At 45.8% G+C, this 115,343-nt stretch carries 80 protein-coding genes and 1 pseudogene (1 of these 81 only partly in view); 25 read left to right on the forward strand and 56 right to left on the reverse strand.

The window, feature by feature from the left end; genetic code table 11:
* From ACESPU_RS12540 to ACESPU_RS12585, 10 genes are all read right to left on the reverse strand, one after another.
* Positions 1 to 363 carry the 5' portion of a TonB-dependent receptor domain-containing protein gene (locus ACESPU_RS12540; protein WP_373133400.1) on the reverse strand. The gene continues 2,352 nt to the left of window position 1, outside the view, so only the first 363 of its 2,715 coding nucleotides appear in the window; its start codon is at positions 361 to 363; the stop codon falls past the left edge of the window.
* Positions 364 to 463: 100 nt separating this feature from the next.
* Positions 464 to 7,882, reverse strand: coding sequence for a cell surface protein SprA (sprA, locus tag ACESPU_RS12545; RefSeq protein WP_373133401.1), 7,419 nt, complete (start codon positions 7,880 to 7,882; stop codon positions 464 to 466).
* Positions 7,883 to 7,932: 50 nt separating this feature from the next.
* A complete protein-coding gene (gene ruvA, locus ACESPU_RS12550; RefSeq protein ID WP_008773941.1) occupies positions 7,933 to 8,523 on the reverse strand; it encodes a Holliday junction branch migration protein RuvA in 591 nt (196 codons plus the stop codon).
* A gap of 64 nt (positions 8,524 to 8,587) precedes the next feature.
* The gene (locus ACESPU_RS12555) at positions 8,588 to 9,475 is read right to left on the reverse strand and encodes an SMP-30/gluconolactonase/LRE family protein (RefSeq protein WP_158532655.1); all 888 of its coding nucleotides are present in this window, start codon (positions 9,473 to 9,475) and stop codon (positions 8,588 to 8,590) included.
* An 11-nt stretch (positions 9,476 to 9,486) separates the two neighbouring features.
* Positions 9,487 to 10,941, reverse strand: coding sequence for a TrkH family potassium uptake protein (locus tag ACESPU_RS12560; protein ID WP_005861045.1), 1,455 nt, complete (start codon positions 10,939 to 10,941; stop codon positions 9,487 to 9,489).
* A 9-nt stretch (positions 10,942 to 10,950) separates the two neighbouring features.
* The gene (gene trkA / locus ACESPU_RS12565) at positions 10,951 to 12,288 is read right to left on the reverse strand and encodes a Trk system potassium transporter TrkA (protein WP_005861043.1); all 1,338 of its coding nucleotides are present in this window, start codon (positions 12,286 to 12,288) and stop codon (positions 10,951 to 10,953) included.
* Between the two features lie 20 nt (positions 12,289 to 12,308).
* Complete coding sequence (gene dxs / locus ACESPU_RS12570; RefSeq protein ID WP_008773943.1) at positions 12,309 to 14,207, reverse strand: 1-deoxy-D-xylulose-5-phosphate synthase; 1,899 nt, start codon at positions 14,205 to 14,207, stop codon at positions 12,309 to 12,311.
* A 618-nt stretch (positions 14,208 to 14,825) separates the two neighbouring features.
* The gene (locus ACESPU_RS12575; RefSeq protein WP_048927899.1) at positions 14,826 to 15,191 is read right to left on the reverse strand and encodes a DUF3244 domain-containing protein; all 366 of its coding nucleotides are present in this window, start codon (positions 15,189 to 15,191) and stop codon (positions 14,826 to 14,828) included.
* An 88-nt stretch (positions 15,192 to 15,279) separates the two neighbouring features.
* Positions 15,280 to 17,010: a tetratricopeptide repeat protein gene (locus tag ACESPU_RS12580; RefSeq protein ID WP_048927991.1), complete on the reverse strand. Its 1,731-nt coding sequence runs from the start codon at positions 17,008 to 17,010 to the stop codon at positions 15,280 to 15,282.
* Positions 17,011 to 17,236: 226 nt separating this feature from the next.
* On the reverse strand, positions 17,237 to 18,022 hold the full coding sequence (locus ACESPU_RS12585; RefSeq protein WP_057326074.1) for an inositol monophosphatase family protein: 786 nt from the start codon (positions 18,020 to 18,022) through the stop codon (positions 17,237 to 17,239).
* A 177-nt stretch (positions 18,023 to 18,199) separates the two neighbouring features.
* Between ACESPU_RS12585 and ACESPU_RS12590 the strand changes: the two genes are divergently transcribed.
* The 4 genes from ACESPU_RS12590 to ACESPU_RS12605 all read left to right on the forward strand — a co-directional run bounded on the left by ACESPU_RS12590 (position 18,200) and on the right by ACESPU_RS12605 (position 27,365).
* Positions 18,200 to 18,874, forward strand: coding sequence for a TonB-dependent receptor plug domain-containing protein (locus ACESPU_RS12590; RefSeq protein ID WP_048927898.1), 675 nt, complete (start codon positions 18,200 to 18,202; stop codon positions 18,872 to 18,874).
* A gap of 29 nt (positions 18,875 to 18,903) precedes the next feature.
* Entirely contained in the window at positions 18,904 to 23,514 is a 4,611-nt protein-coding gene (locus tag ACESPU_RS12595; protein WP_158532654.1) for a translocation/assembly module TamB domain-containing protein, read from the forward strand.
* Positions 23,511 to 25,964 carry a BamA/TamA family outer membrane protein gene (locus tag ACESPU_RS12600; protein ID WP_005866633.1) on the forward strand — a complete coding sequence of 818 codons (2,454 nt, stop codon included), beginning with the start codon at positions 23,511 to 23,513 and terminating at the stop codon, positions 25,962 to 25,964. Before ACESPU_RS12595 ends, ACESPU_RS12600 begins: the two co-directional genes overlap by 4 nt.
* A 129-nt stretch (positions 25,965 to 26,093) precedes the next feature.
* Complete coding sequence (locus ACESPU_RS12605; protein ID WP_044544947.1) at positions 26,094 to 27,365, forward strand: hypothetical protein; 1,272 nt, start codon at positions 26,094 to 26,096, stop codon at positions 27,363 to 27,365.
* A 105-nt stretch (positions 27,366 to 27,470) separates the two neighbouring features.
* Here ACESPU_RS12605 and rocF read toward each other — a convergent pair whose 3' ends face one another.
* The 5 genes from rocF to ACESPU_RS12630 all read right to left on the reverse strand — a co-directional run bounded on the left by rocF (position 27,471) and on the right by ACESPU_RS12630 (position 36,916).
* The gene (gene rocF, locus ACESPU_RS12610) at positions 27,471 to 28,367 is read right to left on the reverse strand and encodes an arginase (protein ID WP_005861034.1); all 897 of its coding nucleotides are present in this window, start codon (positions 28,365 to 28,367) and stop codon (positions 27,471 to 27,473) included.
* A gap of 3 nt (positions 28,368 to 28,370) precedes the next feature.
* Positions 28,371 to 29,579 carry an ornithine--oxo-acid transaminase gene (rocD, locus tag ACESPU_RS12615; RefSeq protein WP_044544513.1) on the reverse strand — a complete coding sequence of 403 codons (1,209 nt, stop codon included), beginning with the start codon at positions 29,577 to 29,579 and terminating at the stop codon, positions 28,371 to 28,373.
* Between the two features lie 189 nt (positions 29,580 to 29,768).
* A complete protein-coding gene (locus ACESPU_RS12620) occupies positions 29,769 to 31,898 on the reverse strand; it encodes a cadherin-like beta sandwich domain-containing protein (protein ID WP_044544514.1) in 2,130 nt (709 codons plus the stop codon).
* 1 nt (position 31,899) lies between these two features.
* Positions 31,900 to 36,066, reverse strand: a complete 4,167-nt coding sequence (locus tag ACESPU_RS12625; RefSeq protein ID WP_373133402.1) for a hypothetical protein — start codon at positions 36,064 to 36,066, stop codon at positions 31,900 to 31,902.
* A gap of 37 nt (positions 36,067 to 36,103) precedes the next feature.
* Positions 36,104 to 36,916: a DUF6261 family protein gene (locus tag ACESPU_RS12630; RefSeq protein WP_347172378.1), complete on the reverse strand. Its 813-nt coding sequence runs from the start codon at positions 36,914 to 36,916 to the stop codon at positions 36,104 to 36,106.
* Positions 36,917 to 36,977: 61 nt separating this feature from the next.
* On the opposite strand from ACESPU_RS12630, the gene ACESPU_RS12635 reads away from it, so the two are divergent.
* Positions 36,978 to 37,190 carry a hypothetical protein gene (locus ACESPU_RS12635; RefSeq protein WP_147423677.1) on the forward strand — a complete coding sequence of 71 codons (213 nt, stop codon included), beginning with the start codon at positions 36,978 to 36,980 and terminating at the stop codon, positions 37,188 to 37,190.
* On the opposite strand, the gene ACESPU_RS12640 is transcribed toward ACESPU_RS12635, so the two are convergent.
* Together ACESPU_RS12640 and ACESPU_RS12645 are read right to left on the reverse strand one after the other, a co-directional pair.
* Positions 37,187 to 39,337 carry an MAC/perforin domain-containing protein gene (locus ACESPU_RS12640; protein WP_122382794.1) on the reverse strand — a complete coding sequence of 717 codons (2,151 nt, stop codon included), beginning with the start codon at positions 39,335 to 39,337 and terminating at the stop codon, positions 37,187 to 37,189. The genes ACESPU_RS12635 and ACESPU_RS12640 overlap by 4 nt on opposite strands.
* Positions 39,338 to 39,404: 67 nt before the next feature.
* Positions 39,405 to 39,878: a helix-turn-helix transcriptional regulator gene (locus ACESPU_RS12645; protein ID WP_005866615.1), complete on the reverse strand. Its 474-nt coding sequence runs from the start codon at positions 39,876 to 39,878 to the stop codon at positions 39,405 to 39,407.
* 461 nt (positions 39,879 to 40,339) lie between these two features.
* On the opposite strand from ACESPU_RS12645, the gene ACESPU_RS12650 reads away from it, so the two are divergent.
* Positions 40,340 to 41,854 carry a hypothetical protein gene (locus ACESPU_RS12650; RefSeq protein WP_309431221.1) on the forward strand — a complete coding sequence of 505 codons (1,515 nt, stop codon included), beginning with the start codon at positions 40,340 to 40,342 and terminating at the stop codon, positions 41,852 to 41,854.
* 105 nt (positions 41,855 to 41,959) lie between these two features.
* On the opposite strand, the gene ACESPU_RS12655 is transcribed toward ACESPU_RS12650, so the two are convergent.
* From ACESPU_RS12655 to ACESPU_RS12690, 8 genes are all read right to left on the reverse strand, one after another.
* Positions 41,960 to 43,123: a 1-acyl-sn-glycerol-3-phosphate acyltransferase gene (locus tag ACESPU_RS12655; RefSeq protein WP_196008979.1), complete on the reverse strand. Its 1,164-nt coding sequence runs from the start codon at positions 43,121 to 43,123 to the stop codon at positions 41,960 to 41,962.
* Between the two features lie 6 nt (positions 43,124 to 43,129).
* On the reverse strand, positions 43,130 to 44,122 hold the full coding sequence (locus ACESPU_RS12660; protein ID WP_022191919.1) for a D-alanine--D-alanine ligase: 993 nt from the start codon (positions 44,120 to 44,122) through the stop codon (positions 43,130 to 43,132).
* Positions 44,123 to 44,124: 2 nt separating this feature from the next.
* Positions 44,125 to 45,204, reverse strand: a complete 1,080-nt coding sequence (locus ACESPU_RS12665; protein ID WP_005861030.1) for an RluA family pseudouridine synthase — start codon at positions 45,202 to 45,204, stop codon at positions 44,125 to 44,127.
* Positions 45,205 to 45,208: 4 nt separating this feature from the next.
* Positions 45,209 to 45,835 (reverse strand): PASTA domain-containing protein, encoded by a 627-nt coding sequence (locus ACESPU_RS12670; protein ID WP_005861027.1) that lies wholly within the window; start codon positions 45,833 to 45,835, stop codon positions 45,209 to 45,211.
* A 150-nt stretch (positions 45,836 to 45,985) separates the two neighbouring features.
* Positions 45,986 to 46,138, reverse strand: a complete 153-nt coding sequence (gene rpmH, locus ACESPU_RS12675; protein ID WP_005633099.1) for a 50S ribosomal protein L34 — start codon at positions 46,136 to 46,138, stop codon at positions 45,986 to 45,988.
* A gap of 336 nt (positions 46,139 to 46,474) precedes the next feature.
* Entirely contained in the window at positions 46,475 to 48,544 is a 2,070-nt protein-coding gene (locus ACESPU_RS12680) for a hypothetical protein (RefSeq protein ID WP_158532649.1), read from the reverse strand.
* Positions 48,545 to 48,576: 32 nt separating this feature from the next.
* On the reverse strand, positions 48,577 to 50,505 hold the full coding sequence (locus ACESPU_RS12685; RefSeq protein ID WP_057326049.1) for a fimbrial protein: 1,929 nt from the start codon (positions 50,503 to 50,505) through the stop codon (positions 48,577 to 48,579).
* Positions 50,506 to 50,525: 20 nt separating this feature from the next.
* On the reverse strand, positions 50,526 to 51,746 hold the full coding sequence (locus tag ACESPU_RS12690; RefSeq protein WP_147342806.1) for a hypothetical protein: 1,221 nt from the start codon (positions 51,744 to 51,746) through the stop codon (positions 50,526 to 50,528).
* 524 nt (positions 51,747 to 52,270) lie between these two features.
* On the opposite strand from ACESPU_RS12690, the gene ACESPU_RS12695 reads away from it, so the two are divergent.
* Positions 52,271 to 53,203, forward strand: coding sequence for an Rpn family recombination-promoting nuclease/putative transposase (locus ACESPU_RS12695; RefSeq protein ID WP_044546112.1), 933 nt, complete (start codon positions 52,271 to 52,273; stop codon positions 53,201 to 53,203).
* A 21-nt stretch (positions 53,204 to 53,224) separates the two neighbouring features.
* Here ACESPU_RS12695 and ACESPU_RS12700 read toward each other — a convergent pair whose 3' ends face one another.
* Positions 53,225 to 54,190: a tetratricopeptide repeat protein gene (locus ACESPU_RS12700; protein ID WP_158532648.1), complete on the reverse strand. Its 966-nt coding sequence runs from the start codon at positions 54,188 to 54,190 to the stop codon at positions 53,225 to 53,227.
* Between the two features lie 333 nt (positions 54,191 to 54,523).
* On the opposite strand from ACESPU_RS12700, the gene ACESPU_RS12705 reads away from it, so the two are divergent.
* From ACESPU_RS12705 to ACESPU_RS12730, 6 genes are all read left to right on the forward strand, one after another.
* Positions 54,524 to 54,820, forward strand: coding sequence for an OadG family protein (locus tag ACESPU_RS12705; RefSeq protein WP_008773957.1), 297 nt, complete (start codon positions 54,524 to 54,526; stop codon positions 54,818 to 54,820).
* A gap of 18 nt (positions 54,821 to 54,838) precedes the next feature.
* On the forward strand, positions 54,839 to 56,764 hold the full coding sequence (locus tag ACESPU_RS12710) for a biotin/lipoyl-containing protein (RefSeq protein ID WP_005861011.1): 1,926 nt from the start codon (positions 54,839 to 54,841) through the stop codon (positions 56,762 to 56,764).
* Entirely contained in the window at positions 56,764 to 57,999 is a 1,236-nt protein-coding gene (locus tag ACESPU_RS12715; protein WP_005866596.1) for a sodium ion-translocating decarboxylase subunit beta, read from the forward strand. Before ACESPU_RS12710 ends, ACESPU_RS12715 begins: the two co-directional genes overlap by 1 nt.
* A 216-nt stretch (positions 58,000 to 58,215) precedes the next feature.
* Positions 58,216 to 60,069, forward strand: coding sequence for a DUF349 domain-containing protein (locus tag ACESPU_RS12720; RefSeq protein WP_008780630.1), 1,854 nt, complete (start codon positions 58,216 to 58,218; stop codon positions 60,067 to 60,069).
* 63 nt (positions 60,070 to 60,132) lie between these two features.
* Complete coding sequence (locus tag ACESPU_RS12725) at positions 60,133 to 61,341, forward strand: hypothetical protein (RefSeq protein WP_057326053.1); 1,209 nt, start codon at positions 60,133 to 60,135, stop codon at positions 61,339 to 61,341.
* Between the two features lie 65 nt (positions 61,342 to 61,406).
* Positions 61,407 to 62,600, forward strand: coding sequence for an esterase (locus ACESPU_RS12730; protein WP_057328003.1), 1,194 nt, complete (start codon positions 61,407 to 61,409; stop codon positions 62,598 to 62,600).
* Between the two features lie 66 nt (positions 62,601 to 62,666).
* Here the strand turns inward: ACESPU_RS12730 and ACESPU_RS12735 are convergent, their stop codons facing one another.
* The 5 genes from ACESPU_RS12735 to ACESPU_RS12755 form a co-directional block, all read right to left on the reverse strand.
* Entirely contained in the window at positions 62,667 to 63,362 is a 696-nt protein-coding gene (locus ACESPU_RS12735; RefSeq protein WP_005860996.1) for a LytTR family DNA-binding domain-containing protein, read from the reverse strand.
* Positions 63,359 to 64,417, reverse strand: a complete 1,059-nt coding sequence (locus tag ACESPU_RS12740; RefSeq protein ID WP_057319263.1) for a sensor histidine kinase — start codon at positions 64,415 to 64,417, stop codon at positions 63,359 to 63,361. Before ACESPU_RS12740 ends, ACESPU_RS12735 begins: the two co-directional genes overlap by 4 nt.
* A gap of 20 nt (positions 64,418 to 64,437) precedes the next feature.
* Entirely contained in the window at positions 64,438 to 66,597 is a 2,160-nt protein-coding gene (locus ACESPU_RS12745) for an outer membrane beta-barrel protein (RefSeq protein WP_121962147.1), read from the reverse strand.
* A 94-nt stretch (positions 66,598 to 66,691) separates the two neighbouring features.
* Positions 66,692 to 67,393, reverse strand: coding sequence for a serpin family protein (locus ACESPU_RS12750; RefSeq protein WP_373133411.1), 702 nt, complete (start codon positions 67,391 to 67,393; stop codon positions 66,692 to 66,694).
* Between the two features lie 32 nt (positions 67,394 to 67,425).
* Entirely contained in the window at positions 67,426 to 67,947 is a 522-nt protein-coding gene (locus ACESPU_RS12755; protein WP_373133403.1) for a serpin family protein, read from the reverse strand.
* Positions 67,948 to 68,891: 944 nt separating this feature from the next.
* Here ACESPU_RS12755 and ACESPU_RS12760 point away from each other — a divergent pair.
* Positions 68,892 to 69,092, forward strand: coding sequence for a hypothetical protein (locus ACESPU_RS12760; protein ID WP_034532133.1), 201 nt, complete (start codon positions 68,892 to 68,894; stop codon positions 69,090 to 69,092).
* A gap of 3 nt (positions 69,093 to 69,095) precedes the next feature.
* Positions 69,096 to 69,368, forward strand: a pseudogene (locus ACESPU_RS12765) (type II toxin-antitoxin system YafQ family toxin).
* On the opposite strand, the gene ACESPU_RS12770 reads toward ACESPU_RS12765, so the two are convergent.
* The 15 genes from ACESPU_RS12770 to ACESPU_RS12840 form a co-directional block, all read right to left on the reverse strand.
* Positions 69,365 to 70,624 (reverse strand): serpin family protein, encoded by a 1,260-nt coding sequence (locus tag ACESPU_RS12770; protein WP_227713820.1) that lies wholly within the window; start codon positions 70,622 to 70,624, stop codon positions 69,365 to 69,367. The pseudogene ACESPU_RS12765 and the gene ACESPU_RS12770 sit on opposite strands and share 4 nt — an antisense overlap.
* A gap of 182 nt (positions 70,625 to 70,806) precedes the next feature.
* Positions 70,807 to 71,397, reverse strand: a complete 591-nt coding sequence (gene folE / locus ACESPU_RS12775; RefSeq protein ID WP_005860986.1) for a GTP cyclohydrolase I FolE — start codon at positions 71,395 to 71,397, stop codon at positions 70,807 to 70,809.
* Positions 71,398 to 71,402: 5 nt separating this feature from the next.
* Positions 71,403 to 71,909: a hypothetical protein gene (locus tag ACESPU_RS12780; protein ID WP_005860984.1), complete on the reverse strand. Its 507-nt coding sequence runs from the start codon at positions 71,907 to 71,909 to the stop codon at positions 71,403 to 71,405.
* 70 nt (positions 71,910 to 71,979) lie between these two features.
* Positions 71,980 to 72,735, reverse strand: a complete 756-nt coding sequence (tpiA, locus tag ACESPU_RS12785) for a triose-phosphate isomerase (protein WP_008773970.1) — start codon at positions 72,733 to 72,735, stop codon at positions 71,980 to 71,982.
* Between the two features lie 36 nt (positions 72,736 to 72,771).
* Positions 72,772 to 74,055, reverse strand: coding sequence for a BT_3928 family protein (locus ACESPU_RS12790; protein ID WP_036611642.1), 1,284 nt, complete (start codon positions 74,053 to 74,055; stop codon positions 72,772 to 72,774).
* A 5-nt stretch (positions 74,056 to 74,060) separates the two neighbouring features.
* Positions 74,061 to 74,606 (reverse strand): DUF1599 domain-containing protein, encoded by a 546-nt coding sequence (locus tag ACESPU_RS12795; RefSeq protein WP_005866571.1) that lies wholly within the window; start codon positions 74,604 to 74,606, stop codon positions 74,061 to 74,063.
* A gap of 158 nt (positions 74,607 to 74,764) precedes the next feature.
* Entirely contained in the window at positions 74,765 to 76,015 is a 1,251-nt protein-coding gene (locus ACESPU_RS12800) for a M23 family metallopeptidase (protein ID WP_034532138.1), read from the reverse strand.
* Between the two features lie 210 nt (positions 76,016 to 76,225).
* Positions 76,226 to 78,322, reverse strand: coding sequence for an ATP-dependent DNA helicase RecG (gene recG, locus ACESPU_RS12805; protein WP_008773973.1), 2,097 nt, complete (start codon positions 78,320 to 78,322; stop codon positions 76,226 to 76,228).
* 22 nt (positions 78,323 to 78,344) lie between these two features.
* Positions 78,345 to 79,043, reverse strand: coding sequence for a 2-C-methyl-D-erythritol 4-phosphate cytidylyltransferase (locus ACESPU_RS12810; protein WP_005866564.1), 699 nt, complete (start codon positions 79,041 to 79,043; stop codon positions 78,345 to 78,347).
* Positions 79,043 to 79,240, reverse strand: coding sequence for an exodeoxyribonuclease VII small subunit (gene xseB / locus ACESPU_RS12815; protein WP_005860969.1), 198 nt, complete (start codon positions 79,238 to 79,240; stop codon positions 79,043 to 79,045). Before xseB ends, ACESPU_RS12810 begins: the two co-directional genes overlap by 1 nt.
* A 39-nt stretch (positions 79,241 to 79,279) precedes the next feature.
* Positions 79,280 to 80,614, reverse strand: coding sequence for an exodeoxyribonuclease VII large subunit (gene xseA / locus ACESPU_RS12820; RefSeq protein ID WP_005866561.1), 1,335 nt, complete (start codon positions 80,612 to 80,614; stop codon positions 79,280 to 79,282).
* The gene (locus tag ACESPU_RS12825; protein ID WP_087346496.1) at positions 80,595 to 81,977 is read right to left on the reverse strand and encodes a S8 family serine peptidase; all 1,383 of its coding nucleotides are present in this window, start codon (positions 81,975 to 81,977) and stop codon (positions 80,595 to 80,597) included. The genes xseA and ACESPU_RS12825 overlap by 20 nt, the downstream gene beginning before the upstream one ends.
* A gap of 101 nt (positions 81,978 to 82,078) precedes the next feature.
* Positions 82,079 to 82,546: an Lrp/AsnC family transcriptional regulator gene (locus ACESPU_RS12830; protein ID WP_005860962.1), complete on the reverse strand. Its 468-nt coding sequence runs from the start codon at positions 82,544 to 82,546 to the stop codon at positions 82,079 to 82,081.
* 184 nt (positions 82,547 to 82,730) lie between these two features.
* Positions 82,731 to 83,441, reverse strand: coding sequence for an FKBP-type peptidyl-prolyl cis-trans isomerase (locus ACESPU_RS12835; protein ID WP_195472519.1), 711 nt, complete (start codon positions 83,439 to 83,441; stop codon positions 82,731 to 82,733).
* Between the two features lie 20 nt (positions 83,442 to 83,461).
* On the reverse strand, positions 83,462 to 84,049 hold the full coding sequence (locus tag ACESPU_RS12840) for an FKBP-type peptidyl-prolyl cis-trans isomerase (RefSeq protein WP_005860958.1): 588 nt from the start codon (positions 84,047 to 84,049) through the stop codon (positions 83,462 to 83,464).
* Positions 84,050 to 84,208: 159 nt separating this feature from the next.
* Between ACESPU_RS12840 and ACESPU_RS12845 the strand changes: the two genes are divergently transcribed.
* Positions 84,209 to 84,898 carry an NAD-dependent deacylase gene (locus tag ACESPU_RS12845; RefSeq protein WP_044547087.1) on the forward strand — a complete coding sequence of 230 codons (690 nt, stop codon included), beginning with the start codon at positions 84,209 to 84,211 and terminating at the stop codon, positions 84,896 to 84,898.
* Between the two features lie 243 nt (positions 84,899 to 85,141).
* On the opposite strand, the gene ACESPU_RS12850 is transcribed toward ACESPU_RS12845, so the two are convergent.
* Together ACESPU_RS12850 and ACESPU_RS12855 are read right to left on the reverse strand one after the other, a co-directional pair.
* Entirely contained in the window at positions 85,142 to 88,804 is a 3,663-nt protein-coding gene (locus tag ACESPU_RS12850) for a DUF6383 domain-containing protein (protein ID WP_373133405.1), read from the reverse strand.
* A 970-nt stretch (positions 88,805 to 89,774) separates the two neighbouring features.
* On the reverse strand, positions 89,775 to 91,019 hold the full coding sequence (locus tag ACESPU_RS12855; protein ID WP_005866545.1) for a DNA methyltransferase: 1,245 nt from the start codon (positions 91,017 to 91,019) through the stop codon (positions 89,775 to 89,777).
* A gap of 104 nt (positions 91,020 to 91,123) precedes the next feature.
* Here ACESPU_RS12855 and ACESPU_RS12860 point away from each other — a divergent pair, with 104 nt between their 5' ends.
* Positions 91,124 to 91,417, forward strand: a complete 294-nt coding sequence (locus ACESPU_RS12860; protein ID WP_005860945.1) for a helix-turn-helix transcriptional regulator — start codon at positions 91,124 to 91,126, stop codon at positions 91,415 to 91,417.
* Complete coding sequence (locus ACESPU_RS12865; RefSeq protein ID WP_005860943.1) at positions 91,407 to 92,153, forward strand: MvaI/BcnI restriction endonuclease family protein; 747 nt, start codon at positions 91,407 to 91,409, stop codon at positions 92,151 to 92,153. Before ACESPU_RS12860 ends, ACESPU_RS12865 begins: the two co-directional genes overlap by 11 nt.
* Before the next feature lie 76 nt (positions 92,154 to 92,229).
* Here the strand turns inward: ACESPU_RS12865 and ACESPU_RS12870 are convergent, their stop codons facing one another.
* Positions 92,230 to 93,189 (reverse strand): PCMD domain-containing protein, encoded by a 960-nt coding sequence (locus ACESPU_RS12870; RefSeq protein ID WP_373133406.1) that lies wholly within the window; start codon positions 93,187 to 93,189, stop codon positions 92,230 to 92,232.
* A gap of 132 nt (positions 93,190 to 93,321) precedes the next feature.
* On the opposite strand from ACESPU_RS12870, the gene ACESPU_RS12875 reads away from it, so the two are divergent.
* From ACESPU_RS12875 to ACESPU_RS12885, 3 genes are all read left to right on the forward strand, one after another.
* Complete coding sequence (locus tag ACESPU_RS12875) at positions 93,322 to 94,764, forward strand: Na+/H+ antiporter NhaC family protein (RefSeq protein ID WP_373133407.1); 1,443 nt, start codon at positions 93,322 to 93,324, stop codon at positions 94,762 to 94,764.
* A gap of 83 nt (positions 94,765 to 94,847) precedes the next feature.
* The gene (nhaC, locus tag ACESPU_RS12880) at positions 94,848 to 96,314 is read left to right on the forward strand and encodes a Na+/H+ antiporter NhaC (protein ID WP_005860937.1); all 1,467 of its coding nucleotides are present in this window, start codon (positions 94,848 to 94,850) and stop codon (positions 96,312 to 96,314) included.
* On the forward strand, positions 96,283 to 97,455 hold the full coding sequence (locus ACESPU_RS12885) for a dicarboxylate/amino acid:cation symporter (RefSeq protein ID WP_373133408.1): 1,173 nt from the start codon (positions 96,283 to 96,285) through the stop codon (positions 97,453 to 97,455). The genes nhaC and ACESPU_RS12885 overlap by 32 nt, the downstream gene beginning before the upstream one ends.
* On the opposite strand, the gene ACESPU_RS12890 is transcribed toward ACESPU_RS12885, so the two are convergent.
* Together ACESPU_RS12890 and ACESPU_RS12895 are read right to left on the reverse strand one after the other, a co-directional pair.
* The gene (locus tag ACESPU_RS12890; RefSeq protein ID WP_009276400.1) at positions 97,456 to 98,001 is read right to left on the reverse strand and encodes a 3'-5' exonuclease; all 546 of its coding nucleotides are present in this window, start codon (positions 97,999 to 98,001) and stop codon (positions 97,456 to 97,458) included. It lies immediately after the preceding gene.
* Positions 98,002 to 98,080: 79 nt separating this feature from the next.
* Positions 98,081 to 101,314, reverse strand: a complete 3,234-nt coding sequence (locus ACESPU_RS12895; RefSeq protein WP_122144482.1) for a S41 family peptidase — start codon at positions 101,312 to 101,314, stop codon at positions 98,081 to 98,083.
* Positions 101,315 to 101,773: 459 nt separating this feature from the next.
* On the opposite strand from ACESPU_RS12895, the gene ACESPU_RS12900 reads away from it, so the two are divergent.
* Both ACESPU_RS12900 and ACESPU_RS12905 read left to right on the forward strand, forming a co-directional pair.
* Positions 101,774 to 102,058, forward strand: coding sequence for a LysO family transporter (locus ACESPU_RS12900; protein ID WP_233524032.1), 285 nt, complete (start codon positions 101,774 to 101,776; stop codon positions 102,056 to 102,058).
* Positions 102,048 to 102,671, forward strand: a complete 624-nt coding sequence (locus ACESPU_RS12905) for a lysine exporter LysO family protein (protein WP_005860926.1) — start codon at positions 102,048 to 102,050, stop codon at positions 102,669 to 102,671. Before ACESPU_RS12900 ends, ACESPU_RS12905 begins: the two co-directional genes overlap by 11 nt.
* A gap of 233 nt (positions 102,672 to 102,904) precedes the next feature.
* On the opposite strand, the gene ACESPU_RS12910 is transcribed toward ACESPU_RS12905, so the two are convergent.
* A complete protein-coding gene (locus ACESPU_RS12910) occupies positions 102,905 to 106,357 on the reverse strand; it encodes a DUF6383 domain-containing protein (RefSeq protein WP_122368897.1) in 3,453 nt (1,150 codons plus the stop codon).
* A gap of 800 nt (positions 106,358 to 107,157) precedes the next feature.
* On the opposite strand from ACESPU_RS12910, the gene ACESPU_RS12915 reads away from it, so the two are divergent.
* Entirely contained in the window at positions 107,158 to 108,045 is an 888-nt protein-coding gene (locus tag ACESPU_RS12915) for an Rpn family recombination-promoting nuclease/putative transposase (RefSeq protein ID WP_005860923.1), read from the forward strand.
* Between the two features lie 89 nt (positions 108,046 to 108,134).
* Here ACESPU_RS12915 and ACESPU_RS12920 read toward each other — a convergent pair whose 3' ends face one another.
* Positions 108,135 to 110,201: a histidine kinase gene (locus ACESPU_RS12920; RefSeq protein ID WP_373133409.1), complete on the reverse strand. Its 2,067-nt coding sequence runs from the start codon at positions 110,199 to 110,201 to the stop codon at positions 108,135 to 108,137.
* Between the two features lie 93 nt (positions 110,202 to 110,294).
* Between ACESPU_RS12920 and ACESPU_RS12925 the strand changes: the two genes are divergently transcribed.
* The gene (locus ACESPU_RS12925) at positions 110,295 to 113,525 is read left to right on the forward strand and encodes a S41 family peptidase (protein WP_373133410.1); all 3,231 of its coding nucleotides are present in this window, start codon (positions 110,295 to 110,297) and stop codon (positions 113,523 to 113,525) included.
* Positions 113,526 to 113,722: 197 nt separating this feature from the next.
* Here ACESPU_RS12925 and ACESPU_RS12930 read toward each other — a convergent pair whose 3' ends face one another.
* Genes ACESPU_RS12930 through ACESPU_RS12940 form a run of 3 tightly spaced genes read right to left on the reverse strand, consistent with a single transcriptional unit; the run spans position 113,723 to position 115,341 of the window.
* Complete coding sequence (locus tag ACESPU_RS12930; protein WP_005866516.1) at positions 113,723 to 114,349, reverse strand: lysine exporter LysO family protein; 627 nt, start codon at positions 114,347 to 114,349, stop codon at positions 113,723 to 113,725.
* Positions 114,346 to 114,624, reverse strand: a complete 279-nt coding sequence (locus ACESPU_RS12935; RefSeq protein WP_008773990.1) for a LysO family transporter — start codon at positions 114,622 to 114,624, stop codon at positions 114,346 to 114,348. Before ACESPU_RS12935 ends, ACESPU_RS12930 begins: the two co-directional genes overlap by 4 nt.
* Positions 114,625 to 114,678: 54 nt before the next feature.
* Positions 114,679 to 115,341, reverse strand: coding sequence for a hypothetical protein (locus ACESPU_RS12940; protein WP_044546139.1), 663 nt, complete (start codon positions 115,339 to 115,341; stop codon positions 114,679 to 114,681).
* Positions 115,342 to 115,343: the final 2 nt, after the last annotated feature.

The following is a 115,343-nucleotide window of genomic DNA, read 5'->3' on the forward strand; positions in this document are numbered from 1 at the left end:
GCTTAGCTTTTGCTCATAACGCCCGACGCTCACGACGACCTCGTCCATCATGTTTGAGCTTGTTCGTAAGGATACGTCACGTGTCAAGAACTCTCCCGGATCTACTTTCACGGGAACGCTCAACGTTTCATATCCCAGATAGCTAAAAGTCAATACAGCGTCGCCATCCGTCACTTTCAGCTCATAATAACCGTTTATATCAGACACAGTTCCTCTCGTACCCCCTTTGTCCTTATAAAAAACGTTTACCCCGGCTAAAGCCTCCTTGCTCTCCGCATCCTTAATATACCCTTTCACGTCTTGGCCGAAAGAGGCATGGGTTATCAAGAGAAGAAATAATATCAATTTGTAAGTATTCTTCATATCCAAATTATATTTCGCACAAATATAAAGGTTTATTCCATACCGCTAGACAGGTATTTAAAAACAGACCAAGAAGTCCTGTAAATAGACTATACTCTTTTTATTGCGCTAAGGAGAACCGTAAACTAATACCATAGTTTGAGTTCGAAGTCGGGTAAGATGAGGTGGACACGATCGGCTCATTGATCTGTAAATCATAGAAAGCTCTCAATGTCAAGGCACGACTTAACCCGTAATCCGCAGAGAACTGGATGGTCTTGGCGATATTCCCGCTGGTAGCCTGCGTAAACTGATCCTCTATCTTACGGATCAACGATTGCATTTTACGGTAAGAGAAATCTAAGCGGATCGTAAGATCATTACTGAAGTCCCGTGTCTTTTTCATTTTCAACACCTTGTTAAACTCAGTCAACTTATATCCTACTCCTATCACGAATTCGTTGGAAAGCGCTTCCACCAATTGGTAAGAGGAAATATTCAGGCTTAAGTTACGAGTCTTGCGCAACTCAAACTTACCGGTTATATTATTCAATAAAGTAGCGTCTACACCAAACAACGGGCTGAATCCTTCCGTGATACTCACGGCCGCTATATCATAAGGAGACGATGGCGTAGGATTACCGGTTTGGATATCACGGATATATCCCAAACCATCCTGCCCGGCATCTACCCAATCCAAGAAGGAGGAAAACGCACCTACGCTATAGGAACAACGATATTGATGACTCAACATCATGCTCTTAAAGTATTTGCGGATAACCGGTATACGGATCAAGCCATCATACGTAACACGCCAGTTCGGTAGCAGACTCTTAATGGACGGGAAGGCTGACAGACCTACCTTATTTGGGTCCTTGCCTGTATAAGCCGCCAAGAAAGCAGGTACCAATACCTCCATGGAATTCAGACTTACACCTCCCTCTACGGCTGGATCATAAGGTTTTCCCGCTAAAGCATGCCCCGCCATAAAACCGGAACTCGGATAAACCGTACCGGAATATGTATCCGCCAAGCGCTGGGCGATCACGCTACGGTGAGCGATAAATTTATCGAACGCTTTCGAGGAATAACCGTTATTAGCGTTTCCGCTGCCGCCGAAAGCGCTCCCCAAGGCAATCGTCGTCATCGTAAAGCTACCTCCCATCTGCTCGGGCATACCGTCTTGCATATAATAGATATCGGTACTACGGGTATCTACCCGGTTTGCGTTCAAATCAATCTTCAAGCCGGCTATAGGTTCTAGATTCGCACGGATCGTAAGATTCTTCGCGCTATTGATCATGGCGGGCGTCGTCATATTCTCATTCTTTACCAACCAGCCCCGCTCGTCCGCCTCGTCGATAAAGCTCCTTCTTACCGCTCCAAAGGCAAAACCGAGTCCCGGAGCCAAAGTTCCTGTACGCCGTTGCCCGAACATATCACCAACCTCCGGAGCGTAACCACTCAACATCATACCGTCTACCAACGAATATTGTATGTTTACCCGACGTACCATCATCAAGAAACGGCTACTATATTCAGCGACTTTTGTTAAAGTTCCCTCCAAAGGCTGAGGACCAGGCACAATTGTCAGCTTCAAATGAGCCGTATCTTTATTCAAGATCATGACTTGGGCATAATTGATCGGCTTATATTTAATTGAATAGACCTTCCCATCCGCTCCACGTGCCGTGATACGAACCTTCTTCGTAAACATTCCATGCTGCACGATCGTTCCACTATCCGGGCTCAATTGAATCTCTTTCTCTAGTTTCACCTCTTTCTTCTTTTTCTCCGGTTGACGAGCGCTTACCCGGGAAGAGGCCATAAATTTCTGGTTGATCTTCTTCAGATATTTATTCTTATTGTACAATGACTGCAAATTGAAACTACCCTGCCAGTCAAATTGACGTTGGTTCTTTATTATATTACCCTGTTCCAACTCAATACTAGCGACATTGGCTCCACGATCCCAGTTGTACGTGGCATTATAAGTCAATGAACTATTTACCCAGTCTAATGCCGGTATGAATTGCAATGGCATATTCCAAGTGACATTAAACGTTTGGTCATATTTCAAAGGAGTGCCCAAATCACGGATACTTTGCTTTACGGAATCCTTCCATACCTGATAATCATCCGGATTCAATTTCTTATTCACTTGAACATTCGGTTCCTCGATACGGGCATTCGTACCGGAAGTAAACGTCATGCTCAGATTATTCGTAAAGTCCCAACGCAAACTGAAGGCACGGTCCCACAAGAAATTGTGACTGAATGAGAGCAACTGGTTACCTCCATCCGTAGAACTTGTCAAATCCCTTAGCTTAATCTCATAGTAATTCCGCATCATCGCCGTCTGGAAACTAATATTCGACGGAACGTAATTCAGTCCGAATTGCTTGATATATTTCGTATATCCATTATTCTTCTTCAGCTTCTCGAAGGGTCGGAACGGTTTCACGTAAGGCGTATAATTATAAGCGAAATTACCCCGGTAATCCTTGGTTGTCTCATATTCGGTCTCCGGGTTCTTCTTACTGTTCTGGCTATAAGAGTAACCTAACGAGAAGTTCGCCGGATCATACGGCATCGGGTTCTTGCTACGGATATCTACCTTTACGTTATTGAAAGAGACGCTCTTAATAGTGGTCTGATCCAAAGAATAACTCTTGATGGAGTCTTTCTCGGCTTGGGTCTCTACCGCATCCAAAGCGTCCGAAAGCTTAATATCCTCATTCAACGGATCATACTCAGGAGTTGTAGTCTCTTTCGAATAAGCATAGTAAAAAGGTATGCTAACCTTTGCTTTCTCAGGGAACAACTTACCCAACTCAATCGAGGTCGCCACACTATATTGCGAATAATCATCCATCCGACGTTCGGCCAGCGACTGATCCAACGCACCGAAACCAGCGGTTTCCATTCGTCCACTTACATTGACCGTACCCAAATCGGATAAAGCGACGTTCAGATTCGCATTAGCGGCCCAACCTCCTTTCTCGTCGAAATCGGTCATACGAAGTTCGTTTACCCAAACCTCACCGCTCTTGATATCACCCGTATTATTACGTACGCCGATCATGATCACTTTCACCTCCGCTAAGCTAGGGTTACCGATGATACTGATTTTATTACGCGTATTATCCGGATCATTTTTCGAATAAACCTTTTGGTAGCTTATATTTCCCTGTCCTTGACGTTTCAATTTATTTCGCTCCAACTTCAAGTCGGTTAGAGTCTCCAGTTTAAAATTCAAGGTATTATTTAAAGGCCATACTTTTTCTTGATCCGCACTATTGTTCGTATTATAAAGAATAGTACTATGGGGAGTCAGATCCAAAGGCACCTCATACTCATAATAATTATTCTTATAGTCAGAACCTAAACGAATAAATACAGAGAAATCACCATTCGACAAAGTCTTGCTCTCATCAATCGGCGCTTCCGCATGAGCGAACATTTGTAATCGTTTATACCGGCGAAGGTCATAAGCGGTAGATTTATAAACCGCACGTGCATCCGCAGGAGATAAATCCGTTATCTTCATAGACAATGCCTGCTCGTTCTGTTGAAGCAACTGAGGCTGACTGGAATCGAACATACGGCTGATACCCGGAGGCAACACATAGTTGACCGGCTGACGCTGCCCGTTCTCCTCTATATTTACAGAAGATACGACGATCTGTCCATCAGACTTTGGCGGAATAAGAGGATTTGACAAATCCTGCGTATAAGTACGCCAATCACCACGAACCAATTCCAAGGTACCGAAACGCAGAACCGTAGACTTACGGAATCCTGTCATATACATACGCATGAAACGGACTGTCTTGAAATCCCGGATCGCTCCAACCCTCTTCTCATAATCTTTAATAGGAATCTTAAATAGATACCATTTTACTTTCTCCTTATCACCATTCATTAAGGTTACTTCCGGAGTACGCTCATCAACGATGTTGTTTACACCGACCTGCAAATCTTTTGGACGGAGAGAGATCTTGTACTCAAAATATTTCTCTGTCTCATTCAACGTATTATCGCCATTGATATCTTCCACATCTGGTGTACTCTTTCCGGCTGTAGCATATCTTTGATCGGATTCTTGTGAGTTTCCCTCTGTACCGTTATATCGTTTATAGCGAGATAGGATATCCAACTCCTTAGCATCGTAATCATCCCCACGGAAATAGTGATAATTATCCCCGGCAGGATCGTTAAAAGGAGAAAACGGATCATCCATCATCTTAGAGATTGTCTCGCCGGATAGTTTCGCCCTCAATTTATTCAAATAATCCGCATACGTAGGGAAAATTTGCTCTTCCTCCGTAGAAAGACCGTTCAAACCGACATCTTGCAGCTCACGATTTTGGGCATCAAACGCATATCCCGTACTTTGCGTGCGAGGCACCTTACCCCAAACAGTCGTATCAACTTTCGACATATCACCGTCCACGGGCATACCATTCTCAAAGAATTTCCGCTCATCTTTCAAGATATCCTCGGAAATCTCACCCAAGTTAAAGTATAGGTCACCACCCTCGGCTGTCTCGTCCTCAAGATACGGGTCTAAAAGCCAGAATTCGATATATTCATAATTGGCAGATTCCAAATCGCTAGGCTCGATCTTGCGCATTACACCACCCCAACGTTTTTCCGGATTACCCAACGTACCGTCCGAGTTTACATTTTCCGCATCCAGGTTATACGGACCACGCTCATTCGGGTAAAAAGCGAGGTTTAATACAGGCAAAGTCGTATTATCATTGGTTCCCAACTCTTTATTCGGGAAGATCTCTTTATAACTGACTCCACGGGTGTAATGATTCGATAAATCATCATTCGTAAGATGTCGAGGGCGGGAAGAGGAACTCTTCCGTGTGAAGATTCCGTCTACCGTATACCAAGCCAACAAAGCTCTGTTTTTACCATAAGCGATATCGTTCACCTTCTCCGCTTCCGGAAATTTAGGATTCGAATCTTCATAGGGGGTACTCGCCAAGTTCCAAGCATACGGGTTCAAAAGATCCATACCACTTTGTGTAGACTCGAAGTCATCCAAATAAGAGTAACCACCCGTATATTGATTCTCATAATGTCCCGCTATTAAATGAGCGAATTCCGCATTGAATGAGATTTGGCTAGGTTTGGTCAATGTCAACAAGGGTAACTTATCAAATACATTTGTCAACCACTGGCTCTCGGCTTTATAAGAGGTATTCAAGCCCCATAAAGTATTCTTTATAGACTCATCTCCCAAAGTGGTTTTTACCGTAAGAGGCATTTCCGACATATGCATAACCGTGGCACCGACCATGAAGTCCTTATTGAACTGGTAATTCAAGTCTAACCCGATCATCGTCTTTCGCTGCATATTAAAAGTAGACTGGTTCTCCAGAGATACGCTAACGGGTGTCCCACTCGATATGATGCTCTCATTCAAGATCGTCACACGTCCTAAACTGTAATCTACCGTATAATCCACATTCTCGGTCAGTGTAGCTCCTCCTGCCGTGACACGTACGGATCCACGGGCCACGTTAGTAGCTCCCAAGTCGATCTCCGAACCCGACGAGGCTTTATACTCACCACTTAAAAGAAATTTATTTTTCTCGGCGATCTGGCGGGCAACGGTTAATGTCGAGTCATACAACTCTTGGAATACATATTTACTGGCATAGGCATTACCTACCTTTTCCCGTAATTTCGAGCCGAAAGGTTGTACACAAGGGAATATAATCTTACCGGTCTCCGCCTGTATCGTATAACCGTCAATAAAATCAAAGAAACCATCCGGATTCGGATTGTCATAGGTATCCAAGCGATCCAGCCCTAATACCCGAATCAAGATTTGATTCGCACAATTACCTTCCGGAAGATAGTTTACATACGTACCGGTAGAATCGCTCTGGTAGGTAACGTTTAACTTAAACTTCTCTTTCTGCACCGAATAAGCACCCAATGAGTATACGTTCTTCATCATCAAGTCCCAGAACATCATATCAGGCGACATCGTGATGCCCTTTAGCAACTTCACATAAATACAGTCGCTCGTATTCTCTTTATTATCCGTAGAGAACTCACCGACTTGATAGGTCTTGCCATTATAGATAAAACTAAAAGCGACACCCAATACCTCATCAGCCTGTAACTGAGTCCTCAAAGAAATATAACCCAATTTCTTGTTTAATGTATACTCAGATGACTCTAGCAAACGGGCACTCTCGATTTTTTCAAAATCCCGTCCTCCCTCCATGGAGCCTTTCAACGCATCATTAACCATACTTATCTTACGGGCATCCGTAAATTGAGTGGTTAAAGTCGTATATAAATTGTTTGCGGAATTATTCGGACGTCTGTCCGTTCCGGAAGGCATCACCAACGCAGTATTACCGATATTACGAGATTCATTTTCTCCCAAATCGGTGAAAGCTACGATATTGCGGGACTGGTCATAATTACCGCGTTTATTGGTTACCCATACTTCTATCTTGGAGATCTCGATACCGGAGGTGACGGTAGGCAAAGACTCCATAAACTTATCGTAGTTATCATAGAAATAATGGCCCAAGAAGAAGTGACGGTTCTCGTCGTATTCATCCACCTTGATCTCGAAGGGCTTCGTCTGCACGCCCCCTTTTGAGCTAACCGTCTTGGATTCAGATTCCTGCTGGGCAAACAAGGCGTTCACTCGCAACTTACCAAATTGTAAATCCGCTTTCATACCAAATAAAGCCGCACCTCCATTAATCAAGGAATTGCTGGTATTCATGCTCACGTTACCGGCTTCTAACGACTTGATAATCTCATCCTCCTCGCCTGTATACGCCAACTTCAATTTTTTGGAATCGAAATCAAAAGAGGTCTCGGTATTGTAATTCATTCCGAAATTCACCTTGCTACCCACCGAGGCTTGTACATTCAACTGCACACTCTCGTCAAAATTGAAGAAAGTACGTTTACGGGAACGCTCCGGAAGAGAAGGATCATTATTCTTATTCGTCTTCAATCCCATCGTGATCTCGGCCGAACCTTGTGTTCTTACACGTACTCCACCGGGGCCGAAAATACGTTCCGCCGCACCGATATTAAACTGCATATCGGTTAAGTTGAACTGTTTATTCGTAGCTTTTTGGAATTCTTCCTCGTTCTTTTGGCGGAAATAGGAACGAAGTGATTGTTGCATAGAATAATCTTGGTATTCCGCTGGGGTTAAACTCATCGGCGTACCAATCTCCATATCGCCTAATTTCGTACGGACAATATACGTATTCGTCTTTAAATCATACTCAATCGTAGTCTTGACATTCTCCGGATCACGCAAATCGGCAGGTGATTGTTTCACGATATCTTGATATTCCTCCGGTGTAGTTTTAGCTACCGGATAACGGGGAGGAATCGTATCCTCCGGAGCTTCCAGCAACTCCAATTCCGGCAAAGATGATGTATACGCAAGGTAATCAGCATTCAGCGAATACAAGCCGACACCAAACAATAATACAACGATCCATATGGAATATTTCAGTATTCGTTTTCTCATTTTCTCATTTAATTGTCAATTGTTAATCGTTAATCCTCAATTGTCAATTATCAAAGCATTCTAAGCGCAGTTTTAATTACTTGTTCCACAGCTAAAGTGGGCGAGCCTTTCAAAATAGCGGATACCGCTTTTTGCGAAGCCGCTTTCTGGAAACCCAACATAACCAATGCGGCTACGGCCTCCTCGGTTACCGCTCCATTAGAGATTGATGCCTCCGGCAAGTTTCCGGCCATACTCTCCATAGGTTTCACCTTATTTTTCAAATCTACCAAGATACGCTGGGCCGTCTTCAAACCAATCCCTTTCACGGCAGTCAATGCGGCCTCATTCTTCGAACCGATCACTTGAACCAATTCGGATGGCGGTAGAGAAGAAAGGATCATGCGTGCGGTATTCGGTCCCACTCCAGAAACGGAAGTAAGCAAAAGGAACAACTCCCTTTCGATTTTCTCGGCAAAGCCAAATAGTAAATGAGCATCTTCCCGGATTACCTCATATATATATATTTTTCCGGTAGTCTTGTTCCCAAACGCACTATATGTATTCAAGGATATATTCAGCTCGTAGCCTATACCACCACACTCCAAAATCATACGTGTAGGTGTAAGTTCCACGATTTCACCCTTTATATATTCTATCATCTATATATCTTTTTAATATTCCGTACCTATTATAACGCAAAATTAATCAAAAACGTATATCGGGTTACCATTCTTTTCCCGGATAAGGAGCCTTAAAGGTTTCAAAACAACCCCGATCCTGCAATGTCACATAACATTGACGATGATCAGGTCCTCCAAATGTTAAGTTAGACGGCTGTTTTCCTGTCAATTGAATCTCTTCAACTAAATCTCCTTGCGGATTTAACAAAGCTATAGTGCCCTTATCATAACGGCAAATATAAAGATTTCCTTTCTCGTCACACTTCATACCATCCATACCGTACCCCTCAAAAGTATGAAATAGACGTTTATTCCTTAAAGTACCATCCGGGCATATATCATATACCCAGACTTTTAATTGGGCAGATTCATTAACGTACAAGCGTTTACCATCCTCACTCACAGCAATGCCATTAGTCGTTCCCATATTCGTCTCCAATAAGGAGACTTTCGCATCCGGGGTAATCAACCAAAGTTGGCCTTTTTGATTCGGCCAATCCGGGTCACTCGCATAGATATTTCCATTTGGTGCGAATACGATATCGTTTGGTTGATTCATCTTTGGCTCATGAGCGAATACGCTGATCTTCTTAGATCTCATATCCACTTTTAAGATATTATGCCCTGTATAATCCGCCACGTACATATTTCCGTCTTTCCCGAAGCGGATACTATTCCCGGTAGATCCTTCCGGCAAAGTGAGAAAACAGCCATGGCTACCATCTGGGCGTACAATACCGATCGTCCCTTCTTTCTTATAATTTACGGCATATAAATTTCCTTCGCTATCTACAGCCGGCCCTTCTATACCGGAAGTAAATGTGTGCTCTGGCATCCAACCCGTTGCTTTCAATACATTCTGGGCATTTAAAGAAATCCCACAATACAGAATACCACACAGCAGACTAGCAATGACCTGTATACTTTTCATTTTCAATAATTTTACTGTTTCCAAAAACCGGGGACTAATATCGTTAATACCGTAAATATCTCCAGACGCCCTGTTAACATCAAAAAAGACAGAAACCATTTCGACACCGTGGGGACATCCGCAAAATTACTTACCGGACCAAGCGTTCCCAAGCCGGGCCCAACGTTACTTATAGCAGAAACAGCGGCACCAATCGCCTCCGAAAATCCCATCCCATCCAAAGATAAAGCCAAACAGCTCACCACGATTAACGTAATATAAGCGAACACAAAAGCTAACACACGGTGTACGATATCACCAGATACGACATGCCCGTTCATTCGTACTGGAATCACCGCATGGGGATGTGTCTGTTTCTTAAATTCATTGGAGAGATTCTTCGTTAAAATAACGAAGCGTCCCATCTTCAAGCCACCGCAAGTAGATCCGGCGCATCCACAAATAAACATCAAGATCAATGCGATAAACCAGAAAAACGGTCCCCAAGGAATATAGTCATCCGTAGCGAATCCACAGGTAGAAACCAAGGTCACCACTTGGAAAGCCGCCTTACGGAACGCATTCTCTACATCCGAGGCGAATCCAAGGTACAAGATCCACACCATGACAACGATAATAGCGCTTAAAACAAAAAAGAAAAACCAGCGGAACTCCTCATCTTTAATCAATTTCTTCACATTTCCATTAAAACAGAAATAAACCAATGTCATATTGGTAGCTCCGATAAACATGAAAATAGTTATTACATACTCTATATAAGAGGAATTCCAATAAGCGATACTTGCGTTTTTGGTTGAATATCCACCAGTAGATATAGCCGTGAACGCATGATTTACCGCATCATACAAATTCATCGGACCAGCCCATAAAAGGCCGACTAAAAAAAGTGTCAGAAAAACATACACCCCCCACAGGCGTTTAGCGACTTGCGTAATACGAGGACGAAAACGTTCATGGGTTATACCGGGCGTTTCGGCATCAAACATCTGCGAGGCACCACCTCCGAAAATAGGCATCAAAGCCACGGTGAATACGACCATACCGATACCTCCCTGCCACTGTGTAAGACTCCGCCAGAATAAGATACCTTTAGGCAACGCCTCTATATTCGTTAAAATAGTAGAGCCGGTAGTCGTAAATCCAGACATGGTCTCGAAAAAGGCATCGGTCACATTATCTATATATCCTCCAATATAGAATGGTAACATTCCAAATAAAGAGAATAAAATCCAAGTCAATGTCACGATCAACATTCCTTCCCGCCGACCGGCCGAGTGTTCATTCGCCTTAAAGCCCATAGAGTAGAACAAAAAACCGGTCCCGAATAAGATTCCGCTTGAAATAAGAAGCGGATATACATCACTCCCCCGATAAAGGAAGGCTACGACGGTAGCGGCCAGCATAAAAAAAGTCTCAAGGATGAACATCACCCCTAGCATCTTCACTATAAAACGTACGTTCAACATAACTATCAACTAGTTAAAGTAGTCCTCCAGCTTACGCATAGCCGTATCCAAGCAGAATACGACAACATGATCGTATGCCTGTATCTGAGTATCACCCTTGATCATCATAGGTTCACCGTCACGAATCAACCCACCGAGAGTCATATCTTTCGGCAGACGGAGATCCTTGACTTGTTTCTTGGTAATCTTTGAATCCGGGCGAGCCACTAACTCCGCCACATCCGCATTCGCAAAGGTCAAACATTTCACGTTAGAGACATCCGCATCCAAAAGAAATTGATAGATATGGCTGGCCGCTATCAGCTTTTTGTTGATAACCGAACCGATGTCCATACTTTCCGCCAATTGGATATAATCGATATTCTCAATCTTAGCGATTGTCTTAAACACACCTAAACGCTTAGCGGCCAGACATGCCAATATATTCGTGCTGGAATTTTCCGTCAAAGCTATAAAAGTCTGCGCATCCTTGATGCCTTCTTGCATCAACAAATCAGTATCACGGCCGTCTCCGTTTATAATCAAGACATTACTAGGCACTACCTCAGCGATTCGATGACTTTTCTCTTTATTAGCCTCAATTACTTTTACCCGGATGTTATTAGGTAAATATTGGCAAGCACGGATAGCGATACGGCTTCCTCCCATAATAATAACCTTCTTTACTTCCGGATCTTTCTTCCCGGCCAGTAAGCGCACATCCTCTATATGAGATCGGGTCGTCGTAAAGAACACGATGTCACCAGACTCTATCCGGTCCGTACCACGGGGGATTATCGTCTCGTTCTTTCGCTTAATAGCGACGATATGATATAGCTTCTGCTCATTTAGCAATTCGGCCAATACCCGGTTCACCAAACGGGAATTATCCCGAACTTTAACACCTATCAGAATTAAGGCTCCACCAAACAGCTCCCAATATTGGCGTGTCCACGGACGGCGTACAGCTGTCACGATCTCCTTAGCCGCCAACATCTCAGGATAAATCATCGAGTTGATTCCTAATTTCTCGAACAGCTCTTTATTTTTGGGTAATAAATATTCGTAATTATTGATTCGGGCCAACGTACGATGCGCTCCTAGATTATGAGCCAACATACAAGCCGTCACATTGGTAGTCTCCTCGGGAGTAACACTTACGAACAAGTCCGCTTTCTTGATCCCCGCTTCCTCCAAATCTCTAAGCGAGGTCGGATTCCCGACCATAGGGAGAATCTCCATGCTAGATTTTGAGAAATTCAGCCGTTCCTCATTCGGATCCATCAAAATGATGTCCTGATTCTCTTGAGATAACATTTTCGCTAAATGTGTACCTACTTCTCCCGCACCGGCTATGACAATTTTCATATTTTATTAATTGACAATAATCAATTCTCCTTTTTCAACTGTTTCGCAATGCTCTCGGCATCCATACCACATAATTGATACAGTTCCGGTATAGAACCATGCTCGATAAACGCATCCGGCACTCCGATACGCTTTACATGAGGCGTATAACCATTGTCTGCCATAAACTCAAGGACAGCGCTACCAAAACCACCTTTTATCACTCCATTCTCTACCGTAATAATACGGTTATATTTCCGCCCGATCTCATGCAACAGCTCCTCATCCAACGGTTTCAAGTAGATCATATCGTAATGGGCTATCGATACCCCCTCTTCTTTCACCATCTCGATGGCTTTGATCACCTCGTTTCCGATCGGTCCGATAGAAAGTACGGCGATATCATCCCCGTCACGCAACTTTTTCCCTTTTCCTATAGGCAATACTTGCATCTCGTTACGCCAATCTTTCATCTCCCCCTTACCTCTAGGGTAACGGATTACGAACGGGCCATTAAAAGCGGCATAGCCTGTATACATCAAATTCCGTAAATCCAACTCATTCAATGGGGAAGCGATTACCAAATTCGGTATCGGACGAAGATATGCTAAATCAAACACGCCATGATGTGTAGCTCCATCCTCTCCCACTAATCCCGCACGATCCAGACAGATCACCATATGTAGTTTTTGCAAAGCTACATCATGGATAACCATATCATACGCACGCTGCATAAACGAAGAATACACGTTGCAGAAAGGTATCATTCCCTCCTTAGCTAATCCGGCAGAGAAAGTTACGGAATGTCCTTCCGCAATTCCCACATCAAACGCACGATCCGGGAAGGCTTTCATCATATAAGTCATCGAGCAACCGGAAGGCATAGCCGGAGTTACGCCTACAATACGCTCATCTTTCTCCGCAAGCTCTACCAATGTATGACCGAATACGTCTTGATATAATTGAGGTTCATCTAATTTACGAACGATAATACGCTGGCCAGTTTCCTTATTGAACTTTCCGGGAGCATGCCATTCCGTAGCGGACTCTTCCGCAGGTTTAAAGCCTTTTCCTTTTTTCGTTTTGATATGCAACAGCTTAGGGCCTTGCATATCTTTTATATCATTCAATACCTTCACCAGATAATTTACATCATGCCCATCCACCGGACCGAAGTAACGGATGCTGAAGCCTTCAAATAAATTATGTTGCTGGGTAAGCAATGCTTTAAGGCTATTGTTAAAACGTAAGATGTTTTCCCGGCGATCGTTATTGATGAGCTTGATCTTCTTTAAGCCTCGATACACATCGTATCTCATTTTATTATAGGCTTGACTCGTCGTTATATCCACTAAATACTGGCTAAGACCACCTACGCTATGATCTATCGCCATATCGTTATCATTCAGGATAATCAACAAATTATTAGGGTTGGCAGACGCATTATTCAACCCCTCGAAGGCGAGTCCTCCGGTCATAGCGCCATCCCCGATCACGGCGATCACATGGCGATCCAGTTCCTTCTTCAAGGCCGAGGCTACCGACATACCCATCGCCGCAGAGATTGAATTTGAGGCGTGTCCGGCGATAAAAGCGTCATACTCACTTTCCGCAGGATTAGGGAATCCGCTAATTCCTTTAAACTTACGGAGCGTATGGAAAATATCTTTCCTTCCTGTAAGTATTTTATGTCCGTAAGCTTGATGCCCGACATCCCAGACAATACGGTCATAGGGGGTATTGAATACATAATGAAGGGCGACTGTCAGCTCTACCGTACCAAGGCTTGCACCTAGGTGACCGGGATTCTCAGACAAAACATCGATAATATATTGACGCAAATCGGCACATACCTGCTCCAACTTATCCTGTGACAAATGTCTCAGGTCTTCCGGAAAATGAATGCTATCCAATAGGTGTTCAACTTTGCTTTCAGCCATGTCTGCTAATTTTTCTGGCAAAAATACAGAATAAACGGCATATATAATAGTATTGTTCTGTCATTTCTTAGACAAGGGGGAAATCCATATTGATTTTAACAGCTAAATCCTATAAAATTTCATAGTTATGTTTTTTTCAAAACATAGTTATGAGTTGTGAATTTCATAACTATGAATTTTTCAAGTTATAATATAGTCATGAAATAACACCATTTGGAAATAAAAATAGCCCAACCACACCAAATTTGATCTCTTAAAAAGCACAATAAGTCTAATATTTCCAAACTATTACCTATACACCTAATAATCAACATACAATAAAATCGTATCTATCCAAGCTCCGATTAGTATCCATAGTATTTTGAATTTCTATTAATACTAATCGCTATTTCTATGGATAGTAAAGCAGGCTACAATGGAGCCTATTTTCAAGAAATATACAATAAACAGAATGACTCCCGGCTGATTAATGATACGTTTAGCGGTAAAACATATACATAGATACGTTTTCAAGTAAAGATTCGTATTTGGTACAGTTGTCCAAATAAAAAAGAGCTGTGCTTCCCATTTTACCGAGAAGCTTAACAGCTCTTTCTTCTTACAAAACCTCTTAATTTTTTATTCCAAGGTAAAGCTACCGGTCAAGTGTCCCAACCGATGTAACAACACAACCTGATACTGGCCATTTGCTTCTCCCGCTAAAGAGAAAGAATAAGTTCCACCTGCCTCTGAAGAAACAACATCTTCATAGACTTTCACTCCTTCATCATTCATGACACATACGGTCAAGTTTGATAAAGCATCTTCAAAGCTCAAGGAAAGGATGTCTCCTTCGATTGATGCTACTGGAGGACGGTTTGTGTGAACAGAACGATAATAATCCTCCTCATTCCATTGTCCTTCTGTAGGAATAGTATCCGCAAAAGAAAACTGAACTAAAAACAACATAACTGCTAAAACAGCAAATTTACATGCATTTCTCATAATAAATGTGTATTAATTGTGCAACAAACATAGCATGATTAGTTAAAAAACTGGATATTACTAACTGCACAAATTATGCACAATCCTATTAAAAGTCACGTATAAACTTATCAAATTTTTCAGAAGAGCCTTTCTCTGAGTGAATTTTATCATATAATCGTTTCCTTATCATTGAAACATTAGTTGGTGTTGTTACAATCAACATAGCAATGGTAACAGGAGGAACATTTGCTTTAATTAAACAGCTTACCCGCAATTCCGTCATCGTTAATTTAGGAGCGACACTCATTAAGCGATGGGTAAAATTGTCATATGCATCATCTATACCCTTAAACAACTGCTTCCAGTCCTCTTCTTTAGGCCTCCATTCTTCTTTAAGGTGAAATCTATAATAAATATCTGACATACAAAATTTCTCAATTAGAAGTTGCTTTTCCGTTTTAACGCATTTTAAAGTTTGATTTTCGGCTTCCAATTTTAATTTTTGCAAAGCCATAAGTTCTTTCTCTTTTTCAGTATAGGCCATGGAAGACTCTTCCAGTTGCTTTTCTAAACACTGGATCATCTTTTCATTATGTTCAAGACGTATTTGATCTTCCTCTCGCTTCTTCTTTAGCACAAATAGCTTTTCTCGTTGCTCACACAGCTTCATCCTTTTTCTTTTCATAGAGAAATATACACATATTACCCCTATTACAACACAAATCAGACAAACTCCACCAAACAAACACACGTATAAATATCTTATCTCCATTTTATCAAGCAAAATCTTCGCTTTCAAAAATTTTGATTCAGCTTGATGATAATCATATAGACTCTCCATTTTACGAATTGACTCAGTCTGCTTAATCAGATTAATAGAATCTCTCAGTTCTTCATATTGTATCTGATTGATAGCGTAATTCTTCCAATGTTTCTTTTCTAATTCTAATTGAGCCAAATAATAAAAAGCACCCGCACGTGTTTTAATAATAGGGCTATTAGTACAAAGTCGTAAATAAAAATAGGCAGAATCTATCTGATTTGTTTTATGGAAAAGTTTTCCTAAAGTAAGATATGTGGGATCCAACAACACTTTTTTGGAAGGAGAGCTCAAAACCTTCTGTATATATTTGTAACTTTTTAGATACTCTCCCTTATCTATATACAAACTGGCTAATTCACCATAAACCAGAGGTTTATTACGACTACTACAAACAAGAAGAGCTTGCTCATAATATGCTATTGCACTATCTTTCTTTTCTAAAGCAGTAAAAGTTCGCCCTATATCTCTCAAAACATATGATATTCCAACTGAATCTTGCATTAAAGCAAAGCGATCTAAAGCCTTCCTTTGGTAAGGAAGAGCCTTTTCATACACATTTTGATATGTATATAACATTCCTATGCTACTATAAATTCGTCCAATAAGTATATAATCATTAATCTGATTTTCATCCTGCAACGCTTTCAAATAATAATCCTGCGCATGAAGAGCATCACCTAGGTCTTGGTTTATTCTCCCTCTATAATACCAAGCTTTTGCTTTTCTTCCCCAATCTTCCGTTTTATCAAAAAATTCAACTGCTATTGTAATTAACGAATCTGAAGTAGGTTTGACATAAGTTTTATTTTGAGCTTCTGTCAAAAGTAGGTAGTACATAGCACGATCCTTTTCTGAAAGATCATTTACATCTTGTATTGTTGATAGCAATGTTAAAACGCTATCGGGATGTTGGGACATTATCTTTTCCGCATGTTCATATAGACCTGAGTGATGGCTACATGACATTAGTCCAGTAATAAAGAACAGAAAAAAGACGTATAGATTGTTTTTCATACTCTGTAACATTTTTATTTTCCACAAATGTAAGTAAAATCTCTAATCCTAAAAGTCTTGATTTTTACTGAATTAGACACACACGAGGATTTACGGGTATTTGCATTCCTCCATCTGTTTTGAAAATCAAAACGGATCAAACACCCCGCAAATAAGAAGTAAGTTTAAACTCTTTTACCTTTTAAATACACACAGAAGCACTAGAATACGCAGGATTACTCTAGTATTAGGGCAACAAAGACAACACAAGAGAGTGAACCTTGCCATTGCTGGCAACTACCTGTTCACCCGAAGCCCAGTTCTCTCCTCCATTGAAATCCGATATTTTTCCTCCGGCCTGCAATAAAATCAAGGCACCAGCAGCTACGTCCCAAGGGCCTAAAAAGGCCTCTATACGGGCATCAAAACGTCCTGCTGCCACATAACACAGTTCAGCGGCGGCAGATCCCATCAAACGGGTACCTCCCGCAAAACCATACAACCTATCAACCAAATGAGCGGCTACCGGACGATAAGCATCAGAGTTATAAGGGAAACCCAACGCAATGAAAGCGTTATCCAGTACTGAGACATCCGATACATGTATCTCATTCCCATCCAAGTAAGCCTTACCACCTTTCACTGCATAAAAACACTCGTCCCTACACACCTCATAGACTACTCCTAACAATAACTCCTTCCGATTTCTTAAAGCGATACTCACGCAATAAGGTGCGATATCATGAATATAGTTTGAAGTACCGTCCAATGGATCAATTACCCAACAATATTCCTCATCGGTCAAACTTCCAGAGCCTTCCTCCGCGATAAAACCAGCCTCGGGTAGCAAAGTAGACAAAGCCTCTATGATCTGTCGTTCCGATTCTTTATCCACATAAGATACATAGTTATGAGCACTTTTTTCCTCCACTAAGTTCCAGTCAAACTTTCGGCGTTCTTCTTTTAAGAATGTCGCAGAAGCACGAGCTATTTCTCGAACCTCCTTACACAAATAGGCTAAATCTAATTCCATACCGTTCATTTTATTTTGGCAAATGTAATGATTTCCATTTATAGTAATCTCATTTTAGCGACAAATGAGACCACATAGAAACGTAAAAATAATACCTATTACGAATTTACCCTAAAACTCTGCCTTTAAGAAATATTATATTATCTTTGTGTTATGTTCAGCTAAAAAGATTGAGCTATGAAAACAATACATTATCTTTCAATCATCATCTTATCATTCAGCAGTCAAATACTTTTGGCACAGAATGATACTTTAGTCGGTGTATTGCGTGACATCAGCGATAAAATAATCAAACGCTATCCGGTCACGCTAGGCAGTCAGAATCCGATCACCGTGAAAACGAACAAACATGGCGTATTCACCATCCCGGGGGCTAACCTGAATGATACCTTGTTCGTCACTATTAAGAAAACAAGAAATATAGTCAAAGTCCCAGTCAACGGATACAATTATATAACCATTACTTTAGAGAATAGCACATTCAACGCAAAGCGTAGTTTTGAACCGGATGAGGCCCTAAAAGAAATTATGGAAAGGGAACGAAACAAAATAGTAAGCTCAAGCGTTATGAATAAAGAAGAGATACAGAAAACCGGATGCCGGGATCTCTATTGCCTGCTACGAAGGATGAGTGGCATAACATTCGCCGATGGTTCCGTACGCATCCGTGCGAGCGTTTCCCTAAACAGTCCTAGTGACCCGCTAGTAGTGGTAGACGGTATACCGATGGACCTATCTGTTCTAAACACGATTCCCGTCGAAGATGTCTCGGAATTAAAAGTATTGAAAGACGCCGGTGAATACGGGGTAAGAGGCGCAAACGGAGCGATCGTCATAAAAACAGGCAAATAAACAAATAAGAAAAAGAGAAACGTATCAATATGAGAGTATGGATTAAACGGATAGGAGTGATATGCCTAATACCGATCGCATTGGTATTGTTACTCTCTATATTACTATATATACCTCCTTTCCAAAACTTCGCGGTACGGAAAGCGACCGAATACGCAGGAAAAGCGACTGGTATGCAAATCGGGATCGAGCAGATTAGGCTATCTTTCCCGTTAGACCTTACGGTTAAGGGTGTCGAGGTCGTAAATCCTCCCGCCGATACCTTGTTGAGTTTACAGAGCTTGACGGTACGGGTTCGTGCCCTTCCTCTTTTGCGGAAGCAAGTATTGGTAGAGGCGATCGACCTCCGGAACGTAAAGGTTAACACCGGGACTATGATTGAAGGTATGGAAATCAAAGGATTCTTGGGAAAGCTTTACCTGCACGCCGATCGTATAGACCTGTCCGAGGAGAAAGCTACATTTAATACCGTAGATTTATCCGATACCGCCATTACCCTTCTATTAAATGATTCAACCTCGAAAGAAGACACGACTTCCACACCTCTGAACTGGGTACTCAAGCTGGATAAAATTAGTTTGGACCGGGTAGCCTTCGCCCTACAAATGCCCTCGGATTCCTTACGCCTTACGGCTTTCGTAAATAAAGCCGGGCTAAATAACGGCCTCGTAGATCTTGGAGCGGAACAATATAAGGCGAGAAACTTTGACATAACGAATTCTACATTCGCTTATGACGGGAATTACGCGGCACCCGAGCAAGGACTCGATTTCTCCCATATCAGTTTAACGAACCTGAACACCTCTATCGATTCCATCTTATATCAAGGAAAAGAAATAAACGCCCACATCAAGGAATTCTTCGTGGAAGAACGTTCCGGCCTTAAGGTTTCGGCATTAGCAGGAAATGTCCGGAGTGACCATGAACAGATAGACGTACCGGACCTACTTCTCCAGACACCAAATTCCGAAGTGAGATTGACAGCGACTATCCCTTGGAGCTCCCTCGAGGATCATCCGCAAGGTAGCATGAAAGCCCTGTTAAACGCCTCGTTGGGGAAAGAGGATTTATTGATAGCGGCAGGTTCTCTTCCGGAGGATTTCAAGAAAGCCTACCCGGACAAGCCTCTCGCTATTACGGCTGGCGTAGAAGGCAACCTCTCCAGTATACGTATCATACAAGGCGATATCATGCTGCCGGGAGCGTTTCAGATGAACGTCACGGGTAGTATGGAGTCCGTGACGGATAGCATCCGGCGAACCGGTGAGATTCAGTTAAAGGCTCGATCCGGTAATCTGGATTTTTTGCTGGCGATGCTTCCCGCCTCCCAACGGGATCAATTTGCCATTCCGGCAGGAATTCAGTTGAAGGGGGAAGCTACAGTCGCAAATCAAGAATACCGCACCGAGCTTGTTCTTACCCAAGATAAAGGCAAAGTAGGTCTGACCGCCCGCTATAATCCGGTAAAACTGGCTTATGAGGCTAATTTACGGATAGACAGTCTGGAACCTACTCATTTCATGCCTAAAGACTCTCTATTTTGGCTGACCGCCTCTGTTAAAGCAGAAGGCCGGGGCACAGATCCTTTCTCTGAACGTACATGGGCCAAACTGGACGGTAAGATATCGGATATACGCTATGGCGCCTCATCGGTATCAGACGTATCCATCGATGGCTCTCTGGAAAAGAACTTACTGAAAGTGGACTTGCTTAGCAAATACCCGTTGGCGAAAATGGATGTCTCCTTAAACGCGACCCTCCACAAGCACGAGGTGAAAGCGATGTTGATAGCGGATGTAGAGAACATGGATTTACAGGGTATGCACTTAATGGCAAATCCCTTCGCCACCTCTTTCCAGCTCTTCGCCGAGGCAGAAAGTAATCTGGATGAAGATAACACGATCGACGTTACGTTAGGAAACTGGGAGGTCGTCACCCCGAAACAAAGTTTCAAGCCGAAAACGCTGACCTTGCATGCCCGGACGGATATCGATACCACCCGTGTGTCTTTCCACGCCGGGGATTTAGGGATCATCCTCACGGGTACTGATTGCATACACCACATCACGGATAAGTTGACTAAGGTATCGAACGATATCACCCTCCAATTGGAACGGGACTCGACAGTCAATCTGGAGATCCTTCGCCCGCTCCTCCCCGATATGTACCTCGAGGTACGGGCAGGACAGGACAATCCGATCTACAACTATCTCCAAACCTATTACGTAGATTTCAAGAGCATCGCCATGAACGCCTATACCTCACCGGAAACGGGTATACGCATGGATGCCTCCATTTACGATCTGGCACGGGATACGATGCAGATCGATACCATCCGGGCGGAGATGCACCAAGATTCGCTCGGATTACTCTATAGCGCCCAAGTGATCAAGAATAAATACAGGCAGCAACAACCTTTCAGCGCCGGGCTGGACGGGCAAATACGTTATGGCTTCGGCGACGCCCGCCTTTATTTCAAGGACGGGAAAGGCGAGACCGGCTTGTTGCTCGGAATCCGGGCCGATAAGATACAGAACGGGGTCAAGTTCCATCTCTTCCCCGATGACCCGATCATAGCGTTCCGCCCTTTCAAGCTGAATCCGGATAATTACGTCGTGGTACGCAGCATGAAGGATATCGAGGCGAACCTACGACTCAGCGGAGATAATAACGCCGCCCTCTGGATACACTCCCAAGCGGAAAGTGACGAGATGGAGGAAGTCCACGCCGAGTTGAACCAGATCGACCTTGGGGTTATCTCCAACGCATTCAGTTATATCCCGCCGATGAAAGGTATATTGAACGCCGATTTCCAGTACGCTCCTTCCGACTCGGCCTTCATGGTCGTGGCGGATATGAACATTGATGATCTGTATTATGAGAACGAGTGGGTCGGCGAACTCATGTTCAACGCAGTCTATCTACCTTTAGAGCAGGGGAACCATCAAGTGGATATGCACCTTTTCCGGGACCGGAAAGAGGTGAGTGCCATTACCGCCTTATACCAGATGGGCGAGACCGACCATATCAGCGGTAATATCGAGTTCATGCACTTCCCCTTGGATATCGCCAACCCGTTCATCCCGGATGATATGGCGAAAATGGGCGGAGACCTCGATGGTACACTCGCTATCAGCGGACAAAGCGATAAACCCATGGCCGAGGGATATCTGATTCTCGATACCGCTTCCGTTTATGTAGGCGCCGCAGGTTCTACCTTCCGTTTCGACGATAAGAAGATAGAGATAAAGAACAACCGAATCTTGTTCAACCAATATGGTATTTACGCATACAACAAGAATCCGTTTATCATCAACGGAGAAGTGGATTTCAACGATTTATCCCGCATGACCGCCAATCTTAAACTAACGGCGAATAACTTGCAACTGCTGAACGTTAAGAAAAACGAGGAAAGCCTTGTCTACGGAAAGCTGTTCGTCAACCTGAATTCTACCGTACGCGGGCCGTTGGATGCCTTGACCATGCGAGGGGACTTGCAGTTATTGGGCGGGACGAATATCACCTACGTGCTGAAAGACTCCCCGTTGACCGTGCAAGACCGTATGTCGGACATGGTAACCTTCACCTCTTTCACGGATACCTTACGCCGGCGCATGCCTCGTAAACCCCCGTTGCCGATGGGAGGCATGGACATGTTGATGACGATCCACATCGATCCCGCCGTACAAGCGAACGTGGATTTAAGTCCCGACCAGTCCAACCATATCAATTTGGAGGGTGGCGGCGACCTTTCCTTCCAGTATACCCCGCAAGGCGATATGTTCTTGAACGGACGCTACACGCTGACGGGCGGAACCATCAAGTACTCCATCCCGGTCATCCCGCTGAAGGAGTTCAACGTACAGGAGGGTAGCTACGTGCAATGGACGGGCAACCCCATGGACCCGACCTTGAACCTTACGGCTACCGAGCGAGTCCGTACGTCCGTCACCCTAACCGGGCAATCATCGCCCCGCTTGGTGAATTTCGACGTAGGCATCGAACTGACCCAACAACTGGAGAACCTAGGGTTGCAATTTACCCTCACCGCCCCGGAAGACATGGCGATGCAAGAGGAACTAACCTCGAAAGGTCCGGAGGAACGGGCGAAGCTGGCTGTCAGCATGCTCGTGACCGGTATGTACCTCGGCGGTGGCGGTGGTAGCGGCAAAGTGAACATGAATATGGGAGACGCCTTGACCAGCTTCTTGCAAAGCGAGATCAACAACATCGCCGGAAGCGCCTTGAAGTCCGTGGATATCAGTTTCGGCATGGAGACATACGACGATAATGGCGACGCCGGAGGCGGTACTCGTACCGACTACTCCTTCCGCTTCGCCAAGCGATTCTATAATGACCGTATCCGTGTGGTTCTAGGCGGCCGTATCTCTACCGGCGAGAACATTAACAACGGGCAGGCGCAGCCGTTCATCGACAACGTATCCGTCGAATACCGGCTGGACAGCAGCGGCTCCCGCTACGTCAAGCTCTTCCACGACAAGAACTACGAGAGCCTGCTGGAAGGCGAGATCACGGAGACCGGGGCCGGTATCGTGCTCCGCAAGAAAATGATGCACCTCAGGGAGTTATTCAACTTCAAGAAAACGAAAGTGAAACCCATAAATGATGAAAAGGAATGAAAAGCATTTTAATATATTTTAGGCGGGACGACTCCCTCGGGCGGGGGAGGATGTCTCCCTCGGGCAGGGGAGAGTGTCTCCCTCGGGCAGGGGAGGATGTCTCCCTCGGGCGAGGGAGAGCGTCTAACCCGAGCGGGGGATGGCACGTCGCCACCGGGAGCATCCTCCTATCCGTACTTCTTCTCTCCTCTTGCTCCACCACGAAGAACCTTCCCGAGGGAGCGGTCCTATATACCGGTATCAAGAAAATAGAGGTGAAGAACGAGGATAAGACCAAACCCGGCGAAGCCGCCTTGGAAGAGGTCGAGGCCGCCCTAGCCTATCCCCCCAACAACGCCTTGCTGGGAAGCTCCTCGATCCGGGTGCCCTTCCCCTTCGGCCTGTGGGTCTACAACGCTTTCGTGAACAAGAAAGGGAAGGTCGGCAAGTGGATCTTCAACAAGCTGGCGTCGAAACCGGTGCTGATCACCACCGTGAACCCGGATGTCCGCGTCAAGGTAGCCCGGAACCTATTGAACGAGTACGGTTATTTCAACGGAGAGACTTCTTTCGAGGTCATACCCGATCCCAAGAATCCCCGGAAGGCGAAGCTGGAATACAGTGTCACCATGAACGATCCGTATACGCTGGACAGCATCCAATACGTCCATATCCGTCACCGTGCCGACTCATTGATCGATGCCACGATCGGCGATCGTATCCTCCACAAAGGAGAGAATTTCAATGTCGTCCAATTGCAAGCCGAGCGGGAACGCATCTCGTCCTTGCTCCGTAACAACGGATATTACTATTTCCGTCCCGATTTCATCACCTATCAAGCGGATACCTTGTTGAACCCCGGGAAAGTGGCCTTACGGGTGGCCCCGAAGGAAAGCCTGCCTCCCTCGGCCCTCCGCCCTTGGAAACTCGGGGATATATCCGTCTGGCTAAACGGCTACCAGAATGAGACTCCCACGGACTCGATCCGCTATAAGGACCTTACGATCCATTATGAGGGCAAGCTAAGGGTTCGCCCCTCGGTCATTTACAACCGTTTATATTTCAAGCCGGGGGAACTTTATAACCAGCGGGCGCAGGAACGGACGCAAACGGCCCTGTCCCGCTTGGGTATCTTCCGTTATGCCGAGTTGCAATATTCCCCCCGTGATACCATGCGCCGCCAAGATACGCTGGATCTGCGGATCAATACGGTCTACGATCTTCCATTGGACGGCGAGCTCGAGTTGAACGTTACCGCCAAGAGCAACGACCAAGTGGGTCCGGGCGCCATTTTCAGCGTGACCAAACGGAATGTCTTCGGAGGGGGCGAGACCTTCGGCGTGAAACTCCGCGGCTCTTACGAATGGCAGACCGGAAACAAGCTGGATGGTAGCAACTCCAAGATCAACAGTTATGAGTTAGGCTTGACTACCACGCTGACTTTCCCACGGGTATTGTTCCCTACATTCAGCAAACGGGACATGAATTTCCCGGCCAGCACCACCTTCCGCCTCTATGCGGACCAGATGAACCGGGCCCGTTTCTTCAAGTTGCTGGCATTCGGTGGTGACGCCTCGTATGAGTTCCAGCCTACCGCCACGTCTCATCATTCCATCACCCCTTTCAAGCTGACGTTCAACTTGCTCCAGCATACCACGCATGAGTTCGACAGCATTACCAACGTGAACAAGGCCCTAAAGAAGAGTTTGCAAAATCAATTCATCCCGGCCATGAACTATACCTATACCTATGATGATTCCCCGATTACCAGTCGCCGGAACCATCTTTGGTGGCAGGCATCCGTTACCCAAGCGGGTCTTGTCTTGGATGGGATTTATGCGTTAGCCGGGAAGAAATTCAATAAAGAGGATAAGGAATTACTCGGCAACCCCTTCGCCCAATTCATCAAGGGAACCGCCGAGATACGTTATAATTACGCCCTCGGGCATAAGCAATATCTCGTAGGCCGATTAATGGCCGGCGCTATTTATAGCTACGGCAACGCCCGTACCTCCCCTTATAACGAGCAATTCTACATCGGCGGAGCGAATAGCATCCGTGCTTTTACGATCCGCAGCATCGGTCCCGGACGTTACTACCAGAACAGCGACAACAATAAATACGCTTACATCGACCGTACGGGTGATCTTAAATTCGAGGCCAACCTCGAATACCGCTTCCCGATCCTTGGCGACCTGCATGGGGCTACCTTCCTCGACAGCGGCAACATCTGGTTGATCCGAAACGATCCGGATCGTCCCGGCGGACAACTGAAATGGGGTAGCTTCCTCAAGGATCTAGCCTTGGGAACCGGCTTCGGCCTGCGTTACGACCTCACCTTTATCGTCATCCGTTTCGACGTGGGTATCGGTCTGCACCTCCCTTACGATACCGGAAAGAAAGGCTATTACAATATCCCGAAATTCAAGGACGGCATGGGTTACCACTTCGCTATCGGATACCCCTTCTAGCTGTTCCATTCCTAGGATTCTGTGGTCTTATCCAAGGTATTTCATTTTCAATAGGTCAACCCTAATTGGAAATGAGATACTTTTGCGCTCTCATTTTAATAACAAACAGATTAATTAACGAACAGAATCATGAAGAAGATTTTTTACTTAATGTTGGTAGCCCTTACTATGGGTATGTTCACCGCTTGCGACGACGATGATGAGAATACCCCTCAAATCAACAACCCGGAACCCAAGGAACAATGGGGCAAGACGCTCCGGGGCGACAATCAAACCCTACTGGCCTTTCCTGATATCTATGCCGATTATTGGGAATACACCTATTCTTACAAAGATAATCCAAACATCGGCCTTCGTCTGACTGGAAAGTTCCCGAAGTCACGCTTCTTCAATTTCACGGTTTATAACGACGAGACCCAAATAGACGTATCCAGCATTGAAGACGTAAATATCCAACCCGATGACAGCTCCATCAACCCCTATGTAAAGGAAACAGACGACTACGGAGCAAATGGCTATACGATTTACATCATTCCCGCTAACACCCCCGCCAGCGCACGTGCCTCGATGAAGAACATATGCGAGTTTCCGGAAGATGTCAATATGGTCTCCATTTTCATGCGTCTTTACTTGGCGAAACAATATAGCGGCGATGAGTATGGCGGCGTGGACATGCCTGCTATCCAAGCTTTCGATGTGACTACAGGTGAGGAAGTAGATTTCCCGAAGCGTGAGGTCTGCAACATCCACGAATCGTTGAACTTGCCGCCGATGGATTTCTCCGCCGACCTGCCGCAACTCCCGTTCATGCGTGCCCCGCTGAGCCTAATGTACCCGAACAGCCCGGCAGAATACCTATTCGCCCGCATCAAACTGAACGAAGGGGAGGTAGCAACTTTCCGTTTCATCCCTCCTACGGCTCCTAAAAGCGTAAGCGAATACGCCACCGCCGATGTACGATACTGGTCCATATGCCTTGGGTCAGCCGAGACCTACTCGTATGCCTCTATTTACGACAAAGAAATGCCTAAAGTGGACAAGGAAGGTTTCGTAACCTTTATCATAGCGGACGCCAACTCCGCCAAACTGCCCGATCTCCAAGCGAAGGCGGAAGCCAACGACGGTACATATATACTGACTTGGAACCGTAAGGAGCAAGGAGATGGAATCCTTGCCTTATACCGCAACATGGTGATCAACGAGAATTATCCACATTCCATGCGCAAGTTGATGGAGTCCGTTCCTCTAGCGGCCGCCGGCGGCGATATGAGCGGTTTCAACCCGATGAAGATGATCGCCATGCTCGCTATGGGCAACTGGGGACCGCAAGGCTATAAATTCAGCGAGGACGATTTCTTGAGCGATAGCTTCAATTACGCCAATATCCGAAGAATGAAATAAACCAATAGACATATCGTATTTTCAAGTCCCCTCGTATCCGGTCTTAACCGGAACAAGGGGACTTCCTTTTCACACTCTTATCATAAACCATGGAATTTAGATTCCTTATAGACGGGCGGTAATATAATCGATGATCTGCAGACAAAGGTTTGTGGTCTGCTCGTTCACGTCCAGCTCCGGATTCAGCTCTACCAAATCCATCGACTTAACCAGATTCGTAGACAACATATGATCCACGAAGTTATTAAACTCATCCGGCATCAGTCCCTCACACACACGAGTTCCCGTGCCCGGAGCGAAACGGGGGTCTATGCTATCCACGTCTATGCTGAAATGCACGTTGCGGATCTTCCGTTCCTTCAATTTCCGCTTGATGTCCTCAGCTACGAAGCCGATGCCTTTCAGATGGATCGTCTCCATCGTATAGACACTCAGCTTCTCCCGCTCGATCAAATCCCACTCGCCCTCATCCAGACTGCGGGTCCCGACCAAGAATACGTTCTGCGGATTCACCTTATTCCCGGGAGCGTAGATATTCACCAGTTCCTCGCTTCCCATCCCCATCAACGCACTCAGAGGCATCCCGTGGATATTACCACTGGGAGAAGTCTCGCTGGTATTGATATCCCCATGAGCGTCCAGCCAGATAATACCGAAATCATCATAACATTTACCCACGCCCGAGGCGCTACCTAAACCCAGCGAATGATCCCCGCCAATCACCAAGGGGAACGCTCCTCCACGCAATGTATCATAAACCAACTCCGCCAGATTCGTATTCACCTCCACGATCGCATCCAGATATTTCATGCTGTTACCCCGTACGAACTTATCCGCCTCGCTAACAGGGGGTACATACAAATTACCCAAGTCAAAGGCTTTATGCCCGTTCTTCCGGATCACCCCCATCAATCCCCGTTCCCGAAGGTGGTTCGGGGCACGCTCTACGCCAGCCCGGTCACATCCCAGATTCAAGGGAACACCTATTACATTTATCTTCATACACTAGAATTTAGCGAACGTATCTCGTATAATGCCAATCGCTTCCATCATTTGCTCCTCAGTAATCACCAAAGGAGGCGTGAAGCGGATGATATGATCGTGGGTAGGCTTGGCTATCAAGCCGTTTTCCTTCAACGCCAAACAGATGTCCCATGCCGTCTTCCCATCTTTAGGTTCCGTCACGACAGCGTTCAACAAGCCCTTACCCCGTACTTTCTTTATCATAGGATTATTAATCCGCTCCATCTCACCACGGAACAGCTCACCCATCTTAAACGCATTCTCCGACAAATGCTCGTCACGTACCACCTCCAAGGCGGCGATAGCGACTTTCGCCGCCAACGGATTTCCACCATACGTAGAACCGTGCTCTCCCGGAGCGATCGTAAGCATGATCTCATCGTCCGCCAATACCGCCGAGACCGGACTGACCCCACCGGACAACGCCTTTCCCAAGATCAAGATGTCCGGACGAATCCCCTCGTAATCACAAGCCAATAACTTACCGGTACGACCGATACCTGTCTGTATCTCATCCGCGATAAACAACACATTATGCTGATGGCAAAGATCATAGCAAGCCCGCAGATAACCATCGCCGGGCACCACGACCCCGGCCTCACCTTGGATCGGTTCCACCAAGAAGCCTACTACATCGGGATCTTTCAAGGCCTCGGCCAAGGCATCCACCTTATTATAGGGTATCTTTATAAATCCGGGCGTATAAGGGCCGAAATCGGCGTAGGAACTAGGATCGGTGCTCATGGAGATAATCGTGATCGTACGTCCGTGGAAATTCTCGCTACAAACCACGATCTTCGCACGCTCCGGAGCGACCCCTTTCCGACGGTATCCCCAACGGCGGCAAAGCTTCAAAGCCGTCTCTACCGCCTCGGCCCCCGTATTCATCGGCAAGAGCTTATCATATCCGAAAAACTTACAGGTAAATTCCATGTACTCACCCAGTATATCCGCATGAAAAGCACGGGATACGAGCGTAAGCTTCTCCGCCTGCTCCATCAGGGCCTTCACGATCTTAGGATGGCAATGTCCTTGGCTCAAGGCAGAATAGCCAGACAAGAAATCAAAATAACGTTTTCCTTCCACGTCCCACACGAACACGCCTTCGCCTCTTCTGAGAACGACCGGCAGAGGATGGTAGTTGTGGGCACCATACTTCTCCTCTCTGGTAATGTAATCTTCCGGTTTCATACTATAATTGAGTTTAAATGACTAGCATATTGTAAGCGTTTACATCGGGATAGCTCAAAGATAAGCATTTGCGGCTAACCAATTGATTACGGGTATGTATGTTAAGAAACATATCCACAAAAAAGAAGGGATGCCCCGCTCTCCCCAAGGAGAAACAAGGGCATCCCTCTCACGTCAAACAAACAACGCTTAGTTCCGTATCCGTACCTTATAGGTCTGGTCGGCTATCCGGACAAGATAGACTCCCGCGGGAAGAGCGTGTCTTGTCTCGCCGGGAACGACCGCAAACCGGGCACGACTAGCACCCGACAGGCCGACAACCCATGCCTCAGCCGGACGATCCGCACGGATATGGAGGGCGTTGGCAGAGGTCCAAACCGCTATGCCTCCCTCTACCGAGGCATTCGATGTCGGGACATCCGGGGTATCCGGGGTGTCGGGTGTGTCAGGATAATCGGGATCCACCGGCCCAGATTTGGGCGTATAGCTTACCACGAACGGGCTGAAGCTGGCAACGGAGATCTCCATATAATCATCCTCTAATGTCAAATTGTTATTACCCTCGGAATACACGTCTACCACGCCGTCCGAGCGGAGGTGGATAATCACGATATCATGTTGGGTTTTATTTACGCCTTCCGGATACGGGATACGTACCGTCACGATATCGGAGGGCTGCACGGGAGTTACGGCGGTAGTGGTGGATGCGTCGGTAGCGGAAATCGTGGTCGTCACCTTAACCAAGGTCACTTCCATCACGATCTTCGGGGCATCAGGAGCGATACCCGCATCTTGGGCGGCAGCTTTCGCTTTCTCTTCAATCTCAGCCTTTTTCGCTGGGTCTTCTATATCTTCCTTCACCAAGCGGAGGCTGGAGAGTTCCGTATCCGATGGCAGGGATACGGCATCGGGGATGATCACGATCGGGTTATCATCCGTTGGAACATTCGTTCCCTCCTGCCCTTCCTTTTCCTTGGGAACGGCCGGCGTACCGATCGTAGCGATCTCTTCCGGAGTCACGGAAGATTCCTGCGTAAAGGCAGCGGTTATCGTCAAGTCGTCGGTACCGGAGACGGTAATATTCCCAGATGCTAGCGGGTCATCATTCACTTTGTAACTCACGAATTCGTACTTTGGCAAGGCCGTATGTGCCAAGCTCAACTCAGTACCAACGGGTACGGCATCGCCGGATTTCACGCTCACTTCCTTACCCTCTTTTGTATAAGAAACGGAGATCGTACCGCCTTCCGGCTGCAGGATCTTGACGTAATATTCCGACTCGAGAAGTACCGTGAAGTTTACCTCATACGTACGCTTGGTCTGTCCATCCTCGGCGGTAACGACCAAGGTAGCCTTGGCCGATCCACTCTCGAGCGATACGGTAGCCGTGAACGATCCTGTCGGTTCTACGGAAACAGGCGATCCATTCACGAGCAGCTCAGCCTTCGCATCGACCAGCTGGCCGGATAAGGTGAGGGTAGCCGATTTCTGCGTGGAATTTGGGAGCAGCACCTCATATTTCATCGTAGAGGCAAGAAAACCGGGAAGCGGGGTAACCTCCCCACTTCCTTCCTTATACGATAGGGAACTCAAACGGGCTTCCGAGGACAGAGCCACGAGGATAGGCTCAAATTTCACCTCAGCCTCCACCGTATAGGCCGGCATCAAGAAGTAGGTCGTACCATCTTTCTCTTTCTGCAACGGAACAGTATTGGTTTTATCCCCGACCTTCCCGGATACCTTCAAGGAGCCGAACACCATTTGGTAGCCTTTGTTGGGGGTGGCGGCAATCGTCACCTTCGTACCGGAGGCGACCTCGCCGCCGGAAACAATCGAACTACCCGGAGCATCGGCGGTACTCAAGGTAAGCGTACCGTTCGCCGGGTTGGCGAAGGTGACGGTGGACTGGATCTTCTCGTACTCCACCTCTACCGTGACCGGGAAGTCCGGCATGGTGAAGGTGTAGAGGTAGGCGATACCGCTACTGGCATCGGGCTTAAACGTAGCCGGTACCGTTTCGGAGGGCGTACCCGTGCGGTAAACCTTCGGGTAACCGGAAGCCATTCGGTAGCCGTCGGCGGGGGTGACGGTAATCGTCACCTCGGTGCCGGAATGCAAGGTCGTAGGGGATGTGAGGGTCTCACCGTCCGCCGAGATCGATAAGGAGGCAGATCCTTCCGCGGGAGCCTCGAAAGTCAACATGAAAGGAAGAGCGGGGTAGTCGGGACGGGCCTTCGTCTCGATCCCTTCCTGCGCCCGGGCGGTCATCGAGAAGACCGCCAGCAGGCATACGAGCCATAAACTAGTATATTGTTTCATATCAAAGCGCTATTTTATAAGTGATGTTATTGATTCGAACCATGTAAATACCGGAAGGCAAAGCCAAGCGGGTATCGCCGGGGGCGATAGAGGCGGCGTAGACGGTACGTCCGTCGGAGCGTACCACGGTAAGCGCGGCGGCCTCCCCGGAATAGACATGCAGCGCACCGTCGGCGGCCCAGATACGGACAGCGGCGGTAGCGGTAGCGATCTCGTTGGCGGTCACCACGGAGCCATCGCACACACCCACGCTACGAACCAGCGAGCGGGTGACGGCATTGGCGGTGATGTATGCCTCGAAAGGCTTCAGCACATAATCCGCCTCCTGAAGGTCGAAGCGGGTACCCTCGGCATTGAGCACGTAGATACCACGGAGCGTAAGGTTGGCGAGATTCGGGTTCGTCCGGAAGAGGAACACGCCGTTCTCGAGGGCATCGCCGGAAGCGACCGTAGCCGTAGCCGGTATCTCGATCGGCGCGTCGGAGGCTGTTTGGCTAAAGGTTACCCGAGTCAAGGCTGCGTCGGCGGCCAACAGATAGGGGCTACCGGCGGTGAGATCGACCCTTTTCCCGTAAAGGACAGAGACCTCTTCCCAACCTTGGGCAACGGCCTCCTTAGCGGTGTAGCCGGTGGCGGCATAAAGGATTAGCCCACTACCATATTCCGCAGAGGCTGTCAATTCGATAGGGCTACCGAAGGTCGTCCATTTGTTATTCAGCGAACGGTTGGTTTTGAAAGTCTTGGACACCTTCAGCGCATTCGTTGTCACGACCTGCGCACCCTCCTCCAATGTCAACTCAAAGACGGACGCATTCTCGCTATCGACGGTAAGCACGCCATCGGATTTAACGATGACACTCTGTGACAGGCCGGCCTCGGAGAGATTCTGATTGCCGGAGATCTCGACCTCTTTCCAATCACTCACCTCCGTAAAGGTCGTTACCCTACCATCCGCCTCGGGAGCAGGGAAGCGATCGATTGCCGTGCCTTCGCTATCGAAGCCTTTCTGCGGGATAAACGTACTAGCTTTCATCTCCCAGAGCTTATACTCCTCGCCCGCCGTAACGGTAGTGGCTAAGGTCTTGTTGTAGCGTTTTACTTCGATGGGCTGGGATGAGCGAGGCAGAAACCTTATCGTAGCGCCAGCATCTCCCGCCTCATCCGTGAACAGACATTCCATCCAAGCATTGGTAAGGGTACCGGTGTTATGGATAGCGGTGTGGGCACAATGGAAAGTGGTATAGCCATTTACCGGATCAAGCACGCTGAAGGTGCCAGAGTTATCGAGGCAGTAATGCATATCGGACGAGCTGCTGTTTTCAATGCGGAAGCTGCTGCCCGACAGCCTCAAGGTGCCCTTATTGATCAAGGTAGAGGCACCGGACGAGCCGAGGATCGAACCGGTCTGCGCAATTGTCAGATCGCAACCTTCGTTGACGGTCAAGGCAGCACCGTCGGTCGGGCGTATCGTTACGTAATTCAACGTCAGCGTCGGGTTGCCGGTAGCGGTGGCGACGATGAGCTTGTTGGCGGAAGGGCCTGGGGGTGACGATATTTTGCCGTTGAAACGGGTCTCCGTTCCGGCTCCCTTTTTATAACTCCATTTGTTGTTGGAGTAGAAGAGCATGAAGGTCATCGTATCGCAAGAAGACAAGGGCAGTGACAACAAGGACCTCAGATAGGAGGCAGACGACAAGCCGGACTGGCCGGGGATAATAGTACTCGCGTAAGCTGTAGGCAGACCGTCAGCGCCATAGCCGGCAATAGCTTTCAGTTGCGGGAGCAGGCCGTTCTCGGCGGTACCGATGGCGGTGAAGGCTTGTGTATTTTCGGGGCCTGCCCAAGCGGCGATCTCGGCGGCGACATCATCGAGGTAAGTGTCGGCACCGTTTGCCTTATCGCTACCTATGTTATCGGTAGGGACGGCTGGCGTATTATCTCCTATCGTCAGTTGGATCATGGTGCTGGCGTAGTTGTCGAGAAGGGTAACTTTATTAGTAGGTGAATCAGATCCGAGAATCCGACCGGCCTGTTTATCCGACGTATTTCCTAAGGCTTTCACGCCGGCGGTAGTTAAGGCGAGGCAATTCTTTATCGTTATATTAATGTTTCCAGCAAAAGCTTGCCCCACAATACCACCTGCGGCAGCTATCCGGCTGTCGCTGTTTGATCCTGCAGAAACAGCGCCTGTGGCAAAACAAGATTCAATCGTCGTTTTCTCAGATAGTCCGGCAATGCCGCCGGAATAAGCATTAGCAGCGGAAGATTTAGCGATTATCCACCCTGTCGAATAGCAGTGCGATATGCTACAATTACCGCTACTATAGGCTCCGATACCGCCCGCATACGCGGCATCGCTAGAACCAGAACCGGTAGCAGTAACACGGATATCCTCCGTATTGAAGCAGGAAACGATAGAAGAGCCATTATTAGTCGCTACGATTCCACCACCACGACCCATCTTTCCGGTCATAGTGACAGCTCCCCTGTTTGAACAAGCGCTAATCACCGAACCTTCAGAGTAACCGGCAATTCCACCGAGAGACCCAGAATTGCCGGTCACAGAAAAACTAACCTTGCATTGATTATGGCAATTGATGATTTTTCCATTCTTTACATAACCTGCCACGCAGCCAAGATAGTAAGCGGTGTCTTGAGCATTAGCAATAGTTGTCAAATTAATATTGTCAGATCCTGCCATCGTCAGATTCCGCACGGTCGCTCCATACAGATAACCGAAAAGGCCGATATAGTAAAACGAGGCCGAGGAGATCGTCATTCCGGTAATCGTATGGCCGCCACCATCGAAGGTGCCTTGAAAGTAGTAACGTGCATCGAAGCCTTTATAAGTCCCTATCGGTATCCAATTAGCCTCGAAGCCGCTCGCCACGCCTTGGGCAGGTTTCGCCAGCGAGATATCGTCCGCAAGCGTAACCGTACAGTCCTTGAAGCCCTCGGAGGCGGGATAGGAATCAGTATAGGTTTTATCGGCATCGGCGATTGTCTTCCCGTTATTCGTCACCCAAGCGATCCACGCGAGGCCGCAGGCGGTCTTGACGGTGTAGGTAGTGCCGGAGACGGCGACATCGGTGCCAGTCGGGCCGACATTGGCTAATTTGGCGTACTCGGGCCAGTCGGCGGGGAGAGTCGTCATGCCTGAGAAGGAGACTAATTTATCTTCCGTTGCCGTAAAGACGGTTGTTCCTTTCGAATCCATCAGTTGTTCGTTGCCCAGCCAAAGGGTGTAGCCGGTGTTCTTTGTGACGTTGATGGCGAAACCCTTCTTTTTACCGTCGGTGGTGAATTGGATAACGGGATCGAACGATTGGCCGCTGGCGTCTTTCACCTCGAGCGTCTGGCCACTCGTTGGGGCGGTGGCGAACTGCCATTGGAGGAAGGGGGATTTCACTCTAGAGCTTCCATAAATTGCGTCTCCATCTTTATCTTCCGAAGAAACCGTTACTTTCGCATCTTCGGTAGCCGAGAAAGCACCCCAATTGTCTAGAAACACAGCAACAGCTTCCGCCGTGACAGTTATCTTGCCTTTGATGGTGGTATTTATAGCAGAACTAGTAGAGTACAGATATATTCCATATGATCCAGTTCCTTCCGCGGCGATATTCAATCCGGCGGTGCCACCATCCAGAAGCAGGATGCATCCTTGGTAGTTATTAATCACATCCTTTTTCGCTTTCAGGTTACTGGCAGAGTTGCCTGTCGCTTGGATACAGAACGGTTTACTGCCCTCCAGATAAAATAATGAGCCGTCGGCAGTAGTGGAGGTCAGGTTTAGCCCATCCAATTTTAGGATCGGGTAGCTGTCAAGATTATTCGCGTCGGCTATCGCTTTCTCGCTTTTGATATTGATCGCGCCCTGCTGCCAGTTTGCGTTCGTGCCCGTCAGCGTACCGGAGAACTCGGTGTCGGTGCCATTAGTCCCGATCTTGTAAAACCAAGCGTAATCGGTCGAGCCGGCGGTTTTCGGTTTATAGGTGAGGGTTAGTTTATCAGTAATACTAGTACTAGCCACGTCAAGCGGCTGTGGCTGCGCTTGCGCTCCTGCCATTGCCGGCCCCCATAGGGCCAGCGTCAGGATACAGAACATCCGCACGGCGGCCCGGAGGGAGAGCCGCGCGGATATCTTTCTAGAAAGATAAAATTCGTTCATATGGATTCGATTTTAAGTGTTTGACAATTTGCTAGGCTCAGATCTCGTCCGGGCTCTCGCTATCGCCGCCGGGGTTCTCGGGGTCGGGCGCAGGGTCGGGTGTGGGATAAGGCTTGTCGTCGGACTTGGAGGGGCTGGTGGGGCCTCCCTTGGCGGCGATGAGGTTCTTATACTTGCGGAAGATCTGGTTCACGGTGTCGATGAAGGCGTTGATGGCCTCGGTAGGCTCAAGTACGGCGTAGGCGTTGACACGCTGGATGATGAGGTCGAGGGTCTCGTCGGTCGCCTTGCGGGCCTTGGTGGTATCGGTCTTCACACGGGCGGAGTACTCGTCGGTGCGGGTGATGTCGAGAGCCTTGTAGGCATCGTTCAAGGTTTTCAACTGGGCCACGTAGGTGTCGAGGTGGAGGGTCTTGAGGGCTTCCGATACGTCAGCCTTGGCGAGGTCGAGCAGCAGGCCGTCGATCAGGGCGGTCTCCTCGGCGTAGGCCTTGGCGTAGATATTGTCGTAGGCCCGCAGCACGCTGTCTACCAGCAGGGCGGGGGTACGCAGGGTCTCGTCGGGGCATACCTTATAGGAGCCGTTCATGGAGTAGATGAACTGGAGGGTCTTGTCACGCTCCTTGTCTTTCGCCTCCAGCTGGGCGGTGGAGGCGCTCTTGGTGACGCGGTTCACGCACTCCGCCTCCCGGTCGATGCATTCCTTGTAACCCGGGGCGAGGGCCTCCAGATGGAGGGCGGCCACGGTCGTATCCAAGATACGGGCGTAGATCTCGTTGTTCATGTTCATGTGGCCGGCGTTGGTCAATGCGGTCTTCGATACCGATCCGATTTGTTTCGCTAAACTCATACTGTTTGTTGTTTTTTCGTTAATACTTTCCTCTTGTCCACAGACGTAAGGTTTCCTACAAATGCAGGATAATCCCTTTGATAATCATATATTTTTCTATCAAACAATGCCTACGGGTGTCGAAATCTCTCCCGAGGCCCCGGAAAGGGCCGCTACGATCGTAGGGATCGCTCCGGAGGTCTCGGGAGGGACCGCTACGGCTGTCGGCATCGCTCCGGAGGCCTCGGGAGGGATGGCTACGGTCGTAGGGATCGTTTCCGAGGCATTTCGCTAGTCCGTCGCTTTCGTAAACCGGATCGGCCAGTCCAATGCCTTGGTGGTGTAGACCGGGAAGATCCATTGCTTATGGTTGGTCGCCTTGTTCCGGCCGAACCAGCTGTCGCCCTCGTTGAGGTCGTTCTCTTGGTCCACCCCGAAGCGGTACGGCGGGTTCTCGCTCTTCAATTTATACTCCTTGCTTCCCCAATAGGCCGGGAATTGCTCGTCGATGGAGTAAGGAAGCGTCATGTCGGTACCGGGCGAGGTGGCGATCACGTAGTATAGGTCATCGCTCTTCCCCTTGCGGGCGATGCCCACGCCGGTGACCGGTTCCTTATGGCTGTCGTCGGGCGAGAACTTCAAGCAAACGTAATGGTTATCGATCGCGTCCCACATCATTCCCGATTCGGCGTCCTGCCCCCGCGGTTCGAAGCCGTGCTTGCGGGCGTCGTCCTCCTTCATGAAGCGCATGTGGTAGATGGGGCGGCACTCGTCCTTGAAGTCGAGGGCTACCCACCAGAGCTGGTCGGCGTTATCCCCCACGTCGAGGTACTCGTGGGCCGAGGTATCGAGCATCTTGCCGATCCGCGAGTCGTTCGGTCCCTTGGTATTCAGCACCAGCGGGCTGTAGATGCGCTCCTTGCCGTCCGGCCCGGTGAAGACGCGTTGTCCGGCGGGATCCCCGTGATTGTCCTTCCCGGTACGCATCATGAAGTCGGCCAGGATCAGCTGCGGTTTCTTGGCCAGCTTCGAACGAGCCTCCACGTAGGAGTCCAGATATTTCTTCAGCGCGTCTTGCCGCGCGTAGTTCTTCGTCAGGTAATACAGGGGGACCAGGAAGCAACGGGTGGTATCGCCCCTCGGGCCGTAGCTTACGAGGTGGAGGTTGCTGTTCTCGTCGGCGATGGACTTGTCCCAGCTCTCGAAGTCCACGGAGGCGTTGCCGCCGGTGATGATCATGATGCTCTCCTCGGACATATGCTCGTTCAGCTCCGACTTCGTATAGCCGCCCCCGGCGCCGATCTTGCCGCCGTGGGTACCCATCACGCGATAGTAGGTCTGGAGCCAGTTCTCGTTCTCTCCCGCCGGCGACGACGACTTGGCGGAAAGCTCCGCCTCGGCGGCGAACACCGTCTCGTCGTAATAGAGGTTCTCCTTCCGGCTGTAGATATAGGTATAGCTCCCGCCGAAGACACCGCCCACCAGCACGTGGGTGCCGTAGGTGTCGTATAGATCGTAGATGCCCTTCTGCGTGTTGCCGTATCGCTTGTAGAGGTCGCTATTGGTTTCGTTCAGCAAGCGCGAGGCGGTCGTGGTGAGGAACGGCAGGAAGACGTCGGGATTGCTGGCGGAGGTATAGATGGCGGTGGCCATATGCAGCTCCACCATCGGCTTGACATGCACGTCCACGTGATACTCGAAGCGGTTGGACGAGGTCTGGTTATGCTGGAACCGCTGGTCGAAGGAGCCGGAGAAGAGTTTCGACCTCGTAGGCGTAGGAGCGCCTTGGTTCGTGAAGCCGAGGCTGCTCACCGAGATGCCGAGCTCCTGCCACATGTTGTCCACCATCTCCTCGTAGTCCACGCCGGAGCGTTCCCGTCCCCACGACTCGGCGTGGGGGGTCTTCACGAAAGCCTCCGTGCCGTACATCAGGTCGAAATCTAGGAAAGGCTCGCTAGGGGCGGCGAAGATATCGCCCGCCGTGTTCACCGTCTTGCCCACGTTGTGCATATAGCTCGGGGCGTTATCCGACGCTGAGCTTTCCAGCTTGGGTTGCGACACGAGGAAGAGCGTGTCCGTCGCCGCCTCCCCCGACTTGCTGGCGATCCCCCGCAGGGCGATCTTCTCGAGGAAAGGCTTACGCTCCACCTCCTTCTTGAGGTTGAGCACGAGGAAGCGGCTCTCGGCCCCCTGCCTCATCTCCCAATCGAAATACTTGCCGCTGAACTCGAAGTCGCGGATACGATCATCGTGCACCGGGATGGCGATCTCGCCCTCCCACGGATGGATGATGAACAGCCGGTTGCCGTCCGACTCGTCGGAGAGGTTGAACTCCGCCACACGCTGGGGGACGTACACTTCCGTGTCGTCGTCGGAACATCCCGTGAGGAAGGCCGACACCACCAGCGTCAAAATACCGAAAAATAAAGATTCTCTTCTCATACTGATTCTTCTTAGATAAAGGTGTATACTCTATATTATAATGTAGGGAGTTCGCCTCCCCATGACCCTATTCGATCGCCCGTACCCATTCGTCCATGCCCTTGGCGGCCTCCGGCGGCATCTTCTGTTTCAGCCGGTAGCGGGTGGTGTGCAAGCTTCCGATGGAGATAGACATCTTGTCGGCGATCTCCCGGTTGCTCAGGTTCATCTTGATCAGCATGCAAAGCGTTTCCTCCGCCGGCGTGATCCCCGGCACCCGCTCCCTAAGCGTCGGCAGGAAACCCGGATACGATGCCCGGAACGATCGGTGGAACGATCCGTTCCCTTTTCGCTCCGGATCGGCGGGAAGGCACGAGGCCAGCAGGTGCTCCTTCCGTATCGGGCACTCGGCGGCGTGACGCTCCAAGTGTTCCGACAGTACGTCGAACCGCTCGTCGATCCGCCGGCGCAGATGCTTCCATGCGAACACCCAGCAGCCCCCGCAGAGGAGGAGCGCCAGCATCCCGCACATCATCAAAATCCGTAAGTATGACCCTTCCATTACTACTTCGTTTTTGTTTCTCAAAGGAAACCATTCCTATCCTTATACGACGAATTCTTTTTTGAGCAATCCGCTCAACAAGTCCTCAACAACGGCCTTATCCGCACGAAATGCGATCATCAATTTAATTGACACGCCGCTCGGGGCACCGGTGGTACGGACAAGTCAAAGGTACGCCGCCGGGCCTTCGGACGGATAAAAAACCAATAGATGATTCAATCGATTTATCCCCCGGGACACGCTATTTTCCATGAAAAACGGCGTATATTCGCGATAAACCATAAAATCCTACGCAGATGAGAGACATCACGCATTTCCTGCTAGCCACCCTCCTCTCGCTAGCCACCCTCGCTTGCCGGCACGACACGCCTCCCGCGGACGGCTCCCTCTCCCGGCAGCTTCCGCCCGATACCAAGGAGATACTCCGGCAGCTCAACGACCGCGACAACCGGGAGGAGGCCTTGCGCCTCGCCGACAGCCTCGCCGCTCTTCCCCCTTCCGACGACCCGTGGCTAGAGATCCGTATCGCCCAAGCGGTAGCCAACACGCTCTATAAATTCCGCCGCGACCCTTCGGATGCGATCCGTGTGCAAGAAAGGGCCCTCGCCGTCTATCGCCTCCACCCCGATGCCGCCGACGATCCGGCCGACCTGCTCTCTACCCTCGGCCATTATTACCGCCGCAAGGGAATGCGGGAAAAAGAGGTGGAAGTCATACAGGAAGCCATGGACTGGTGCGTAGCCCACCCCGAGAAGCTCAACCGGGGTTTCGTCTACACCTTCGCCGACCTCTCCTCCACCTATAGCGACCTCGGATTGTACGACAAGGCTATGGAGGCCATCTCACGCTCCATCGACTACTCCCTCCAGTTGGATAGTTTTACCATCAGCGACCTCTACCGGATGAAAGCCGGGATATTCTGGGAGCTGGAACAGCACGACTCTACCTTATATTACGCACGGCAGGCCTTAAAGAGAGGGGAGGAGCTGAAAGAGAACGCCTATGTCCTCGCCGCCAAAAACATACTTTACAATTATTACTACGAATATGTGCCCGACTCTATCCCTGCCGCCCTCGAAGGGTACAAGGAATTGATAGAAGAGGAAGAAGCGATCTCCGCGGGGTATCAAGATCTTTTCAAATTCATGCTGGGGGCCTGCCTCGTACGCGACGGAAAGCCGGGAAAAGGCTTCCCCTTGATGGAAGAGGCCTACGCTCTCTACAAGAAATACGAGGCGAACGATATGATGGATTGGACCGGACGGCATTTGCTCAACCTTTACGCCCAACAAAAGAAGGGAGACAAGATGGCCGAGATCTACCCGGAATACAAGGAGATACACGACTCGTTGCAACTGGCGGAGAAACAGCGGTACGCCATTGGTGCCAACGTACGCTACGAGACCGGACGGAAGGAGCAGGAGAATCGGGCCTTATCCGCCGAAGTGGCCTTGAAGGAACGTTCGCTCGTTTATACGCGCGTCATCCTGATCCTAGCCATTTGCCTGCTGACCGGGATCATTGTCTACGCACTCCAACGTCGCCGGCTTCACCAACGTGAGCGGGAGATCCAGCGTCAACGGCTGGATAATCTCCTCGCTACCCAACAAGAACTGAACCGCCGCAATGAGCGACTGAGCGCCGAGCTGGAGCAAGCCGCCCATAACGAGGTGATCGACAGCGTACGCCAGAAGCTCAACCCCTCCTTGCTGAGCGGCGAGGACGAGTTGCGGTTCCGCCAATCCTTCGCTGCCCTGTACCCTCGCTTCCTGCCCGGCTTGCGTAAGGACTTCCCAGAACTGACCAAATCCGACGAACTGCTCTGCATGCTGATCTACCTGAAGCAGAGCACGGACGAGATCTCGTTGGCCTTGGGCATCTCCCGTCCCAGCGTCAACTCCGGACGCAGCCGTATCCGCAAGAAACTTGGATTGCAGAAAGAGGAATCCTTGGACGAATTCCTGCAAAAAAGATAATCCCTCCTTTCCGGCGGCTGCCACCCGAAGGTGGCATGCTCGCCGGAAAGAGGGGATCAAGGGCGGATCAAGTACGAACCGCTACGCATAGCCGATAAAGGCCGCTTATAAAGTTGTCAGATAATTTTTCAGCGGATTGGAGTACATCTCTAAGATCTTCTTACGTAAGAACGCCTCATCCTTGTTCGGAAGGACGATCTTATCCAATTGTCCTTGCAAGTATTCCTCGAATAGCTTCTTATCCTTCGGACCATAATGTTCTTGGAAACGACGAGTGCCGTTCAGTAAGTCATACGCCACGTAATTGCACGGATAGAAACGATAGTTCTTATAGATCTCCCGGTCGATAACGGACGCGATAGCGCTTACCAGCTCATTCTTCTCCATATCCTTGTCCAGTTTAGCCAAGGAATCATTGATCGGGGAAGTAATCGTAAAGTGGACACGACCCTTATTGTTCAAGATACCCGTTTCCATGCTCAATAGATCATCCCGCTGGCATTTCACGAAATCCGGATCATCCCGCTTCATCTGAAATTCTTTCGCCTTCAAGAAATCGCAAGGATCAAACTCGTAGGAGATAGCGACCGGCACGATATTCAAATCCATCAAATTCAACAACAGATTATCCTTATCACCGCCGATACTCAACATTTTTAATACGCTGCCCTGCGTACGATCGTCCGAATCCTTAGCACGTCCCTCACGCTGGGCGATCCATACAGACTCGTTCACATTCTTGATCGCATGATGGATATAGGCGGAAAGCGTCTTGCTGACCTCCAACATCTGACGAACAGAAACGCCACGCTTCACAATAAAACTATTGTTCAAGCGTACCAATGTCTCGATCCACGGACGGATTAAAAGATTGTCGCCGATAGCGACCTGCGTCATACCATACCCCACATCATATAACATGACATTCAAGAAGGAGGCATCCAATACGATATCCCTATGGTTCGAGATAAACGTACAGGCCGCCTTATCTTTCGGCAGACGGCTACGCCCTGAGATAGTAAGCGAGAAAGTAGTATTTTTCGCCACCGTCATTACAGCGTCATAGGCCAGAGTAGATTTAAACTCCTCCTTCGTCTTGCAAGCACGCATGGCAACTGAGAATTCCTCCCAATTCAAATTCGGCTTTATGTAACGTAAAGCCCGCTCGAAATCCTCATTGGCGACCAATTTTTCAATCGCGTCCTTCACCTCACTGTTGTTCAGCGGACGGATGTCGTCGAAATTAGGGGAAACTGTTTCTGTATCCATATCTATTCATTTTGTTTTTCTGTTTTTGAGTTCGTCTTCAATAATGTCTGTCATGACATCCTTTATATCCAATCCCGCCGCACGTACTTGCTGTGGGATAAAGCTGGTAGCCGTCATTCCCGGTGTCGTGTTTATTTCCAGTAAGACAGGCTCCCCGTCTGCCGGAATAATATAATCCACACGAATCAGTCCTTTGGCGCCCAATATATCGTAGATCCTTGATGTCTTGCGCTGTATCAACTCCGTCAACTCGGCGGAGATACGGGCCGGAGTGATCTCGTCCACCTGCCCGTTATACTTTGCGTCGAAATCGAAGAATTCGTTATCCGTAACCACCTCGGTCAAAGGAAAGACAACCTCTTTACCCTCCACCTTATAGCAACCGCATGTCACTTCCGTTCCATCGATAAAGCTCTCAAGAATCACCTCACGTCCTTCCCCAAACGCCTTAGCGATAGCGGGCTGGATAGCGGAGACCTCTTTCACCTTCGTCACGCCAAAACTACTACCCCCATCGTTTGGTTTCACGAAAATAGGCAAACCCAAACGAGTCACGACTTCTTCGTCCGTAATAGTCTCTCCCTTGAATAAATGAATGGATGCGGCAATTTTTACACCAAAGTCTTTCAAGTAATGATTACATACGTATTTATTGAATGTCAAAGCGCTCACCAGCATCCCGCAAGACGAGTAAGGCATACCGATCATATCGAAATATCCTTGTAAACGTCCGTCCTCGCCCGGAGTACCGTGTATCGTTATATAAGCGAAGTCAAAATGCCTCGTCACGCCATTCTCCTTGAAGCTAAAATCATTCTTATCAATTGGTGTATGTTCCCCGCTAGGAAGTATAACCGCCCACTCATCCCTCTTAACGATGGCAATATATAAATTATATTTGTCTTTATCAATAAAAGAGTAGATTCCGTCCGCACTTTTTAATGAAATAACGATCTCGGAGGAATCTCCCCCTGCTACGATAGCGATGTTCTTTTTCATTTTTATAGTTCTTTAGTGTTCGCGTATACACGCCATCTGTCGATCAGCTGCTGCATATCGGAAGGAATCTCGGAATCGAAAAACATCTCCTCTCCCGTAGTAGGATGAACGAACCCCAACGTCTTAGCATGCAAGGCCTGACGTGGACAAATAGCGAAACAGTTTTGCACGAACTGTTTATATTTAGTAAAAGTTGTTCCTTTCAAGATATCATGTCCGCCATACCGCTCATCGTTGAAAAGCGTATGACCGATATATTTCATATGTACACGGATCTGGTGCGTGCGCCCCGTCTCCAGACGACACTCCACCAAGCTCACGTAGCCCAAACGTTCCAACACGGTGTAATGGGTGACGGCAGTCTTGCCTTGATCGCCTTCCGGGAAGACGGTCATTTGCATACGGTCACGAGGATCACGACCGATATTTCCCTCGATACGCCCCTCATCCTCTTGAACGATGCCCCATACCAAGGCACGGTATTTACGTTTGGTTGTCTTGTTGAAGAACTGCAGGCTTAGGTTACTCTTGGCCTCCGGGCGTTTAGCCACCACCAATAAGCCCGACGTATCCTTATCGATACGGTGTACCAAGCCTAAACGAGGATCGGAAGGATCATAATAGGGATCATCCTTCAAATAATAAGCCAAGGCATTCACCAACGTACCGGTATAATTACCGTGACCGGGATGTACGACCAAGCCTGCCGGCTTATTCACCACCAGCAAATCATCGTCCTCATATACTATATTCAAAGGGATATCTTCGGGGATAATCTCCAGTTCCCGGCGTGGGCGATCCATCACGATAGAAACCACATCCAAAGGTTTCACCCGGTAATTACTTTTCACCGGCTTATCGTTCACCAAGATACAACCCGCCTCAGCCGCCAATTGGATGCGGTTACGGGTAGCGCCCATCATACGGTCTACCAAGAACTTATCCACCCGGAGCAGGGATTGCCCCTTGTCCGCTACGAAACGGAAATGCTCATACATCTGGCTCGACGATGTTTCGTCTTCTTCCGGCATCAACAGGTCGTCTACCTGTTCATCATCCATATCGTCCAAAAACTCGTCCATTCCCTTAAAACCAGTTTTCTATATCACTATCCAATGGTTCTACCGGAATACTATCCAAAGCCAATGAGTCGGGAAGCATATTCGGATCGCCACTGCTTACTTTCAATACCAGATGAGCGGTCAACGGTACATGTTCCCCTTTGAGCAAGGTACGCCCGTTTAACTCCACCCCCATCGCCAAATCTTTATAATCGCCCGGCACATACTCTATCTCGACCGACGAGAAGCCACGGGCCCGCAGCAAGGCATACGCCTGACGGAAAGATAAGTCTTCCACCTCCGGTATCACGGCCATCTGGGAGGTCAACGCGTTAATCGTAACAAAGACGATCCGCCCCTCTTTCACCTTCGATCCGACACCGGGAACCAACTCCACGATGGAGCCCGGAGCCACATCTTTCGAGAATACGGAATCGATCACGTTATAGCGTAGCTTATTATTCCCGAAAAACTCGGCGGCGTCCTCTAGCTTCATTCCTTTCACGTCCGGAACGACCACCGCTTGATTATGGCGGGTATAAGAATCCAGCCACGCCAGTACGCCATAAACAACGCCGCACGACACGACTATCACCAACAAGAGATTGATGACAAACGGATTCTTTATCAGTTTTACAAAAAAGTTACTCATTTCACGTATGTATTTGTAGGCGGTTCAAAAGTAGAAAAAAAACGGCATATAGACCAATATCCACCAGAGCAATACTACAAAAACAAAGAAAGTAAAGGCTTTTTAGGAAAAAACCTCTACTTTCTTTATAAATCTTTAGAACGTGACTAATTATCCGTTGTATTCGTCAGATACCGTTAATTTAGCTCTGCCTTTAGCACGACGAGAAGCTAATACTCTACGGCCATTAGCGGTAGCCATTCTTGAACGGAAGCCATGCTTGTTCTTTCTTTTTCTGTTGGAAGGTTGGAATGTTCTTTTCATCTTTCTATATTATTTATTATTATTTGCATACTTATTCGGGCTGCAAAGATAGAGCCTTTTTTTTAATAAACAAAGGGTTGCGCAATTTTTTACACAAGAACCTTTGATATCAGACCAAAGCAAGTTAACTGCATGGGGCAAGTAAGTTAACGTCATCGGCAAATGAAGAAAGCGATGCCACCCATCTCCTTACGGAATGAATGGCATCGATAAAGCACGAATGCTATATGAGGTAAAGGGCCGGGGAGGAGGTGCAGCCTACGTGTAAAACAAATTCAATCCATTGTGTGCCGCACGCTCCCCGCATCCGTCATTCACATGATGGATGGGAACCCATTATCTTGCCAATCGAATATCAGAACCTTCGGCTAAATCTTCTATGGAAGGATTAGCTCTATAGGTATTTCCGTTTTTATTATATGTAATATTAACTGTCATACCCTTGCTGGGATTACCGTAATACGTATAAGTATACTTTCCATTGCTACAAGGCATGCTACCATTCAAACAACTTACAGTAGGAGGATATCCCTCACTCTCCCAGCTCCACCCCCAATAATATCCATATTCTATAGAACCAGTCATTGCCGGTAATAAATTGATATTCGGATTCTTCTTGTAATCACTTACAGACATCGAGACCGTATAATCTTTACTATTTTTATAAGAGAACGTTATTGTCGCATTATCGTCAACTTTCTCCAAAATAGAGCTTGCCATAGAATAACTACCCTCATCATCCATGATTGATATATTTCCAGATTTTCCTCCAGCTATACGGTATGAAATCTGCGAATTCTTACCAACAGAACTCCAGTACGATCCCCAATTGCCAGAATGATAATATGATGCAGATCCATTTATCGGGAAATCCTTCGTGCTCTTAACATTTATATTAGCTGTCTGAAAATTCTCATTTTCTATAGTTACAATTCCATTACTATTATCGACACTCGTTTTAAACGACACGGTTTGAGGACCAGAAGACACGGCTTCATAGATATAATAATACGTATTATCCTCATATACGATCAACATATTCTGATCATCACCCACGGGATAAAGTTTCGTAGCATGAATCTTACACTCTACCGGGAAACTCGGATAGTCTGAAGGAATAGTGAATGACAAGTCGATTTTCTGATCTTTGCCCGCATAATAGATTAGGGGCGTATATGGATTAAATGTATACATCTCAGAAGCAATGACAGTTATCTCCCGGGACAAAACACCTTTGCTCACTCGAATCTTCGCCGTTTGACTTCCCTTTTCCACATGAGCGACCTTCGCAGTTATTAACCCGTTCGTTATATTCAAGTTCGATAAGATATTTCCCTGATCTTCCAATATGGAAACGTTCATGTCCGTATTATTTGCCGTAGACAATCCATTGGGATAGTAGTTGGCCTGTACACTTAAATTTGAAGATGATGTAAATAAATGAATCAGTTTATCCACCACCAAACGATTTCCATTCGCATCTGAAATAATTGGGGATTCTTTCAATATCTCCGCATACAAGTCATTAGAAGGAGCGCTCTTCTTCGCATCCTCCAATGATTCGGCACCACTATTGCTTCCGCCTGTAAATCCTTTGATTATAATGCCATAGTTGAAATTTCGTTCAATCTTATAAGCTTTCTTCTCTGAATTTAATAGATGTATTTTGTAATATCTGCCATTAGAGCCATTTTGAATGATCACATAGGTAGTATTATCACTTGTGTTAGGGGATTCGAACAGATATTTTTCATTCGTATCAAAGTCTGAACCTTCCGAATATTTCATAGAAACCGGCAAAGTCAAAACCTCATTATCATTACGATCAAAAGTGTTATCACCGTTCTCATTATAGGGTGCCACCGTTCCTTTTGATGCATAGTGATACACACCATATCCTCCTATAGTGAAGCCCTGCACGCCTGCATCAACACCTACCGTTACCTTTGCGTAATTACGCAACAAACTTACACTGACCATTTGGTTAAAATCAGAAACTTCTGCCCTTCCCCAAAAAGCAAGCTCACCTGTTACCAAAGGGGCTATAACCTCTCCTTCGTTTTTTCCTTTATTTGCTTCTTCGTTAAATCCACTCCAATTATAATTACAAATAAAGTGAATATACTTAGTCGCTTTTGGAACCCTAGCAGTTCCACTTGTCAAATCCGCAGAGACATCTACCTTTCCAAGGAAAACGTTCTCCTCATCAAAAGTCATTAAAGATAAACTACTCACGCCATCTGCCGCTGTTTTTGTTTTCACAGAATAATCCGGTACAGTCAATGAGAAATTGACTACAGCAAAATCACCGCTATCTTTATTCTCTATTGATTGCTCCAATATATCCTCTTGACAAGAGAATAATGCCAGAAACATTACTGAGAATATGTATATTAAATTTTTCATTTTCCTTATGTTTTTATATTCTATAAAAATCTTTACATCTCACCATCCTTGACATCTCTAACACAACGTACCGTAGCAGCCTTTGAGGTAGACGATTGGTTATTAGTAGTTGCATCCATCATTTGGACTGCTTCTGATCTTCTGGAACTCCAATAAAATCTTCCAGTTAAAATCATATCGAAACCAGAGCCTTGTACATTCTGCAAATAATCAATCATATAGAGCTCAGCAAGAGTTGGAAGCCGCCAGTCATTATGAGTAACATATGAAGTACCAGATTTCTCTCTCTCCGAATAACCACGACAATGTTCGACAGCGTCAGTATAAGACATTTTCGAAGTAGTACCGGCATGAGATGCCAACATAAATCGAGGAGACATTAAACGATTATTGTCATCACTATCCACAGTATTCCCTTCTCCTGAGATTGCAGGATAGCCTATCACAACTGTCTGCTTTAGATAGTTCACGTATTGTTGACTCAATTTGTTAAAATCAGCTTTATCTGTTTCACTTCCATTTTTTATAATTGTACTAGATATATCACTCAAATTAGCTACTAAAACATTTACTATGTACATAGACTTATTATTCAAACTACCAGAAACAGATTCTTTAGTAGTACGGGCAGATAAGAACAATGGTGGATACTGTATTATTCTCACTTTCTCCGATAGCCCATTATTATTTCTGACCACAAACTCTATGACACGAGGTAAAAAATTCACAGGTATTGGACTAATAACTTTTATATTACCTTTTATTCCATCACCTATATCTTGAATACTTATGCCCTGTATATTTACAACTGGTTCCTGCTGATTATTTTTCAGGATATAAACTTTTATTTCATCTGAAGAAATGCTAATAGCCGAAGATGATTGGTAAAATATACTATTATCATCAGTAATCTTATTCGGCATCGTAATCTTCAACGGCGTAACTAACAAATAATTTCCTTTCTCCACATTCACATCCGTCGTTCTTGGTACCCAATCTACTATACTATAAGCCCATTTCATATTGCGCTCTTTCAAATCAAATGTTCCTGCTAACTTATATAAGTTTCCATGAACCAGACCGGTAGTTTCACACACTCCAGCCTTTCGCACCGGATTCAACTCATACTTAAAAGTCCGAGCCATCCCCTCATCCATAGCGCTTTCCTTTAACACGCCTGTTATCTCGATTACAATAGGAGAACCTTCAGTAGCTTTCTCATAAGTATAAAAAGAGAAGCTGCTGATACAGCCTTCCTCCGTTTTATCCCATGAGCTAGTCATTGATTTATTCTTTTTACTATTCGTACAAACGGTGCCTCCCGCAGGTAAAACCACGTCTGACTCCGGGTTGATCCCTGTTATTTTAAATGAGGAAACATCGAAAGAAGCTTCTTCTCCAGCAGAAAATTTCCACGAAACATCAATGCGTGCAACCAACTGATCCACTTTGATATCAAATTTATTGATTTGACCTTTATTTAGAGTTTCAGACTGTTCCGCGATTTTTATCAATTCAGAGGATTTGAAACTTCCTGCTTGCTCTACCGCCAAATCCTTGAATTGCTGATATGTCGTATAAGCCTTACAAGCTTCCCATTGAACACTCGGCAAATTAACGAGTGTCAATATCGGCTGTTTTTCCCCGTAACATTTAGCCACGACTTCTACCTCAAACGATTCCTTCGCATCCGGCTCACCATAGCTTAAACCAACCACTTTCGCTTTTTCCGGATCAAAAACCGCTATCACATAGTTATTGATTTTCTTTTCGGCATCATCCTGTGGAAATTCATAGTTCGCAGCAGCCTTTGTCTCCACACTATTTATGGACAAAGTAGCCGATATCGTAGCCTCCTCTCCTCCACTTATAACAGGCCCGTCAACCAATGTCTCCTCTGAGCAAGAAGAGAATAGCCATGTCGTGGCAGCTATCGTAAATAGTATATTCTTTAGTCTCATAACTTATTAATTTTACCCGTTTATTTTATTACTTCTTCCCAAGTTCCTGTTACCGTATTCGATATAAAGTCGTTTACCGTGCAGGTTCCTTCTGCCGTGCCATTCGTAATGGTCACATACAGTTTATATATATTCCCCGGCTGTACGCAGGCTGCGCCGTCCGTCTTTATCTTAAATGTACTTGTAGATTCCACTCCATTCACCGTATATACGACTTTCAATGCCGTTTGTTTATTCACGTCATTGCTTTCATTCGCATATGTATAAAAACGAATATCGCTAATATTCTCATACGTTGGTTTTGGGGATACACTCGAATCATTATAATCCGGATGAAAAGGATTATCATCACCTACAGAAAGCGGACCTACAGGAGAAGATCTCAGAATCACATTAGGATCAGCCTTTTTAACATATGTGCTAGTAACGGCGTTTAATAATGAAACGCTTACAACGTTAGCATCGGATACCGTCTCTTCCTTGAAAACAGGTTCCCCATTCGAATCTGTTCCAGTTTGTACCTTCTTATTTACCTTAAACTCCTCCAACTGAATAGCCGACGTAAGTTGATATACCGGTATTTCAACCTTGGTACAATTCTCTCCCTCAACACATTCATCCAATACCTTCTCCCGCACTTTATAATCAGATATAGTTACTGAACCGAACTTCACGAAGATATTAGGATCTGTCATAGTAATTCTTCGTCCCAATATATCACCGTAAGTCTTGCAGTTTGCCACAAATCCATCCAGATCTTTTTTTGCATCGGCCGATAATATATTAGCGACCGCCACAAACGTCACTTTAGGTTTATCTGTCGCATCCGCGTTTCTTACAGGAATCTTAATAATCATATGGTTTCCCAACGCATAAATATTAGGATTATCTTTCGTAGGTGCAGAGCCTATCGCATCACCTCCTTGATAGGTATTATAGAAAGCAGAGGCTATTATTTCACTTCCGTTTGTTAACGCATCTTCACCCCCTAAGAATGCCGCTATATAACAGCTATTGATAACTCCTTCTGTTGTTTTATTATTATCCGGAGCTTCTGTACCTACTGATTTAGTTTGTAGAGTGCCACCTGTTAAAGCCAAGTCGAATTCCGCATATATATCCGTCCTCGATTCTTCCTCTGTAACAACTTTGCCTACCTCATCCAGCACCTCATCCCCCATCGAGCAAGAGATCGCTAGTAGCATCAAGCAAATACTTGAGATTATTGTCCTTATTTTCATACCCCTATATTTTATTCGTTTAACTTATTCCTTATTGTCTAGAATATAAGGATCGTTTTAGTTCCGATAGGACGAAGGTCTAGGCAGGCTTGAGTAAAGAAGACATACAAGACTGAATCAACTCTTTACCTTGTTGAGAATAGGTAAAGATAATTTTCATAAGTTCTTCTCCAAAGTGGATTGATTTGCATAAGAGACTATAATATAAGGATTTAATATTAGGATAGGTTATATAGTCCTATCGGAACGAAGTTCCCAAGGACAGGCTAGCGGATTTTTTTACACTGACAAAATTAAATGGATACATTAATGAATGGAATAGGCGGAACTTTCAACTTTAAGGGGTAAAACTAGCAATTTAAGGTTTGTTGAAATAAACGATAGAGAATCCTATCATTTCGATAGAGATACCCATGCTGCCAGAGAAACATTATAGGTCATGGTTGCTTTTTTATGAATAGGAACAAAGATAATCGTTTAATTCATTATCTTTGTGGAAGTATAAACAAATAAACAAGATAACTATGAAAAATAAATCATCGTTAGTACGTTTCGATTGGGCGATCAAACGTTTACTTCGCCAAAAGTCCAATTTTGTAGTCCTCGAAGGTCTTTTATCCACCCTTCTCGGGGAAAACGTGATTATTGTCCGCATCCTAGAAAGCGAAGGTAACAAAGAGGATAGCGAGGACAAGTTCAACCGCGTAGACGTATTGGCAGAAAACAGTAAAGGCGAGCTGGTAATCATCGAGGTACAAAACAACCGGGAGCTAGATTATTTTCACCGTATGCTATATGGCACATCCAAGGCAGTCACCGAGTATATTCATGAGGGAGAGAAATACGGTACTATCAAGAAAATCTACTCCGTAAACATTATCTATTTCGATCTTGGGCAGGGAAAAGATTACGTATATCACGGGAAGACCCAATTCAAAGGTATTCATTTTGACGATATATTGAAACTATCCACCCGCCAACGGGAACAATTCGTCAAACAAGAAGCCGGCGATATTTTTCCTGAATATTACGTATTACGTGTCAACGAGTTTGACGAACTGGCGAAAACACCCCTCGACGAATGGATCTATTTCCTAAAAACAGGAGAAATAGATGAACATGCCACCGCCAAAGGATTGCCGGAAGCACGGGAGAAGTTACGGATCGATAAACTCAGCCCTTCCGAGAAGGGCCAATACTACGCCCACATGGAAGCCCTTCGATATCAAAGGAGCGTCATCGAGACCGGATGGATAGAAGGGCATGCGGATGGACGAGCGGAAGGCAGAGCAGAAGGCATCGCGGAGGGTAAAGCGGAAGGTAGAGCGGAGGGTATCGCGGAAGGACAGAACCTAGAAAAACGTCAAATTGCCGCCAACTTGAAAAAGCAAGGGCTTCCCATCGAGATCATAGCGAATTGCACAGGGCTCTCTCCCGAAGAGATAGCGGACTGTTAGCGCAAACTTAAAAAGGGGGAATCAAAAGATTCCCCCTTTATACATATCATCGAAATTCGAATGCTGTCCGTTCATCTTCTGGGCCTCCTCGCTTTCTGGATTCAGTTCCAAAGATTTCTTCAAGTCCTCGAACGCACCGGTCTTATCACCTTTCAGATTCTTGGCTCGCCCACGCTCACTATAAGCCTTGGCAAAAGACGGATTCGTCTCGATCGCCTCGTCGAAGAAAGCGATCGCCTCGTCATATTTCTTTTGCTCGATCAGTAACTGACCAGATAAGATACAAGCGTCCTCATTAAACGGATTTAGATCTAGGACCTGCTGGAAATCAGAATTCGCGGCCTCGATATCCCCTAAAGCCATATGAATACGTCCTCTCAATAAATAAGAACTTTCCTCCTCCGGCACGATCTCGATCGCTTTCTCCACATCGGGCAGCGCCTCTTTAGCTTGTCCCAGTCCTAAAAGAATCTCCGCACGCAATAAATAAGCATCGGCGAAATCCTCCTTCAAGGAGATCGATCTCGTCAGGTCGGCGATAGCGCCAAATACGTCATTCGTCGCTTTCTTCGCTTTTGCCATCATGAAATAAGCGACATGATTAGAAGGCTCTAGCTCGATCACGTGCAAACAATCGGTTATGACCTCCGCATCCTTATCCAACATAAACAATAAGTTAACGCGAGTCAAGCGGGTAGCGATATGATCCGGCTCCATCTCAACCATCCGGTTCAACACGTCCTCGGCTTTCCCTAGATCGTTCGCCATCGTATAAGCGGAAACGAGATAGCTCATCGTCTCAAAATCCTCCTGTATATTCAGTGCCTCCGTAAAGCATTTGATCGCATAAGCGAGTTTTCCCATCTTCTGAGCACGTACGCCGTCGTATTTCAAGATATCAAAGTTCTTCTGCTCGTTCTTTGCCTTATCCTCCGTCGCCTCGGCCGGTTTGGAAGAAGAGAATAAAGATGTAAAGAAATTTCCCATGGTCTTATTCCTTAATTATTATAGTTTTACATTATTAGAATTCCACCGCAAAGTTACGGTAATATATTTGAATTTTCAGCCGTACAAGCGCCGGAAAAAACACGTACGTGTTTTTGGAAAAAGTTGTACATGTTTTTCGGAAAACACGTACATGTTTTTTCAAGCTGACAATCATTCACCGAAAAGGCCGTTTCGCTTATTTATTTTCATTTTTTTAATTAAAATGTAACAGATCGTTTTCCAGTATTTTATAATTTTGCGATTGTTTTTAATTTGGCTGAAAGTTGCTCAATCCTTTGTAGAAACCTTTTAAGCTAGCCACAAATATAGAATATGGAGAATATAGAGACAGGACTTTTGTTAATGGTAGTTGGAATGACCACCGTATTTGCTATCCTTTTGATCGTTATCAATCTGGGAAAAGGACTTATCGTCTTGGTGAATAAATACGCACCGGAAGAGATCATAGCGAAGAAACCAGTAGCGGCAGCCGTTCGGGTACAAACGGCCACTCCAACGCAAACCACCGCAATCGGCAGTCTTTCCGGACAGGAGACAGCCGCCATCGTATCGGCAATCAGCGCCGTGACCCGTGGACAGGGGAAAGTTATCAAAATTGAGAAAGTATAAATAATACATATTAATATCATGAAAAGAGAAATCAAATTCAGTTTGGTCTTCAGAGACATGTGGCAATCTGCCGGAAAGTATGTCCCGACCGTAGACCAACTAACCAGAGTCGCTCCGGCAATTATCGAGATGGGCTGTTTCGCCCGGGTGGAAACGAATGGCGGAGGATTTGAACAAGTCAACTTATTATTCGGCGAGAATCCTAATAAAGCGGTCCGTGAATGGACAAAACCTTTCCATGCGGCAGGTATCCAGACGCATATGTTGGACCGCGCGTTGAACGGCCTTCGCATGAGCCCGGTACCCGACGATGTACGTCAGCTATTTTATAAGGTAAAGAAAGCGCAGGGAACGGATATCGCCCGCACGTTCTGCGGTTTGAACGACGTACGGAATATCGCCCCATCTATTAAATATGCGAAAGAGGCCGGTATGATCTCACAATGCTCCTTGTGTATCACGCATTCTCCGGTACATACGGTTGAGTATTATACCAAGATGGCATTCGAGTTGATCGAGCTCGGAGCGGATGAGATTTGTATCAAGGATATGGCCGGTATCGGACGTCCGTACACATTAGGCCGTATCGTAGCCAATATCAAGGAAAAATATCCAGAGATCCCGATCCAATATCATAGCCATGCCGGTCCCGGCTTTAACGTAGCTTCCATCATGGAGGTTTGTAACGCGGGTTGCGACTATATCGACGTAGGTATGGAGCCGCTTTCTTGGGGTACAGGACATGCGGACTTGCTGACCGTACAGGCGATGTTGAAGGACGCCGGTTATAAGGTGCCCGAGATCAATATGGAGGCTTATATGAAGGTTCGTGCCTTGGTTCAAGAATTCATGGATGATTTCTTGGGATTGTATATCAGCCCGAAGAACCGGTTGATGAATTCCTTGCTGATCGGACCGGGACTTCCGGGCGGTATGATGGGTAGCTTGATGGCGGACCTTGAGAAGAACCTAGAGACGATCAACAAGAGCAATATAAAGAACAACAAACCGCTGATGTCTCAAGACCAGTTATTGATCAAGTTGTTCGACGAGGTAGCTTACGTATGGCCACGTGTCGGTTATCCTCCATTGGTAACTCCATTCAGCCAATACGTGAAGAACCTAGCTTTGATGAACGTCATGCAGATGGAGAAGGGGAAAGCCCGCTGGAGCATGATCGCCGACGATATCTGGGATATGATCCTCGGAAAGGCCGGACGTCTTCCGGGCCCGTTGGCTCCCGAGATCGTCGAGAAGGCGAAGGCCGAAGGCCGCCAGTTCTTCGAGGGCAATCCTCAAGACAATTATCCGGACGCATTGGATAAGTATCGAAAGTTGATGAACGAGAAGCAATGGGAAGTTGGCGAGGATGAGGAAGAACTCTTCGAATACGCCATGCACCCCGCTCAATACGAGGCATATCGCTCCGGAAAGGCCAAGGTCGAGTTTAAGGCAGACGTGGCAAAACGTAAGGCAGAGAAAGCGAACGCCGGTAAACCGACGGTACCCGCCACTCCAGCCGCACCGGCTCCGGCACCTGCCGCTGCATTAACGATGCCGACTACTCCGCAAGTCATGACCGTAGATGTAAACGGGCAAGCTTACCGTGTGACCGTCGCTTTTGGTGATACCAACAGCGCGACTCCGGAAGTTAAACCGACAGCGGCTCCCGCCCCGACAGCCCCGGAGACAACAAATGCTCCCGCAGGCGCTGGAAAAGAGGTGCTTTCTCCGCTGGAAGGTAAATTCTTCCTTATAAAGAACGCTTCCGATACACCGGTGAAGGTAGGCGACGTAGTGAAAGAAGGTGATGTCCTTTGCTACGTGGAGGCCATGAAAACATACAATGCCGTACGTGCCGAGTTCGGGGGAACGATCACGGCGATCTGCCTGTCTTCCGGTGATGCCGTATCTGAGGATGATGTATTAATGACGATTCAATAATGAACGAGATATTTCAAAACTTATATGAGATGACTGCGTTCAGCAATATCATTGCTGAACCGCAGTTCTTGATCATGTATGCCATAGCGTTCGTATTGCTCTACCTCGGTATCAAGAAACAATACGAGCCACTATTGCTCGTGCCTATCGCGTTCGGCGTATTGCTCGCCAATTTCCCCGGAGGCGATATGGGAGTGATTCAAGCGGATGAGAATGGGTTGATTAATGTACACGGCGTGATGAGAAACATCTGGGAAATGCCGCTGCATGATATCGCACACGAGCTTGGCTTGATGAACTTCATCTATTATATGTTGATCAAGACGGGCTTCTTGCCGCCGATTATCTTCATGGGTGTCGGTGCGTTGACCGACTTCGGCCCAATGCTCCGCAACCTTCGCCTATCCATTTTCGGCGCCGCGGCCCAATTGGGAATCTTCACGGTGCTTTTGGTAGCGATCTTGATGGGATTCACACCGAAAGAGGCAGCGTCTTTAGGTATTATCGGTGGCGCCGATGGCCCGACGGCTATCTTCACGACCATTAAATTGGCTCCGCATTTGCTAGGCCCGATCGCTATCGCCGCTTATTCTTACATGGCTTTGGTACCGGTTATCATCCCGTTGGTCGTTAAGCTACTGTGTTCTAAGAAAGAATTACGGATCAACATGAAGGAACAAGAGAAGAAATACCCTTCTAACATGGAGATCAAAAATTTGCGTGTATTGAAGATTATCTTCCCGATCGTGGTAACTACCGTAGTCGCCTTGTTTGTTCCCAGCTCCGTTCCTTTGATCGGTATGTTGATGTTCGGTAATCTTGTAAAAGAGATCGGAACCAATACGTTCCGTCTGTTCGATGCCGCTTCCAACAGCATCATGAACGCTGCAACGATCTTCCTTGGATTATCTGTCGGAGCTACCATGACATCAGAGGCGTTCTTGAACCTGACAACAATCGGTATCGTAATCGGCGGTTTCTTGGCATTCGCCTTGTCTATCGCCGGAGGTATCTTCTTCGTTAAGATTTTCAATTTGTTCACCAAGAAGAAAATCAATCCGCTTATCGGAGCCACGGGTTTAAGTGCTGTACCCATGGCCTCTCGTGTGGCGAATGAGATCGCGTTGCAATATGATCCGAAGAACCATGTCTTGCAATATTGCATGGCTAGTAATATCTCGGGGGTGATCGGCTCAGCGGTAGCTGCCGGCGTGTTGATTTCCTTCTTGGGATAAATAAGATTAAATAGTATGAGTAGATGGTGGGAGACGGGGCATGCCCCGTCTCTACAACCGGAATCAGGAGAAATCGGCCAACCTTAACATCTATTAGTATCCAAAATGACTTTTTAGATAAATAATTTCCCCGAAATGCTGTAATCCAAAAATATTTAGTTTAATTTGTGACTTGATATAGGAATGTATTTATCCTTTTCTTAAAAGCGATTGTATATGAAGGACACTCTTGAGACTAATTTGCCGGAAGAAGCCGGGAAATTGGAAGAAACTAAAAAACCGGTTGAGACGCCGGAAATCGATGCTACCGCAGACGTTGAAGCCAACGATACAGCGGAGGCGGATGCTGCTATTGCCGCAGGTAAATTAACCAAAGAAGAAATTCTCGCTAAGTTAACCGAACTTGTTGAGACTTCCGTAGAGACTTCCCGTGGAGAAGTAGAGGCTTTGAAACAGGCTTACTACAAGATCCGTCGTAACGAGGTGGAAGAGCTTAAGAAAGTATTCATCGCTGATGGTGGCGAAGAAAAGGATTTTACAGCCCCCGCTGACGAAACCGAGAACAAGATCAAGGATTTGCTCACCTCTTATAAAGAGAAAAGAGCCGCTATCCTCGCCGAGGAAGAGCGTGTAAAGGCCGCTAACTACGCTTTGAAATTGCAGTTGATCGACCAGTTGAAAGAGCTTTGCGAAAGCCAAGATGATTTCAATAAATTATACAACTCTTTCAAGGACATCCAACAAAGATGGAAAGAGGTGAAGGCCGTTCCCCAAGAGCACGTGAACGAGCTTTGGAAGAACTATCAGATCTACACCGAGAAATTCTATGATATTATCAAGATAAACAATCAGTTCCGTGATTACGACTTCAAGAAGAATCTGGAATTGAAGACCGCCTTGTGCGAAACCGTAGAGAAACTAGGTAACGAGCCGGATGTTATCTCCGCTTTCCACCAGCTTCAGAAGCTGCACCAGCAATGGCGTGAGATCGGGCCGGTAGCGAAAGAGTTACGTGAGGACTTATGGGCTCGCTTCAAAGCTGCCTCAACCGTGATCAATAAGCGTCACCAAGAGCACTTCGAGAAACTGAAAGCGAAAGAGCAGGAGAATCTGGATGCGAAGACCGTGATTTGCGAACAAATCGAGGCGATTGATTTCAGCGCATTGAAATCGTTTAAGGATTGGGAAGAAAAGAATAAGGAGGTAATCGGCTTGCAAGAGAAATGGAAGACGATTGGTTTCGCTCCGAAAAAATATAACGTAAAGATATTCGAACGTTTCCGTGCCGCTTGCGATGTCTACTTCGAGAAGAAGAGCGAGTTCTACAAGGCGATCAAGAGCGATATGGAGAAAAACCTCGACGCTAAACGTGCGTTATGCGAGAAAGCCGAGGCTTTGAAGGATAGTACGGACTGGAAGGATACGACGGATAAGATGATCGCTTTGCAGAAAGAATGGAAGACGATCGGACCGGTAGCCCGTAAGCATTCCGACGCTGTCTGGAAACGTTTTATCTCGGCTTGTGATTATTTCTTCGAGCAAAAGAATAAGAACGTTGTTTCCCAAAAGAGCATAGAGCAGACCAACTTGGCCGCTAAGAAAGAGTTGATCGCTAAGATCAAGGGCATGGACGAGAGCCTTGGACATGATGAGGCTATCACGACCTTGAAGTCTTATATGGCGGAATGGAACACGATCGGTTTCGTACCGTTCAAGGAGAAAGATAAGATCTACAAGGAATATCACGAGGCGGTTGACCAACAATTCGATCGCTTGAAGGTAGACCAGAACGATCGCAAGATGCAGTCGTTCCGCAACAACCTAAACGAGATGACCAGCGGCGAAAGAGGTAAAGGCCGTTTGTTCAGCGAGCGTGATAAGTTGATGCGTATGTACGAGCGCATGAAGAACGAGCTTCAGACTTACGAAAACAACATCGGCTTCCTAAGCATTTCCTCCAAGGGCGGCGGCGGTTTACTGAAAGAAATGGAACGCAAGATCGAAAAGCTGAAAGAGGATATGGCTTTAACGGTCAAGAAGATCGATGCCATCGACGAGAATCTGGAATAACAATCTCATAAACCCGAGCAAAGCCGTCCTTTAAAAAGACGGCTTTGTTGTTTTTACGCTTTTATGTCACGGATACATTATTTCAATCCCGGCCACGAGACGGCCGTACTTTTAGGGACACAGAACTACACGGCACCGACAAACGTCCGTAAAATGCAAAAAGACTTGGCGCTGCTGCCGGTTTGGTATGCGGAAGAGGATGATTTTGTCTATCTGGAAGATAGTAAGGCAACCCCTCCGTTTTTCGCTCATTTGCCCAAAGACATACACCCTGCTCCTATACCCGTAACAAAAGCGATGCTGGCGAAAAACGCTCCCTACCTCTCTCCTATGGACGCGGCCCCGTGGGGACTTTCCCCGCATAGTCTTCATTTATTCGAGCAGTTGAGGGACAAGGCAAAAGTCCGGCTATCCGTCCCGACTTGGAAAGAGGATTATTTTCGCCTTACCGGTAGGCAAACGGCGGCGGAATGTCTGGAAAAGATACAGGCCCTCCTACCCGATCTCCCTATTCCGGTAGCGCCTCGTTTCTGCACGAAAATCCGGGAGGTAGAGAGATACATGCTCTTATGCAACGCTCCCTTCGTATTAAAAACACCCTATTCCTCTTCCGGACGGGGATTGTTATGGATAGAGAAACGAAAACCAGATACGAAGACGAAAAACTGGATAGAGGGCGCATTCAACAAACAAGGAATGATCAGCATCGAAAGCGGATTAGACAAAGTACAGGATTTCGCCATGGAATTTTATTCCGACGGGCAAGGTACTGTCCGTTACGAGGGATTATCCGTTTTCAATACCGAGGGGCGAGGCTCCTATACAGGCAACATCCTAGAGGAACAATCCACCATGCTCTCTCGCATCACCCGATTCACGGGCGAAGAGACCTATTCCCGCATCCAAGAGGCGGTACGCACTGTATTACAAGAAGTGTACGGATCTACTTACGCGGGCTGTATAGGTGTGGATATGCTGGTCTATAGACAAAAGGATGGATCTTTCGCTATTCATCCCTGCATTGAGATCAATATGCGGTATACGATGGGAATGGTCGCTTTACGTCTATTCCAGCATTATGTAGCGCCCGGGGCTGTTGGCGATTACCGGGTTTCTTACGAGAAGGAAGCCGGAGAAGCTCTCGAGAAACACCGCCTCATGTCTGAGACTTATCCACTTCGCTTTGCGAATGGAAGGATTCAAGAAGGCTACCTCTCATTATGCCCCGTCACGAAAGACACACATTATCGAGCCTATTTATTGCTCATGTAACAGATTATTCATTACATTTGTAAAAATCTTTAGACCTCAGTAATACCATTAATAAATTTATCATTATGAAAAGATTATCAATCTTGGCCGTATTCATGCTGATCAGCGTGATCACGTTCGCCCAACAAGCCCTTTGGGGTAGTCAGAACATCATCTCTCCGGAGATTCATCCGGATAACACCGTAACCTTCCGGTTCATGGCACCCAAAGCAATCAAGGTGCAGGTAACAGGAGATTTCCTTCCCACACAGAAGATGGAGACTCAGTTCGGTTTAGTGGATGTACCCGGTACCGTTGATTTAAAGGAAGGTAAAGAAGGCGTTTGGGAATATACCACACCGGAACCTCTTCCCTCCGAATTATATAGCTATTCCTTTATTGTCGATGGATTAAAGACTACAGATCCTAATAATGTCTATCTGAACCGTGACGTGGCATCCGTTACGAATATCTTTATCATCAAGGGTGGACAGGGCGATTTATACAGCGTTAATGATGTTCCTCACGGAACGGTCGCTCGCCGTTGGTATGAGAGCCCGACATTGGGAAAGACCCGCCGTATTACCGTTTATACGCCGGCTGGCTATGAGACAAGTGGCAAAAAATATCCGGTATTCTACCTCTTACATGGCATGGGTGGCGACGAGGAAGCTTGGATCGCCTTAGGACGTACGGCCCAAATCTTAGACAATTTGATCGCCCAAGGTAAGGCAAAACCGATGATCGTGGTTATGACAAACGGAAACGCGGATCAAGAGGCCGCTCCGGGAGAATCCAGCCTAGGTTTAGTTAAGCCGAATATGCAACTACCTAAAACCATGGAGGGTAGCATGGAAAGCAGCTTCCCGGATGTCATTAAGTTTATCGAGAGCAATTACCGTGTGGAAAAAAAGAAATCCAACCGTGCGATAGCCGGACTTTCCATGGGTGGTTTCCATTCTTTGCATATATCTAAGCAATATCCGGATATGTTCGATTACGTGGGATTATTCTCTGCCGCTATCCTCCCCCGCGAAGGCTCCGAATCTCCCATCTACCAGAATATGGATGAGAAGCTGAAAGTACAATTCGGCAAGCACCCGAAATTATACTGGATCGCCATCGGTAAAACCGACTTCTTATACAAGAACAACGTAGACTATCGTAAGAAACTAGACGATAGCGGCTACAAATACGAATACTACGAGAGCGACGGCGGCCATATCTGGAAAAACTGGCGCATCTACCTCACAAAATTCGCCCCAATGTTATTCAAATAACAAAATACCCCAGTTGTAGAGACGCGGCATGTGCCGCGTCTCTATGACCTAGCTACAGTCATGTAATTACAACGTATTCTTAAGGATACGCTTAAATACAATATCTCTGAGATTACGGGCGATCGGGATTTGATAGGATTCGATACGTAATCTATTCCCTTCTACCAGATCGACACGATCCGCATTAATTATATACGATTTATGCGTTTGGAGAAATTGATCATCGGGTAGGGATTCCCCGATCCGCTTCAAGGTTGAATGGGTCAATACTCTACCGGAAGTAGTATAGATACTAACATAATTTTCCAACGCCTCTACAAATAAGATATCTCTTAGGTAAATCTTACGCATTTGCTTCTCGCTTTTCACGAAAAACGAGGCATCCGCATCCGGCGTATTCTCCCGAGCCAACAGGTCGTGCACCTTATTCACGCCTTTTAAGAAACGCTCAAAGGAAATAGGCTTCAGCAAATAATCCACGACATCCAGCTCATACCCTTTCAAAGCATATTGCTCATAAGCGGAAGTAACGATCACTTTGGGAGGCTGGTTTAAGGTCGCCAATAAATCCAAACCGGAAAGATAAGGCATCTCGATATCTAACAAAAGTAAATCCGGCTGCTGAGTTTTCAACAGGGTATTTAATTGGATAGCGTCCTCACATACACCGGTCAAGGAGAGAAAATCCACTCGCTCCACATACGATTGCAATCCTTTACGGGCCATCGGCTCATCATCTGTTATCACGCAGGTTATTGTCATATTTCTTCTATTTCAATCATTAATTCCGCTACGAACTCAGTCTCTTCTTTCCGGGTTTCCAAACGGTGCTTACTGGGATACAATAAAGATAATCGGCGGCGTAAATTTACCAGACCGATGCCTTTACGTTGCCGTTCATCCACCGATTTACGCAACGCTTCGTCCTCCGCTGAAAGCTCGGGGATGGAGTTTCGTATAAACAAACTGATCCGGTTATTTTCCCATTTCATGATAATATCCAATTGATAATCGCCACCTACGTATTTAAAAGCGTTCTCTACCAACGGGAGGAAGAGTAACGGATAAATATTCAGTTCATTCAATTCGGGCGGAAACTCTACACGCAACCGCAGGCGTTCACTCATACGAAGCTTACGCAAAGCTATATAAGTTTTCAAATAATCAATTTCTTGTAGGATACTGACCTTCTGATTACCGCCATACAGTTGGTAACGCAAGAGTTCGGATATCATCTCTAACGTGCGACGAGGCGCCTTGTTACTTTCATCAATCTGGAAATAAACGGTATTGAGCGCATTAAACAAGAAGTGAGGATGATATTGGGATTTCAAGAACTTCAATTCCGTCTGTAATTGATCATTCTTGATCTTTTCGAGTTGGATACGCTGCTCGGCGTAATCTTTATCCAATACTTGAGCTCGCTGAACATTATAGACCATAAACGCAAACAAGCTCCCTATCACGTTCGCGATTATTATATCGTCCATATGGAAAGTATCACCGATAAATATACGGGTTATTGCCAACGTAGCATTCACACCCAATATAATAAATAAGAAAGGCATTCCATACGATCTCCAAACAAATTTCCACCTATTCGGTTCTTTCGCTCTTCGGCTCTTCTCGATCTGGCTTCCAAAGTAAATAAAAAACAAATAAGAGACAAAGATTAGAATCACGATCTCTAGGATACTATTCCCCAAGGACTGTGTCCAGTAGTGTCCTTCTTTCGTATAATCCGTTACCCAGCGGATACAAGAATACAAAGAGACCGCAAAAATCAAGGCATATATCCACTTATATATCTTTTTCATAAACCATTTGTCTAGAGGTTTCACAAATTTATTCTTTTACTTTCATCTACGCTATGCTTCCGGCGAGATTCTTTCACCTCCAAACCACGATTTATACGATAGGTCAAAGAAATACCGACTACCGTCCGGTTCATCCGCTCTTTTATAAAAGCGTGCTGGGTAGGAGTCATCACGCTCATTCTCGATACATTCGAATGGAAAATATCCCGTGCGAATAACTGGATCGTTCCCCGACCTTTCCATATCTTCTTCTGGATACCGGCATTTATTTGCCATAACGGATAGATCGCAGCTTGTCCCGCCGCCATTTTCCCATTATAGAAACCGATAAGTTCAGCGCTCCAAGTCCGGGCAAAGCTAAACTGATTCGAGATCCCGATATTCGGTGTCCATCTCTTATTCACCTTTACTTGATAATTCTCCGGTAAACGATACCGGTTATAGATCAAGGATGCGCTGACGTTCACGTTCCAAAATGAGGTTAGCGGTAATTGGGAGGTACTGAGCCGGGGACCTACGCTGACGCGGGAAGAGAGATTTTCCGGTGAGACATAAACGACATAGTTCCCTTGATCCAAATAGCTCTTGATAATTACATCCTTCGTATAATTGAAAGCAAGCCCCACCCGGAATAAATCGCCATGTATATAGGCCAGTTCCAGATTATCGGATAATTCCGGGCGTAATAAGGTGTTACCTTTATCATACGTATACTCATCGTGGATATATACAAACGGATTCAGGTCCCGGTAATTCGGACGGACAATCCGTTTGCCATAAGTAAGCGACAGACTATTCCCATTCCTCAAGGCATACTGAACAGAAAGCGTTGGGAACAAGTGCGTATAATGATTGGTAAACGAGGAGTCTCTTTGATAAGCGTTACCCGATTGTTCGCCCTCTATGCGGGTATTTTCCAGACGAAGACCTGCCTCCAGACTTATAGAAGAGAATTTGGCGTCAAGCTGTACATAGCCTGCGTTTATATTCTCGTCATACTGAAAATCACAACTCAAGTCATGGTCCGGTTGCCAAGAGTCACCTTGTAACCGATTATAATCAGCGTTATTATCAATAGAGACAAAAGAGGTCTTGGCGCCTGCATGGAACGTGAAGGATTTCGAGAAAGGCCACACCAGATTCGCTTGTCCGGAGTATAAATGGATTCCTCCATCCATATCCCCAAACAAGGTATCTTGGCTATTCAAATATTGGTCTTCCTCGTATCGATAACGCAAGTAGTCCATAGAGGCATCCAAGACCCCGCCATCGGAGTTAAAGGTATGTGTTAAACTTAAAACAGCCGTAAAATTATCCTGCGAACGATTCTGGTCGTTCAAGGTACGAAGCAAACCTCCGGTTTGCGGAGATCGCTTAGGAATGGATGAGTTCATGTCTCCCTCAACCTTGCTACCCGCCAGATTTCCATCCGTGGAAAGCCCTATCGTAGTCTTTTCCGACATTTGATAATCGATCCCGAAACGATAATAGTTTGACTTATTCTTCCAAGTTCGATAGGAAGATTGCGTCATCTGCCCGGTCTCCCCTTCCGGCCGCCAACCTTCCAGATAGCTTCTCTCCACATACAAATCATCGTAATCATTCTTCCGGGAATAGGAATAAGAGAGATAGAAGTTGAACTTATTCGTCCGCAGATTCAAGGTAGTAGAAGCGAAACCTTCCCCATATTTACCTTGGTCATAACTACCATTTACCGAAAGGTTCATTCCCCTTCGCAATATCTTCTTCGTACGTATATCGATAATACCGGAGTTTCCACTAGCGTCGTAACGTGCCGATGGCTGCGTAATCAAATCGATTTTATCCGTAATGGAGGCAGGAGTCGATTTTAAGAGGTTGACAAGATCTTGCCCCGATAAATAGGTCGGCTTACCATCCATCAAGATATTCGCCCCGTTTTGACCATTCAGGAAAATCGTACCATCGTTTTGTATCACGACTCCCGGCAAACTGGTCAACACGTCGTAGACATTCCCTTGGCTTTGGGTGATAGAGGCATCCAGCCTATAAGTCATCTTCCCCGGTTTCATCTCTACCGTAGGGAGCTTAGCCATGATCACCACTTCCTGTAACTTCTGGTCCGCTATCGTATCGACCTGTCCCCAACCACAAAAAGGGGTAATTATCAATAGAACTATTATAAAAAGATTCCTGCTCATGTCGTTTTTATATCAAAATTACATCAGCAGGAATATCCAATCAAATTATTGTGACCAACGGAAGTATCCGGGGGATGAAAGGTAAGAAAACCTTTTATATAGTCGGTTTATCCACCCGTCCGGCAAATAAGATAGCGCCCGTACTCTTCTCCTTTAGGACATAGCCGAAGGGATGGTCAAAACGAAGTTCGGAAATAGTAGGGGCAGGAGAATCCATAGATAGATTCATATCAGCCATAGTCACGGCAGCCGCCTCTGTTCCGGACTCGTTTACCTCAATAAAGGTTTTCTGTTTTACCTCATTTACATATACAGAGGCATCACACATCATCGAGAAATCAGCCAAAACCGGATCAAATGCGTCTGAAATCCCCATCACTCGCATGATCTCTTTCAAATCCATCGAAGGAGACTCAAACTTGAACCGCGGAAGATATAGTTTCAGATTCTGCCGTTTCATCTTATCAATCCAATGATTCCACTCCGTATCATCCAGCCCTTCGATAAGGCGACTCAACGCAACTTCATCGTCTGCGCTAGGCATGAATACGACAAGGCTAAACGCACCATTGCCATAAGGTAACTCCACGACAGAAACCTTATCGTCTACATAGCAATCAGTAGTATTCTCCTGCCGCATGGTGGGTACTTTTATCTCCTCCCCACTATTCAAATAAAAAGGTTCGTCTTTCGTATCCTTTTCCTTAAACTCCGAAGTCCATACCCCCTTAAAATAAATAGCGTTAATCAAAAGAGAGACGGCATCGGAAGAAGAATCATCAAGGATCTTTTGTATTAAATTATTCGTCTTATCGGCACACCAACGGTTTACTTTATCCTTCGTCCATCATTAAACGGCTCATTGTAAACCTCTGCGTTATAATACATCTTATTGGTCTTAACAAAAGATTCCAACACCTTAAAGTCGTTCCTAACCCACACGCTATTGGCATTGGTAAAAATCGTACGTCCATCCAATTTAGGCAGCTCCGTTTGCATCATTTGCGCATAGGCGTTTATCTCTTCGTAGGTAAAGTTCTCATAGCCCAAAGTCTCTTGGATCTCCTTATAGGTATTTCCATCCGCGCCATTCAGGACCATGCCCAAACAAAGGTTCACACTCAAAGGAGATATACAAAAGTCAGCCTTTTGCCTACGAGCCATCTCTCTATAAAAATCGAAAGAGAATTTTTGTACTTTCGCATTTACCTCGGCGGATTTAGAGGTCAAGGGAATGTCATATCGTTCCGTATCCTGACCGAAATTATCTCCCTCCAAATCATTTTCGCAGCTTGTCAATGCAAATAACGGGATGCACAGGCATAAGAATAGGTAGTAAGTGCTTTTCATAATACAATGATTTAAATGTTCCTATATATAATATAGATGCGCAAGATACACATAATGTTGCATTTTATCTATCTTATTTAAAGACATTAGATTGTTTTCACTCGCCGTTTTATACTTAAATAAATTTAATGTACGCACGTACATTAATACCGTATCAAAATATCTCCATCAACAAACAAGCAATGCTTCCAGTATGAAATCTCCTACTTTTGCCTTCTGAAATGAATAACTTGCGGCTTGTCGAGTGAATAACTAACGAGTATACCCAGTGAATAACTAACGGCTTTAGAAGTGATTAGTTATTCACTTCTAAACGCTTTTTCCAGCTGTTGATCAAGCAAAATTCTCATTTCCATAAAGTCATCCACGAAGAGGCTTTTCTGTCTTTTTGAGTAGTATTAGAGCTTTTCCATAACATCTCATTTCCACAGGAATCACAAGATAAAGGAGGGGAGATAACAATAAACAGTGCTTTTCCAATGAAAAAGACCGTTTTCGATACACATTAGGCGACAAAAGCCTACACATACGGTCGCGTTAAGCAACGCCAGTAGTGCCATTGGGCATTATAAGCAGTCGCAAATAGGGTTGTAAGTAGTCGTGAATGGGCATTCTTACCTCCTTATAGCCCTATCGTAACACCGTTTTTCCCTCCTTTTGCTCCATCAGATATGAATTACGATGAATTATTTTCGCTAGAACAAAAGGCTATTTTTCGGCATTGCTCTATCAATGAACCGATTGCTGATTTATTTTTTCAAATTCAAGCACAAGACGTACCTTAGCCCGGAAAAACCGATTCTCCGGGACTTCCGATTACAAATTGTCAATCCTAACAGATTGTCATATCCTTCGATCGTCTTTCTCGAAATCTCTCAAAGATGATTATCAATTCAATAAAAAAACGTATTTTTGTCACATACAATCTATAAACAACCCAAGATATGGAAGTGACAGTCAAGAAAGTAGAAATTACCTTACCGGAGGTAGACATGGCCTTGCTCAAAGAACTGGCCAAGAAATTCGGTTGGAATATCGGCAGGAAGAAGTCCGGTATAGAGAAGGGACTGGAGGATATCAAGGCAGGAAGGGTTTATAAGGCCAAAGATATGGAAGATCTAAAAAAGCATTTGCTAAATCAATAAACCATGTACGACGTACAGACTACCAAGCAATTTGATAAGAGTTTCAAGAAATGCTTGAAAAGGAATTGCAATCCAGAACTCCTATGGGAAGTTATCGGCATTCTTCAAGAAACCGGTTCCCTCCCAATGCAATATCACCCCCATAAACTAAGCGGTAAATTTGAGGGCTTATGAGAATGCCATATTAAAAGCGACTGGCTCTTAATATGGCAACAAAACGATACCGAACTGGTCTTGATCATGACCGATACCGGTACACACGCTGATTTATTTTAAGACTTGGGATGATCCACTCGGCCTGCGAATAAAATGGCACCCGTACTATTCTCCTTTAAGACATAGCCGAAGGGATGATCAAAACGAAGTTCCTTTAAAGTGGTAGCGGGAGGAAGCGCACTTGTATCCATATCTACTATCGTAACAGCGGCGGCTTCCGTGCCGGACTCATCGACCTTAATAAAGGTATTTTGTTTTATCAAGCCTATAAATAAAGGCTGTTCGGTTGATATATTCGTGAAGTCTGCCTCCGACTTAAAGGCATCCTTGACTCCCAATGTCCTCATCACATCTGTTAAATCCATACTTGATTCCATCGTAAAGCGAGGCAAATAGAGGTCGAACGAATAAGAACTCAGGTTACTCATCCACTGGTTCCAACGATCCGCATCCAAGTCCGCAATCAACTCATCTAGCGAGGTTTTCTTCTTATCGGACGGCATAAAAAGAACCAGACTAAACGCTCCGTTTCCATAAGGTAATTCCACGACAGATACCTGCCCATCACCATAATAATAATTTGTCGCTTGTTGTTTCATGGTAGGAACTTTGATCTCTGATCCGTCCTTTAGATAGAACGGCTTGTCCTTTGTATCTCCCTTATCGAACTCCATTTTCCACACTCCCTTGAAATAAATGGCGTTGATCAGGCATGCCAATGTATTGGGACTGATTGTCTCCAGCATCTTAGGGATCAAATCATTCGTTTTATTGGCGCACCAATGGTTGATCTTGTCCACCGTCTCCATATTGAACGGCTCGTTATAAACCTCGGCATTATAATATGTCTGATTGGTCTTTACAAATGGTTCCAGCATTTGGAAATCATCCTTGATCCACATACTATTCGCGTTCATGAAAATAGTACGACCATCCAACTTGGGAAGCTCCGTCTGCATCATTTGGGCATAAGCGTTTATCTCCTCGTTGGTTAAGCCCTCATAACCTAAGGCTTCTTGTAGCTCTGTATACGTATTACCATTCGCCCCATTCAATACCATACCCAAACAAAAGGAGGCGCTTAAAGGAGAGATACAAAAATTCGACTCCTCCTTGCCAGCCATTTCCTTATAAAAATTAAAAGCGAACTTCTGCCCTCTAGCGTTTACCTCTATCGATTTAGTATCCAAAGGTATATCATATCGCTCAGTATCGGTTCCGAAAGGTTCTCCGAAAGAATCATTGTCGCACCCCGTCAACGCAAACAAAGGTATGCAGAGACAGAGCGACAGGAATTGGTAATTGTTGGTCTTCATAACTTGATATTTTTAATGTCCTTATATCTAATTGATGAATAGGTCTCCGTAAAAGTTGCATCCCGCCTATATATTTCACGACTGTGCCCCAACGAATGGAAATGTAGGGATATAATAAAAGCCGTATCACTGCGGATCAGTTATACGGCTAAACTGGAGTAAGCTATGACGGGAGATGATGATCAGCGATTATGCTTGATCAAGTTCATGAACTCCTCGCGCGTCTTGGCTTGTTGGAAAAAGCCGGTGAAATCAGAGGTAGTCGTCAAGGAATTTTGTTTCTCCACGCCACGCATCTGCATACACATATGCTGCGCCTCGATCACGACCATCACGCCCAACGGATCCAAGGTCCTCTGGATGCAATCCTTGATCTGCATCGTCATACGCTCCTGTATCTGGAGGCGGCGGGCGAAGATATCCACTACCCTAGGGATCTTGCTTAAGCCCGTAATATATTTCTTGGGGATATAAGCCACGTGGGCCTTGCCGAAGAAAGGCAACATATGATGCTCACAAAGGGAGAAGAAATCGATATCTTTCACGATAACCATCTGTTTGTAATCCTCTTCCTGAAACATGGCGGAACGGAGCACCGCCTCCGGGTCCTCATGATATCCCTTGGTTAAAAACTGCATGGCTTTCGCCACACGTTCCGGCGTTTTAAGCAGACCCTCACGCTCCACGTCCTCACCCAGCAAACCCAATACTTCCTTATAATGGCCGGCCAAAGCTTCCCGGGCACGTAGCGTCTCTTCGTTTACTTCTGACATTCTCTTTAATTTAGGGGAATTTTTATCTCTTCTCGTACGATATACATTTCCTTTCCGTATTTCGGGAAAGCACCCATCAACAGGCGCATCATATGATAGGCCTCCTCATGCGAGCGGAAATCTCCCACACGCAACTTCCAGAACGGGGCGTTGTAAGTGACATACGTCGGGATCTCTGGAAAAAGCTCCTTGATTTCCTTCTCCTTACGAAAAGCCTCGTCTTTCGAGACCCGTTGGTTATTACCGGAAAATACCTGCGTACGATACCCTTGTACCTTCAAGAAGGTAAGGCTATCGGTCGTCTCCACGTTCGCTCCACGCATACGCTCACCCACCATCTCGCGGATAGCGGCGGATTGATTGATAACGACCTCGCCTTTTCCCAAACCGGATCTCTGCAACGCATCGAATATGGTCGAACGCTCACCTTCCAACGCCGTCTGAGCGAATAAAGATGAAGTACCGGCCATCATAAAGGCAAATAGCAATAAGATACAAGGAATTCTTTTCATAGATAGAATATTAAAAAGAGTATCTTTCCCCATTCATTGAGGGGAAAGATACCTTCTTATTATGAATTAATTAAAAAGCCTCGATAATCGGCATGAATTTGTCAACGGCCAAAGAAGCGCCACCGATCAAACCACCGTCTACGTTCGGTTTAGCGAACAATTCCTTAGCGTTACCGGCGTTACAGCTACCACCGTAAAGGATCGTGCAGTTATCAGCTACCTCATTGCCATATTTAGCGGCCAAAGTAGCGCGGATGTGAGCATGGATCTCCTCAGCTTGCTCAGCGGAAGCAGTCTTACCTGTACCGATAGCCCATACCGGCTCGTAAGCCAAGACGATCTTGCCGAAATCCTCAGCGGAAAGATCGAACAAAGAACCAGCGATCTGAGCGTCTACTACCTCGAAGTGCTTGCCAGCTTCTCTCTCCTCCAAAACCTCACCGATACAGAAGATCGGAGTCAAACCGTTAGCCAAAGCCAACTCAACCTTCGTCTTCAAGATTTCCGGAGTCTCATGATAATAAGCACGTCTCTCAGAGTGGCCTAAGATCACATATTTCGCGCCAGTAGAAGCTACCATAGCGGCAGAAACCTCACCTGTATAAGCACCTTTTTCCTTGTCAGCGCAGTTCTCAGCTGCAACACCGATCTTGTTTGTATCGATAGCGGCAGCAACGCTTGCCAAGTGAGTGAACGGAGTACCGATGATCACATCGCAATTCGGAGTCTTACCCTTCAAAGCCTCGTCCAAACCTTTAGCCAAAGCAAGACCTTCAGCAAGAGTAGTGTTCATTTTCCAGTTTCCTGCAACAATATTCTTTCTCATAACTTAATAATTTAAATATGTAATACAAATAAATCTCTATTCAGATTCTTTTCCTTTCCGGCGACGGCGATTGCGCAAGGCATCGTATCCCCAAACCAGCAACAAAGGTACGGTAAAACTTAATAGGTTGGTTATTAGCCGGGCATCTTCTTTCGCTTTCCAGTCGGTATTTCCTTCCAGATAGCCGTTTACGATCGTTTTCAGGTCTTCTTCCTGTGGGATATCGTTGTAATGCCACTTCATCAAGATCGTACCTTTCTTCAGCAAGACCAATCCCGGATTGGAGCGGATGATCGTTTTCAAAAGGACATCATCGGCCATAAGAAACGGATACTCGGCACCGGTATTATCGCTCCATGTAGCGATAGCATCAGCGGAAGAACCCGTCACGCAATAGAAGCCCAAGCCGTTCTCCAAGGCGTAATCGTATACGTTATTAATCTCGTCGATACGCTCATCATCCGCATTCTCCAGACGGGGAGCGATCAAAAGGAAAAGACCTTTCGGGTCGTTCAGCAACTCATCAGTCACGTCTGCGTCATTCTCATTATAGATATGAAATGTGGTAACGGGGGGAACGTATCCTTGTTTGATCAGCTTGGTCTTTGAATCCACGAAAGTCCACGTGCTATCATCGGCCGGGGCGTTCTCCAAAGAAAATTCTTTCTGTACGCCATCCTTCTCGTAAATAAAAGAATACGCATATTCATCCTCGGGCGCACCTTCCGGTATCGACATCAAGGCAGGGATATTCGCACCCAACTTATAGGGACGGAAATCCAAGATCGGCAAATGATTATAATTCCGGTAAGCGAAACCGATAGCGAAGACATATGCCCACAAGGCCACGAACCAGTAGACATGGTAGGTATAGCCTTGTAAAAGCCGCTGATTATGGATGAACACGTAAATAGCGGCGGCCAAAAGTACGACATTCTTATAGAAGGTCTGCCAATTACTGATCACCAAGGCATCCCCGAAGCAACCGCAATCCGATACGGGATTGAAGATCGCCAGATACAGCGTCAGCGGCGTCATGAAAGACATCATCAGCAAGGTCAAGAAGGTCGTATACCGCCGGTACACCCCCAATAGCATACAGACCCCCAGCATGAACTCCAGAGCGGACAAATTAAAGGAGATCAATACCGTAAAGGGTTGCAGCTTATCCAGCCCAAAGGAAGTCAGATAGTCGCCAATCTTAATGGCGCCTCCCATGGGATCGACAGCCTTCACCGTCCCGGAGAAAATAAAGACTACTCCCAGTAACAGGCGGCAGACCTCCGCGATCACTTTCTTTACGGTTTCCTTATATTCCATGTAGCTCACTCCTCGCCAAACTCCAGCTTAATCAAGCCGAAGAGGGCATAATTGATCATATCCATGTAGTTAGCGTCCACTCCCTCGGAGACGAGTGTCTTGCCTCCATGACTCTCGATTTGCTTGGTCCGATAAATCTTCATCAAAATAAGATCCGTGTACGAGCTGATACGCATACTGCGCCACGCCTCATCATAGTCGTGATTCTTGGCGTACATCAGTTCCTTCGTCTCAGTGATGTATTTATCGTATAATTCCAAGGCTTTATCTATCGTGATATCGGTCGTATCCGCGAATCCCAACGCCAACTGGATCAAACCGATCACGCCATAATTAACGATGGCGATAAACTCCGGACGGATTCCCTCGTCCACCATGCTCGTCCCCTTAATCTCCAAGCTACGGATACGGTTCGCCTTGATAAATATTTGGTCAGTAACCGACTGGGGACGCATAATCCTCCACGACGGCCCGTAATCCTTCAACTTCTTCCCGAACAACTCCCGGCACAGGGAGATCACTTGCTCGAATTGTTCCTTTGTATTTGGCATACTATCCTAGATTATACCCGCGAATATAGGAAAAAAGACGTAGATGTTCTCGAAAATTCAAGACAACAAAAGCTAATAAGATAAATGAAAAGAGGTTACAACGAAAAGGAGCCACTTTATAAGCGGCTCCTTTTCGTTTTCTTACATCTTATATATCGTTATGAACAGCGTAATGAGCGTCCTAAGCGCAACACGGTAGTCTTTGTGATACCGTTCAATTCGCAAAGTTTACTAACGGAAGTACCGTATCTTTTAGCGATAGCGCCAAGCGTATCACCGGATTTAATACGATGATAAACCGGAGTAGCCTCCACATCATTCATTGTATTCGTATTTTCTCCTAAAGAAGCGGTAGCGGAAGAACTTGCCTGTACCGTGATTTTCTTAGAAGATCCGGAAGCGGTCGATTTCTTTTGAGTTTGAGCTTTTGGAGTCGCTTTAGCCGCGGTTTCCACACCGGCACTACAACGAATGGACTGGCCGATACGCAGCATGGAAGTACCTTTCAATCCATTTAAGCGGCAAAGCTCATTCACTGTTGTACCATACATACGAGCGATCTTGCCTAATGTGTCACCGGATTTCACACGGTGATAAACCATTTGCTCATTTGAGGATGTATAAATATTACTCTTGCGTCCATTGATCTTTACATTGTGGAATACATATTGATCTTGGTAAGGCACACAACTCTCGAAATCAATAATATCGGCAGGATTAAGAGCCTGACCTAAGAAACGAGTCTCGAAATGCAAGTGAGAACCGGTAGAACGTCCTGTATTCCCCCCCAAGGCGATCGGGTCTCCCGCATGAACGATATCATTTACACCAACCAAAAATTTAGATAAATGGCCATATACAGTCTCCAAACCATTCGGATGACGAACCACTAAATAATAGCCATACCCTCTGCGCTCGAAATTCTTAATACGTACCTTACCATCGAAAGCCGCACGGATTGTATCACCGATCTGTACCTTTAAATCAACCCCTTTATGCATCCGACGCCGGCGAGGGCCATACTTAGAGGTAACCCGGATCATCGTATCGATCGGCAAAACAAACGCCGAACAATCAATCACGCAAGAATCCGGCATATCTACCTTTTTACCCCGGAAAGGATTCACCCATTCATTTGTCCATTCGCCATATAATTCATCGGCAGGGAACATCAAGTTCTCTCTCGCCTCCAACTCCGCTTTCTCATTAATCTCCGCAAGCTCCTTCAAAGCCATATCTTTCTTAAAGCCAACACGGTCGGCCATTAACTCAGATACACGCTTGTCCATAAGTTTGTGGGTTGGATGATTGGGAGTCTCCGGAGTTTCCGGTTTCACCGGATTCTCCGCATTTGCAGTCGATACCATCACAGCGGCACAACAAATGAATAGAAATGTCTTTATACTCATTTTTTGATAACTTTCATTCTTATAATTCAGGATAAAACGGCAATACCCGGCATCTCTGCCTGATTGTCAACTTGTCAAAGTTCGGAAATTTGAATAAGCCGACAAAATTGATTAACGAAAAATTTCTGCAATGACTTTGAATAAAAGCAAAACAAGCGAATAAACAAGTTAAATATCAAAGGCTTACAGAACAATATGTTTCACAACATATTAGCTAATCATTCCCCAATTTATCTTCCTTGTGAACAGAGTTTTAAGCCTTTCGCTCAATATCCGGTGCTGTTCGGACAATAATTCGGGGTCTTCGTCAAGAACTCCTTGAGCGATATCCCGCGCATATTGAAGTATTTGTCCATCGGCCGCCAAGTCCGCTATTTTAAGGTCTATCCCCTCGCCACTTTGCCGGGTACCTTCCAAATCTCCATGTCCCCGGAGACGGAGATCCGCCTCAGCGATCTCAAAACCATTCGTACTGTTCACCATAATCTCCAGTCGCTTACGAGTGTCATTACTTAGTTTATAGGAAGAGACCAAGATACAATAAGATTGTTCAGCACCACGTCCTACCCGGCCACGAAGCTGATGAAGTTGAGAGAGGCCGAAACGTTCAGCACTCTCGATCACCATGACGGATGCGTTCGGCACGTTCACGCCAACCTCTATAACCGTAGTAGCCATCAAGATTTGCGCCTCGCCGGAGATAAACTTCTGCATCTCGGTATCCTTATCCGCCGCTTTCATACGGCCATGTACCATACATACCTTATATTCTGGAAAGACCTCCTTGAACGTCTCAAAACCGGCCTCTAAGTCTTTATAATCCAGTTTCTCATTTCCTTCAATCAAGGGATATACCACATAAACCTGACGCCCCTTTTGTATCTCTTTCCGAAGGAACTCATAAAGTTGTGCCTTTTTATTATCATAGCGATGAAGCGTCTGTATCGGTTTACGTCCCGGAGGTAACTCATCAATCACCGATACATCCAGATCCCCATACAAAGTCATCGCCAAAGTACGGGGAATCGGGGTAGCCGTCATCACCAACACATGCGGCACGATCGCATTCTTCGTCCAAAGGCGTGAGCGTTGCTCCACACCAAAACGGTGCTGCTCATCGATAATCGCTAATCCCAACGAAGAGAAAACCACTGTCTCCTCAATCAACGCATGCGTCCCGATCACGATCTGGATCTCACCGCTGGCAATAGCCGGTAATATCTTATCCCGCTCTTTCTTCTTGGTAGATCCGGTCAAAAGAGCGACCTTAACGTCCATATCTTTCAGGAATCCCATGATCGTCGCATAATGCTGGGTTGCCAATATCTCGGTAGGAGCCATCATACAAGCTTGGCAATGATTATCTATCGCCAATAGCATAGACAATAAGCCTACCAAAGTCTTGCCACTCCCCACATCACCTTGCAGCAGGCGATTCATCTGCCGCCCGCTACCCATATCGATCCGGATCTCACGGACTACCCGTTTCTGGGCGTTCGTCAACTCAAAAGGAAGATACTCTTTATAGAACGTATTGAAATAATGGCCGACCGTAGGGAAAACGATCCCTTTTAGCTTCAGTTTCCGAACGCTAGCGGTACGTAATATATTTAATTGTATGAAGAAAAGCTCGTCAAACTTCAAACGTAACTGGGCGTCACGCAACTTAGCGGCAGATTCCGGGAAATGGATATTCCGCATCGCCTCTGTCATAGACATCATATGGATCCGTTTCAATACGTCGGGGGAAAGCGTCTCCGGAAGTTCCCAGTTCAGCCAGCTTAACAACGTATATTGCAGGTTCTGGATCGCCCGGGAATTCAAGAAAGATTTCTTCATTTTCTCCGAGGTATTATAGAAAGGAGTCAAGCCATTCGCCACTTGATCAGCTTGCTCCATTGAGTCGATATCCGGATGCGGTATGTTATAGGTATGCCCGAACTCCGTAGGCTTTCCGAAAACTATATACTCGGTATTGGGACGATACTTATCTGTCACATAATTCAAGCCCTTGAACCAGACCAAATCGATCGTGCCCGTACCATCCGAGAACTTGCCAACCAGCCGTTTACTCCGCCCCTCGCCTAGCGTATCGAAATAGAGAATCTGGCCTTTCAACTGGATATAAGGCATATTCCCACTGATCTCGGCAACTTTATAAAACCGGCTGCGATCTATATATTTATAAGGAAAATAAAAGAGCAAGTCCTCATACGACGATATCCCCGCTTCCTTTTGCAGGATATCCGCCTTCTTGGGTCCTACTCCCGGCAAGTACGTAATCGATCGCTTATCAAGGTCCAGCATAACATCTATGAGTTTTTAGGGTTTACCGGGCAAACATCGCTTCCGCTATTAACAAATCAAAGGGCGTGGTAATCTTGATATTCTCACGATCACCGGGAACCGTATCAATCGCATGCCCCATCGCCTCCACCACGGAAGCGTCGTCCGTAAATAAAGACGAATAAGGTTGCTCATAGGCTTTTGTCAATAATTCCAAATGGAAGACTTGCGGGGTTTGTACAGCCATATAGCGGGAACGGTCCACCGGATGGCTCCCTTTTTCATCTGTCTCACGCAGGGAATCAATCATCGGAACAACCGGGATAACGGCTCCCGTGACAGCCGCTTTATCAAAGCAGGCCTCAACAACCTCCGGAGAGACGAAAGGACGAACGCCATCGTGCACAGCGACCAAACTCAGACCGCTATCCTCCTCCCCCTTCCGACGCCTCTCCGCCAAAAGCCAATCCAACCCATTCTTAACCGAGAAGAAGCGAGTATCTCCCCCTTTCACGATCGCATGCGGGACCTTGCAGCCGATTTCCTTGCAAAGCATATTCCAATACGGCTGATGATCCTCCGGAAGCACAAGGATTATACGTGCGGAAGCATCCCAACGATGAAAAGCCTCTAACGTATGCATCAAAAGAGGTTTCCCCCGCATAGGAATAAACTGCTTCGGCAGATCTCCACCCATACGAAGCCCTTTACCCCCGGCAACGATCAAGACGTACTTATTCATCAATCCAATTCCTCCAAAACTTTTTTAACTTCCTCATCCACTTTATACAGCTTCTCCTTGCAAAGCTTGATCAGACGAGTAGCTTCTTTTACCTTCTCGGACAGGATATCGACATCCAAGTCTCCATTCTCGATCTCAGCCACGATCTTACGAAGTTTCTCGATCGCCTCGTTATATGTTTCTTCTTTCTTCGCCATATTAATTATGTATTTATCGGACGGTTATAAAACCACCCTCTATGGTTTGATAATACTTTTTATTTCACCATCGATGAAGCGAGTCGTCAGTTCTTCGCCGGCTCGCAAATCAGAGGCATGTTTGATAATCTTGCCATCTTTCAAGGCTAAGCTATATCCCCTCTTCAATATATAATCAGGAGAAGCCATCTTGATAAACTGCTCCGTAAGCTGGATAAAACGCCCACTCTCGGAAAGTTTAGAGGTAATACCGTTCCGCAAGCGAAGTTCCGTATTCTCAAGCACCGACTGGCGGCGTGATAACAAACCCGATGCCATCGCAGGTAAACGGCTCGCTATCGTTTGCAGTCCCGAACGATTCCGCTCGATCCGGCTTGTCACGATAGAAGGGAAACGGGTCGCTACCAATTGTAAATAGTTTTTCTGTCGGGATAGAATATCCATAGCCAATAAACTCACGTCTTGACGCAAACTCTCCAACTCCTCACCAACGCTATCCATTCGGGAAATAAGGAACTCGGCGACAGCGGTCGGTGTCTTCATCCGGGTATGCGCTACCAAATCTACAACCGTATCATCCCGTTCGTGCCCGATACCCGTGATAATCGGTAAAGGGAATTGAGCGCAATTCGCCGCCAACAGATAAGAATCGAAGCTATTCAAGTCCGAGGTAGCCCCACCTCCGCGGATAATCACGACCACATCAAAAAGATCTTGATGTTGATAAATCCGGTCTAAAGCCGCTATTACAGAAGCCTCCGTCCGTTCTCCCTGCATCAAGGCGGGGAATAATTTGGTATAGAACGGATACCCCCCTTTATTCCGTGTCAACTGATTCATAAAATCCTCGTAGCCGGCAGCCGTCGGAGAAGTAATGATAGCGATTCTCCTAGGAAGTAGCGGAAAAGGCAATTCCTTATTCAGTGTAAAGACCCCTTCCTCCTGCAATTGGCGGATAATCTCCATACGCTTACGCACCATATCACCTAACGTATAAGCCGGATCTATATCAAGCACCGTAAGACTCAATCCATACAACTCGTGGAACTCAACAGACACCTTCACCAACACTTTCAAGCCGGAAGCGAACATCTGACCGGTCTCCATCTCGAAATAAGGTTTCAACATACGAAACGTCTTCGCCCAGATAGACCCTCGTACCTTGGCCACCAATTGCCCGGTCTGCACATTCTTCTCCACAAACTCCAGATAACAATGTCCGGAAGAAGTATTCACCCGCACATCGCTCATCTCCGCACGCACCCAGCAAGTCTCCGGGAAAGCCCTCGACAACGCACCCCGTATGCGGGTATTCAGCTCTAACAAAGATAGAGCCTCTTTCTCACCCGATAAGTTATTTAGATTCGGCCGCATATTTACGCTCTTGTTTATAAGCTTTGTACACATCCGGGATGCCATATCCCAACTCAGCGTCCGGTTGCTCAAACTTACTGCCGAAACGCTGCAAAAGAGAGATTATATCCTTATTCGTCAGACTGGGAAACGCTTGCCATAGACAAACACCCAACCCCGCTAAGATCGGCGTAGCGAAAGAGGTACCGTTCGCGTAACGGATATTCCCCGTAGGATCTATCACGCAACAGCCCGTACCCAAGGCAACCACATCCGGCTTCACCCGGTAATCCGCCGTAAAGCCAACAGAACTGAAATTACTTTTCTTCTTACGATCCGTGATAGCGCCCACTGTCAATATATCCGGGGCATCCGCTGGAAAGGTTATCTTTCCCCAGCTACCGCCCCCCTCGTTGCCGGCGCTACTAAACAACAAGATCCCTTTTGATGAAGCCATCTTAGCGGCACGACTGATCAAGGAAGTCCTCCCGTCCAATTGATCTTGATGATAGTTCAGGGCCTCTACATCAAAAGAGAAATACCCCAACGAAGAAGAGACCACATCCACTCCCACGCTATCGGCAAATTCCATAGCTGCCGTCCAATAATCCTCCTCGATGGGAAACTCCGAACGGCTATCCTCGCTCTTTATCAGCCAATATTCGGCTTGGGGAGCCGTACCGACCATCAAGCCCGGCGCATCAGCGGCCAAGCAAGATAAGACCTTCGTCCCATGATCATCCCCGATGAAAACGCTTCGGCCGGGGAAAACCACGTTATGCGTTCCTAATAACCGCAAGGAATCAAATACGCTGATCCGATCCACGTTCATGAAACCGGCATCGACCACGGCCACACGCATACCCTTACCCTTAAAGCCCGCCTCATGCAATTTGATACCGTTCAGCATCTTGATCTGCTCCTCGGCATAACCGTAAGGCGATTTCTCCGGTTTATCTATTGGCATAAACCGTGTCGTATCTTTCTCTTCCCTAGGAATATCGATTTCCTCGTCACCTTTCCAGACCCATTTCACGGAATCCACGATCGGGAGGCGCAAGAGACGCTCAGCGACCAAGCTATCCGGACTGGACACCACGACCGTAGAGAACCATTTACTCTCCAGCACCGGTTTTCCTCCATTGGCGGACAAGGTATCCAGATAAGCTTGAGCGATCGGCAAATCCGATTCCGATACCGATATACCTTGCCGGTTCCGTCGCTCGACAGACTCCTTGGAAAGATATTCCTCCGGGTTATCCAGCGTATAACCGGAATCCCCTTTATCTTTCAAATACACCCGAAAACGAAAACTTTCCCCCGCATGTACTCCCAAAGAAAACAAACTGAATACGAAAACGAATATTCCTATATATTTACTCATAGAACCTCACACAATTACGAATTACAAAGATAGATGATACCGCCGAATAAACAAAAAAGCCCGGCACTGGAATAGGCCGGGCTCATGTATAATTCTTCGTCTTATTCATTGATATTACAGATAGGGATCTCACGTTTAACACTTTGGCGTAAAGAAATCAAGGTCTCTGTAGCCGTAACACCCGGTATCTCTTGAATCTTGGAGTTCAAAAGTTCCATCAAGTGCTCGTTATCACGGGCATACAGCTTGATCAGCATCGTATACGGACCCGTAGTGAAATGGCATTCTACCACTTCGGGTATTTTCTCGAATTCCGGGACAACATCCTTGTACATAGATCCACGCTCCAATTTCACGCCGATATAGGTACATGTATTATACCCCAATATTTTAGGATTGATGTGATACCCTGAGCCAACGATCACATTCATATCAATCATGCGTTGAACCCGTTGATGAATAGCTGCACGAGATACACCGCACTCCTCGGCAACATCTTTAAAAGGAATCCTAGCATTCTTTGAAATAATGTTCAATATCTGCCGGTCCAGTTTGTCTATCTTCTCCATTTTAAATTCGCTTTATTATATGCATTCAGATTTAATGTATCAAAAGTATATAATAAATTTGAATCATATATCATTCTGAAAGAAAAAAGTAATCAATAAATAATAAAAGCGGGCAAAAAATGCTTTTTAGCATAATTTGCCCGCCTATTATCTTACAAACGTTCCGTTTCTATTTCTTCGCTACTTATTCTTTTACGATGTCAAGCAACTCAACCTCGAACTTCAATACGCTGTTCGGTTTGATATCTTGTCCTGCGCCACGTTCGCCATAAGCCAACTCAGCCGGGATCCAGAAGATATATTTAGAACCGACCGGCATGATCTGCAAGCCCTCAGTCCAGCCCTTGATTACTTGGCCAACACCGAACTCAGCCGGCTCACCACGATCCACGGAGCTATCAAACTTAGTACCGTCCAATAGAGTTCCGGTATAATGAACTTTTACCTTATCGGTAGCGGTCGGCTTCGCGCCTGTACCTTCTTTCTCTACCTTATATTGCAAGCCGCTCTCAGTCGTGATAACGCCTTCTTTTGTCTTATTCTCCGCCAAGAACTTATCGCCCTCTTCTTTTGTCTTCTTAGCCTCGCGAGCCTGAGCCTCTACGAAGTAAGTCTGCAAATATTGTTGAGCCTGTTGCGGATTCATCTTCATCGCGGAAGAATCCCCTTTGATAGCTTGGATAAAACCAGCGATCAAATCATCTACGTTAGCCTCGCCACCCGGCAAAGTCTTTAAGTTTTCCTTATAACCGGCACCTGTGCTGATACCAATAGCGTAGCTTGCGCTATCGATAGAAGTCTTCAAGCTCGCGCTTTTGTGAGAATCACCGCAAGAGGTGAAAGATGCGCTCATTGCTACAATCACTGTAGCGACTAATACACTTAACTTTTTCATTTTTCTTTAACTCTTATATATTATTTTTCGATATCTAATAACTCAACGTCGAAGATCAACGTACTATTCGGCTCAATAGCCTCACCTGCCCCACGCTCGCCATAAGCAAGGTTAGACGGGATAAACAATCTCCATTTAGAACCGACCGGCATCAACTGCAAGGCCTCTACCCATCCCGGGATTACCTGTGAAACACCGAATACGGCAGGCTCGCCTCTCTGTACGGAGCTATCAAACACCTGACCGTTGATCAACGTTCCGTGATAGTGGCATTTCACTTTATCGTTCGCCGTAGGTTTAGCGCCCGTACCATTCTTCAGTACCTCATATTGCAAACCGCTAGGCAACTCTACCACACCCGCCTTATGCTTATTGATAGTAAGGAACTCCTCACCGGCTTTCTTATTGATCTCCAGTTTCTCTTGTTGAAGCTTCATGAAGTAATCATTGATCACCTGTTTTGCCTCATCATAACTAAGAGCAGGTTTTGCCTCTGTTAAGACGTCATTCAATCCCTGTACAAAATCTTCCACTTGAAGATCCTTGATGCCTGAGTTCTGGAAATTATTTCCGATACTTAAGCCAAGCGCATAACTTACTTTATCCATTCTTTTTTCTTGTTCAACTAATTATAAGCCACAAAAGTAATGCTTTTAATCGTATAACAGCATTTTGTAAGAACTTTTTATTTCATTCAAAGCTTTTTACGAAATAAAGTCGTAACTTCGTAATATTATATATACATCTATACATTAAACAAGTAACAGATGAAAAAGTTAGTCATACTTACCGGAGCGGGAATGAGCGCGGAAAGCGGCATCTCCACTTTCCGTGACTCGGACGGGTTATGGGAGAAATACCGGGTGGAAGATGTCGCCACGCCGGAAGGCTTCGCCGCCAACCCTAAATTGGTTCTCGACTTCTACAACCAGCGCAGAAGAGAGTTATTGAATACGAAACCTAACGCTGGTCACCTCGGCCTTGCCGCCTTGGAGAAAGATTTCGACGTACGGATCATTACCCAGAATATCGATAACTTACATGAACGCGCGGGTAGCAGCCACGTGATCCATCTGCATGGAGAGTTGATGAAGGCATGCTCCGTAAGGGATCTGGACACGACCTACGATCTATCACCGGAGAATCCGGATATTCATCTGGGTGACAAGGACCCTCACGGAAATCAGCTACGTCCTTTCGTCGTATGGTTTGGAGAAGCGGTACCCATGATAGAGCCTTCCATCAAGCTGGTGGAAGATTGTGATATCTTCGTGATTATCGGCACCTCCTTAAACGTCTATCCTGCCGCCGGTTTGCTGAACTACGTGCGTCGGGGCCAGCCGATCTATTTGATCGACCCGAAAGATGTACGTACTTATCGCGACGATATCGAGCATATACAGGCCGGGGCCTCGGAAGGGGTCAAGAGGCTGACGGAGTTACTTACGCGGAATTAAACAATTCATACACTCATTAGGTCTGACGAAGGCAAGTATAAACACGAAGTCCTTGGCATGCGAACACATTGCCAAGGACTTGTTTTTTTATCCGCTTCCATCCTCACGGAAGTACTTACGGATGAACTTTAATTTATTACTTTAGTATTAATATTAATCCAATTCCCGCCTGTTCATCCGTCACGGATTACTTGGATCGATACCCGCACGGGAATTGTATGATTATCTTATTTCGTTTATTTCTTATTTCACGATTGCCTTTACAGCTTCCTCGCCGTCAACAGCTACCGCTACGATACCGGCAGGTACAGCGATTGTAGCGTTATCGGAGGTAAGAACAGTCTCAGCGACAACCTTACCTAAGATATTCGTGATAACGATAGACTTACCGGCTGCGCCTTGAACGGTTACAGTACCGTTGCCGGCTACGATAGATACGCCTTCAGCGTTAGCGCCTTCGATAGATGTTACCATATCCTCAGCGTCAGTCTTCCGGTATGCGTTGAAGATCAAGGCACCGTCAGAACCAGTCTTAGCAGCATTGAATTCAGAGTCGCCACGAGTCAATACCAAGCAACCGTTTTGCATCTTCAACCATGCGGCATATTGAGGAGCGATGGAACCGGCTACAGCTTTATCAAAACCTTTAGTAGCCTTACCTGTTGAAGTCAAACCATTCTCGTTATAGATGTTAGACTCGAACAAGAACTCATTTGCTTCACCTTCTTCTGTCACAACACCAGCCTTATCAGGATTTACGTAACGGAATGACCAAGTAACGTTCTTATGGTTGTCACCCTGCAAGTTTACGATGAAGTTCTCCAAACCGGCCTTCTTGTAATTAGCGATAATCGTCTCAACATCCAATTCAGCCGGAGTCATCTTCTCAAAACCGTTTGTCAATACATACAAACTGTCACCATAATGGATCGCTTTCACGAAACCTACGCGAGTGTAACCACCATCGATATCCATATACGGGGTCTTATATTCCTTACCCTTGATAAGAGCGGAGTCGGCGAAGCTTACCATATACTTACCATAGTTGAAACCCGGATGCGCTTTAGTTGCGTGTGAGCAATTAGCGGCATTAACAGGATTACCAGCATTATCGAAGTGATTATGCTCATACGTACAAGGAATACCCGGAGTACCTTCTTGATCGTCACGTGCCACGGAAACCAAATACTGAGGTTTGATAGTACCGGCACCACGATTTACCCATGCGGTATCAACGATGAACGCTAACTTGCCATCAGCTTTCTCCTTATTCCAGATACCTACATAATCAACAGTCTTGTCCGTTAAATTCTTGTTCCACTCATCCATCAAGTATTCCTTACGGATCTTCTCTACGAAGAACAAGCTATCAGCGGTTTCGCTCTCATTCAACACAGCGTTGTTGAAACGACGGTATAATGGAGAATCATCTGTCACAACGGCGAATGCGGAAGTACGGATCTCACGCTTTGTTCCAGTATCAAACTTATCATCCGTAGAACCCTGAGTCAAATCCAAGGTATTGTCATCTACAGAAGCCTTCAAACCGTTTTGAGCGGCACTAGAAGCATAATAAGATTTATCTTTTTGAGGAGTAGTATTATTATCTAACACAATCTCCATCAATTCAATAATATCATTATTCTTAGAGTTTGCTTTATAGACAAAAGCTTTCTTAATAACACTGTTGTCTTTTACCAAATAGTTACCATCAGCATCGAACAATAGAGTCTCCTGACCTTTATCTAAAGTAGGAACAGAAACCTTTTTGCCATCAACCACTACTTTGTCTGTAGACTTGAATCCGTTATAAGCAGGTGAATAGATCTTATCCCCTTCTGCAATCTTATATTTACGTACCACAGCCTCAACCAAAGCGTAATAATGCTTACCATCAATACAGTTGTTCTCTTTCAAGAAGAAGTTAGTCGGGGTAGAACCTAGAACATACTTCTTAGCTTTGCTGTCGTATGTTAAGTAGCTTTCGCCATTCTTGATCTGGTAAACATTTCTTACCAAGCTATCGCCAACACCATAGTTATCATCCTTAGCAACTACCACCAAACGGAAGTTTGTCTTATCACCATTCTCGTTTACACGAACGATAGAATCCTTACCGGCAGGAGTATACAGATATTTGTCTAATGCCAGACCATGCAAGTAATTGAATACATAAGTCTGAACCATAGCAGAATCCTCGGGCACATAGCGATAACCGATCTTCAAATCCTTAGCGTCCTTGATAGCGACGAAGCTTACGGTATCAGCGACAGATTCATTCTCATCATTCGTTGTATAGAAGAATACGTCCTTGCTGTCCTTAACGGCATACAGCTGGACATTCTCCGGAATTCCAACAGTTTTATATACACCTTTTTCTGCCATATCATTGAACTCACGGTTCTGAATGCTGATAGAAGAAGTAGAAGATATACCATTCTTCGTTACAACCCACTGAGCTGCTGGCATATGATTGAAGTCTTGACGTTCAGCTTGTTTAGCCCAACCAAAGTATCCTGCTAAGTTTGCCAACGCATAAGTACCCTTCAGCTCGTCTCTATCAGAGCCACCGGCCTTAAACTGAATCATATAAACGCCATCAGCCAAAGTAGTCGGAACCAATCCTGTGAAGTTCGTTCCCAAAGTGATCTTCGTACGTTGATCTTCCGGAGACGTTTTTTCACCTTTCTGAGTCTCTTTAGTGTTTACTGTCAACAACTTGTTTCCACCCAAGTTAGCCAAGTAGATGTATTGATTTTCCGCTGTACTTAATTTTGTTTTTCCGTTTGAAGAAGAAAAGCCTTCTTTTACAGACCACCAAGAGTTATCATTATCCTCTTTGATATCTTTAGCATATTCAGTTGCTTTACCAGAATTGGCAGTAAGCTTATAAACAACTTTTTTAACTTGAGCATACAGCTCATTCTTCTGCGCGTTATAAGTGAATTTAAATTGATAAGAACCTTCCGCACGTTTATCGGCACCAAGTTTATCGTAACCAAACTTCAGCATTGTAGGAGCCTCAGTAGCTTCATAATAAGCCGTATCAACTACCACAAAAGCATCCTCCCCATCAATTTTTTTGTCCTTAACTTGCAATTGCACATAGTCTGAAACTGTTGGTGTGGCGGCTAGAGTAGCCTCTTCCTCAACGTCAACTGCCTTCAACGCTGTAGCAGTCAAATGGTTTGTATTTCCCTTTGAAACCTCCGGGTTCATACTTAAGCCAAAATAACCTTCAGCAGAAACAGATTGCAACAACTTATTCAAATCCTCGGCATGCAACTGCATCGATGTTGGGATCTGATCCTTGTTGAAAGAGATAGAGACTTTGTCTTCTCCAACCACCTCAGCTTTCACTAAGATTATTTCCTTATCAGAACCCTCACCACGAGTTGCCAGATAAACAAACTTCTTACCATCTACATAAGAGACTAAAGTTTCGTCTTTAACAACCCATTCCGTAGCGCTACCGCCCAAGGTGGCCACTTTAGCCTCACTCTTCTTATCTGAAGCGACAGCCATGGAAGGATCCACAGCGAACGACAAACCCGTAGCCTTGTTCACGAAAGAGAACACATCTACACCCAGATTGTTCTTCTTTGCGGAAACTGTCCACATGGCTTGATTTAAGTCTGCCAATTCAAAGGTAGAAGCAGTACCTGAAACTGTAACAAACTTACCAAAATCAGCCTTATCATTACCAGCAGCCAAGAAATCGCTACCGCTCATAAACAAGACTGTTTGATCTTTTGCCAAATCTTTGCCCTCTACTGTCGCAGGAGTAGTAGAAGTTACTACATCCTCTGCAGGAGCAACAGCCCCAACATATGCCGCTACCGAACCTACCGAGAAAGCAGATACAAGCATGGCACTAGCCAGAAACGTTGTAAACTTTTTGTTCATAAATCGAAAATTTAATATTAATAATAGTGTTAATTAAATACCGTTCAACACTTTAAATCATCGACCACTACTCGAAAACGACTAGTCTAAACGATCGTCTAAATCTTGCGTTTTTTTAGTGTCGAAACGGGAGGTTTGTTGAAAGAATCGGTTGTTTCGTAGAGGATAACCTATCCTATTGATAAGAAAGAGAATAAGTGATAAAAAAATAGCTCGGAAGGGTTGCAAGTATCGAAGAAATGCGTACCTTTGCAAATGACTAAAAGAATCGATCGTTTAAACTAGTCGTTTCTGTCCCATAAAAAATTCTCAAATATCAACGTATTTAACTATACATTAATGTACGAGCGTACATTAAAAGAACAATTCATTTCTACTTTCAATTATCTATTTATATTTTACTTCCAATACAGACTATTTCCCGCGAATCTCCCTGTCAGTAAAACAGCATTCATACAATCCTTTTGACTGAAATAAAGCGCATATCGTGACATAGCCTATTCGTAAAAGAGGCAAGATAATAGGAAAAAGGAGGTTGTAAGCAGCGTTTTATGCGGCAAAGTACTACTTTTTACACACGAGTATCGACAAAAGCCTACGCTATCGGTCGTGTTTGGCAACGCCAATAGTGCCGTTGGGCATCGTGAATAGTCAAGAATAGGGTCGTGAACTATCAAGAATAGCCATCATAACCCTGTCACTTCCCTATCGTAACCCATTGAGATAGGTTTTTCATCCCATAAAATAGGAATTAGGATGAGCTAGTTTCGCTAGAACAAAAGAGCCTCTTTTGATATCCAACTATCCAACAAGCGATTAAATATATTTTAACTCAAATTTAAGAGTAGACTGTACATTCCCCCGCAATAATCGATTCTACGGGCGTTAAGATTACAAACTGTCAAAAAGAAAGAACTCGACACTGGGAGCCATTGGCTATCAATTCAGTCAAATAAAACAGCCTCTTTCCTTATTTCTTCTCCAATATGACTATATATTCATTGCACATCGTGCTAACCTTCTTCCCTGCCACATTAGTAGGACTTGTTTTGGAAGGCATCCTTTTGTTAGGTATTTCTCTAACAATAGTATCGATATGTGTAAAACCATTCTTCTCAAACATTTCAGCAGTAAAGTAATCTAATGGAATTTGAACCCCCTTAACCGTTCTGTTCCCTACGACATAACAAACGACTCCACCACTCTTTATTACAGACGCGACATTCTTTATAGAACAGCTATAATCATTAAGAAACGAGACCACTTCCAAATTTCTCTTTGGATCAATGCTCTTTATTTCGTCCAGTTCAGATTTAATGCTTTTAGTCTCAAAAAGTTCCTCTTTCTGAACTCGTCCCCCCATTAGGAGATTATCTAGTGTTTTAGCATTTTCAAAATTGAACCATTCATTTGCCCACCTTGAAAATTGTCCATAAGCAACGGTTGTTCTACTATCGCCATAAGGCGGAGAGGTTACAACCATATCAACACTATTCGGCTGTATTATATCGGAAGGGATTTCTATAGTACTATTAAAGTCATAGATACCTATATTACATGGATATTTTATACTATTAAACTCCTCAAGTCCATTTATATTTCTTATAACCTTTTCTTCAAACAATCGAAAGACATCCGGTTTGAAGTCTTTAATTTTCTCTTCCTTCATCCTAAACCGCTTAAATTCTCCATTCCTCGTAAACGACACCTCTCTAACAGTCTCGGAAAGAGGGACTTTAAAGAAATCAGCGAAATCTAAAGCCACACACTCATTAATTACTTGATAAATATAAGAAAGGCGCAAAAGGCTATCTCTGGAATACCAATAAGTATAATTAGAAATATTATCGAAGTTCTTATTCTTGACCTTATCTTCAGAATACTCAAAGAACAAGGCTTGCATCATTGAAAAAGTATCTCTGATACAAGATAAATCATAATGGGTTGTTTTTACATGGCTCATCAATCTAGCCAATGGATTAAGGTCTGTTCCTATCGCGTTTATACCTTTTATAGAAGCCTCAACTAACGATGTACCGCTTCCCATATATGGATCAAAAAGTAGCTCAACTCCATCCTCTGGCCTATATTCCTCTATTAGAGCTCTTGCTACTTGGGGAATCATCATCGCAGGATACGCATGATAGCAATGAGTAAATTCTTTGGTATCGGCATCCTTAAAGCTCCACCTATTATCAATCGTTCTTTTGTACATACCTTCCTTACTTATATTATGTGAGTGCAAATATACTCAATCGCTCACATATTGTGAGTACATAAGCATATATAAAACTATATTTTTGGGCAAAAATAACAATAATGATTAGAAAGACCGAGTATCAACTTGAAATCATCCTTAAGATAAAGGAGCTAAGAGAGGCCAACAATGTTAGCCAAAAAGAGTTGTCGAATCTCCTCGAAGTGGCTCCGGGCTTAATAGGGAGTATAGAAAGCCCTAAATTTCCACATAAGTACACCCTTAGTCAGATCTATAAAATATGCCACTATTTCAACATTACCATAGAACAGCTATTCATATCAGAGGAAGATTTTTCCAAAGATAGAGATATTATTGACTTACTCATATTTAATATAATACGTTATGGAGAATAAGGATTTTATTATTTCAAAGTTCAAAGAGGTTAAATCCTTGGAATATGTTCCAAGCAATAGAGCCAACAATACTGGGATTGGAAAAACATTTGAAGATTACATCGGAGTTGTCGAGAACAATTTAGACGAGCCCGATTTAGCTGGATTCGAAATAAAATCTCATCGCGGCGCTTCATGCTCTTACGTTACCCTATTCACGAAAAGCCCCTCATTTCCCAAACGTGCGAATGCTTATTTAAAAGATAAATTTGGAACACCTTATGAAGATGCACCATCTATAAATAGCTTGCATACGTCTATGTTTGCAAATAGCTATAACACATATATGAAGAAATATTCTTTTAAACTCCTAAACAACCCTGTCGCCAAGACAATATTAATAGGAGTATTTGACTTAAATACAAAAGAGCTGTTAGATTGTAGCGTAGGTTACACCTATCAAGACATTCAAAAAGCACTAACAAAGAAGCTAAAGAACTTATTATATGTAACTGCCCAAACGAAAAAAGAAGGAGGTAAGGAACTCTTCTACTTCAATAAAGCCGATATATATACAGAGCCATCATTTGAGCGTTTTATATCACTCTTAACCGATGGGAAGATAATGTATGATATAAGAATCGGGAGCTATAAATCTGGCCCTAAATATGGTATGCCGCACGATCATGGGAGTGGATTCAGAATATTAGAGGCTAATATCAGACTATTATATTCTGATCACGAAACCATAGAATAAAACAAGCTACGCTTCATTTGTTGGCTTCTGTATCAAGACCGGAGACAAATACCATAGGGTTTCAACGATAATAGGCTCAATATCCCAACCGGATATTATCTACCCAAAAGGTATTTCCCGGAGACCCTATGTATGAGCCTCCGTGACTGGAACAGAACTCTAAGATCATATGGGTTACCTCATCGTCCTCCGTTCCCCAGCCGATTTCTTGGACAGGGACGTTCTTACCTTTGCTGTTTAAACTATAACGAGCGGACTCTCCGAGTTGAAACCCCATATATTCTTTATAATCGCTACGTTTCGTGATATCGCCGTATAAGATCGTGAAATTGGCATCGTTTACCCAATCCGTATTTTTATCCATCCGGATTACCAGCGTACCGATACGCTTAGCATATATGTTCCCGTCCTTATCTTCCCAACGCTTCTGAAGAAAGAGATTCACCAAAGGCATATCAATGCCATTTACCTCCGATCTCTTGCTAAAACCGCTCAATTTAATACGATTGGGATCACCGGAGAGTTTCACCTTATAATCGAATAACAAGGACGTAGGTTTTTGGTGAAACGGGATACCGCAAACGATCTGTCCCCACGTCTCCGAAGAATTCTTCGCCGGTTCCAGAAAACGGCCGAGATAGAGGCATCCCCCGACCAACACCTTCACGTTCATGATACCCATCGCCGAGATCGATTCTATCCCCGTCTCCAGCCGTGCGCAATACCCCTCATCCCGTCTTTCGGGGTAGACACTGACGCTAGCTTTCGTAATCCCGCTCACCCTTGCCATCACGTTAGAACTGCCCCAAGGCGAAACTTTCGACTCAAAAGGTCTATTTCCGATAATCGTATCCGTAGGGCCAACGCAGTAAAGTGTCTTCGTCTCCTTCCCGATAATAGCCGATTCCGTGATCTTACGTACCACCCACTGATCCAGATCGCCATAACGGATCACTTCCGTCTTTCGCTGGGCATATAGCGCCATACTCATCCCCAAAAAGACAAATAAATAGCCTAACCGATTATTTACTACCATAAGTTACCCCCCTATCCAAATCCTTTTTTATTTTTGCAGCGAAATTAATTAGAATCGATAACACAAGGAAGGTCCGTATAAAGAATTTATTCGGATTATCCATGATAAATAACAAACGACGTGAATAAACCCATGGCAGAAAAGCCCCGGACACCCTCCATCGCGATCTCTTTACTACCCGTAGTGACATTAGTCATCATGCTGGCCGTAGCCATCTATATTTTCCGGAGCGATTCCCTTGGAGGAGCCAGCCAAATCGTATTATTGATAGCCACCTCGATCTGCTCTTTGATCGCCGTCTTTCATTGCAAGATCAAGTGGGAAGATATCGAGGGGCAAATCGCCCGTAACATCTATGGGATTGCACCGTCTGTCATCATCCTTTTATTGATCGGAACCCTATCGGGCAGTTGGATGGTAAGCGGGATCGTGCCGTCCTTGATCTATTATGGGTTGCAAGTCATGCAAACGGATTTCTTCCTCGTGGCCTGTTGCCTGCTATGCAGTATCGTATCGGTCATGACGGGTAGCTCGTGGACTACCATCGCCACCATCGGGATCGCCTTGATCGGGATTGGCGAGGCACAAGGCTTCAGTACGGGGTGGGTAGCGGGAGCGATTATATCGGGCGCTTATTTCGGGGATAAGATGTCGCCGTTATCAGACACTACGGTATTGGCGGCCTCCGTAACGGACACGCCCCTTTTCACGCATATCCGGTATATGCTTTATACGACCGTTCCCTCTATGATCGTCACACTGATCGTATTCAGCATCGCCGGATTCTCGAGGGAGGCAGCGGACGCATCCCAGATAGCCGCTTTCTCCGAAGCCTTAAAAGGCTCGTTCCATATCACGCCTTGGCTTATGATCGTACCGATCGTTACCGGAATCATGATCGCCAAGAAGACACCTTCGATCGTAGTGCTTTTCGCCTCTTCCATACTCGCCGGAATATTCGCCTTGATCTTCCAGCCAAACGCCTTATTGGAGATTTCCGGGATCACAGATAGCGGGATTATCGCCTATATCAAAGGTCTGCTGATGACTTTCTATGACAGCACGCAGATACAGACCGGCAACGAGGCCCTGAACTCTCTAGTCTCTACCCGGGGAATGGCCGGGATGATGAACACGATTTGGCTGATCATTTGCGCCATGTGTTTCGGCGGGGCCATGTCCGCTAGCGGCATGCTGGAAAGCATCACACGTATCTTCTTGCATTTCATGCGAGGCCGTACCAGCATGGTCGCCTCTACCGTCGTGTCCGGATTATCCTTGAACATCTGCACGGCGGACCAGTTTATCGCCATCATCCTGAACAGCGAAATGTTTAAAGAAGTATATAAGCAACGGGGATTCGAAAGCCGCCTGCTTAGCCGGACAACGGAAGACTCAGTCACCGTCACCTCCGTGCTGATCCCGTGGACGACTTGCGGCATGACGCAATCTACAATCCTTGGCGTATCTACTTGGACTTATTTCCCTTATTGCATCTTTAATATCGTCAGCCCGTTTATGAGCATTCTTATAGCGGCAACCGGTTATAAGATCGTCCAAAAGACTGTGAAATAAGGAAATCAATCTATAATTCATAGCGTTATTCAAGGTATTTTTAGTATTTTCGCACCATCATTATTTAAGCGACTGAATGAACAATGGAAAATCATCTTAAGAAGATGCCCTCCCCTCTACTTTCACTAGTGCCTATCCTCGTGCTGGTAGCTCTTTTGTTTGTAACCATACGCACTTTTGGCAGCGATGCGTTGAGCGGCGGAAGCCAAGTCGTATTACTTACCACCACGGCGGTGGCCTCCCTTTTGGCTATGATCTTCTGCAAAGTCAAATGGCGTGATATAGAAGAGGCGATATGTAAAAACATATTGGGAGTGGCCACAGCTATAATTATCCTATTGTTGATTGGCGCTTTATCCGGTAGCTGGATGATCAGCGGTATCGTCCCGACCTTGATTTATTACGGGATGCAAATCATCCATCCGAGTTTCTTTCTGGCCTCTTGCTGCGTGATCTGCGCTGTCGTATCCGTTATGACCGGTAGCTCGTGGACTACCATCGCCACGATCGGTATCGCCTTGATGGGTATCGGTGAGGCACAGGGCTTCGCTACGGGGTGGGTAGCCGGGGCGATCATCTCGGGCGCTTATTTCGGGGATAAGATCTCACCGCTTTCGGACACGACGGTATTAGCCTCTTCCGTAACGCATACCCCTTTGTTCTCCCATATCCGGTATATGATGCTTACGACAATACCGTCTATGGTGATCACGTTGATTATCTTTACCATAGCGGGTTTTACGCATACCTCGAACGCATCCGGGCAAATAGCCGAGTTCGCCGCTTCGTTGAACGAAAGTTTTAATATCTCACTCTGGCTACTGATCGTACCGGTGGTAACGGGTATATTAATCGCCAAGAAAGTACCGTCTTTGATCACCTTGTTTATCTCGACAGCGATGGCGGGGGTGCTCGCGATCTTTTTCCAGCCTCATTTATTGCAAGAGGTAGCGGGAGCATCGGTAGCGGATGCCTCCTCCCTGTTTAAGGGATTATTCATGACATTCTACGGGAGTACCCAAATCGATACGGGCAACGAGGCCTTGAACAGCTTGGTCGCTACCCGGGGTATGGCGGGTATGATGAATACGATTTGGCTGATCATCTGCGCCATGTGCTTCGGTGGTTCCATGACGGCCAGCGGTATGCTGGAAAGCCTTACGTCCGTATTCCTGCGCTTTATGAAACGGAGGGTCGGCATGGTGGCGTCTACCGTATTCTCCGGTTTATTCTTGAATATCGTTACGGCCGATCAATACATATCTATTATCCTTACCGGAAATATGTTCAAGGATATCTACAAGAAAAAAGGATATGAGAGTCGCCTGTTAAGCCGTACGACGGAAGATTCCGTAACCGTAACGTCCGTACTGGTACCGTGGAACACCTGCGGCATGACGCAAGCCACGATATTAGGCGTAGCGACCCTGACGTATCTTCCTTATTGCTTCTTTAACCTGATCAGTCCGTTGATGAGTATTACGATGGCCGCCATTGGCTTCAAAATAAAGCAACACCATGAAGAAGATCAGAGTATCATTGTTAACTAAAGTCGTTATCGCTATCGCCGCCGGCGTATTGTTCGGCCAGTTTTTACCGGGAGGAATCGCACGTATCTTTGTAACCTTCAATTCATTGTTCGGCAACTTCCTATCGTTCTCCATCCCTCTAATCATATTGGGGCTGGTGACTCCCGCTATCGGAGATCTGGGCAAAGGAGCCGGAAAGCTATTATTGATAACCGCCTTGATCGCTTACGGTTCAACAGTCTTCTCGGGTTTCTTCACGTTCCTGAGCGGATCGGCTATATTCCCGCACATACTACCGACCAACACGGAATTGACGGCGATGGAGAATCCGGAAGATTTCATGCTGACACCTTACTTCGTGGTAAATATGCCGCCTTTAATGGATGTCATGACAGCCTTGCTGCTATCCTTTACGATTGGCCTAGGGCTTTCTAATATAGCGGGAACCACCCAGCGTGACTCTTTCACGGATTTCAAGGAAATTATCATTAAGCTGATCGAGGTGGTTATCATCCCGTTATTACCGCTCCATATTTTCGGTATCTTCCTGAACATGACCGTGAGCGGACAAGTCATGAGTATTATCACGATGTTCCTCAAGGTTATCATAGTCATCTTTGTCTTACATGTATTATTGTTATTGATTCAATTCACGATAGCCGGAACCATAGCCGGGAAGAATCCGCTCCGCCTCTTGAAGAATATGTTACCGGCCTACGCTACAGCTCTGGGGACCCAATCCTCCGCCGCCACGATTCCCGTGACACTGGCGCAGGCTGTCAAGAATGGCGTACGGGAGAATATAGCGATCTTTACCGTTCCGCTTTGCGCCACGATCCATCTGGCAGGTAGCACCATGAAAATCGTAGCTTGCGCTATGGCTATCATGATCATGGCGGGAGAACCGGTTACCTTCTCCAATTTCAGCGGATTTATCATGATGCTGGGAATTACGATGGTAGCGGCTCCGGGGGTTCCGGGAGGGGCTATTATGGCCGCTTTGGGTATCTTGCAAAGTATGCTGGGATTCAATGAGACACTGCAAGCGTTAATGATCGCCCTTTATATTGCCATGGATAGTTTTGGCACCGCTTGCAACGTGACGGGAGATGGCGCTATCGCTGTCGTGGTGGATAAAATAGCCGGGAAAAACACCCCATAGTTACCTAGAGTAGCAGGAAGCCATAAGCGCCTCCAAGGTATCGACCTCTTTTTCCCGCATCATCGTAAGGGCGATATGGGCACAGGCGTAAGCGTCGGCCATGGCGTTATGATGTTGGGTAAGGTCGTAACCGCAGTGGGCGGCTACTGTCTGCAACTGATGATTTACCAGAAACGGGTACATCTTCCGGGATAGACGGCAAGTGCAATAGAAGGGATATTTCGGATAGGCTAAGTCATATACCTCGTGGGCGGCTTTCAGGCATCCCTCATCAAACGGACTGTTATGGGCAACAAGGGGGAGATCCTTTAGTTTCGGGGCGATGCTTTCCCAAGCCTCCTCGAAACATAACGCGTCATTCGTATCCTCAGCGCTCAACCCATGTATAGCCGTAGTCCAACGGGTATAGAAATTAGGGGTAGGACGTACCAAGGTATAAATGCTATCTACTACCCAGTCATCCTCCAATATGGCGATACCTATACTGCAAATACTGCTCCGCTTTCCATTAGCGGTCTCAAAGTCAATGGCTGCGAATCGTTCCATAGATAGATTACTAGTTTTTAATCCGTTTACTATTTATTTGTAGAGACGGGCGTGCCCCGTCTCTACAAATAACCTCTCATTATTTATGGCTCCAGTCCCTTGGTGCGGGGACAGGGGCTAGCGGTTTGCGTTCTTTTAATTGTTTCATGACTTCCTCGATAGCACGGTCTAATTGTTGATCCTCACCGTTCCATTCCTTGATGGGGTCGTTATCGATCAAGATATCCGGATCCACACCGTGGTTCTCGATAATCCAGTTACCCGTCTTCGGATCATAGCTCGTGAAGAAAGGCACACGGATATCCGTACCGTCCATATAAGGAAGCGGACCACTAATACCGATGATACCGCCCCAAGTACGGGTTCCAATCAATTTACCTAAGCCAAGCGCACGGAAGCCCCACGGGAATAAATCGCCATCGGAAGCGGAATACTTATTGATCAAGCAAACTTTCGGGCCAACCTGTACGGCATCCGGCACGGTCCCGATCAAAGAAGAACCCCGGCGCATCGTCAAACGATACGGCTCACGAGACAGACGTTCCAGAATCATCGGGGAGACATTTCCACCGCCATTCGCACGATCATCGATAATCAAACCTTCTTTATCCAATTGCGGATAGAAATAGCGGGAGAACTCATTCAAGCCTTCCGGCCCCATATCCGGGATATAGATATAACCGACCTTACCGCTCGTCGCCTTATCCACCTTCTTGATATTATCTTGGATCCAATTATAGTGATACAAAGAATATTCTTCCGCCAACGGACTGACCACGATCTTACGAGCCCCCGCCAACTGAGGCTTGCTATTCAAAGACAACTCGGTCGGAACGTTCGCCTTCCCGATCAACAACTTATACATATCGTTCACGCTATTCGTAGGTACTCCGTCTATAGCGACGATATACTCTCCGGCCTTCGCCTCAACACCCGGCTCTGTCAATGGAGAACGTAATTCCTTACTCCAAGAAGCCCCCGGCAGGATCTTTTCCAAGCGGAAGAAACCACTCTTATCCCGAGAAACCTCAGCACCTAGCAGACCCATCGATACCCGTTTAGGACTTTCCACCTCACCGGGGTTCACATAAGCATGCCCTACTCCCAGCTCGCCGATCATCTCGCCAATAATATAATTCAAGTCCAAACGTGTTTTCACGTAAGGAAGAAGGGCGGCGTATTTCTCCTTGATCGCCTTCCAATCCTTGCCATGCATATTCTCCAGATAGAAACCATCCCGGAAAGCACGCCAAGCCTCATCGAAGATTTGCGCCCATTCCTTCGTATAGTCTACCGTGATCTTCATATTCGCCAGATTAACCGGCTTGCTTAAATCCGCTTTACCCTTCGGTATATCGGTTACGAATAGTTGATCGTCCTTAAAGAAAACAGCTTTCTTGCCAGCCGGATCAACCATCATAGCGGCATCGCTAACGGTTTCCTCTTTCTGTTTCTTCAAGTCAAACATCTTCATGCCGCCTTTCGTGAAATAATATACGTTCGTTCCATCGGAATAAAGATCGTAGTAATTCGATCCCGGCAAGGGGAGCTTAACGATTCGATCCGTGATACCCTCTATATCAATCTTTACGACCGGAGTAGAAGCCTCATTCTTTGTCTCGTCCTTTTTAGAGGCATCCGCTTTCGCCGGGGTAGATTCAATGGCTACCTCCGCATCCGTTTCCATAAACGGGGAAGCGGTATCCTTAGACAATAACGCCAGATATACGCCACCCATATTATTATACACATGATTCCATTCCGTTTGGCTATACGTAGGATTGAAATCACGGGCGGAAGTGAATACCAGATATTTGCCATCCGTACTGAATACCGGAGAATAAGACTCGTACCATTTATCGGTCACGGGATATTCTTTCTTACCCGCGATATCGTAGACATAGACGATCGAGAAATTATTATCGGACACACGGGAATAAGTCAACCAATTATTATCCGGAGAGAAACTTACGTTGCGGGCTTCACCTAACAGACTTTGTGAGATAGTTGTTAGCTGTTTGTTAGATACGTCCAAAAGATTGATCCGATTTTTACGATCCGTATAGACAATCTTCTTGGAATCCGGACTCCACTGGAAAGTACGGATATACGTATCGTTATTCTTGGTCAACTGGATAGGCTCGCCCCCCTCGGAATCTTGGAGATACAGCTCGGTCTCGCCGGTAGCATCGGAGATATAGGCAATATACTTTCCGTCTGGAGACCATTGAGCGTCACGTTCGTGCGCTCCCGGAGTACGGGTGATATTTTTCGTAACCCCTTTATCTACCGGGATATTGAAGACCTCGCCACGAGCCGTCACCACCATACGCTCACCTTTTGGGGAGAGGCTGGCACTCGTGATATATTTGGAGCCATCCTTGATCTCGCTACGTGCGTAGACATTATCGGAGGCGAGGGTTACGTTCACTTTCTCCGGTTTCTTCGACACCGCATCCATCTTATAGATATAGCCTCCATTCTCGAAAACGATCGTATTGCCGAAGCTGCTAGGGAATTTCACGTCGTACTCAGTGAAGTTCGTCACCTTACTTGTTTGTTTAGTCTTCGTATTGTAAACGAACAAGTTCATCGTGTAATCCCGATCTGAAAGGAAATAGATCTCATCACCAATCCACATCGGAAAGATATCTTGCGCCTCATTGTTCGTGATATTCTCTACACTTTTCTTCTCCGGATTATACACCCAGATATCATCGGCCATACCGCCCTTATAGTATTTCCATGTACGGAACTCACGCATTACCCGGTTGTAAGCCAATTGTTTTCCGTCGGGCGAATAGCTACAAAAGCCGCCCTCGGGCAAGGGAACCACCTCGGAAAGGCCACCTTCTTTATTTACCGTATATAACTTACCGGAGAACCCATCGCTGATGCGGTTGCGGTAAACAATACCATTACCGTCCGGTGTCCAAGTCATCACAATATTATTCGGGCCCATGCGATCGCCCAGATCATCACGGCTATTCGTAGCCGTGTAAGTGATACGCAATGGCTCACCGCCAGAAGAGGGCATCGTGTACACTTCCGTGTTACCGTCGTACTGTCCCGTAAAAGCGATCGTCTTACCATCCGGGGAGAAACGGGGAAACATCTCATACCCCACATACGATGTCAATCGCTGTGCCTCACCACCTGTAGCCGGGACCTTATATAAATCGCCAGCATACGAGAATACAATCTCTGAACCATTTGTAGCCGGGAAGCGCATCAATCTCGCCTCATCCGCCGCCATCAACAACGTAGGGATAGCGACAACCGCCAATGCTGTTAAAATCATTCTTTTCCTCATAACCAATCTTATCTTTTAATCATATCTGTTCTATCCGTTTTTAGTTGGCCCAATAGCGGGTAGGACCTCAAATGTACATAAAAAGATCCAAAATCCAAGTCAAGTCCCTTATATATCCGATCCTAGAAAAAGTTTTAGAATCTCTAATTTATTACTACCTTTGCGCCAGAAATCAAACAATGATACAAATAAGATGAACAAGAAGCTTCTGAACAACTCAAAAAGATGGTATACCCGAGCTTTCTCGGGTAACACGATCGTGCATGTTCATTGGTTCAGCGGTTTTGTCTAAATCCATTCATACTCTTCTTGAGAGGACTTCTTTTTATAGTTCTCTTCTTACACCTACATCTAGGTCTTAATTGCACTCAAGTTTAACTTCTGCGGAAAAGAGGGAGTATTCGTATGCTTCGTTTCCGGGGAAAGGATGTCTTGCGCATCTCAAAATACAATATGCTTATGTTTATCATTCTAGGTCTATTAGGTCTGGGGATAAGCGTCGGTTATTTATGCCGACACATCCCCGCTTTCAAGGGATTGGAACATTCCATCTCTTATACGATTTTCGCGATGTTGTTCATATTTGGTATTACCATAGGAGCCAACCAATCTTTGCTGAATAATATTGGTGAGTTTGGAATACAAGCAGCCATACTTGCTATTTGCGGAGTATTGGGAAGTCTGGTAGCATCTTTTATCGCTTATAAATTATTTATCAAGAAAGGAGGTCTCAATGAAAAATAACCTAATCGTTATCTTATGTTTCACAGCGGGAATCTTTTGCGGAACCTTCGCCAACACGACTATCTCCACGTATTGCGAAAAACTACCGCAATTCTTGCTATACGCCCTCGTTATCCAAGTAGGATTGAATCTGGGAGCAAACGCCGAATTAGGAAAGATGGTAAAGGATATCCGGTTTTCCAGTTTGTTACTGCCGTTCTTTACGATCATCGGCACGTTAGTATTCTCCGCGGCGGCAAGTTTGTTATTGACCTCGTGGAATATATATGATTGTATGGCTGTAGGAAGCGGATTCGCCTATTATTCCTTATCCTCCTTGCTTATCGTACAACTGAAAGAGGCGTCGGCAGGGATAGAGATCGCTTCGCAACTTGGGGCTATCGCGTTATTGGCTAATATCATCCGGGAAATGTTAGCTTTATTCGGGGCACCGCTGTATGCCTCTTTCTTTGGTAAATTCGCTCCGGTATCCGTGGCGGGAATCAATTCCATGGATGTCTGCCTTCCGGTTATCAGCCGGTATTCCGGAAAGAATATCGTACCTGTGGCTATTATTCACGGGATTATCCTCGAGATCAGCGTGCCGTTGCTTATCTCGCTCTTTTGCAAGTAGAAGCAGGATTTATCCTCAACACCCGCTATAAACACTAAAGAGGATGCGTACATTATATCGACGCATCCTCTTGTTCCTTTATCCGTACTTCCTCCTCACGGAGGTACTTACGGACCTCTTAATTTATTACTTTAGTATTAATATTAATCCAACTCCCGCCTGTTCATCCGTCACGGATTACTTGGATCGATACCCGCACGGGAATTGTATGATTATCTTATTTTGTTAAATTCTTATTTAACGATAGCCTTAACAGCTTCCTCACCATCAACAGCCACAGCTACGATACCGGCAGGCACGGAGATTGTAGCGTTATCGGAAGTAAGAACGGTCTCAGCGATTACCTTACCCAAGATATTCGTGATAACTACAGACTTACCAGCTGCGCCTTGAACGGTTACGGTACCGTTACCGGCTACTACAGAGATACCTTCTACAGCATCGATTGTTTCGTTATCTGTTGCGATATCATCACCTTGCTCCACATTAAAGATCAAAGCATCGTCACCACCTGTATTCATCTCATCGAAATTAGAAGAACGATCATCAGACAGAACTAAACAACCATTCTGCATTCTCAACCAAGCCGCATATGTAGGAGCGATGTCACCCATAGCAGAATTATTGTAACCAGAAACATGTTTACTCTTCATAGACTCGAACAAGAATGCTCTATCAGCTTCTACCTCATTAGCGGCAACTTCCTTGTTTACGAAACGCATAGACCAAGTCACATACTTATGGTTATCACCAGATAAGATATATTTGTGTGAAACAAATTCATCTTCAGATACTCCAGCCTTCTTAGCCGCAGTCCAAGCATCCTCCTCAGCCTTGTTCAAATCAGCGAAGTTGATCTTCTCGTTCGGTAAGTTCTTGAACTCATCTCTCAAGATATACAAAGTATCAGCTACACGGATAGCTTCCACGAAACCTGCACGATCATATTTCTTCCACATGTAGTCAGCATCTTGCTCCCCATTTGATAATGTTGACCAACCATATTTATTAGCGAAATCATGGAAATTGATCAAATATTTACCTCTTTCAAAGCCCGGAACAGCCGGTTTTGCGTGAACGCAATGCCATTTATCTGTCGGTTTACCTTCTGCGGTAAAGTGATGGTCATCTTCCGTACAAGGTACGCCTTCAACTCCTTCGAAATCATTACGATCAATAGAGATCAAATATTGAGGCTTGATATTACCAGAACCACGGTTTACCCATGCGGTATCAACGATGAATGACAAACCATCCTCAGTCTTATCCGGAGTATAAATACCTAAGAAGTCAATACCTTCTTTCATGAAGTTCTTATTATTCTCAACCTGCAAGTATTCTTTACGGTATTTCTCGATAAAACGTAAAGTATCGGCCTTGTCACCTTCATTACCTTCAAGTTCAAGAGAACTGAAACGACGGTAAAGCGGAGTGTTGTCCGGTTCGATAGCGAAAGCAGAAGTACGAGTCTCGCCTAATACTTGATTCTTCAATGTAGCGGCACCGTCATAATCGGATACTCCAGCTTTCTGATAACCTAATACATATTTTGTAGCATTAGGATAATTATCATATGCAGCATTAACAATCGCATAATAGTGCTTTCCACTGATATGGTTGTTTTCTTTGAAGAATGCATAATAAGTCGTATAAGATTGCTGATGACCAGTAGCACTAGAACCTACATTAAACTTATCTTCCTTATTAACTTTCCATTCATTAAGTTCACCTTTACCATCTTTATAAGAAACCTCATAAGCAGTTCTCACTAGAGTCTTCAAGCCTTTAATACGATTCTTAGCCACATCATCGCTAACCTTATAACCGTAAGGGATATCTACAGTCGCAAATATCTTTGAGTTATTATACCAACGCTCAGTCAATGTATCAATTACGAAAGCATCTTTTCCATCCAACACAGTCAACGTAGAGTCTGTAGATTTAGCGATGTATTTATCCGTAGCATAAGGATGCCAATAGTTAAACGTATATTTGTTAACCAACAAAGAATCTTTCTCCAACTTTCTGTAACCTAAATACGGATCAGAAATAGAAGCTGCCGGAACTTTCTCGAAGAACAAAGAATCTATACCGACAGAGCCATACTCCGCTGTAAGTTTATCTCCATATACAAACATATAAGAACCACCCTCTGCCTTTCTTAACTGAACAGTAGAATAAACAGCAGTCTTATATGACTCCATCTGGCCATCACCATCAAAATCCGCATTTATAACTTTATCTGCGAATTCACGGTTAGAGATAGTAACCGGAGACACAGCCTTCACTTTATCATTACTTGTATTTTTCTTCAATACAACCCATTGATAAGCTGGCATATGAGCAACACTCTGCTCATCCTCATTCACGGTTGTCCAACGGATAGTACCATTCTCATAGATAGGAGAAGCTAAATACTGTCCTTGTTTATTCTTGATGAAATAAACACCATCATCAACGGAAGTCTTGGAAGAACCCTTTTCCTCACATCCGCTAAGACCCAAAGAAATATGAGTGTTCTGGTCCTCCGGATCAACTGTCAAAATACAAGTTTCATCTTTAATCAAGTCTTGCAAAGAGACACGCCAGAACTCATGCTCGTTAACTGGAGTAGCCGTAACGTGCGTATTCCAATACTTGCCATCATTATTCCAAGTAACTTTTTTTACATAGATGTACAAGCTATCGCCACTCGGAGAATAGATGAATTTGAACTGATGTTGAGCACGTAATTCAGAGCTAATAGAACTGTAAGCATCAGCTTTATCCTTTGCTTTCTCTGTCCAACCGTAAGCTAAGAACTTTGTACCTGTCTCATTCGTATAAGCCGTATCAACTTTCAAATAAGCGTCTTTATCCTTTTGCTTGATGAAAAGCCATTTGTTATTATCTTTATCCTCTGCGATAAACTTCTGCTCATTGAACGGATTCTTTAAGCTAGTACCTTTCACGTCCGGAGTGAAAGTCAATTGTACTCCAGCCTTGTTATCTTGAAGAAGACCCAACTTCGTATTTACTTGATCTTCGCTCAATGCGATTTGTGCTGCGCCAACCAAAGCAAAGTTAGTCACATCAGCGGCGTTTGAAGTGGCATCTATTTGATTAGCACCCCACTTGGCAACCTTAACAGCGCCGGTAGCAGGATCCGCTTTCAAACCAACAATTGAGTCCGTTGAGAAATAAGAATACAAAGGTCTCTTTTCTTCCAAATCTTTGTATGAGCGAGAGAATGCCCAACCTGCGATCTCACCACCTAAAACAGGTTTCCAAGCACCATTCATACCATTCTCAGTCTTCTCATGGCCAGCCATTGTCAAATCCAACATAGTTCCAGACAATTTATTCTGGAAGTCATAAATAGGAGCTTGACCTTGGTTATAATTAGAGACAGAAACACACCACAATGTAGCCTCTAAGTTATTCTTAGCTTCGCTTGCACTATAAACACGTAGTTCATAATCACCTGTTCCACGATTTAGCTCCATCGCAAGATAAGCAGGAGTAGTGCCATCCATGACCTTCAACTGATAAAGACCAGAATTAGCTCCCTCCTTCAAACCGCCTAAACGCCATTCTTGACCCAATACAGTTTCCGGGTCTACTCGACTTGGTGTAGTCTGTGCATTAACAGACATAACACTTAACAGCGCCATACCTGCCAAAAGAGTAGAAAACTTCTTGTTCATAAATTCAAAATTTAATATTAATAATAGTGTTAATTAAAGTCCATCCCGTCGTTTAGTACCCTTGTTTTACTCGAAAACGACTAGTCTAAACGATCGTTTAGATCTTGCGTTTTTTAGGCGCTTGAGCGGGAGGTTCGTTGAAGGAATCGCTTGTTTGGTAAATGATAACCTATCCTATTGATAAGAAAGAGGATAAGTGGAAAAAAAATAGCCCGGAAGGGTTGCAAGTATCGAAGAAACGCGTACCTTTGCAAATGACTAAAAGAATCGATCGTTTAGACTAGCCGTTTCTATCTATTATATAATGTACGCATGTACATTATATATGGTATCCATCCATAACCGCATAATAAATACAAACATTCACATGCAATCATTGCAAATACTCAAACGTATAATCCAAGGCTTGTCAAGCCATAAGCTTACGAGTTGAGAAGTGATTAGTTATTCACTTGGAGAACTTTATGCTAGCGGCTTAGTCTATTATTTAATGTTATCTTTATACGTGAAAAGAATAAGTCAACCATACCAAATTTGATCTCTTAAAAAGTACAATAAGCCTAATATTTAAAGATTGTTATTTATATTTCTGATAATCAGCGTATAATAAGAATTGATCAAAATGGGAGCCGATTACTATCCATAGTATTTTGCACTACTATTAATACTAATCGTACTTTCTATAAATAGCAAAGCAGACTACCATGAACCTGCTTTTTAAGAAATATACAATAAACAGAATGCGCAATACGAAAATAAACCTTACCTTTGGAGCAGTAATCACCTAAAACCATTTAACTATGGCGCAATACGTAGACATCATGACTGATGCTGGATTTAAGGCTGTCTTCCAAGACAAGCAAGTTACCATCAAGTTCCTTAACGCCGCCCTAGCCGGCGAACGGCAGATCAAGGACATCACCTACCTCGACAAGGAGATCAAGCCAGAGACCGTCGAGAACCGTACCATCATATTCGACCTGCTCTGCGAGGACGTGTCCGGGGCCAAGTTCATCCTAGAGATGCAGAATTGTCCCCAGCACTATTTCTTTAACAGAGGTTTTTATTATCTTTGTCGCATGGTGGCCCGGCAAGGACAAATCGGCAAGCAATGGCAATATCGGTTGCTACCCATCTACGGAGTCTATTTCTTGAATTTCAAGTTGCCGGAGTTCACAGACTTCCGTACGGATGTTGTCCTCGCTAACGAGAGGACGGGAAAGGTGTTCAATGAGATCAAGATGAAGCAGATCTACATATCGTTCCCGTTATTCAGTTTAAGCAAGGAGGAGTGCAAGAGCTCCTTCGAACGTTGGATTTATACATTGAAGAATATGAACCTATTTGAACAATCTCCCTTCAAGGAGGAACAGGAGACCTTCCTTCGCTTACTGGACGTGGCGAACGTCAACTCACTCAGCGAAAAAGAACGTGCGATCTACGAGGAAAACCTAAAGAATTATCGGGATTGGTATGCGACCATCGATTACGCACAAACGGAAGGGATTGAAAAAGGAATGCAGGAAGGAATGCAAAAAGGGATGCAGAAAGGGATCGAGAAAGGGATCGAGAAAGGCCGTCAAGAGGAAAAACTCCAGATAGCCCAAAAGATGAAGGAGCAAGGACTTGACTCCGAACTTATCGCCCAATGCTCCGGACTTTCTGTTGAAGACATTGAGCGACTATAACCCGAATCAACCGATTCAATTCGATCCGGGCCGCTTCCATCCACTATCCGGAGGAAACGGCCCGGATTACTTTCGTACATTCACGATACCTAGAAAGCGTAATTAAAATCCAACGGAATAAAGAAACTGACGATTGTTCCGCTCCCCATCCCCTTCTCCTTGCTTTGGACCGAATATGTGATCTTCTCTTTATTTCTCCTATTCAACAATAGGATCGTACGGTAAAGGACTTTCGTTCCCATCCCCGTACCGTTATGTCCCGCATTCGTAAACAGACGATACCCGGGTCCATTATCCTCTATACGGATATGGATGCCTTTCCCGTCGCGCTCCACGAAAACAGATAATCGCTTCTCGCCCTCGATCGCACACAAGCCATGTTTCACGGCATTCTCTACGGGTATCTGGATCAGCATGGCCGGGAGATAGATTGCGTCCGTGTCAAGGGAGGGATCGAGATTCCATTCCAGACGGAAGTCCGGCCCTAATCCTTGCGCCTGCAAATTCAAGTAAGTCCGGACAAAGCGTAATTCTTCCTCCAACGTGATACTAAGCTTTTCCGTGATCTCCAAACTACTACGTAACAACTCCACCAATCCGGAAAGTTGCGTACGGCGGGAACTTCCTTCTTCCTCCGAGCTAATCTCCCGGTTCAATATATTGAATATAAAATGAGGGGATACACGGTTGCGAATACTCTCCATCTTTAACTTCGTCACCTGATCGATATGGCTTAACCATTGGGCATGCCGTTTACGTTTCATAAAGTAATAAGCCATGCCGCTGACGATCGACAAGATCGCAAAAAGCAAGATCCAAACCCAACGGCTCATTTCCAAGTATTCCATCCGGCCGGCCTGTTGTTTAATAATAGCCTCCCGCTTGAGTAAAGTCGTATCTTGGCTATAACGCATATCGATCTCGGTGACACGCATCTGGGTCCGTTCGCTACGAATATTGTTCTCAATGACGCTATTCTTCGTTTGGTACTCATAGGCACGCCTAAAATCGCCCGTGGTAGCGAAGTAATTCTGCAAGTTCTTATTACGGATCGCTACCATCTTGGGATCTATGCCTACCGTATCCGTGTAACTCCTCAACAATTGATAAGCCAGCCCGGAGTTCCCCTCTTTTAAGGCTAGCGAAGCCTTCAAGGTCGTCAAATGGTACAAGGCCGTCTTATTATTATAGGTATGGAAGTACCTAAACCCTTTTTCCAGATAAAAACGAGCGGAATCCAACTGATCCAGACATAGATAGATCTCCCCTAAATTGATCTCGCATACGTTAGTATAGAAATCCATATGAGTAGGACGTACCACCTCACGGGCTTTCAAGAACCAAGGAAGCGCCTTCGCATACTCTTCCTTGTAATAATAGTAATTTCCCCGGCTATTGCAAAAGGTGAATTTCTCGCTCAAGTTACGAGAATCCAGTTCTTTCTCCGCCAAACGGTAAAAGTGATCGGATAAGTCAAAGTCCCTCAATTCCATATACGTCTCGCCCAAACCAAAATAAATAGGAAAGGACATCCGATCCATAATACCCAATGAATCACTCACGAAAAGAGCTTGGCGAAAGTAGCGGGCTCGCTGATCGTAAGCTCCTTTCCGGGTATATATATCCGCTATATTGATATAAATATCCGGGATTTTATGCTCCATCTCACTCTGCCGGATCTCTTGATACGCCTCGGAATAGCAAAGGAGGGCCGAATCCGTTTTATCCAAAAATGAATAATAATTGCCAACCGTATTTTTCAACGTCCCTAAGAGTCCATGTATCTTGGGAGACATCGGTACACGGTCGCAATAATCTATAATTGACCGATGTAAAACAAACCCGGAATCATATACACTATTTGCAAAATAAATCTGGCTTTTAACCGCAAGTAATTTATAATATTTATCGCTATCTTTAGTTAGACTTAAAGCTTCATCCAATGCGGAATGAGCATATCGAGGATTCCGGTAAATCGAATCCATAGCCATATGTTCCAAAGAGTCAATCCGCAGGTTATCAGAAAAAGCAAATGTTTTTTCCGGTAGCTTTCCACAAGAAAACAGAAACACAAAATGAAATAGCAATAATAAAATGGACATAAAAGTCATACACACCCTATATTTAGTCATCATCTTGGCGGTTTTAAAGTTCATATGCAAAAATATTTAAAAATTTAATCTACGCAATTATTTCTCCTAATAAATATCGAAAATCGATTACATTTGTAAATCTAAATTAGAGTACACATGAAAAACTTGATGATTCCTGCGCTGGCGTTATTTTTATCGGCGGCGGCGCAAGCAGACGACAGTCCGTTATGGATGCGTTACTGCGCGATCTCCCCGGACGGGCAGACGATCGCATTTTCTTACCAAGGGGATATCTACACGGTCCCTTCTTCCGGAGGAAAAGCCCGGCAGTTGACAACACATCCGGCGCATGATACCCGTCCGGTCTGGTCGCCCGACGGACAGAGAATAGCCTTCGCCTCCAACCGTAGCGGCAACTTCGATGTATTTCTCATGAACAAGGAGGGAGGGGAACCTAAGCGGCTCACCACCCACTCCACAAACGAATATCCCACTACCTTTAAGGACAACGGACACATCTTGTATCTAGCCAACGTATTGCAAGACGCCAAGGATATCCAATTCCCCGGCACCCGCTTTATGCAAGTCTATGAGATAAGCACGGACGGAGGAAGGCCGGATTTATATTCTTCGTTATACATGGAAAATATAGCCCTCAGCAAAGATGGCAGTAAATTATTATACAATGACTACAAAGGTTACGAGGACCCTTGGCGCAAGCATCATCAATCTTCTATCACCCGTGATATCTGGTTATGTACGCTTGGAAAAGATCGCTCTTTCCAGAAAGTAACCACTTTTGGCGGTGAGGATCGTAATCCTGTATGGGCCGCAGATGGGGCGTCTTTCTATTACCTAAGCGAGGAGAAAGGAAGCTTTAACATCTTCAAGAAGGATTTGGCAGGCAACAACGAGAAACAAATCACGACGCATACCACCCACCCCGTGCGTTTCCTTACCTCCGATAATTCCGGGACTCTATGCTATAGTTACGACGGCGAGATCTATACCGTTAAGGAAGGTCAGAAACCTGCCAAGGTGAATATCCAGATCGTCGCGGATAAGATCGAGAACGACGTGATCCATCGTCTTCTGACCGATGGAGCTACGGATATCGCCGTCTCCCCGAATGGAAAAGAGGTAGCGTTTATCACTCGTGGCGATGTTTACGTAACTTCTATTGAATACGAGACGACTCGTCAAATCACGAACACGCCGCAACAAGAGCGCAATATAGATTTCAGTCCCGACGGACGTTCATTGGTATATTCCGCCGAACGGGAAGGAACATGGGGGATCTACGAAAGTAAACTTACACGTGACGAAGATAAGCAATTCACTTACGCCCCGGAATTGAAAGAGGAGCCTCTTGTAGTCTCCGGACAAACCTCGTTCCAACCCTTATACTCTCCGGATGGCAACGAGGTGGCTTTCCTTGAGAACCGCACCACCTTACGTGTTATCAACCGAAAGACCAAGCAGGTCCGCACCGTATTGGACGGGAAATACCTCTATTCGTATAGCGATGGAGACCAGCATTTTCAATGGTCGCCAGACAGCAAATGGTTCTTGGTAGATTACATCTCCGTCGGAGGATGGAACAACACGGATATCGCCCTCGTGAAAGCGGACGGTAGCGGCGAGGTAACGAACCTGACGGAAAGCGGTTATTCGGATGGCGACGCGAAATGGGTATTAGACGGTAAGGCCATGATCTGGTCCTCCGACCGTGCCGGTTTCCGCAGCCACGGTAGCTGGGGTGCTGAGCGGGATGTGTACATCATGTTCTTCGACGGTGAGGCTTACGATAAATTCCGCCTCAGTAAAGAAGAACTGGCCTTGGTAGAAGCGGATGAAAACAAAGATAAGGACGAGGATAAGACATCCGATAAAGATTCCGATAAGAAAAAAGAGGATAAGGATAAGCCTGTAGTCCCCTTGAAGTTTGATTTGGAGAACCGCAAGGACCGGATTATTCGCCTGACCGCTAATTCATCCTCATTGGGAGACGCCGTACTCGCCCCGAAAGGAGATAAACTATATTATTGCGCCGCTTTCGAGAAAGGCTTTGATTTATGGGAACACGACTTGAAGGAAAAGTCCACTAAATTACTGCTCAAGAATGTCGGTCGAGGCACTCTATTCGCCGATAAGAAAGTAGAGAACCTCTATCTTACCGCCGGCGGTAAACTGAAAAAGATAGAGTTGAAGGATAGCAAGGAAAAACCGATCGCTTTCAAGGCCGAGTTCGCTTATCGTCCGGCAGAGGAGCGTGCTTATATCTTCCATCACGCTTGGCGTCAAGTCTTGGATAAGTTCTATGATCCGACACTCCGGGGCATGGATTGGAAAGGGTATGAGACCGCTTACGCCCGTTTCCTTCCGCATATCAACAACAATTTTGATTTCCAAGAGATGCTTTCCGAGCTATTGGGCGAGTTGAACGGCTCCCATACGGGCGCTCGTTACAATCCGGGACTAACCGGGCCGGAAACCGCCAGCTTAGGCGCTTTCTTCGATAACGCATACACGGGCGACGGATTGAAGATCGAGGAAATCATCGCCAAAGGGCCGCTGACATTGGCCGACAGCCAGATAAAGAAAGGCTGTATCATCGAGAAGATAGACGGAACACCGATAAAGAAAGACGCCGATTATTATCCACTGCTAAGCGGTAAAGTCGGTAAGAAAGTAATGCTTTCTGTCTATGATCCTACCAGCAAACAGCGTTTCGAGGAACAGGTAAAAGCGATCAGTAACGGAGAGCAATCGAACCTCCTTTATAAAAGATGGATCGAGAATTGCCAAGAAACCGTAGATAAATTATCGAACGGGCAAATCGGGTACGTACATGTAAGAGGTATGAACAGCGAGAGTTTCCGCGAGGTCTATTCCGCCTTATTAGGCCGTTGCCGGAATAAGAAAGCCGTGATCGTGGATACCCGCCATAACGGAGGTGGCTGGTTGCATGATGATCTGGCTACCTTATTGAGCGGCAAGGAGTATCAGCGCTTCGAGCCTCGCGGACAATACATCGGTAGCGATCCTTACAATAAGTGGACCAAACCGTCCTGTGTCTTGATGTGCGAGGATAATTATTCGAACGCTCATGGTTTCCCTTGGGTTTATAAGACCTTAGGTATCGGCAAGCTGATCGGCGCCCCGGTTCCGGGAACCATGACAGCCGTATGGTGGGAAACGCAAATCGATCCGACCTTGGTGTTCGGTATCCCGCAAGTAGGCGTGAAAGATATGCAAGGCAATTATCTGGAAAACCAACAATTGCAACCGGATGTCGAGGTGTACAATACTCCCGAGGCGCAGCTCTCCGGCGAGGACACGCAATTAAAAAGAGCGGTAGAAGTGATGCTGCAAACTGTAAAATAGCTTTTCTAGGCCTCGGAAATGACTTTTCAACCTTGTAAAATGCCTTCCGAGGCCTCAGAAACGACTTTTCAACCTTGTAAAATGCCTTCCGAGGCCTCGGAAACGACTTTTCAACCTTGCAAAATGCTTTCCGAGACCTCGGAAATGACTTTTCAACCTTGCAAGGTGGTTTCCGAGATCTCGGAAGCCTCTTTCACTCACATCGAACAGAAGAAAGAAACGAAAAACGGAACTGTGAAGTCCACCAAGATTCCGTGAAAGATAGAGACAAAGACCAAATCCTTTCCACAATAACGGGTGATAATCGGCAATGTCGTATCCATCGTAGTAGCTCCTCCCGCGCAGATCGGAGATAGCCTTCCGAAATATCTAACGAACAACGGAGCGCCCAGCAAGGCGAATATCTCACGGATAATATTAGCGATCAAGGCGATCGTCCCTAACTCCGCCGCCAATTGCGCCCCCAGCGTCGGTTCTTTTAGCTCTGTTATCAAGATGGAGGATAATGAATAATAGGCGAAACCGCTTCCGACCGCCAAACAATCGAACACGCTCCATTTGGTAAGAGCAAGGCTGATCAGGGCGGAGAAGCTCAACGTCCCGATAATAGTAGCCAGAGGCACCAATAAGAGTTTCGGCCGTATACTCGATAAAATATCTTTCAGTTTCTTATCGCTTCCTATGCTAATCCCTACTTGAAACATCAAGAGGTAAAGTACATAAACCGTTATATCATTCTCGATAATGACCCCGGGCAGATAACCGCTCCATCCCAGCAAGCACCCCAAGGCAAAGAAGCCCACGACGATCAAACTCCCTTTCATCCCCGGCTCCTTTCCTTAAAAAAGAAATGATAAACTCCCCACGCCGCCAAGACGCTCCCCAACGTACCGGCCGAAGCGATCAACAAGGCTTGCCCACCCAATGTCGTAAGATTATTCACGATAGACTCATTAGCCCCTACCGAAATTCCCAGCAGGAACAAAAGAAGAAGAATTGTATAAGAAATAGGCTTACCGATCTTTTGCAGCCATTCTACTTTACGAAAGAAATACCCGACGGCAATGCCGCAGAACATGATTCCGATTACTGTAAACATCCCTTTGTAGTTTTTGCCGCGAAGTTAACAGAAACTCACAGTACCACAAAGCGGCTACTTCTTCGTTTTCTTGAATTTCACGGGAATCTGCATACCTCCGGCGTCGGCCATTCCCTCTAACTCATTTCCTTTCTGGGTCATAGTTAAGTCTACAGGCGTTCCATCCACATAAAAAGAGCTGGTATAGGTATCTCCTTTCGCCTTGATATCATTTATCTCCAAGGTACTACCTTGTATATTCACTTTAGCGGTCAACTTGCCGTTCTCTTGCTTTATCTGAAAACTTCCATCTTGATATCCATACGGAGCGTCGGGGGCAGAGAAGGACCAATCGCCTACGAACTTACTGAGATCTGCGGCTTTATCCTGTGCCGAGATCGTGATACAAAACAAAAGGCATAAAAGGGTGGTAAAGGCTTTCTTCATATTCGTTCCCATAATCTTATGTATTAAATGAGTAATAGATTTAAATAACGTTCCAAATGTAGTGATTAATTTTCGATCTTCCGAGATATGTTCTAATATACGAGCATCAAATTCTTTCCCCAAAGGGGGTAATGCCTCGGCCTCATGAGATACGAACCAAGCCTTATAAGGTAATAAGTCGGGAGGTACCACCGCTGAGGAGAAAAACTGGCGTAATTCCCGCTCTTCCTCCACGGATGTGGCGCATTCCCAATATTTATCCAGCAACTTATTTATTCGTTGATAGTCCATAC

Source organism: Parabacteroides sp. 20_3 (assembly GCF_964238835.1).
Classification (GTDB): Bacteria; Bacteroidota; Bacteroidia; order Bacteroidales; family Tannerellaceae; genus Parabacteroides; species Parabacteroides distasonis.

Coding starts and splice junctions, on each gene's coding strand:
- ACESPU_RS12645 (WP_005866615.1), bottom strand. CDS start 39,878: ATGGAAGGGTCATACTTACGGATTTTGATGATGTGCGGGATGCTGGCG.
- ACESPU_RS12625 (WP_373133402.1), bottom strand. CDS start 36,066: ATGAACGAATTTTATCTTTCTAGAAAGATATCCGCGCGGCTCTCCCTC.
- ACESPU_RS12755 (WP_373133403.1), bottom strand. CDS start 67,947: ATGAAAAGCACTTACTACCTATTCTTATGCCTGTGCATCCCGTTATTT.
- ACESPU_RS12590 (WP_048927898.1), top strand. CDS start 18,200: ATGAAAACAATACATTATCTTTCAATCATCATCTTATCATTCAGCAGT.
- ACESPU_RS12735 (WP_005860996.1), bottom strand. CDS start 63,362: ATGACAATAACCTGCGTGATAACAGATGATGAGCCGATGGCCCGTAAA.
- ACESPU_RS12835 (WP_195472519.1), bottom strand. CDS start 83,441: ATGAAAAAGTTAAGTGTATTAGTCGCTACAGTGATTGTAGCAATGAGC.
- xseA (WP_005866561.1), bottom strand. CDS start 80,614: ATGCGGCCGAATCTAAATAACTTATCGGGTGAGAAAGAGGCTCTATCT.
- ACESPU_RS12585 (WP_057326074.1), bottom strand. CDS start 18,022: ATGGAATTAGATTTAGCCTATTTGTGTAAGGAGGTTCGAGAAATAGCT.
- ACESPU_RS12620 (WP_044544514.1), bottom strand. CDS start 31,898: ATGAAACAATATACTAGTTTATGGCTCGTATGCCTGCTGGCGGTCTTC.
- ACESPU_RS12905 (WP_005860926.1), top strand. CDS start 102,048: ATGAAAAATAACCTAATCGTTATCTTATGTTTCACAGCGGGAATCTTT.
- ACESPU_RS12630 (WP_347172378.1), bottom strand. CDS start 36,916: ATGAGTTTAGCGAAACAAATCGGATCGGTATCGAAGACCGCATTGACC.
- trkA (WP_005861043.1), bottom strand. CDS start 12,288: ATGAAAATTGTCATAGCCGGTGCGGGAGAAGTAGGTACACATTTAGCG.
- ACESPU_RS12860 (WP_005860945.1), top strand. CDS start 91,124: ATGATTAGAAAGACCGAGTATCAACTTGAAATCATCCTTAAGATAAAG.
- ACESPU_RS12930 (WP_005866516.1), bottom strand. CDS start 114,349: ATGAAAGGGAGTTTGATCGTCGTGGGCTTCTTTGCCTTGGGGTGCTTG.
- ACESPU_RS12725 (WP_057326053.1), top strand. CDS start 60,133: ATGTCACGGATACATTATTTCAATCCCGGCCACGAGACGGCCGTACTT.
- ACESPU_RS12680 (WP_158532649.1), bottom strand. CDS start 48,544: ATGAAAAATTTAATATACATATTCTCAGTAATGTTTCTGGCATTATTC.
- ACESPU_RS12710 (WP_005861011.1), top strand. CDS start 54,839: ATGAAAAGAGAAATCAAATTCAGTTTGGTCTTCAGAGACATGTGGCAA.
- ACESPU_RS12900 (WP_233524032.1), top strand. CDS start 101,774: ATGTTTATCATTCTAGGTCTATTAGGTCTGGGGATAAGCGTCGGTTAT.
- ACESPU_RS12695 (WP_044546112.1), top strand. CDS start 52,271: ATGAAAAATAAATCATCGTTAGTACGTTTCGATTGGGCGATCAAACGT.
- ACESPU_RS12790 (WP_036611642.1), bottom strand. CDS start 74,055: ATGGAATATAAGGAAACCGTAAAGAAAGTGATCGCGGAGGTCTGCCGC.
- ruvA (WP_008773941.1), bottom strand. CDS start 8,523: ATGATAGAATATATAAAGGGTGAAATCGTGGAACTTACACCTACACGT.
- ACESPU_RS12875 (WP_373133407.1), top strand. CDS start 93,322: ATGGCAGAAAAGCCCCGGACACCCTCCATCGCGATCTCTTTACTACCC.
- ACESPU_RS12655 (WP_196008979.1), bottom strand. CDS start 43,123: ATGGATACAGAAACAGTTTCCCCTAATTTCGACGACATCCGTCCGCTG.
- ACESPU_RS12685 (WP_057326049.1), bottom strand. CDS start 50,505: ATGAGACTAAAGAATATACTATTTACGATAGCTGCCACGACATGGCTA.
- ACESPU_RS12770 (WP_227713820.1), bottom strand. CDS start 70,624: ATGAAGACCAACAATTACCAATTCCTGTCGCTCTGTCTCTGCATACCT.
- dxs (WP_008773943.1), bottom strand. CDS start 14,207: ATGGCTGAAAGCAAAGTTGAACACCTATTGGATAGCATTCATTTTCCG.
- ACESPU_RS12575 (WP_048927899.1), bottom strand. CDS start 15,191: ATGAGAAATGCATGTAAATTTGCTGTTTTAGCAGTTATGTTGTTTTTA.
- rpmH (WP_005633099.1), bottom strand. CDS start 46,138: ATGAAAAGAACATTCCAACCTTCCAACAGAAAAAGAAAGAACAAGCAT.
- ACESPU_RS12715 (WP_005866596.1), top strand. CDS start 56,764: ATGAACGAGATATTTCAAAACTTATATGAGATGACTGCGTTCAGCAAT.
- ACESPU_RS12605 (WP_044544947.1), top strand. CDS start 26,094: ATGAAGAAGATTTTTTACTTAATGTTGGTAGCCCTTACTATGGGTATG.
- ACESPU_RS12730 (WP_057328003.1), top strand. CDS start 61,407: ATGAAAAGATTATCAATCTTGGCCGTATTCATGCTGATCAGCGTGATC.
- ACESPU_RS12830 (WP_005860962.1), bottom strand. CDS start 82,546: ATGGAGAAGATAGACAAACTGGACCGGCAGATATTGAACATTATTTCA.
- ACESPU_RS12840 (WP_005860958.1), bottom strand. CDS start 84,049: ATGGATAAAGTAAGTTATGCGCTTGGCTTAAGTATCGGAAATAATTTC.
- ACESPU_RS12640 (WP_122382794.1), bottom strand. CDS start 39,337: ATGAGAAGAGAATCTTTATTTTTCGGTATTTTGACGCTGGTGGTGTCG.
- ACESPU_RS12720 (WP_008780630.1), top strand. CDS start 58,216: ATGAAGGACACTCTTGAGACTAATTTGCCGGAAGAAGCCGGGAAATTG.
- ACESPU_RS12665 (WP_005861030.1), bottom strand. CDS start 45,204: ATGGACGAGTTTTTGGACGATATGGATGATGAACAGGTAGACGACCTG.
- ACESPU_RS12910 (WP_122368897.1), bottom strand. CDS start 106,357: ATGAACAAGAAGTTTTCTACTCTTTTGGCAGGTATGGCGCTGTTAAGT.
- ACESPU_RS12660 (WP_022191919.1), bottom strand. CDS start 44,122: ATGAAAAAGAACATCGCTATCGTAGCAGGGGGAGATTCCTCCGAGATC.
- ACESPU_RS12560 (WP_005861045.1), bottom strand. CDS start 10,941: ATGTTGAACGTACGTTTTATAGTGAAGATGCTAGGGGTGATGTTCATC.
- sprA (WP_373133401.1), bottom strand. CDS start 7,882: ATGAGAAAACGAATACTGAAATATTCCATATGGATCGTTGTATTATTG.
- rocF (WP_005861034.1), bottom strand. CDS start 28,367: ATGAAGATAAATGTAATAGGTGTTCCCTTGAATCTGGGATGTGACCGG.
- ACESPU_RS12825 (WP_087346496.1), bottom strand. CDS start 81,977: ATGAGTAAATATATAGGAATATTCGTTTTCGTATTCAGTTTGTTTTCT.
- ACESPU_RS12865 (WP_005860943.1), top strand. CDS start 91,407: ATGGAGAATAAGGATTTTATTATTTCAAAGTTCAAAGAGGTTAAATCC.
- ACESPU_RS12600 (WP_005866633.1), top strand. CDS start 23,511: ATGAAAAGCATTTTAATATATTTTAGGCGGGACGACTCCCTCGGGCGG.
- ACESPU_RS12810 (WP_005866564.1), bottom strand. CDS start 79,043: ATGAATAAGTACGTCTTGATCGTTGCCGGGGGTAAAGGGCTTCGTATG.
- rocD (WP_044544513.1), bottom strand. CDS start 29,579: ATGAAACCGGAAGATTACATTACCAGAGAGGAGAAGTATGGTGCCCAC.
- ACESPU_RS12760 (WP_034532133.1), top strand. CDS start 68,892: ATGGAAGTGACAGTCAAGAAAGTAGAAATTACCTTACCGGAGGTAGAC.
- recG (WP_008773973.1), bottom strand. CDS start 78,322: ATGCTGGACCTTGATAAGCGATCGATTACGTACTTGCCGGGAGTAGGA.
- ACESPU_RS12895 (WP_122144482.1), bottom strand. CDS start 101,314: ATGAGGAAAAGAATGATTTTAACAGCATTGGCGGTTGTCGCTATCCCT.
- ACESPU_RS12920 (WP_373133409.1), bottom strand. CDS start 110,201: ATGAACTTTAAAACCGCCAAGATGATGACTAAATATAGGGTGTGTATG.
- ACESPU_RS12890 (WP_009276400.1), bottom strand. CDS start 98,001: ATGGAACGATTCGCAGCCATTGACTTTGAGACCGCTAATGGAAAGCGG.
- ACESPU_RS12690 (WP_147342806.1), bottom strand. CDS start 51,746: ATGAAAATAAGGACAATAATCTCAAGTATTTGCTTGATGCTACTAGCG.
- ACESPU_RS12850 (WP_373133405.1), bottom strand. CDS start 88,804: ATGAACAAAAAGTTTACAACGTTTCTGGCTAGTGCCATGCTTGTATCT.
- ACESPU_RS12925 (WP_373133410.1), top strand. CDS start 110,295: ATGAAAAACTTGATGATTCCTGCGCTGGCGTTATTTTTATCGGCGGCG.
- ACESPU_RS12745 (WP_121962147.1), bottom strand. CDS start 66,597: ATGAGCAGGAATCTTTTTATAATAGTTCTATTGATAATTACCCCTTTT.
- ACESPU_RS12800 (WP_034532138.1), bottom strand. CDS start 76,015: ATGAGTATAAAGACATTTCTATTCATTTGTTGTGCCGCTGTGATGGTA.
- ACESPU_RS12915 (WP_005860923.1), top strand. CDS start 107,158: ATGGCGCAATACGTAGACATCATGACTGATGCTGGATTTAAGGCTGTC.
- ACESPU_RS12555 (WP_158532655.1), bottom strand. CDS start 9,475: ATGAAAAGTATACAGGTCATTGCTAGTCTGCTGTGTGGTATTCTGTAT.
- ACESPU_RS12635 (WP_147423677.1), top strand. CDS start 36,978: ATGCAGGATAATCCCTTTGATAATCATATATTTTTCTATCAAACAATG.
- ACESPU_RS12705 (WP_008773957.1), top strand. CDS start 54,524: ATGGAGAATATAGAGACAGGACTTTTGTTAATGGTAGTTGGAATGACC.
- ACESPU_RS12740 (WP_057319263.1), bottom strand. CDS start 64,417: ATGAAAAAGATATATAAGTGGATATATGCCTTGATTTTTGCGGTCTCT.
- ACESPU_RS12700 (WP_158532648.1), bottom strand. CDS start 54,190: ATGGGAAATTTCTTTACATCTTTATTCTCTTCTTCCAAACCGGCCGAG.
- ACESPU_RS12580 (WP_048927991.1), bottom strand. CDS start 17,010: ATGAAAAACAATCTATACGTCTTTTTTCTGTTCTTTATTACTGGACTA.
- ACESPU_RS12795 (WP_005866571.1), bottom strand. CDS start 74,606: ATGCCAAATACAAAGGAACAATTCGAGCAAGTGATCTCCCTGTGCCGG.
- ACESPU_RS12855 (WP_005866545.1), bottom strand. CDS start 91,019: ATGTACAAAAGAACGATTGATAATAGGTGGAGCTTTAAGGATGCCGAT.
- ACESPU_RS12940 (WP_044546139.1), bottom strand. CDS start 115,341: ATGGACTATCAACGAATAAATAAGTTGCTGGATAAATATTGGGAATGC.
- nhaC (WP_005860937.1), top strand. CDS start 94,848: ATGGAAAATCATCTTAAGAAGATGCCCTCCCCTCTACTTTCACTAGTG.
- ACESPU_RS12845 (WP_044547087.1), top strand. CDS start 84,209: ATGAAAAAGTTAGTCATACTTACCGGAGCGGGAATGAGCGCGGAAAGC.
- xseB (WP_005860969.1), bottom strand. CDS start 79,240: ATGGCGAAGAAAGAAGAAACATATAACGAGGCGATCGAGAAACTTCGT.
- ACESPU_RS12595 (WP_158532654.1), top strand. CDS start 18,904: ATGAGAGTATGGATTAAACGGATAGGAGTGATATGCCTAATACCGATC.
- ACESPU_RS12935 (WP_008773990.1), bottom strand. CDS start 114,624: ATGTTTACAGTAATCGGAATCATGTTCTGCGGCATTGCCGTCGGGTAT.
- ACESPU_RS12870 (WP_373133406.1), bottom strand. CDS start 93,189: ATGGTAGTAAATAATCGGTTAGGCTATTTATTTGTCTTTTTGGGGATG.
- ACESPU_RS12670 (WP_005861027.1), bottom strand. CDS start 45,835: ATGAGTAACTTTTTTGTAAAACTGATAAAGAATCCGTTTGTCATCAAT.
- folE (WP_005860986.1), bottom strand. CDS start 71,397: ATGTCAGAAGTAAACGAAGAGACGCTACGTGCCCGGGAAGCTTTGGCC.
- ACESPU_RS12885 (WP_373133408.1), top strand. CDS start 96,283: ATGAAGAAGATCAGAGTATCATTGTTAACTAAAGTCGTTATCGCTATC.
- tpiA (WP_008773970.1), bottom strand. CDS start 72,735: ATGAGAAAGAATATTGTTGCAGGAAACTGGAAAATGAACACTACTCTT.
- ACESPU_RS12780 (WP_005860984.1), bottom strand. CDS start 71,909: ATGAAAAGAATTCCTTGTATCTTATTGCTATTTGCCTTTATGATGGCC.